Raw genomic sequence first — 111,507 nt, 5'->3', positions numbered from 1 at the left:
CGTGCGCGCCAGCGCCGGCAACTGCGGCACCAGCACCGCCTGGCACACGGCCGTCCCCGCGTGTCCGAGACCGGCCACCGGCAGGTCCCGTACGAGCTTCTGGAAGCCGCCGTACAGCGGCCCGCGGTCGTACCCGCGGGCGCCGAGCACGGTCGCCAGCTCCTCCAGGTCCTCACGCAGCAGGTCGGGCATCGTGTACTTGACCGCGGCGGCCAGCAGGTACGCGTCCTCCGGCAGCAGGCTCATCGCCCGCAGCCCGGTGACGGCCATGCTGTCGCAGGCCAGCAGGTCCGCGAAGACCCCGGCGAGCACCTTCTGCCAGCGGCGGGCGGGCAGTCCGTCGGGCCGGTTCTCCACGGCCGCGCGCACGGCCTGGCGCAGCACGCTGTCCACGCCGGCCAGCACCACGCCCGGAATCAGGCAGTGGCTGATCTGGAAGCTGCGCAGCGCCAGCGACACCCCTTCGCCGACCTCGCCGACCAGCGCCTCGGGCTCCGCGGCCACATCGGCGAACTCGAGTCCGGAGAAGTGCGCGCCGCGCATGCCCGGCATCTCGACCCTGCCCAGCCTGCGCACCTCGCCGGAGGCGGGCGGCTCGGGGCCGAGCAGCAGCACGGAGTGGCTGCGCGGTCCGTCCTCGCGCGCGGTGCGCGCGTACATGACGAAGGCCTCGGCCCGGTGGGCGTTGATGACCACGTCCTTGTGCCCGTTGAGCACCCAGCCGCCGTCCGGACGGGGCCTCGCCTCGACCTCGTTGCGCAGGATCGCGTTGGCGTGCGCCACCTCGCGGTGCACGATCGTGACCCGGCCCCCGTTGAGGAGGTGCGCGGCCAGCGCCCGGCGCTGCGGTTCGTCCCCCGCGGTCCACACCGCGCAGGCGGCGAAGAGCGAGGTGATGCCGAATCCGTATCCGAGCGCGAGATCGCGGCGGAACAACGGGCGCAGTACCCGCGTGAGTTCCTCCAGGTCGGTGAGCCGGCCGCCGAGGTCGTACGGGACGAACTCGGCGCCCAGACCCGCCTCGGCGAGGAGCGCCTCGGTGGCCGCCGGCAGCTCCCGGGCCTCGTCGGCGCGCAGCAGCGCCAGGTATCCGTGCGGGTTGTCCGGGTCGAGGGGGTCCCCGAGGGCCGCCTCCAGCCGGGCGGCGCGCTCGGACGCGGCGGGCGCCGCCTCACTTCTGTCCCGTACGGGGGCGTGGGTTTCCCGTACGGGGGCCGTGGTGTCCTGGACCGCGGTCACAGGACGCGAACCGAGTCGATGGCGTACTGCGCGGCGTGGCGCAGTACGGACAGGCCTGCCTGGCCCATCGCCTCGCGCAGGTGCCGGCCGGCGGCCACCGCGTCGGTGCCCTCGCCCAGCACGCTCTCGATGTTCTCCTCGCACAGCAGCACGTTGTGCCGGGCCGTCAGGATCACCCCGGACTCGTCGGGCTCGACCGACCACTCGCCGGTGTGCGCGGTCAGCAGGGGCGAGGTCAGGGTCTGCTTGTAGCAGATGCGCTGGGCGCCCGGGAAACAGATGCGGACCGATTCGGTGCTGTGGGAGCTGCCGTTGAGGGACAGGCTGCCCATGGACATCACCTGCACGCCCGGCTCGTTCTCGACCAGCTCGAGCCGGTTGACGTGCGGGAGTTCGGCGGGCCAGTCCCGCGCCCGGTACAGGAAGTCGAACACCAGCTCGCTGGGGGCGTTGACCCGTACGGTGTCCTCGAAGGACCACACCAGGTCGTCCAGTCGCGTCCAGCGCTCGGCGAGTTCGGCCAGCCGGTCCAGCTGGGCGCGGCTGTTCTCGAGGGTGACCCGCTCGACCCAGGCCACGTCCGCCGGAACGTCCCCGGCGACGGTGAAGGAGTGCTCCAGGGTCACCTTGGCGGCGTGGTCACCCAGCGGGACCACCGTCCACACGCCGCTCATGGACTGCGTGGGCGCGGCGGGCAGGTCGTGGGTGAACTCCACGCGCAGCCGCTCCACGTCCAGGTGCCGGCTGGTCACCCAGGACTTGACGGTCCCGCCCGCGGTGACCCACATCTGCAGCCGTTCCCGCGTCCCGTCGAAGTCGAGCTGCTCGACGTGGACACAGGGCTGGAAGAATAACGGCCACCGGGTGGCGTCCGCGATCAGCCCGTACATCACTCCGGCCGGGGCCGCCGCGATCACTTCGTGGACCGTGCGGTGCACACGCGCATCCGACATCTTCCACACCCTCCTCATTGGTACGCCGGCCGGCTCCGACCGGCGGCGTCCGGGCTGCGGCGCCGCCGTACCCGCGGGGCTTCGACCCCCGCCCGGCACGGTGCCACCACTGCGCCGGTGACCCTCGCACCGGCCCGTCCGCCTGCCGCTGGGGGCCGCCGACAGACGTTGTCGTGCGGCCCTGGGCTGACGGCCGTGCCCACGACACTGTCCGGAACCGCTCGCAGACCGCACGGGCTTGACTGGAGCGCGGCTCCAGCGACCCGCTGCGTCCGCCTCGATCCGAAGGCCCGGCCTCCCCTTTTGGATCTGTGCCCGCTTCGCGCGAGGGTCCGGCCCCCTCCGCTCGAGCCGCCCTCGAGCCGGCCACCGAGACCCTCCGGGCGGAAGGTCGGGCGGGGTGCCTCCCTCACGGACGACGCCTCCGGCGTCAAGGGGCATCCTGTGGACCTCCGCCGCACCGCGCCGGGGCATGCAGCCGGGATCCACCCGTGCTCCGGCCGTCCGCGCCGGCTTCTCGACCACGGGGGCGGATCGTGACCGCACACCCCGCCCACCCGCCGGCCGCCCGCCGGTGGCCGATGGCCGATGGCCGATGGCCGATGGCCGATGGCCGAACGTCCTGGAGGCGATATGCGCGCCCTGCCCCCTTACACGTTCGTGCGCGCCGTGTGGGACGGGCTGATCGTCCTCGGACTGCTGGGCACCGTGGGACGGAGCGGCAGGGACGGCTGCCCGGTCCCCGGCCCGGTGTGGGACGCGCCCCCGCCGGGGCACCCGGACCGGATGCGGCCCGATCTGCCGCTGACCCCGCTCGAGCACCGGCTGCGGCGCGAGCTGAACCGGTCCGCCGGTGCGGACGGACCGGCGTAGGGCCCGTCGTCACAGTCCGGTCGTCACATTCCCGTCGTCACACTGCCGTCGTCGCCCGAAGGGCGGCGGCGTACCGGCGCGGGGTCCCGGCCCCGTCCGCGGTTCGGCGGGCCGGCCGGCCGGCCGGCTCAGGCATCGACCGCCCGCAGCACCGCGGCCGAGTTGAACCCGCCCCACCCGCGCGCCAGCACCAGTACGGTCCGCAGCCCGGGCAGCTCCCGCGCCGCGCCCGTCACCAGATCCAGCGGGCAGTCCGCGGCGATCCGCAGCGTCCCGGTGGTCGGGGGCACCACCTTGTCGCGCAGCGCGAGCGCCGCCGCCGCCAGGTCCAGCGAGGAACCCCCGGCGCCCAGCCGGCCCGTCATCGACTTGGGCGCGGTCACCGGCACCCCGTACGGCCCGAACAGCGCGGCCAGCGCCTCGGCCTCGGCCCGGTCGGCGGCCCGCTCCCCGGCCCCGTCGGCGAACACCACGTCCACCTGGTCCGGGCTCACCCGGGCATCGGCCAGCGCGAGTTCGGCCGCCTCCTTGAGCCGCTCCTCCCCGGGCCCGCCGTCGAAGGTCGCCGCGCATCCGGCCACCACGGCGTACCCGCCGACGCCGCGCGCGGCGGCGGCCTCCGCGTCCTCCAGCACCAGCAGCGCGCCGCCCTCACCGACGACGTGGCCGCAGGCCTCCGCGTCGAAGGGACGGTAGGCCCGCGCCGGATCGGGGTCGGTGCTCAGCCGGCCGTCCGCCAGGTGCGCGGCCCAGCCCCAGGGGCACAGCACCGAGTCGACGCCTCCCGTCACCATGAGGCCCACGCCTTTGCGGATCTCGCGCCGGGCGCGGGCGAGCGTGTCGATCCCGCCCGCCTGCTCGGTGACCACCGTGGAGGCGGGGCCGCGCAGCACGTGCCGGATGGAGATCTCGGCGGTTCCCGCCGCGTGGAACCAGGCGAAGGACTGGTACGCGCTGACGTGCCGGGCACCCTTGCCCCACAGCGCCTCCAGCCCGCGCTGGCCGAACTCGGTGCCGCCCGCGGAGCTGGCCGTCATCACGCCCGCCCGGTGGCCGGGCAGCGCGGCCGGGTCGGCGCCCGAGTCCTCCAGGGCCTCCTTGGCCGCGACCAGGCTCAGGCGGGTGACCCGGTCGGTGGAGGGGAGCAGGCGGCTGGGGATGTGATCCTCGTCGACGAAGCCGGGGATCTCGCCCGCGATCCGCACGGGGTAGCCGGAGGCGTCGAAGCGGGTGATCGGGCCGATGCCGCTGCGGCCCTCCAGCATGGCGCTCCACCAGGCCTCGGTACCCAGCCCGTTGGGCGCGGCCACGCCGATGCCGGTGACCAGCGCCCGGGGCGCGGGCAGGCCGCGCACGCCCCGACCCGCGCCGTTGCCGCTCATGCCGTTGCCGCCGCTCATGCCGTCTCCCGCAGCCGGGGCCGGGTCAGCACGGTGGCGGCGTGAAAGCCGCCGAAGCCGCTGGCGACGCTGAGCACCGTACTGGTGCGCTGCTCGCGGGCGAACAGCGGTGTGTAGTCCAGGTCGCAGGTCGGGTCGGGCTCGTGCAGGTTGGCGGTCGGCGGGACCGTACTGTGCTCGATGGCCAGCACGCTGGCCGCCACGTCCAGGGCCCCGGCGGCGCCGAGCGCGTGTCCGATCATCGATTTGATGGAGCTGACCGGGACGCGCCGGGCGTGGTCGCCCAGTCCCTGCTTGAAGGCGTGCGTCTCGTGCCGGTCGTTCTGCAGGGTGCCGGCCCCGTGCGCGTTGATGTAGTCCACGTCGACCGGGTTCAGCCGCGCCTCGTCGAGGGCCGCCCGGATGGCGTCGGCCATTTCCTGGCCGCCCGGCCGCAGCCCCGTCATGTGGTGCGCACTGCTGTACGAGGCGAAGCCGGACAGCTCGGCGTACGCGTGGGCGCCCCGGCGGCGCGCGTGCTCCAGCTCCTCCAGGATCACCACGGCCGCGCCCTCGCCGAGCACGAAGCCGTCGCGGGTGCGGTCGAAGGGGCGCGAGGCGGTGGCGGGGTCCTCGTTGCGGGGGCTGGTGAGGCGGATGCGGTCGAAGCAGGCCATGGCGATGGGGGAGATCGGCGCCTCCGCCCCGCCCGCGATCATCACGTCGGCGCTGCCCTCGCGGATCAGCTCGGCGGCGTGCCCGATCGCGTCCAGGCCCGAGGTGCAGCCGCTGGAGATCAGGCTGACCGGGCCCTGAGCCCCGCTGTCCCGGGCCACGGCGGCCGCCAGCGAGCTGGGCACGAAGTAGTCGTAGAGGCACTCGGCGGCCCGGGAGTGGTCGACGGTCCAGGTGCTGCCGAAGTCGCTCAACAGCGCGTACTGGGTGGCGAGCCCGGTGGTGCAGCCTGCCGCGTTGCCGAGGCTGACCCCGGTGCGCAGCCGGTTCCCTGCGGCCAGTACGGAGTGCAGGCCGCTGTCGGCCACCGCCTCGCGGGCGCTGACCAGCGCGAACTGGGCGGCCCGGTCCAGGCGTTCGGTGTCGGCGAGGGTGAAGCCGTGCGCGGCGGGATCGAAGTCGACCTCGGCGGCGACCCGCGAGCGGTAGCTGGCGGCGTCGAAGAGGGTGACGCCCCGGGTGGCGGTACGGCCCGAGGTCAGCAGGGCCCAGAAGTTGGCGGTGCCGACGGCTCCGGGGGCCACCACGCCGACCCCCGTGATGACCACGCGCTTCACCGCACACCCCCCGCGCCGGCGCTGGCGCTCGCCGCCGCCTCGTACTCGCGGCAGGCCTCGCCGACCAGGGCCGGCAGCACGTCCCCGCCCGCGAAGAAGTGGTCGCCGCCGACGGTGCGTACGGTGATCGGCCCGGTGGTCCACTGCCGCCACTCCTCGAGGGCGGCGGGCACGGCGAGCGGATCGTCACTGCCCGCGAAGACGAGCAGGGGCAGGTCCACGGATCCCCCGGTGACGGGGTCCAGGGCCGCCTGGCGCAGTGCTCGGGCCAGGCGCAGGTCGTCGCGCAGGACGGGCAGCACGCTGCGGTGCCACAGTCCGCCGGGGTGGGCGGCGGCTCCCTTGGGCAGCGAGCCGAGGTCGCCCAGGAGGGGCAGCAGCAGCTCGTCGGGGTGTTCCGCCGCGGCCACCAGGGCGGCGCTGGCGTGCGGCGGCAGGCAGGCGCCCACCGCGAGGAACAGCGGCGCCGGCACCCCGGCGTCCGCGAGCGCCCGGGTGAGCGTGTACGCCACCAGGGCGCCCAGGCTGTGGCCGTACAGCGCGTACGGTCCGGACCGGGCCGCCTCCAGCAGTGGGGGCAGCAGGTCCGCCAGGAGGTCTGCGCGCTCGGTGACGCGCGGCTCGCGCCGCCGGCCGTCACGGCCCGGCAGCACCAGCGCCGCGACGTCCACTCCCGGTCCGGCCGCGACGGGCCAGCGACGGTAGCTGGCCACCCCCGCGCCCGCGTGGGCAAGGCAGTGGAGCCGTACCCGCCGCCCCACCGCCCCCTCTACCGCCGTCAGCGAAGCCATCGGTCGCCCTCCTCCGGGAAGCTGTGCGGGGCACGTTCGTCGTTCGGCGCCGCCGCGGCCCGAGCGTCACCCGTGTGCCTTGAGTGGTACTCGATTCAGGCTGCGTACAGATCGAAGGTCGAGCTGCGCCGCGGCCCGCAGGCCACGTCCAGACGCGGGTCGACGGCGAGCATCGCCTGGTGCAGCCGCTGGAGTTGCGGCGAGGGCTCCACGCCGAGCTCGTCGATCAGCCGCTGGCGCATCCGGCGGTAGACGTCGAGCGCGGAGGCCTGCCGGCCCGACCGGTAGAGCGCGACCATCGCCTGCGAGTGCAGCCCCTCGTGCTGGGGGTGGCGGGCGATCAGGTCGGTGAGTTCGGCGATGAGTTCGATGTGCCGGCCCAGCCTCAGGTCGGCGTCGATGCGGCGCTCGCGGGCCACCAGCCGGCTCTCCTCCAGCCGCATCACCTCGATGTCGAGGATCGGTCCGACGCGCACGTCCACCAGCGCGGGCCCCTCCCACAGGTCCAGTGCGGCGCGCAGACATTTGGCCAACCGGTCGTCCTCGCCGTCCTCGAACGCCTGCTGTCCTTCCGCCACCAGGCGCTCGTACGTGCGCACGTCGACCGCTTCGGGCGGGACCTGGAGCAGGTAGCCGCCGTACCGGGTGGCGAGCACGTCCTTGGCCGAGCCGGGCGCGTCCGGGCCCATGGCGGTGCCCAGTCTGCGACGCAGCTGGAGGATGTAGGTCTGAAGCGTGGTCAGCGCGCTCTGCGGCAGGTGGGTGCCCCAGATCTCTTCCATCAGGGTGGGCACGGGCACCACCCTGCCCGGGTAGAGCGCGAGCAGCGCCAGGATCTGGCGCGGCTTGCCCGCAGTCGGGACGACCGATATACCGTTGACTTCGACATTCAACGGACCCAGGACCTTGATCTTCATGATTCCCCTCCGCGCCTTGCCGGCCGACGTCGGCAACAAGCCGGTGTTCGAGTTTTTCGATACTGTCGCCTTCTGGCCCTTCTTGTCTTTGCCGTCGACGGCGGACGAGGGGCACCATATCCTTCCCCGACCGTGTCCTATGCAGGAATTGAGTGCGTCTTGAGCGCTCTTCCAATACAGCGGCCGCCGGCCCTGCGCACAGGCGGCCGGCATCGCACCGACAATGCCTCGTCACCACCGACGACGTGTCGCGTAAAGGTCCATATCGCCCGACCGAGTTCTCTTTCGGCGCTCTAGGCGGCGCTGCTAGGTTTCCGGCCATGGCAACGGATTCGACGGAGCGCAGCGCCGACCCGCTCACCCGCGGGTTGCTGAACCGAATCGCCCGGGACCAGGCCGCGGGCCCGCCCGGACTGCAGGGCCTGCCCGATCCGACGGTCATGCTGCGGCTGTTGAGCGCCTGGCACCGGCGCGGCGTGCAGGTGGGCTTTCCGGACCTGAGCGGCGACCAGCCGTGAACCGGCGAGGCACCTGAATCCCCCTCGAGGAATACTCCACGAATCCCCGTGTACGGCCGATGAATCCTCCACCGGTACCGGGAAGCGCCTAGGATCTGATAAGGAAGGAAGGATCCGCGGCCATTTCCGAGTGAATGCCGAGTACGGATCTGCGGCCGCGTACGTGCCGGCTCTCCCCGTGCGAGGATGAGATGGAGTTTCGGATCCTGGGTCCCGTCCAGGTCTTGGGCGAGCGCGCCGATATGTTGATCACACCGGCCGGCGCCAAGCAGCGCGCCCTTTTGGGGACGCTCGCCGTGAAGGCCGGCCAGGTCGTTTCCGCGGACCGGCTCGTCGACGAATTGTGGGGCGAACATCCGCCCGCCAACGCCGCCAATGCCCTCCAGACCCATATCGCCCGGCTGCGCCGGCTGCTGCCCGTCCCCGCACCCGGTTCCGGTTCCGGTCCTGGTTCCGGCGGGAGCCACCACGAGTGGCTGGTGACCCGCCCGCCGGGCTACGTCCTGTGCCTGGGCCGGGCCGGCACCGACGCCCAGCGCTTCCACCACCTCACAGCCCGGGGCCGCTCGCTGGCCGCCACCGACCCGGCCCGTTCGGCCGGGGTCCTGCGCGAGGCGCTGGCGCTGTGGCGCGGCCCCGCCCTGGAGGGCGCGGGCCGCGGCACCATCTGCTCGACCGAGGCATCGCTGCTGGAGGAGAGCCGGCTGATCACCCTGGAGACGCTGTACGACGCCTGCCTGCGGGCCGGCGGGGCCGGGGAGGTCGCCGGCGAGCTGGCGGAGCTGACGGCCTCTCACCCGCTGCGCGAACGCTTCTACGAGCTGCTCATAACCGCGCTGTTCCAGGGCGGGCGCCAGGCCGAGGCGCTGGGCGTCTACGACCGGGCGCGACGCCGGCTCGCGCAGGACCTCGGAGTGGAGCCGGGGCCCGTACTGCGCGGGCACATGGAGTCGATCCGCCACCGGCAGGACCCGGCACCCCTGGAGGCCGGAGGAACGGAAGGGGCGGCGGGCATGCACCCGCTGCGTGCCGAGGTGGCCCGGCTGCGCCACCAGGTCGAGGTCCTGAGCCGGCAGCAGCGGGAACTGACCGACCGCTTCGAGCGGCTGGCCGCGGACCGTGCGGCGAGCCGCTGACGGCCCCTCCGGCGCCCCGTACACACCACTGAAGCCCTTCTCCCCGACCCTCGGACGAGGGCCCTGGAGAAGGGCTTCAGTGGTCGCGGCGCCGGCTGCCGCGGGGCCCGGGCGGTCAGGTCGTCCGCGCCACGAGCCGCCCGCCGCCGGATCCCGCCGGAGCGGTCGCCGGGAGAGGCGCCTTGGGCGGGGCCGCGCTCTCGGGGTGCGCCACCAGGATGGAGCGCTGCAGCCTGCTCAACGCGGCCGAGGGCTCGAGGCCCAGCTCGGAGACGAGCGTGGCGCGCAGCCGCTGGTAGACGTTGAGCGCCTCGCCGCGTCGGCCCGAGCGGTGCAGCGCGAGCATGAACTGACCGTGCAGGCTTTCGTGCAGGCGGTACTGCTTGACCAGGACGGTCAGCTCCGACAGCAGCTCGCGGTGGCGGCCCAGGCGCAGATCCGCCTCGATGCGCTGGTCGAGCGCGCACAGGCGCAGCTCCTCCAGACGCCTGACCTCCGTCTCGATGCGGCTTCCGGCCTGTACGTCGGTGAGCGCGGGCCCGGTCCACAGCGAGAGCGCGTCCGCCAGCCGGCGTGCCGCGCCCTGGTAGTCGTCGGCGTCCATCGCCCGGTAGCCGGCACCGGCCCTGCGCTCGAACTCCCGGTAGTCGACGCTTCCGCCACGGGTCTCCAGGCGGTAGCCGCCGGGGAGGGTGGCCAGGATGTCCTTCGGAGTGCAGCGCTCGTTCTCGCCGTACGCCAGTGCCACGCTGATGAGCTCACGCAGTTGCAGGACGTACGTCTGCAACGTGGTGCGCGCACTGCGCGGCGGGTTCTTCTCCCACAACTCCTCGATCAGGGTGGCCACGGAGACCACCTGGTCGGCGTGGAGCGCGAGCAGGGACAGAACCTGTCGCGGCTTGGGTGCCGTCGGCGTGATCGACACCCCGTTCTCATGAACAGACAGCGCACCAAGCACTTCGATGTCCACGTTCTCCCCAAATGTAGCCTGGAGGCCGGTTCGCGGCCTGCGCGTTTTTTTTCCGCGTTTCCCGCTGCCGGGGCCCGGGTGCACAGACAACCGGACCCCTTGATAACAAAACAGCGCAGTCGGTTTGTCAATCCCAGACGCCCATCTAGAGGGTCCGACCGTCTATTTTCAGCCACTCTTTGGCTTCACGACCACCCCAGCCGCTCCGTCCGGACGCCAATTGCCCCCTGCCCAAAGCGAGTCGGCGCACCGATCCACCCGAACACCGGGGAACGAGGGTCGCGGCGAGATGACCGAAACCGCACCCGGCCGGCGCACGCAAACGGCCCCGGCCTCCTCGCGAAGACGCGAGGAGGCCGGGGCCGCCTGCCGTACCTGCCCTTAGCTGCTCTCACCTGCAGAAATGCGGTGCATGGGCAGCCGGGGCCAAGATTTCACTATGCGAATAAAAACAGACCACCCGGTCTCTCCTAGTCGCCGAATGATCCTTCCGGTTCCAAGGCCGCGAGGCGGTCCCCTGCCGCCAGCGCAGGCAGCAGCAGCTCCCAGAACCGGGCGATCGTGTGCGGCGCGAGCCAGACCTGCTCCCGGGAGCCGAGCACTTCGAAGCCCGCGGTCGCGGCCACCACCGCTATCACGGCGTCCTCCGGCGCCACTCCCGGCCGCAGCTCCCCCGCCTTCTCGGCCTCCGCCACGGCCTCCTCGACCCAGCGCCGCCAGTGCTCACGCAGGCCGTCCGGCGTGCCGCGGGCCGCGTCGCCGCACAGCCCGAACCCCGCCCGCAGCACCACGTCCCCGCGCAGCCCCAGGGCGAGCCCGTGGGTCGCGTCGACCAGGTACTGGAGCCGGCCGGCCCCCTCCCGCGACGCCACCCCGGCGATGATCCGCAACCGGTCCAGCGCAGCGCTCTCCACGGCCTCGGCCAGGGCGGCCTTGCTGGCGAAGTGGAAGTGCAGTGCTCCGCTGCTCACCCCGGCCTGTGAGCTGATCATGGCGAGGGACGCCACCGTGAAGCCCTCGCGGTCGAAGATCTCGGCCGCGGACCTGATCAGGCTCTCCCGCGTACGCACCGCACGTTGCTGCTTGGCCATCGATTGCTCCGTTACTGCGGGGGATTTCCGTGTTTGCGGGAGGGCAGGTCCGCGTGTTTGCTGCGGAGCATCGCCAGCGAGCTGATGAGGACCTCGCGGGTCTGGGCCGGGTCGATGACGTCGTCGACGAGGCCGCGCTCGGCCGCGTAGTACGGGTGCATCAGCTCGGCCTTGTACTCCTTGACCATCCGCTCGCGCATGGCCTCGGGGTCCTCGGCGTCGGCGATCTGTCTGCGGAAGATGACGTTGGCCGCGCCCTCGGCGCCCATCACCGCGATCTCGTTGGTGGGCCAGGCGTAGGTGAGGTCGGCGCCGATGGACTGGGAGTCCATGACGATGTACGCGCCGCCGTAGGCCTTGCGCAGGATCAGCGAGATCCGCGGAACGGTCGCGTTGCAGTACGCGTACAGCAGCTTCGCGCCGTGGCGGATGATCCCGCCGTGCTCCTGGTCGACACCCGGCAAGAAGCCCGGCACGTCCAGCAACGTGATGATCGGGATGTTGAAGGCGTCGCACATCTGGACGAAGCGCGCCGCCTTCTCCGAGGCCTCGATGTCGAGCACGCCGGCCAGCGACTGCGGCTGATTGGCCACCAGGGCGACCACCTGGCCGCCCAGCCGTCCCAGGGCACAGATGATGTTGCGCGCCCAGCGCTCGTGGACCTCCAGGTAGTCGCCGTCGTCGACGAGCTCCTCGATCACCTTGGCCATGTCGTACGGGCGGTTGCCATCGGCCGGAACCAGGTCCAGCAGCACCTCGGTGCGCCGGGTCTGGGGATCCGTGCACGGCACGCACGGCGGGTACTCGCGGTTGTTCTGCGGAAGCATGGAGAGCAGGTAGCGGACCTCGGCGATGCAGGTCTCCTCGTCGTCGTACGCGAAGTGCGCCACGCCCGAGGTGCCGGCGTGCACGTCCGCGCCGCCGAGGCCGTTCTGGGTGATCTCCTCACCGGTCACCGCACGGACCACGTCCGGACCGGTGATGAACATCTGCGAGGTCTCCCGGACCATGAACACGAAGTCCGTCAACGCCGGCGAGTACGCCGCGCCGCCCGCGCACGGCCCCAGCATCACCGAGATCTGCGGGATGACACCCGAAGCCTTCGTATTGCGCTGGAAGATCCCGCCGTACCCGGCCAGCGCCGAGACACCCTCCTGGATACGAGCGCCCGCACCGTCGTTGAGGGAGACCAGCGGGGCACCCGCCGAGATGGCCATGTCCATGATCTTGTGGATCTTCGTCGCGTGAGCCTCACCCAGCGCCCCGCCGAAAATCCGGAAATCGTGCGCGTACACGAAGACCGTACGGCCCTCGACCGTGCCCCACCCGGTGATGACACCATCGGTGTACGGGCGCTTGTCCTCCAGGCCGAAACCGGTCGCCCGGTGCCGGCGCAGCTGCTCGACCTCGCTGAACGAGCCCTCGTCGAGCAGCAACGCGATCCGCTCACGCGCGGTCAGCTTGCCCTTGGCATGCTGCGCCTCGGTCGCCCTTTCGCTCGGTCCGGCGAGCGCCTGCGCACGGACCGCATGCAGTTCGGCCACACGCCCGTAAGCGTCCGCCGTCTCCGCAGAGGCCCGAGGAATGTCATTCACAACGGTCACGACACGTCCCTCCCAGGGTGCGGCCCGATCGACGATCCCATCGTAACAAACCGCCTTAGCGGTTTCTGTAACGAGAGTATGGCGGGCACACGAGATCAGCCATGGATAGATGCCTATCGCCGGCGCTACCGCCAGTGATAAGGAGAGCGATAGGCGGCGCCGGAGCGCTCGCGTCGCCACAGGGGAGCATCGGGCGACTCCTCGTCGCCCACCTCGTCCCGCTGCGCCAGTACCGAGCACAACACGACGGTGAGCGCGGCCAGCTCTTCCTCGCTGGCCGACCCGCGCTCGATCCGCAGCGCGAGCTTCCCGGTGTCCGACTCGACCATTGCCCCTCCTCAGGTCTCGGGCCACCGTCGGACACCCGGCTCAAGGACCGCTCTCGCCTCGCTCGAGACGGGCTCAGGATCGGGTTCGATGTGATCGGCGCCGCCGGGAAGGACCCGCCGTGTCGAAGGCCTCGACTTGGTCCTGACCGGGGTCTCGCCCGTTGCGCGCCGCAAGTTCCCGCGAGACCCTGAGGCAGTTAACAGACCGCATCGCGGGTTTTTTGGGAGACGGTCGGCCGGAAACGGAGCGCGGGTCCCCGGCGGGTACGCGCCCGGGCCGTGGCGGGCCGGCGGTAGGTACGTCGAGCGTCTGCTGCTCGATCCTCGAGTGTCCATGGACGCCCGGCGGCACCGGCCGGAGCCGTCGGCCTGCGCTCCGCGTTCGCGGAACTGCCGCCGGTGCAGATGAGATGCGAGCTGTTCGGAGTCGATCGGGGCGCCGGGCGGGACGCGCCGTCGGCCGCGCCGCCCTCCGTGTTCAGCTCGAAGGCCGGCGCACGTACGGGAGGGCCGGGTCCCGGCCCGGGGGTCAGAGCGCGAAGCTGGTGCCCGCCGCGGGAACCACCAGGCGCTCGGCCGAGCCCGCCTTCTCGAAGGCTGCGCTGACGGTCTCCTGCCCCTCCGTGAAGTGCTGCCAGCCGTCTTGGTGGACCGCGAGCACCTTGCGGGCGCCCAGCAGCTCGGCCACCTCCACCGCCTGCTCGGAGGTCAGCGAGAGCAGCGTCGGGCCGAACGGGGCGAGCTGCGCCGCGCCCACGTGCAGCACCGCCAGGTCGACGCCGGCCCCGCCGAGGCGCTCCGCGAGGGCCCGCACCGGCTCCAGGGAGACGTTGTCGCCGCTGACGTACACCGTCGGCAGGCCCTCACCGCCGAGCAGGAAGCCGGTGACGGCGCCGAGCATCGGCTCGGTCCCGGCCGGACCGTGCTGCGCCGGGACCGCGGTGACCACGAGCCGGCCCCCGTCCGGGCGCTCCAGTACGTGCTCGGCCCACGGCGCCAGCCCCGTACCGCCGACGCGCTCGGCGGACTGCTCGGTGGTGAGGACCAGCGCGACCTCCTCGAGGAAGGCGCGCCCGGCCCCGTCGAGGTTGTCGGGGTGCTGGTCGTGCGACAGCAGGACGGCCGCCACCGGGCCCAGCCGGTCGGTGGTGAGCGCCGGGCCGGCGAGCTTGTGCAGGGCGACCGGGCCCAACGCGTAGGAGGAACCGGCGGTGTCGAAGGTCGGGTCCGTCACGAACCGCAGCCCGCCGAGGTCGATGACCACGGTGGGGCCGCCCACCGTGGTGACGGCGAGCTGTGCGGCGGTGTTCTCCGTCATGGAACTGCTCCTTGAAAGATGGGACTCGACCGGTGGGATGGAAAAGAGGAGCGGTGGCCCACGCACCGCAAGGCGACCGTCAGACCGGGCTGTTCACCGGTTCGGGCTGCTCAAGCTGCCCGGGCCGGGCGCCGTCATGCTCCTTGACGCGGTAGTACAGCCCGGAGATCACTCCGGCGATCACTTTCCCCGTGGAGGACGGGCGGAGCCGCAGGCCCGGACCTACGGGAGCGTCTCCCGCGTCGCGGACGACGACATCGGCCCGCCCTCGGACCGCTCGGTCTTGTGTCCCTTGCTGCCGGGCGCCAGCGTCTGCGCGTCCACGGCCTCCGCCGGCGCCCCCGTCGCGTACAGCCCGTCCGGGGCGGTATCGCGGTCGTGGGGCAGCAGCCAGAACACCCGCCGGCGAAACGTCCCCGAGGAGCGGGACGGTTTGGCGCCCGGCCCCAGCAGCGCGTAACCGACCATCCGGCCGTCGCGGTGGTACGCGGGCCTGCCGCGCCGGGTCGGCAGCCGGTCCAGGCTCTGCCGGACGTAGTCGAGCCCGCTGATGTCCTCGAGCCAGACGAAGTCCACTTCGTGGACGATCTCGTCCTCGGCGATGAGAGCGCTCATGCTGTCTCCTCGTCCGCGAGCAGGCCGATGCCCGGGTAGTACTTGCGCTGGTTCGACAGGATCATTTCCTTGGGCGACGCCAGCCCCACCACCTCGCGCACGCGCGCCGCGAAGGCCCGGGAAGAGATCGCGGGGGCGCCCTCATGCTGGCACCAGCCCCTGTAGGCCGCGTAGAGCAGCGCCTGCTCCGCCCGCAGGTCCGGCTCGAACCGGCAGGTCTCGCCGATGAAGCGCCCGGTGTGGTCCTCGGTCTCGGCGTACGCCGTCGTCGCGATACGGACCCGCTCGGGGCCCGAGAGGTCCTTCTCGCCCCCGAGGTAGCGCCGGGCGCCCTCGATGAGCCAGTTGAGGATTCCCGGGCCCTCATGGGTCACCAGGATGTCCGCCAGGTTGTCGATCTTCCGCTCGTCGGAGACGACCCGCTCGAACGGGATCAGCCGCATGCGCCGCCAGAACGCGAAGCCGCCGGTGCCCACTTCGGGCCGGTGGTTGCCCAGCAGCCACAGCTTGTGCGTCGGCTCGAAGCTGAAGAAGTCCTGACGCATCCGGCGGGCCTTGATGCGGTCGCCGCCCGTGAGCAGCTTGACGCGGGCCTCGTCGAACCGGTCGCCCGGCTTGACCTCGCTGCACACGATGACCCGGCGCCCGTGCAATTCGGCGAGGTCGGTCGGATGGCCCTCGTACGGCCGCGCCATCAGGAAGCCGGGGGGCGCCGCGTCGGCGTAGTCGCCGAGCAGCTTCATCAGCACGTCCAGCAGGACGGACTTGCCGTTCTTGCCGGAGCCGAAGAGGAACGGCATCACCTGCGCGCCGACGTCGCCGGTGACGGAGTAGCCGAGCAGCAGCTGCAGGAAGTCGATCATCTGCGCGCCCTCCGGCCCCTCGCCGAAGGTGTCGGTCAGGAAGCGGTTCCAGCGCGGCGTGGGCATCGGCTGCGGCGCGGCCGACGTGGAGCGGGAGTGGAAGTCCTTCGCGGCCTCGGCGGGGCGGATGTGACCGGTGCGCAGGTCGACCACGCCCGCCGGCGTGCACAGCGCGTACGGATCGGCGTCCAGCAGCGCCGCGTTGAGCACCATGCCCGGGGCGGACTTCGCCTGCGTGAGCATCGCGTTCATCCCGCTGGTGCTGAGCGCGCGGCGGCGGTGCTGCGCGAGCGAGAGCGGGGTGTAGACCCCCTGGGGGTCGGTGGTGGCGATGCTTTCCGCCAGGTCGCCCGCCGCCCACACGACGGTGTCGTCCTCGTCGATCTGCCAGCGGGTGCCGTCCCAGCGGAACCAGCCGATGCCGGGGACGTGCCGGTAGTCGTTGCGGTAGAGCTTGACGAACAGTTTGGCGTTGCCCCGGTCGGTGAGCGTGTCGGGCAGCAGTCCTTGCGCCGTGGCCTCACCGTCGGAGCGCGGGGCACCGGCGGCGCTCGCGCCCTCCGCTTCCCCGGACTTCGCAGGCTCCCCGGACTCCCGGGCGGCCGGGACGGGCCGCGCGAGGATCTGCGCGGCGACCGCCTGGACGTCGAAGGCGGACACCGTGCTCTCGTCGTCCACTCTCATACGCGGCCTCCGGGGGACAGCGGGCGCGACCGACCCGCGTGCAGACCACCACGGATGATGGCGCGACATCGGCCTTCCTGCCCGGGACGGGCGTGCTCGGCCGCCTCCCGCAGGGCCCGCGTGGCAGCGGCCTCGGTCACGTGCCCCGCGGCGACGAGTCCGCCCGCGGTGTACGCGGCCCGGTTCAACTTCTCGGAGAAGGCCGCCCCTTCGGGCACCGCCGCGCACGCGGCGACCTCGGCCAGTACACCCGCCAGGATCCGCTCCGAGACACCACGGCCGCCGCCCGCCGCGATGACCGCCTGCCGGGCGCGCGGCGGTACGGGCCGGGGCCCCGCGGCGGCGCGAGCGGGAGCGGCGGGCAGGTGCCCGGTGCGCTCCAGTTCCCCGGCGAGCCAGGACGGCAGGGGGGCGGGTTCACGGGCGGATCCCACGGGCCGGTAGACGCCCGCACGGGTCACGGTCCCGGGAGCCACGATGTACCCGCCGCAGGCGCGTACATCGACCTGCCAGGCGAGGGCACGGGCCCCGCCCGAGCCGGCGGAGCACTGCCAGCGGCGGCCGTCGTCGTTCCGGTACCAGACGTGCAGGCCCCCGGACGGAGTGCGCACGCGCAGGGTCGAGGAGTCGTCCGCCGGGCTTGTGACGCCGCGCAGGGCGGCCAGCACGCCCAGGGTGTGGAATCCGTTGGCCAGTCCGGTCAGGTCGATCCCGGCGGAGATCCCGACGCCGGGCAGCAGACGGTCCCGGCCGGGCAACTCCCGCTCGTGCGCGTCGATGTCGATGACGACCAGGCCCGCGGGCCCGCAGGCAACGCCGACGCCGTGCCCGGGGCGCGCGCCCCACCACTGCTCGATCCGGTCCGAGTCCAGTGTGGCCGCGTGGAACCCGTGGCACCAACGGCCCGCCCGCAGACAGCCGCACGCTCCCCGGTCGTGTCCGGGCGCACGGCACGCGGCGCAGTTGCCCACGGGGGTCTTGCGGCCCGGGGCCAGAGGATGAACCGGCCAGCCCCGGCGCGCACACCACCGGGCAACCGCCGCGGCACTCGTGAACTGCCCTGGGTCGCTGCGCGAAACCCGCAGCTCAGCTGCCATTACTTCCCCCGTCAGCGACTGAAGCGACTCACGCCCAAAATCACACTAGCGAAACTCTCGTGGGACGAGAGAGATATGGCCCTGAACAGTTGTACGCATTCACGCGGCGCTCCAGCGACCGAGCGACCCACCGCACAGCGATCGAGGATCGTTCAGTCGCTGCTGGAGTCGCTCACAAAACACCAGGTCACAGACCCGTGCACCGCGAAACAGCGACTGAAGCGACTCAAGGTCCCCCTATATGACGCACACACACGCACAGGCGCACGCGCCAATGTCCCCATATACCCGGACCGTGAGTCGCTTCAGTCGCTGTCCGGCCCACGGAACCAATCCGACCTGGGGTTTTCCACTTCCGCGCGCAGCGACTCAACGGTCGCTGAGTCGCTGCGCCTCAGCCGTTACCCGCTCGAGCCCCCCTGCCCCCGCTCTTGAGCGGGTGACGAGCAGCGACTCAACGCCCCCGGGGCCGCCCCTCGCCGGGGTTCCGCTTCCGGGTCCGCTTCCGGGTCCGCTTCCGGGGACGACGACACCCGGGCCGGATCCGGGTCGCCTTGGCTCTGGAAAAAACAGCGTAGCCGGTATATTTTCTCTTCCCCACGGTGACCGGGGGCGAAGGGGGAAGCGCTGTGCGTGAGTTGTGCGAAGTGCGGGCGCGGGTCGTGGCGGTCGGAAATATGCCCCCGCACCGGCGGTCCCTCTCCGGACCGCCGGTCATCCGACGGCGATCAGGCCGCCTCGGCGGCCTCATCGCGCAGCCTGATGGCTTCCTCGCACACGCGCTCCGCGCGTTCCGGGGCGAAGTCGAGGCGCACCAGCACCCCCGGCGTGGCGATCGCGGTGAACAACGTCCGCATCAGGTCGATCACCCGTTCCACCATGTCCGCGTGCCCGGTCATGATCTTCGAGAGCACCTGAACGCCCGTGAAGGTGCCGGTGAACATCTTGGCGGTGGCCTCGATGTCGACGTGCGGAAGGATTTCCCCACGCTCCTTCGCAAGGCCGAGCACCACCGCGGTGTGGTCGATCCAGCCCTGCATGGGGATGCGGCGGTCCAGGCCGTCGATCGGGGAACCCTGGTCCACCGTGAGCCGGATGCTGCCCCGGACCATCGGATCGCCCTTGCACAGCAGGTAGGCGAGGACCAGTGCCTCGTCCAGGTTCCGCTGCAGGAGGAGTTCCGTTTCGGGTACCGGCGGCAGGGCTCCCACCTGGCCGGCCAGCACGGCCTGGGCGAGCTCTTCCTTCGCGGTGAAGTGGAAGTACAGCGCCCCCTTGGTCACCCCGGATCTACTGAGCACCTCGGAGATCGTCGCGGCCTCGTAGCCGACCTCGTCGAACAGCTGCGCCGCCGCGACCAGGATCTTCTGCCGTGTACGAATGGCTCGCTCTTGCCGCGCCATACACCCTCCGCTGCCATCCGAGCCAAGAACAAACCGCGAGGTTCGCACTCTCCCCGTGCTTACAGTACGTGACCGGTTTGTCACCGTCCGATATCATCACTGTTCAGTCTAATTCTGACCAGGTACCCCTGACTATAGCGTCCACATTTCGTATGAACAAAACCAGGTCACCGGTTTTTACCCCAACCCCCTTGTAAACAAAACCGGTTAGTTCGTATCTTTGCCCCCAGCCGCAACCTGCACTTCGGTTCCTGATGGGGGATGGTCCGATGACCGCACTGACGCTTGGGTACGCGGAAACCTTTCGGAGCAGCACGGGTGGTGGGGGTGACCACCCCGCCACCCCGATCAGCCTTCTGCCTGTTCTGCCTGTTCAGCAGGGCTCGACCAAGCCCGGCCCCAGGTCTGCCACTCGGGAACTGACCCACCTGCTCTTCGACCGCGACGACCGTGAGCGGGTGCACGGGGGCTGGCGAAGACTGCTCGCCGGCTCGCTCTTCCCTTACCTTCCGGACCTGACTCCGGCCGAGCGGACGGCGGTTTCCTACGACCGTCTGCGCCTGGTCAACAGCACGGTCGACGATCCGGCGGCGCTGGCGCACGACCCCCGTCTGCTGGCCGGGCTCCACGAGTGGGCCGGGTTCGTGGACGGCGGCCTGTGCACCCTGGCGAGCATCCACTACAACCTCTTCATCGGGAGTCTGCTCGACCACGACTGCTACGGACGGGACCTGTCCACCTTCACCTCGATGAAGCGCGTCGGGACCTTCCTGTGCACCGAGATGGCACACGGCAACGACGTCGCCTCACTGCAGACCGTCGCCGCGTTAGACCCCACGACCGGGGGTTTCGTCCTCAACACCCCCAATCCGGGCGCGTGCAAGTTCATGCCCAACACCAGCCTCATCGGCGGCCCGAAGAGCGCCGTGGTGGCGGCGCGGCTCATGGTCGACGGAGAGGACCAGGGCATCTTCCTGTTCCTGACCCCGCTGAGCAATGAGGACGGGCACCTGCCGGGGGTCACCGTCCGCCAGCTGCCGCCCCGCACGGGAACGCCGGTCGACCACTGCCTCACCTCCTTCGACCACGTATGGCTGCCGCGCGAGGCCATGCTGGAGGCCGACCACGGCCGGCTGGACGAGGACGACACGCTGACCAGTTCCCTGGGGAACCGGCGCAAGCGCTTCCTGCGCTCCGTCAACCGCGTCACCATGGGCAAGCTCTGTATGAGCGCCGGGACCCTGGGCATGGCCCGGGCCGCCCTGGCCATCGCGGTGCGCTACGCGCACCACCGGCACGTCAGCGGCCCGAAGAGCGGACAGCGCATCCCGGTGGTCGGCCACCGCAGCCACCACGGCCGGCTGCTGCACTCCCTCGCCAACGCCTACGCCATGACCTTCCTGCACCGGGCGGTGATGGACCGCTTCGTCGCGCACGAGGAATCGGAGCGCGAGGAGGTGGAGCGCATGATCGCCATCGCCAAGGGCTGGATCACCTGGCAGGCGCGGGAGATCACCACCGAGTCCCGCGAACGGTGCGGCGCGCAGGGCCTGTTCCCGGAGAACAGGATCTCGGACCTGCCCGGGAACATAGAGGGCGGCATCACCGCGGAGGGCGACAACCTGGTGATCTGGGTGAAGGCCGCCGCCGAGATGCTCTTCGAAAACCAGGCGGACCCCCTCGCCTCGGACCCCCTGCCGGCCGCCGAACGCGACCTGACGGACCTGCGCTTCCTGCGCGACCTGCTCGCCTCCGTCGTGGGGACCTGGCAGACGCGCGCCCGCACCGCGCTGCGCCAGGGCCCCTCCGGGGACCCGATCGGCCGCTGGAACGAGTCCTCCGGCGCCGCACTGGAGATGGTCTCCGCCCATGCGGGCCGGATGGCTGCCGACGCCTTCCTGGAGGCGGCCGAGCAGGCGACCGATCCCGCGACCCGCAAGCTGCTCACGAACCTGTGCTGGCTGTTCCTGCTCCAGCAGCTGCGCCAGCACACCGGCGACCTGCTCGCGGAGCAGCGGCTGACGGTGCAGCACGTACTCGGGCTGCACCAGACGATCGACGCCGTCCTCGCGGAGCTCGCCCCGCACATGATGACGCTCGTGGACGCCTTCGACCTGCCGGACGAGTTCCTCGCCGAGGTCCCCATCGCGAACGCGGACTACCTCGACCACTACCGCAGGAGCGCCACCTCCTGACCCGGCCACCGCGAGTCGCGCCGCCGACTCGCTGCTCGCGGCGCACGGGTACCGCTGCGACACCCAGCTCGCCCGGCGTACCGAGGGGCAGCTCGCTCCGTACGCGCAGGTGGAGCTGGCGTCGGGGCGGGCGGTCGGGGTCACCGCCTACTGGCACCCGCGGCCGTGGCCGACCGGGGAGGGACTGTATGCGATCGAGGTCGGTTTCACCTGGCTCGCGGCTTCGGCCCAGGGCTCGGGGCTGAACACCGAGGCCAAGTACCTCCTGTTCCGGCACGCGTTCGAGAACTGGGGCGTGGCTCGGCTCGATCTGAAGACGGACACCCGCAACACCCGTTCCCGCGCCGCGATCGAGGGAGCCGGTGCGCGCTTCGAGGGCGTGCTCCGCAACTGGTCCCCGTCGTGGGCACCGGGCGAAGAGGGCCTGCTCCGCGACTCCGCGATCTATTCGGTCACCGCGGCGCAATGGCCCGACTGCCGCGAGCGGCTCGAGGAGCGGATCGCTCGCCGCGCCGGACGGCAGCAAGCCGGGACGTGCCTGTCCGCCCCGGCCCCGCCCCCGTCCTGACGTCAGGCCACAGGCGCCTGCGGCCGTTTGCCGGGCAGCCACTCCTCCGCGTAGGCAACGGCGTCCGCCAGGGCGAACAGCCGGACCTCCGCGCCGCCCACCTTCCCCCGTACCACCGGGCGCTCCTTCTCGAAGGCCGCGCCCAGCTCCTCGAAGTCGTCCGAGGAGACCGACGTGTCGCGCACCGTGATCCAGCGTCGGCCCTGCGGGGTCGTGACCGCGAAGGAGTTGTCGACCTGCGGCGTGGGAACCCGGTATTCGGCCAGGTGGAACGCCGTGCAGGACTCGAAGCCCGCGCCCAGCAGCAGGATCCGCGCCCCGGCTTCCTCCAGCCGGGCGAGCGGGCTGCGCTCGCCGAGCCGGCAATCCGGCGCGTGGCCGTCCGTGATCGTGGCAGCGCGCGGGCCCACCGCGGCGAACGAGGTCTGCGGATGGCCGCTGCGCAGGGCGCCCGGCCAGGTGCGGACGGCCTCGGGGACCACACCGACGCCGCGGGTGGGCGTGGTGCGTGCGTCGAAGGGTGGCATCGAGGCACGGATCTCCGCCCACCACGCCTCGGGCACCGGCGGGTTCCCCCACTCCGCCGGATCGGAGTTGTCGCCGGAGTGCGTCGGCACGACCAGGGTCCCCGCGTCGCCGAGAGCATCGAGCAACGCCGTGACGACGGTGGCGGCGCCGCCGCAGACCCAGCCGAGCGAGCTGAGGGAGGAGTGCACGAGGAGGGTTTCACCGGGGCGCACGCCGAGCGCGCGCAGCTCGGCGGCGAGCGCATCGCGCGTACAGAGGGGTCCGGTCTGAGGGTTCATGGACACAAGGGGTCAGTGTCGGGGCCCCGCCGCCCCCGCACCACCCCATTCAAGGACGCCGGTCCCGCCCCGTCGTCCAGGGTGCTTCCCGCCAGGGCATCCGGAGCAGCGCCAGCGCGGCGAACGCGCCCGTCCACGTCCCCGGCGTGCTCGTGTGATCTCTTTCTTGTCCGTCGACGGTCTTGCCGGCCGGCTCGGCACTCGGCACTCGGACGGGGTCACCTCACGCGGAAGGCGGGCAGGTTCTTTGGGATCCGGATGGTTCACCGTCTCCGTCGTCTCCGCCGCCTGCGTCCTGGCGGCCCTACCGGGCGCCGGGCTCGCGCCCTCCGCGACCGCCCCGCCCGCGCCCTCCGGCGGGCTCCGCTCCGCGGAGGCGTACTGGACGGCCGAGCGCATGGCCGCGGCCGTGCCCGCCGACGCCGCCCGGAGCCGGGCCGCGGCCGGCGCCCGCGCGCCCTCCGGCACTCCGACCGGAGTCCACTTCGGCGGCATGCCGATGGTGGGGACCTTCTTCTACCGGCAGGCCGGGATCGGCACGGCGGACACCTCCTGCACCGGCAGCGTCGTGCGCAGCGCGGGCAAGAGCATGGTGCTCACGGCGGGGCACTGCGCCGTCGGCATGCGACAGCCGGCGAACCGCGCCGTCTTCGTGCCGCGCTACCGCCACGGGAAGACCGCCGCCGCCCAGCCGTTCGGCATCTTCCCGGTCAGGGCCAAGGGCGGCGTCTACACCGATCCCCGGTACCGGGTGCACGGCAGGGCCGCCGTGTCCGACCTGGACTTCGCCTTCGTCCTGGTCGAGCCGAACGCGAGGGGACGGGTCGAGAAGGTCACCGGGGCGCTGACCTTCACGCCGGTCGGCACGTACGAGCACAGGGTGACCGTCGTCGGCTATCCGTCCGCCTCCCGCGTGAACAAGGGCCACGAGGCCGTCCGGTGCGATGTGCCCACCACGCGGCTGCGGGGCTTCCGGCAGCTGCGGATGGTGTGCAAGGGCTTCTACGGCGGGGTGTCCGGAGGCCCCTGGATCAAGGACTACGACGCCGCGCGCCGCACCGGCAAGGTCATCGGCAACACCGGCGGCCACCACGGCGGCGGCAACGACTCCTGGGTGACCTACGCGCCGGTGTACGGCAAGGAGGCCCGGGAGCTGTACGAGGACGCCGACTCCGGTCGCGCCCCCGGCTCCCTCTCCCGGCCGCCCTACCCGGGTTCCGCGGCCGGCCTCCCGCTGCCCGGTTCCGGTGAGCTGTGGACCCATGCCAGGGCCATGGCCTCCGGCGACTTCACCGGCAGCGGCCGCAGCGGTCTGCTCGTGGTGTGGACGGACGGCGAGGTGACCCTCTTCCCGGGTGACGGCCGGGGCGGTTTCCTGTCGGAGCGCCGGCTCATGGCACCGAACGCGGGCTGGAAGGCGGCCGCCGCCGTCACCGCGGGCGACTTCACCGGCTCGGACCAGTTCGACCTCCTGGTCCGCCGGTCCGACGGCCGGATGACCCTGCACGCCGATGTCGGCTCCCACGGCCTGGGCCGCGGCACAGAGATGGCCCCCGCCGGTTCCGTCTGGAGGCACGCCACCCAGATCGCCGCCGGACGCTTCAACGCCTCCACCTACGTCACCGACCTCGTGGTCCGCTGGTCCGACGGCGAACTCACCCTCCACACCGCCGTGGGCGCGGGCACCTTCGGCCGGGAGCACCGGCTCAAGGCCCCGAACCCCGCCTGGAAGGGCGCCGCCCTGCTCGCCGCCGGGCAGTTCTCCGGGAACCGGAAGTGGGACCTCGTGGTCCGCTGGTCCAACGGCGCGCTCGGCAACCACCCGGGCATCTCCACCCGCGGTCTCGGCCCCGAACGCCCCGTTCGCGGCCCGAACCGCACCTGGCCCCACAGCGTCCTCATGACCGCCGGCCGGTACACCGGTGACGCTCCCGCCGACGACCTCGTCGTCCGCTGGAGCGACGGCGAGACCGGCCTGTACGAGAACACCCGCACGAACCGTCTCGGCACCGAGCGGATGCTCGTACCGCCGAAGGCCTGACCGGGCCGGGCGGCGAAACGCACCCGCAGGCCGCTTGTGGGGGAAGAGCGGCCTGCGGGTGGTCGGGGGGGGGTGACGGCGGGTCAGCCGCGGATCCAGCCGGTGAAGGCCGGGGCCGACAGCGCGGTGTCCAGGGTTTCGAGGACGGCCGTGGCCCGGGTGTCGTCCGGGGCGGTCAGGGACAGGGTCGCGGAGCGGGTGGTCATCGAGAGGGGGACCACCGTCCACGACGCGGGGAGGCAGGACACGAGGCGTACGGCCGTGGTCTCGGGGGCCGCCGAGGAGGGGGCATCCTCGGTCATGCTGATGCTGACCGTCAGGTGGGTGGGCATACGGGGCTCCGTAACGTGCCGGGGGTGGGCTTCAGCGGGCGGCCGGGACGGGCGCCGCCGGGACCGGGGCGGGCAGATAGGGCAGGACGGCCGTGCGGGGCGCGGTCAGCGCCGCCAGGACACCTGCGGAGCCGGTGGCCAGGTCCGTGGACAGGCGCAGCAGGTGGTCGCCGAGGAAGCCGGTGGCGTCCGGGTCGTTCTCGTGGGCCACCGCGAACGGTTCCAGGCCGGAGCGGAGTTCGGCCAGAGCCCGGGCGGTGGCCGCCGAGCCGTCGTCCGTGCAGGTCAGCGCGGCGAGCGCGCCGGCCCGGCCGGTGAACAGGCCGCAGGCCGGGTGGAACTGGGACGTGAGGTCGGTGAGCAGCGCGTCGTGGACGGCCGTCAGGTACGGGTCCCGGTGCGCGGCGAGGTAGTGGTGGACGGCGATGGCCTGCCCGGCTCCGCCGTGGGCGAGCTGGACCCGGTGCCAGGGGGTGGGCAGCGGCTGCCGGGACAGTTCGAGGTCGTGTACGAGGGCCACGCGGGCGGCGTCGTCACGGCCGGCGGCGAGCAGGAAGAGGGCCTCGCCGCTGGCTCCGCGGAGCAGGCCGGGGCGTTCCTCCAGGGTGGGGCTGTTGACGAGGGCGGCGGCGAGTTCGCGGGCCGCCGCGTCCTCGCCGAGGTGCAGCAGGGCCAGGCCCAGGCCCGCGATGCCGCCGGAGAGGCTGCGGTCGGGGCTGCCGTCGCGCAGGGTGGCGGTGGGCAGCAGGCCGTGCGCCCGGTCGAGGAGGGCGGCGGCCGCGTCGGTGCGCCCGAAGTCGTGCAGGACGCAGGCGATGCCGGCCAGTCCGTCGTAGAGGCCCGGCCGCGGGGTGGTGACGGCGCGGGCGGCGTCCGCCAGCCAGTCGAGGTGGGCCTCGGGGACGGTGATACCGGCGCCGCGCAGGGCCCACAGGACCCCGGCGGCTCCGTTGGCGATGTTGAGGCCACCGTCGCCGTGCAGGAACTGGTCGGCGTCGCCGGGGAAGAGGCGGTCTTCGCGCTCGGGGGTGGCGCAGGTCAGGATGCCGGTGGCGATGCGCTCGGGGGTGGCCAGCGGGCCGCCGGCGGGCGCCGGGGCGTGTCCGAGGTCGGCGCGGACCCGGTCGGCGTACCCCTCGGGTACCGGGAAGAAGGCGGCGATCTGCGCGAGGAGGTCCTCGGAGCGGTGGCGGGTGAAGGACATCACCGGGGTCAGCGGCAGGAACAGGCTCAGCCGCAGGCAGCCCAGGGCGTAGCGGTCGACGGCGGTGCCGGTGGTGCCGGCGGGGGCGCAGAATCCGGGGGCTCCGATGGCCTGGCCGGTGTGGCCCTCGATGGGGAGGGTGGTCTCCAGGTCGATGAAGGCGACGGTGCCGTCGGGGCGGATCAGGACGTTGTTGGGGTGCAGGTCGCCGAAGACCAGGCCGCGTTCGTGCATGGCGGTGACGGCGGCCTCGATGCGGTCGAGGACGTCCAGGGCCCAGGCGGTGTACTCGGCCACGGGCATGGCGGTGTCCCGGGCGGTGACCGGGTGGAGCATCGGGTTGCGCTCGGCGGTCTCCTTGGTCAGGGCGTTGCCGTCGACGAACTCCCGCGTCAGGAACCAGTGTTCGGCGCCGCGGCGCCAGTCCAGGACTCTCGGGAACCAGGGCAGTCCGTCGAGGGCGGCCAGCGCGTCGTGCTCGCGGCGCAGCCGCTCCACGGCGTCGGCTCCGGCGTCGTCGAGGCCGGCGTGCGGGCGGCCCTCCTTGACCAGGACCTCGTGTCCGTCCCGGGTGTCGGTGGCGCGGTAGACGCCGCCGCCGTTGGAGAAGTGCAGGGCCTGGGTGATCTTGAAGGGGAAGTCCCCGAGGGAGCCGCCCCGGCTCCGTTCGGCCAGCGCCCGCACCACGCACGGCGGCAGTTCCAGCCAGGCCGGCGGGCGGAAGGAGGGGCCGCGCACGTCGGGGACGAGGTTGCCTTCGGGGTCCTCGATGCAGGGCACGGGGGCGCCGTTCGGTCCGGGGCCCAGCTTCAGCTTGAAGCCTCCGTAGCGCAGGTACAGGGGGCCCGCGCCCCAGCGCAGGTCGCTGAGGACGGCCGGTCCCGGGCGGCCTTCGAGGAGGGCGTCGAGCTCGGTCAGTACGGTCTCCAGCTCCGCCTCGTCGCGGGGGTAGAGGGTGATGAACTTGCCGCTGCTGCCCCGGTCCCCGTACTTGCTGTTGCGCAGCATCAGCATGGAGGGGCTGGTGAGGAACTTGAAGAGCAGGGAGCGGGAGGTGCAGTACGCGCTCACGATGTCGAGGACCTCGGGGGCCGTGCGCTCGGTCGCCGAGACGTGGATCTTCCAGCCCTGGCCGGGGAGTTCGAGTCCCGGCGGGGTCAGGACGGTCCACTCCCCCATCGGCTCACGGGTCCACCCGGCGGGGGCGTCGGCGGTGGCCGCCGGGAAGGCGTCGGCGCCGGTGATCGCGGCCGGACGGTCGTAGAAGGGGGTGCCGGGCGGGCAGTGGGCAACGTGTCGCAGGGACATGGCGGGCCTCCGTGGGCGGCGTACGGGAGAAGTCAGGGGAGCAGCGGGCCGAGGTAGGAGACGGCGAACCACTTCCAGAGCGGGTGGTGGCCCGCCTGGACCTCGGCGACGCCGGTGCGGTCCGTGCCGTCCGGCGCGGGGGTGGCGGTGACGCGGTGCAGCGGGTACGCCTTCATCTCCAGCCAGGGGCGGTCACTGGCGACGGGGAGCATGGCGGTGACCGGGGCGAGGACGTCGTGGCCGGTGGGCTCGCCGAGGGTGGCGGTGCCCGTCTGCGGCCGGGAGAAGAGACCGGAGCGGCGCAGGGTGACCGTGGTGCCCTCGGTGAGGTCGAAGCCGCCGCCGCCCCGGGGGACGAGGAGGCTGAGGCTGCCGTCCGGTTCGGTGGTGTAGCCGGCCGAGACGGTGGCGGGGATCTGTACGAGGGTGGCGGCCAGGGCCAGTCCGGCGGTGGCGAGCACTCCCGCGGCGGCGATGCGGGCGGGGCGGGCGCCTGCCTGGACGGCTTCGCGGACCAGGGTGGCGGCGCCCTTGCCGAGGCGCCACAGCAGGTAGCCCAGCGCGCAGACCATCATGCAGGAGCCGGCGATGCCGAGGCGCTGCAGGATCCCGGACCAGAGGGTCAGGGCGCTGGAGACCAGGTACAGCGGGAAGAGCAGGCAGGCGATGCCGTACGGGACGGACCAGCCGCGGCCGGGCAGTTCGCGCTGGTAGCCGCGGCCCCCGAAGACGATCCGGGCGATGGCCCGGCGGGCGTCGGTCATGGCCTTCTCCCGCAGGTGGGAGATGTCCAGGTGACTCATGAGGGCGAGGTAGCCGTCGAGCTTGACCAGCGGGAGGAGGTTCACCACGCAGACCATGTAGTTGACGAGGGCCACCAGCAGCAGGGTCTCGCGGGCCGGTCCGGCGGGGACGGCGAGGGCCGCGAGGGCGGCGGTCCCGGCGGCGACGGCCTGGATGGCGATGCCGGCGAGGGCGACCTGGACGCGCTGGCGGGCGCTGGGCAGCCGCCAGCCGTCGGAGACGTCGCAGAAGAACGCCGGCGACATGTAGAAGAGCATGAAGCCCATCCGGCTGGGTGTGCCGCCGTGATGGGTGAGGACCGCTCCGTGGGCCATCTCGTGGACGGCGGTGGTGGCGACCACGCCGAGCATCACGCAGGCGTACGCCCACAGGGGCATCGGGCGGGAGAGCGCCTCGCCGAGGGTGGCCCCGCTGGCGGCGAGGGCCAGGACGCCCAGGAGGACGACGGCCGCGGCCGCGCCGAGGACGGCGCGGTGGCCGAGCGGGCGGACCAGCGGGGCGAGGCGGCGCAGCATCCGCTCGGGCTTGACCAGGGTGAACTGGATGGTCAGCGGGCCCGCGAAGCGGACCCTGGCCGGCTTCTTGACCGGCCGGCCGTCTTCCAGGAGGTCGGAGTCGGCGAGGCTGCGGACCGCGCGGCCGATGTGGCCGGTGGTCCAGGGGGAGCCGAGTTCGGCGGCGAGCTGGTCGTGGTCGCGGCTTCCGTCGAGGAGGCGGACCAGACGGGCGAGGTCCTCGCCGGTACGGAAGTGCTTGTGCTCCCCGCGCTGGATCACCCAGGGGGCGTCTTCGGTGAGCGGTTCGCGCACGGCCACGTCGTCGGCGGTGCGGGGCCGCTCCAGATCGGGTGCGAAGGCGGTTTTGGCGGACATGGTGGAAGCACCTCGGATCAAGGGGGCGGTGAGGACGTGTCCGGTGGGTCGGGGCCGGACGGACCGGTGCGGCCCGGCGCGAACGACACCGCCCTTATGCGATGTCGCGGGCGCGGACCAGGTGACGGCCGGCGACGAAGGCGGCGGCGAGCCAGGCGGCGATCACCGCGTACGCCCAGGGCAGCGAGAGCAGGTCCGGCTTCACGTCCCGGTAGACGGAGCTCATCGCGATGGTCAGCAGGTACTTGGAGACCTCGGGGACCAGCCGCTGCAGCCCGGGGTCCACCAGGAGCGTGAGGCCGATCAGGGTGGCGACGGCGCCGGTCTGGTTGCGGACGATCCAGCCGATGAGCGCGCCCCAGGGGGCGGCCAGGGTGCAGCAGGCGAACACGCCGACCAGGATGAGGGCGGTCTCGCCGTCGGCGGCGGCCTCCAGGCCGAAGGGCAGCGGGCCGAGGTAGACGCTCACCGCGCCGAGGGCGGCGGCGATCAGGCCGAAGGCGGCTCCGGCGGCGGTGGCGACGGCGAGCTTCGCGCCGAAGAGGCGGGAGCGGGAGCCGGCCAGGAGCGCGGAGCGGACCATGGTGCCGGAGGCGTAGTCCCGGGTGACGTGGACGGCGCCGAAGACGGCCGCCAGCAGGAACATCATCATCCAGGAACGGGCCACGTCCTGGCCGACGGCCAGGGAGGTGGACCCGTCGGCGATGGCCTTCTCGCCTCCGGAGACGTATCCGAAGGTGGTGATCAGGCACAGCCAGGCTCCCGCGAGCGGCAGGGCCCACCAGGCGCGGCCGGTCAGGGCCTTCCGGGTTTCGCCGGCGATGAGGTTACGCACGGGAGTAGTTCCTTTCCGGGGTGCGGGTGCCGGTGGCGCCGGCGGTGGGAACGGCCGTGGAAACGGCGGTGGGAACGGCGGTGGCGGCCGGGTCGACCAGCTCGAAGAAGCGGTCCTCCAGGCGGGCCGCGCCGTGGCCGGTGAGGTCGTCGAGGGTGCCGGCGTAGCGCAGGGAGTGCTGCATGATCACGACGTCGTCGACGGTCTGCTCGAGCTCGGCGAGCTGGTGGCTGGAGACGATGACGGTGCGGCCGCCCAGGGCCAGGGTGCGCAGGGTGGCGCGCAGCCAGCGGATGCCGTCCGGGTCGAGGCCGTTGGCCGGCTCGTCGAGGATGAGGATCTCCGGGTCGGCGAGCAGGGCGGTGGCCAGGGCCAGGCGCTGGCGCATGCCGGTGGAGCAGCCCTTGACCGGGCGGTCGGCGGCGTAGTCGAGGCCGGTGTACTCCATGACCTGGTCGGCGCGGCCGGCGGGCAGGCCCAGCACGGTGCACCAGATGCGCAGTTCGCCGCGGACGGTGGCGCCGGTGACGCCGCCCATGCCGTCCATGCTGACTCCGATGCGGTGGGCCGCGTCGGGGAGTTCGGCGTACGGCTTGCCGAGGATGGTCGCGGTGCCGGCCGTCGGGGTGGCGAGGCCCAGCAGCATCCGCAGGGTGGTGGTCTTGCCGGCGCCGTTGCGGCCCAGCAGGCCGGTGACGCGGCCGGCACGGATGTCCACGGTCAGGGCGTCGACGGCGCGCAGGCCCTTGTACGTCTTGGTCAGACCGTTCAACGAGACGGCCGGGTCGCTGCTGCTCATCGCTGCCGCGTCCTTTCCGGGGAGGGGTGGGTGGTGCGGTGGTTCTTCCGGTTCTTCCGGTTCTGCCGGTCGTTCCGGCTCTTCCGGCTCTTCCGGTGCTTCGGGTGCTTCGGGTGCTTCGGGTGGGGCCGAGGGCCGGGCCCCGGCCGGGAAAATCCCGGCCGGGCCCGGTCCGCATCGATCCGGAGTGCGGCTCCACGTCCGTGCGTTGCTGCGTACGGGCTGCTGCCGCGGCCGGATCAGGTGGCGATGGTCACCGTGGAGATGGCGATGCCGATGGACACGCCCTCCCAGAAGCCGGGGGCCTCGAGGACCTCGAGCTCCTGCAGGCCCAGCTCCAGGCCGTCCTGCGCGACGACCGCGGTGTTGTCGAACTTCTGCTCGCTCATGGCTGTTCTCCTTCGTGTGTCGAGTGGTGGTGTGCTGCGTGGGTGCTGAGGCCGGATCAGGTGGCGATGGTCACCGTGGAGATGGCGATGCCGATGGACACGCCCTCCCAGAAGCCGGGGGCCTCGAGGACCTCGAGCTCCTGCAGGCCCAGCTCCAGGCCGTCCTGCGCGACGACCGCGGTGTTGTCGAACTTCTGCTCGCTCATTGCTGTTTTCTCCTTCTGGGTGATCGGTGACTGACGCGTGGTGCCGCGGGCTGGATCAGGTGGCGACGATGGAGACGATGGAGATGCCGACGACGACACCGCCGGTCGTCCACCAGCCCGGGGCCTCCATGACCTCGAGCTCCTGGAGGCCGAGCTCCAGGTGGTTCACGTCGGCCGCGGGGGCTTCGAACTTCTCGTTCATGACGACTCCTTCTTTGTCTGGTGTCCGGGTGGGGCGTACGTAGGGGGTGGAGCGGGTGGAGCTGATCCGGGTCGGATCAGGTCATGACCACCGAGACGAGGGAGATGCCGACGACGACGCCACCGGTCGTCCACCAGCCCGGGGCCTCCATGACCTCGAGCTCCTGGAGGCCGAGCTCCAGGTGGTTCACATCGGCGGCAACGTTCTCGAACGTGTTGTCCATGACGGTTTTCCTTATCTGGGAAGCGAGGTGGTGCGGTCCCCGCGCCAAGCCGGCGCGGAAGTCTGTGGGTGCGGAGCGGGAGTTCAGGCCGCTTCGCTGAGCAGGGCGTTGACGTCGGCCGCGCGCAGGCCGCCGAGCATCGGGAGGCCGGCGCCCCAGGCCCGTACGGTCCTGCGGGCCACCGCGTCGAGCAGCTGCGGGGTGACGGCGATGTCGCGGGCGATGCCCCAGCGGTTCATCAGGGCGCTGATGCCTGCCACCGGCTCGGCGGGCAGCGGGTCGCCGCTGCTGTCGGCCGAGCGGAGCAGTTCCCAGATCCCCCGCAGGCGGGCGGCGGAGCCGAGCCGGGTGTCGCCGGCGAGGACGGCCCGCCACAGGGCCGGCAGGATGGCCGCGACGGCGGTCATCTTGCGGATGCCCAGGGCGCTGGAGAGTTCGTTGGCGATCATCCAGCCCTCGGTGCTGAACAGGTCCCGTCCGTAGCAGAGCCAGGTGGACTGGGTCAGTCCGCTCAGCCGGGCCAGGTCGGTGCGGAGCGTGGCGTCGGGGGCCTGCCCGTCGGCCAGTTGCCGGGCCAGTGCTCCGCCGAGGCGGACCAGCTGGGTGGCGGCGGTCTGGGCGAGGGCGTCCTCGACGGCTCGGTCGGTCAGGTTGCCGACGTAGGGGCCGACGGTGCGGAAGACCGCTTCGAGGGCTCCTTCGATCAGCAGCTCGCCGGGCAGGGTCTCGGTGGCGGCCGGGTCCAGCAGGGCCGCGTCGGGGGCGAGGGCGTCGCCCATGACGAGCCGTTTGCCGCTGTTGTGCGGCAGGCAGGCGACCCGGCTGAGTTCGGATCCGGTGCCGACGGTGGTGGGTACGGCGAGCAGCGGACGGGTGCGGCGGGTGCGCGGGTCCAGGGTGAGCAGTCCGCTGCGGCCGGTGGTGCGCAGGGCCGCGCGGGCCCGCTCGTCCTCGTGGGCCACGGACAGGAGCTTGGCCCGGTCGAGGAGGGCTCCGCCGCCGATGACGGCGACGAGTCCGGCGTCGGCGGTGGCGGCGGCCAGGGCGAGGATCTCGTCCGGGCCTCCGTCTCCGTCGGGGACGATGGTGTGGGTGGTGTGTCCCGCCCGGTCCAGTTCCGCGGTCACCAGGGCGGTGATGCGGGAGTTCGCGACGGCCGGGTCGAGGAGCAGGGCGGTGACGGGACGGCTCCCCCCTGCCGGGTGGGCGTCGTCGAAGTCCGCCAGCCAGTCGCTGAGCCCTTCGGGGCCGATGAGCAGCCGGGTGGATCCGGACCAGGCGATGTTCACCGCGGTCCTCCGGAGAAGCTTTCGACTCCGCGGCGGACGGCTTCCATGAGGGCGTCGATCTCGGCGTCCGTCGCGGTGAGCGGCGGCATGATCTGGATGCCGTGGACTCCGGCGTGGACGATGGCGCCCGCCGCCCGGATGGCGGTGATCTGGTCGAGGACCCGGGCCTGCGGGAGGGGTTCGCCGTCGGCGGTGACGATCCGCAGGGAGCGGAAGAGGCCGCGGCCGTCGTGGGAGTCGAAGAGGGGGTGTTCGGCGACGAGCCGGTCCAGGTGGGCGCCGAGGGTCTCGGCGGCGCGCCGGCCCCGGGAGACGGCGTCGAGGCGGCGCATCTCCTCGATGGTGGCGATGATCGCGGCGCAGGTGACGGGGGTGCCGGCCTGGGTTTCGCCGTGGGTCAGGGTGGCGTCGGCTTCGCGGAAGGCGTCGGCGATGGTCCGGGAGACGATGACGGCGGCGGCCGCGCAGGTGCCGTTGGTCAGCCCCTTGGAGGTGACCAGCAGGTCGGGGCGTTCGCTCCACCGCTGGGAGGCGAACATCGATCCGGTGCGGCCGAATCCGGTGGCCACCTCGTCGGCGGCGAGCAGGAACCCGTGTTCCTCGCGGAGCCGGAAGAGCGTCTGGAGGTACTCGTCGGTGAGGGGGACGGCCCCGCTGCCGAGGACGGGTTCGACGACGACGGCCGCGATCTGGGAGCCCTGGGCCCGCATCAGCTTCTCGATGTCGGCGGGGTCGTTGGGGGTGACGTGGCGCACCAGGCGCTGGTCGACTCCGTAGACCTGCTGGCCGAGGTTCTCGCCGGTGAGGGCGAAGCCGCCGAAGGTCAGGCCGTGGTAGCTGCCGCGCAGCCCCACGATGATCTTGCGCTTCTCGGCGCCGCGCAGGGCGTGGTAGTGCCGGGCGGTCTTCATGACCAGGTCGTTGGCCGCGCCGCCGGAGGTGGAGAAGAGGACGCGGGCGAAGTGGTCGGCTCCGCAGAGTTCCACCAGGGCCTCGGCGGCCTGCCGGGCGTAGGGGTGTTCGTAGCGGAAGACGCTCAGGTACGAGGCGTTGAGCAGGGCCTGGTGGCAGGCCTCGGCGATGTGCCGGTTGCCGTGGCCGAGGTTGGCGTTCCACAGGCCCGAGTCGCCGTCGAGGAGTTCGCTTCCGTCGGCGAACCGTACGTACATCCCTTCGGCGGAGACGGCGCAGATGCCGTCGTCGCCGTGGGCGGAGGGCGGGAGCAGGGAGGTCCACAGGGCCGGGTGGCCGTGGTCGGGAGCCTCGTCCTGTCCGGTCAGGGTGGGCAGGGCGGTGGTCATCACAGGGCCTCGGCTTCCAGGAGGACGTCGTGGTGGCGGCCGCCGCCGGGGATGGGCGTGGTGGAGCGGATGGCGAAGCCGGCGGCTTCGAGCTCGGCGACCAGCAGGGGTGCGGGCATCACGCCGATGGTGGTGGTGGCGACGTGGACGGGGCCTTCGGCCGGCGGGTCCGCGGGGATGACGGTGACCGTGCGGGAGCTGTTGCCCGAGGTCCACTGTTCGATCATCCGGTAGGAGCGGCCGGTGATCTCGCCGGGGGCGAGGATCTCGCTCTCGTCGCTGCCGTCGTCGGCGGCGTCCACCTCGACGGTGGTGAGCAGGAACCTGCCGCCGGGCGCCAGGTGTTCCCGTACGCACCGGTAGAGGCCGGGTCGGGCCTCCGGCGGGAGGAGGGAGATGGAGGTGGTGCCGAGGACGACGGCGCCGAAGCGGCGGCCGAGCGAGAAGTCGCTCATGTCGGCCTGGACGGGGGTGCAGCGGCCCTGGAGCGAGGCCGGGGTGGCGGCGAGCCGGTCCCGGAGCAGTCCGATCATGTGGCCGGAGAGTTCGAGGGCGGTGACCTCGCGGCCGAGGGCCAGGAAGGGGAAGGTCAGCCGGCCGGAGCCGGCGGCCAGGTCGAGGACCGGGCCGGGGATGCGGCGCAGGGTGGAGAGGAGTTCGCGGACCTCGTGCGGGGTGGTGCCGGCGATGTCGTGGTAGACGGGGGCGCCGGCCTCGTCGTAGAGGTCGCACAGGACGGCCCGGTCTCCGAGTTCGGCGACGGCCTCGGCGGCGCGGCCGGTGAGGCCGGTGCCCGCGGCGGCGGGGCTGAGCAGCATGGCGCCCATCAGCGGGTCGCTCCTTCCGCGGTGTCGGGGGTGGCGGTGCGGGGGGCGGCGGACTCGGTGAGGGGCAGTCCGATGCCGGAGAAGTAGGCGGCGACGGCGTCGACGGTGGCCGGGTCGGCGTGGTCGGCGGCGGCCTGGGCGGAGCCGGTGACCAGCAGGGCTTCGGCGGCCTGGGCGGCGTCGAGGGAGAGGGCGATGGTGCGGCGGTCCCCGGGGTGGTGGATCAGGGCCTGTTCGGCGTTGAAGAGCAGCACCGGGGTGCCGCCGGAGGTGTCCTGAGGGACGGCGTGGGCGGCGAGGGCGGGGACGAGGCGCCCGCCGAAGCCGGAGACGCGGGGGTGTTCCAGGCCTCGGGTGACGGCTTCGCGGATGGCGCCGACGGCGGCGAGGTAGCGGGAGATCCAGGGGCGGGCGGCGAGCTGCTCGCGGCGCAGGTCCTCGTCGAGTACGCCGGCCAGGGCGCCGGTGGAGTCCTCCCAGGCCCGGTGCAGTTCGGCGGCGGGGGTGCCGACGGGGCCGAGGGGTGCGGCGCCGGGGGCGACGCTGACGGCGCCGTCGGCGTCGACGTAGAGGCGCAGGGCCGGGCCGTCTCCGTCGCCGTTGCCGCCGAGGGCTCCGAGATCGGCGAGCTGGACCGAGGGGTGGGTCAGGAAGGCGGAGAACTCGCCGTCGTTCAGGGCCCGGTCGGCGTCTTCCAGGAAGGCCTGGAAGTCGGCTTCCTCGACGATGCGGACCAGGGTGGGCCCGAGGACGGAGAGGTAGGGGGTGATCGAGTACGCCTGGACCTGGAGGTAGAAGTCGGGGTGCAGCCCGGCCTCCGCGCCGGGTTCGCCGAGGGAGCCCTGCCAGACGATGACCTGGGAGCCGGTGGCCTCGTGCGGCTCGGGCTCGGCGGTCGGTTCGTCCCCGGGGACCAGGACGACGGTGCCGGGGCCGGCCACTCCGCTGCCGAGCAGGGCGTCGAGGTGGGCGGCGTCCTCCAGGACGACCGTCGCGGTGAACGGCGGGCGGGGGGCGAGTGCGGCCAGGGGGCGTCCGGTGCCCCACTGCAAGGCGTGGGCCTTGACGGAAGTGAGTGTCATGAACATGCCTAACGTGAGTGCGTGGGTGGACGCGGGCGCCTGACGACGCGAAGCAGGAGGGGGATCGGCCGGGGCCGGAAGTCCGGGGCGTGCGCACGGGCAGGGGGTGCCGTGCGCGCGGAGGTGCGGGGGTGCGGGCGGGGGTTCCGGGCCGCCTCGGTTCAGGAGGCGAGTCCGAGGACCGTGAGCAGCGAGCGCAGTTCACGGCTCGCGGCCTGGGCGCCGTACAGCTGGGCCACGCCCGTGACGTTGAGGACGATCTCGTCGACGCCCGCCTCGCGGAAGGCCTCGAGTTTCGCGAGGAGTTCGGCGGGCTCCCCGTAGAGGAAGGCGTCGCCGGCGACCAGGGCCGCGCCCCACGCGCTCTCGTCTTCCGTCTCCGAACCGGTGGCGGCGGGGAGTTCCACACCGCCGCGCCGGAGCATGTCCTGGTAGTGCGCGGCCTTCAGGTGGTGCCGGTTGGAGGCGAGGGCGAGGCGTACGGGGTCCCGGTCGGGGGCCGCCAGGGCGATCGGCACCATGGCCACCACCTTGGGCGCCGGCCGGTCCGCGCTCTCGGCGCTCTTGCGCACCTCGGGCACGATCGTGTCGGCCAGGTAGCGGGCCGGGGTGAGCCAGCAGATCGCCGCGTCGGCGACCTCGCCTGCCACCCTCGCCATGCCGGGGCGCAGGACACCGAGCCCGATCTCGACGGGTGGTCCGGGCACCGGCGGGAGCAGCGCCTCCTGGTGCAGGTACTCCCCGTCCAGGACCGCGTCCGTACCGTCGAGGGCGGCGCGTACCGCGGTCAGGTACTCCCGGGCGGCGGTGAGCGGACTCCGGTACGGGGCTCCGAGCAGGGCCTTCTGCACCGCGGGGGCTCCCGGCCCGTAGCCGGCGAGGACCGGCTGCCCCGTCATCAGCGCGAGGGAACGGGCCTGGAGGGCGGCCTCCGTGGGATGGCGCAGCGGCATCAGGGTCACTCCGAGCCCGACGGGGACCCGGAATCCGGCGCCGGCGGCGTGGGCGAAGGCCTGGTGGGTCTCGGTGACCAGGCTCTGTCCCTGCCAGAGGCGTTCGGCCCCGGTCCAGTGGACGAGCCCGGCGAAGGGCAGGAGCTGCTCGGGGCGGCTCGGTACGAAGGGGACGAGCACCGAGTAGGCGGTCATCGGACTTTCTCTCCTTGTGCTCGGGGGCCGGGAGTTCGTTTCCCGGGAGCCGGATGATTGAAGATCGAAATCGTCGAGGAAGATCGAATACCGCGGGAACGGGCCACCGGGGGGAATTCCGGGTCGGAGATCATGTGCCGATCCCTTCCGGAAGGCCCCTCCGGGAGGAGGTGCTAGTCCCAGTTGTGGGTGTCGCGGCCCGGGATGATCACACAGACACCGGGGAGCGGGAGGCCCGCCGGAAGCGGTACGCAGACCTGGGTACCAGGGGTGGGAAGCGGGGCGGGAGCGTCGGCGCTCGCGGTGCCGGCACCGGCCAGGCCGATCAGTACGGCGGCGGCGAGAGTGACGCTGAGGCGCTTCATCACGGTGGTTCCCCCTTGATTTGCGGTCAGTCCCGGATCCGGCCTTTTCCCGCCCGGTCCCGGTGGCCTCCGGTGTTTTCCCGGCGGCTCCTTGTGACCACAACTCTGCCGTTCGCAAAGGCTTCGTTCGAGGGCTGTCACGCGCAGCTTGCTGCGTTCCGCGAGGTCACTTACTGCACCGTCCGCGGCCCCCTTCCGCGCCGGGACCTGGAAGCGGAATGGATCATTGCCGTAGCCTCGACCCGGGGTAACAGGTAGATCTAGGCCAGGTAATGACCGGCCACGGCGTTGGGGGAATCCATGGGGGATCCGGATCTGGCGTTTCTCGATATCGATCCGGAGGACGAACGCTTCTACCGCGTCCTGCTCAGGAGCGGCGGCGCCGATCCCGAACAGCTCGTGCGGCACGCCGATCTGGACGAGGAGGCGGTGCGCGTCCTGCGGCAGCGGGCCACGACCCTCGGCCTCGCCGCGATGACGGACGGACTGCTGCGCCCGGCCAGTCCCGCCAAGGCGGTGCAGCACCTGATCGACGCACGGCTCGCCCGGATGCGGCAGGAGCTGGAGACGAGAGCGGCGGCGGACGCGATCGTGGCCTCGCTGCTCGCGGAACGGGACGCGGCCACGACCTCGGACGCGATCGCGGGGGCGGACCGGCCCCCCATGGAACGGCTGATGGGCATCGAGCAGGTGCGGGCGGCCATCGACGAGCTGACCTTCTTCACCCGGTCGGAGTCCATGACCACCTGGCCCTCCGGGGTGATGCGGCCCGAGATCATCGACACCTCCCGGCCGGCCGACGCCCGCATCCTGCGGCGCGGGATCCGGATGCGCAGCCTGTTCGGGGCGGCCGCGCTGGACGATCCGGCCACGATGGCGTACCTGCGGGAGATGGTCGGCAAGGGGGCGGAGGTGCGGGTGTCCCGCCTCGACCTGGAGCGCATCCTCATCTTCGACCGGGCGGCGGCGCTGACGCCGATCGATCCCTCCGACAGCAAGCGGGGAGCGCTCCTGACCCGTGAACCGGGCCTGGTGACCACGCTGGTGTCCCTCTTCGACCGGATGTGGGGCCAGGCGCAGGAAATACCGGCGGTGGCGGACGAGGAGGGGCCGGCGGTGTCGGGCGAGCGCCCGACCGAACTGGAGCGCCGGATCCTGGAGTCGCTGTGCACGGCCGACAAGGACGAGAACGGGGCGCGGGACGTGGGGATCTCGGTGCGGACGTACCGCAAGTACGTGGCGACGCTGATGCACCGGCTCGACGCGTCGAACCGGTTCCACGCGGCGCTGCTCGCGCGGGAGCGCGGCTGGATCTGAGCGGGGCGGCCGTGGCGGCCGCCCGGTAAGCACGGAGTCCGCGTCGGAGGTGCTCCTCCCACGCGGACTCCCGCTAAGACGGCCACGGCTACGCGCGGGAACGCTGGAGGGCGCGGGCGCAGGAGAGCACGCCGACGGCGAGCACACCCATGACCACGTACCGCGCGGTGCCGTCGAACAGCACGGTGGACGAGGCCAGGAGGGCGATCAGCACACCGGTCGTGACGGCGAGCGGGTTCTTCTGGGTCTGGGCCATGGTGGTGGCTCCTTCGGAAGCGGGGATGGCCATTCCACTCTGACAGCGGGGCCCGTCCGCCCGGCCCCGTTGCGGGTGCAGCTTCCGGCATTCCGGCTCGCAGCATGCTGCGAGCCGGCCGGAAGACCAGCCAGGCCTCGTTGCGCAGCGCACAGCCCCCGCGCCGCCGGATCAGCGGTCGGTGCGCGGCGTGTGCAGGCCCGTGACGACCATGTGCGTCAGCAGGGCGTAACTCTCGTCCAGGGCCTCGGGCAGCGCGAAGCCGCCGCCGGTTTCCAGGGAGACGAAGCCGTGGGCGGTGGCGCGCAGGCAGCGGGCCGCGTGGACGGCCGCGGAGTCCTCCAGGCCGTAGGCGCGCAGGGTGGCGAAGAGGATGGTGATCAGCCGTTCCCCGGCTTCGGCCGTCCGAGCTTCGGGGTGGGGGCTGTGCAGCAGGGCCGCGTACCGGTGGGGGTGGCGCAGGGCGTAGCCGCGCCAGGCCGTCATGAACGCGCGGATCGCCTCGTCGGCGGAGCGGCCGATGACCGCCACGCCGATCTCGTCCGCCATCTCGTTCATGATCCGTGCCGACAGGAGGTCGCGGAGCTCGGCGAGGTTGCGTACGTGCTTGTAGAGGGAGGGCGTCGCCACGCCCGCCAGGCCGGCCACCGCCGACAGGGTCAGGCCCGCCGGGCCCTGCGCGTCGACGAGGCCCAGCGCCACGTCGACCACCGCGTCGGCCGAGAGCGAGGCCCTAGGCACGGGCGGCCTCCTTCAGGAAGGACACGATGGCCGCGGCGGTTTCGGCGGGGAACTGCGCGTGGGCGTAGTGGCCCGCGCCCTCGATCGTCACGAGGCGCCCGCGCCCCTCCGGCAGTTCGGCGACGATGGCCGCGCCCTCGGCGGCCGGGTCGGCCCAGTCGCAGTCGAGGTCGCCCTCGACGATCAGCGCGGGGCACCGGATGTCGCCGAGGCGGGCGCCCGCGTCGGTGGGGGCGGACATCCCCATCTTGGCGACGACGGCCATCCGGCCCGGCCGGGTCAGGTCGGCGACGAGCGCCCCGAGGTGGGCGGCGTGACCGGCCGGACGGGCGCCCGGGTAGGCGTGGTCGAGGTAGCGCTTCCACAGGCCGGCGCTGCGCAGGATGCCGGTGCCGAGCAGCAGGAGCATGCCCTTGCGGTAGCGGGCGTTGGAGCCGAGGGCGCCGAAGTCGATCTTCTGGGCACGGGTGAACGGGCTGATCTCGACGATCGCGTCGACGAGCGCGGGCTCCTGCGCCGCCGCGATGGTGGCGGCGCCGCCGGCGAAGGAGTGGCCGACGATGACGGCCGGTCCGCCGAGGTGCCGGATCAGGGCGAGCAGGTCGCCCGCCACGTCGGTGCGGGTGTACGAGGCCCAGCCGGTGCTCGATTCCCCGTGTCCGCGCAGGTCGGTGGAGGCGACGCGGTATCCGGCGGTGACGAGGAGGGCGGCGGTCTCGCGGTAGGCCGCGCGGTTGTCGCCCATGCCGTGGGCGAGCAGGACCAGCGAGCCTTCGCCCGTGACCTCGTACGCGAGCCGCCCGCCGTCGATGCTCAGAAACTCCGTCATGACCCGTCCCTCAGGAGCAGTGATTCACACTGTGGCTAATGCCTGTCACTCGCAAGCTAATGAGATTAGCTTTGACGGTCAACCCCCACCTCTACTTCGGGTCACTGTTGAACTTTGCGGCTGACCAGAAGTAGCCGAGGACGGCGAGGCCCAGGCACCAGGCGACGGCGAGCCAGCCGTTGTTGCCGATCTCGGTACCCAGGAGCAGACCGCGCAGGGTTTCGATGGCCGGGGTGAAGGGCTGGTACTCGGCGATGGGCTGGAACCAGCCCGGCATCCCCTCGACCGGCACGAACGCACTCGACAGGAGCGGCAGGAGGATCATCGGGAGCGCGTTGTTGCTCGCGGCCTCGGCGTTGGGGCTGATCAGCCCCATACCGACGGCGATCCAGGTGAACGCCAGGGCGAACAGCACCAGGAGCCCGAGTGCCGCGAGCCATTCCAGGGCCGTCGCGTCCGTGGACCGGAACCCGATCGCCACGCCAACGGCGCCCACCAGGACCACGGACGCGATCGACTGGAGCACGCTGCTGACGACGTGTCCGATGAGCACCGCACCCCGATGGATCGCCATCGTGCGGAAACGAGCGATGATCCCCTCGGTCATGTCGTTGGACACCGACACCGCCGTACCGATCGTGGTCGAACCGATCGTCATCAGCAGCAGACCCGGAACCAGGTAGGCGATGTAGTCGGAGCGGCTGCCACCGCCGATGCCCGCACTCATCACATCTCCGAAGATGTAGACGAAGAGCAGCAACAGCATGATCGGCGTGAGCAGCAGATTCAGGGTCAAAGACGGATAGCGCCGGGCGTGCAGGAGATTGCGGCGCAGCATCGTGGACGAATCACGGACCGCGAGGGACAGAGAGCTCATCGGACGTTCTCCTTCGACTGGCTGGGCAGGGTCTGGTGAGTGGTGCCGGTCAGGGCGAAGAACACGTCGTCGAGGTCGGGCATGTGCACGGTCAGCTCGTCCGCCTCCACCCCGGCCGAGTCCAGCCGGTCGAGAATCGAGCGCAGCGCACGCTGGCTACCGTCGCTGGGAATCTGCAGCGCCAGCGCCTCGTCGTCCAAGGTGACCTCGCCGAGCGCGGCAGCTGCGGACCGGTAGGCGCCCGGGTCGGAGAACCGCAAGCGCACATGCCCACCCGGGATCATCCGCTTCAACTCCTCGGCAGTGCCCTCGGCGGCGATCCTGCCGCCGTTCAACACCGCGATACGGTCCGCGAGCTGATCGGCCTCTTCCAGATACTGGGTGGTCAGGAAGACCGTCACACCGCCCGCGACGAGCCCGCGGATGATCTGCCACATGTTGTGCCGGGAACGCGGATCGAGACCCGTCGTCGGCTCGTCCAGGAAAATGATCCGCGGATCACCGACCAACGTCATCGCGATGTCGAGCCGGCGCTTCATACCACCCGAGTAGGTCGAAGCAGGCTTCTTCGCCGCCTCCACCAGATCGAACCGCTCCAGCAGCTCGGCAGCGACCCGCCGCCCCTCCACCTTCGACAAGTGGTGGAGATCCGCCATGAGGAGCATGTTCTCCTCACCCGTGATCAGCCCGTCGACCGCGGAGAACTGACCCGTCACACCGATCGCCGCCCGCACCCCGCCCGGGAAGGCCGCGATGTCGTGGCCCGCGACCTGGGCCTGACCGCCGTCGGCGGTGATGAGCGTGGACAGGATCTTCACGACGGTGGTCTTGCCGGCGCCGTTGGGGCCGAGCAGGGCGAACACGGAGCCGGCCGGGATGCTCAGGTCGATGCCGTCGAGGACCGATTTGTCGCCGTAGGACTTGCGCAGACCGACGGCGGAGACGGCTGCCGGAGACGGGTGACCGCCGGCTCGATGTGATGTGGACATGACAGAAGAAGGCATGAGGCCCTCCATTCGAAGGCTGAAGTTAGGGGGAGTCGAGCGGAATGAGAGGCGGTCAGGCCCCGGCGACGACGGCGCGGCGGACGTCGATGTTGCCGTACTTCGTGCGGGCGCGGACCTTGACGGTGTCCGCGCTCCCCTCCGGGCTCCCGGACGCGGTGAGCGTGTTGCGCACCTGGCCGGAGCCCGAGCTGACGTCGAGCCAGGCGGCCGTGCCCTCGCGGACGCCGACCTCGATGGCCCCGTAGGAGGTCTCCAACTCCACGGTGCCGCGGGCGACTTCACCCACCCGCAGGGTGCCGTGGGCGGTCTTCGCGGTGACCGAGTCCTCGGCGCGCCGGATCTCGATGTCACCGTTGGCACCGCTCACCCGCAGCTCGCCGATGGCGGCTCCGACGGTCGTGGTGCCGTGCGAGTTCTTCAGGACGGCAGGGCCGTCGACGAAGCCGAGGCGCAGGCTGCCGGAGCTGGTGGTGATCTCGGTCGCGCCCTCGGCCCGGTCCACGGTGATCGAGCCGTGCGACGCGGTCAGCTTGAGCGGGCCGGTGGTGTCGAGGCGGACATCGCCGGACGAGGTCTTCACCCGGACCTCGCCGAGCCGGCCCTCGCCGAGCACCTGGGTCCAGGACCCGGTCGTGTCGACGTGCGAGCCCGTGGGCAGTTCGACCGTCACGTCGACGATGCCGGGCTTGCCGAACGGGTTGGACTTGGGCGTCCTGACGGTCAGCACGCCGCCCGCGAACGTGACCTCGGTCTGCTCGGCGGTCCGTACGTCCTTGTCACGCTTCGGGTCCCGGGGCTGCACCGCGACGACGGTGTCGAGGCGGTCGCCCGCGGTGAACTGGATGGAGCCGGCCTCCACGTGTGCGGTGACCGAGATCGCTTCGGAGGTGTCGAAAGAAGGCATGGCTGTCCCGTCCTCTTGAGTCTTCTGGGCGTCCCCGCTGGTGGGACGTGGTGTGGGAGAACTGATGCGGTGCGGTGCGGTGCAGTGCGGTGCAGTGCGGTGCAGTGCGGTGCAGTGCGGTGCAGTGCGGTGCGGTGCAGTGCGGTGCGGTGCGGTGCAGTGATCGAGCCGGGCTAACGGACCCAGCCCGTGAAGCTCTGCCCCACGCTCTTGGACTTCTCCGCCGTGCGCGGCCGGGCGCCGCCGTCGACCGCGGCCGACACGGCGCGCACCAGCCACGCGTTGACCGAGAGCCCCTCGCGGCTCGCGGCCTCCTCGGCGCGGGTCTTGAGGTGGGCCGGCAGCCGCAGGTTGACGCGGGCGGTGCCGCCCTCGTCGCCGTCGGGGGATGCGTGCGGCGCGAGCGGTTCGGCGAACGCAGCGGCGGTGGCGGGCTCCAGGGGGGCGTGGCTCTCGCCCGCCGCAACCGTCACCACGAACTCGGGGTCGAGCCCGCGCAGTCGTACGTCGACCGAGCCCGGGGCGAGCTCGCGGGTGATCTCGTCCATCGCGGCGGAGAGCACGTTGAGCAGGGTCAGCCGGGTGGCCGACTCCAGAGGCGCGGTGAGCCTCTCGGCCAGCTTGCGGGCTTCGTCGCCGCCGGCCTCGGCGGCGACGGCGAGCTCTTGGCGGAGGGTGGCGACGTAGGGCGTGAGGTCCATGTCGCACAGCATGGCACAGGCGTGGCGCCATGTCGAGCCAATGTGGCACCACTCTGCCGAACAGCGACATGGCGAACCATGAAACCCCTGGTCAGCGCGATGACGCCATCATGCGCCACAGTGACGCCAGGGCGGCGTCACCGCTGCGCGAATTGCTCTGCGGGCAATCCAGCCGCATGCACGTACAGGCTGACGCCAGGCAAAATCCAGCCCCTCCGGCGTTTGAGGAGCGGGGGCCGGGGGCTGGCCCCCGGCAACGGCGCCGCACGCGGCAACGGGTCCGGGCAGAACCCGGGGAACGGGCGAAGGGCGGGTAGGGGACTCCGCGCCGCGCAGCGGCCACCCCGCAGCGGGGCCCGGGTCAGGACGGGGCCGCCGTCCGCCGCGCGTAGTGGCGGGCCGCCTTCGCGCGGTTGCCACAGCCCGTGCTCGTGCACCACCGGCGGGTGCCATTGCGGCTGACGTCGTGGAAGCGCAGCCCACAGCTCGGGTTCGCGCAACTCCGCACCCGGTCCCCCGCCGTGCTGAGCAGCCGGAGGTGGTCCGCCGCCGCGAGGTACCCGAGCAGGTGGCCCGAGTCGGGCACCTCCAGCCGCTCGACGGGCCCGGCGGCCGTGAGCAGCCGGCGGACGCGGCCCGCGTCGAGCAGCCGGTTGAAGGTGTCGAGCGCCACCGGCCCCGCGTCGGCGCGCCCGACGACGCCGGCCAGCGCGGAGCGGGCGGCCCGGGCGGCGGCCAGGGTGGTCCGGTCGGCACACAGCTCGCCGCCGGCGTACGCGGCGGCCACCCGGGACCCGGCCAGCCAGCACGCGAGGCCGGCGGTGGAGTCCAGCAGGTCGTGGCGGCCGTACCGGTCGTGCCAGTGGGTGTTGAGGAGGTCCAGGCTGAGCGGCTCGCCGGTCAGCGGACGCGGATCGGGGACGCCCACCCCGGTGGTCGCCGCCGCCACGCGGTCCACGCTCATCCCCGCGGCCCGATACGCACGCCTTCGGGGACGGTCACGAAGGCGCAGTACGGCGACGAGCCCTCGACCCGGTACAGCTCCACGGCCTGCGGCGCCGCGAGGATCCCCGGCAGGATCAGCTGCCACAGCCGGGTCAGGTGCCCGCGAAGCGGCCCGCAGGAATCGCCCGGGCGGTGTTTCTCCCCGCGCAGGCACACGTCCATCCCGATCAGGGAGTGCACGAGCTGTGCGGCCGTCCCCCAGGGGTCGGCCGCGCCGGCCAGGGCGTCGGCCAGCTCCTCGCGGACGGCGTCGGTCCAGGAGACGCTGCCGTCGGGGTAGTGCACGAACTCCCGGGTCAGCCGCGCGCCCGCCCGTACGACGGGGTCGTGACCGAGCCGCCCGGCGACGGCGTGCGTCATGTCGACGGCGGCCTGCAAGGGCCGGATCCCGCGGTGCGGTACCGCGGCCAGCGTGCCGACGACCGTCTGCCGGGCTTCGGTGCGCACCGCCCTGACCAGGTCGTCCTTGGCGGGGAAGTGGTACATCAAGGCACCCTTGGTCACTCCCGCGGCGGTGCAGATGACGGCGAGCGAGGCCCCTTCGTAGCCGTAGAGGTCGATGGCCTTGGCGGCGCCGTTGATCAGAGCCCGGCGCGTCCGCTCGGCTCGCTCCTGCTGCGCCATGGGCGCTCCTCGTGCGTAGGGGATGGAGACGTACGGGTGGTGTGGTTCGAGCGGGCCCGCCAGAGCCGCACCACCCGTACGGTCAGACCGCCGAGCCGGCCGGGACGGAGGCCAGGCTGTCCTCGAAGCTCTTGCGGAGCTGGGCGCGGCGGAGCTTGCCGATGCCGGTCTTGGGGATCTCGGACCGGTCGACGGGCAGCAGGTGACGTACGTCGACGCCGAGCCGCTCGCGGACGCGCTCGCGGATCCGCTCACCCTGCTCCCCGGTGAGGGTGCCGGTGCGCGGGCTGAAGAAGACGGCGAGCTCCTCGGGGCCGCCGGGCTCGGCGGTGACGAGGGAGGCGACGGTGTACGAGGGCTCGATGAAGTCGAGTTCCTCGACGGCGGCCTCGATCTCGTGGCCGTGGTAGGCGATGTCGCCGAGCTGGATGACGTCGTCGGTGCGGCCGGTGACGGCGAGGATGCCGTTCTCGACGTACGCCAGGTCGCCGGTCTTGAACCAGCCGTCCTCGGTGAAGGACTGACGGTTCTGCACGGGGTTGTCGTAGTACCCGGACGTGATGGTCGAGCCGGTGACCTGGAGGCGGCCGGTGATGCCCCAGGGCACGAGCTCGCCGTGCTCGTCGACGACACGGATGCGGGTGCCGGGCTGGGGGCGGCCGACGGGCACGTAGCGGTCGTCGCCGGCGGCGGCCTCGGTGAACTGGCAGTCGGCCACGCCGGCGGTGGTCTCGGACATGCCCCAGCCGGGGAACATGGCGGTGGCGGGCAGCCCGTGGGGGGCCAGCAGGTCCAGGAAGCGGCGGACGACGCCGGAGCGGACGGCCTCGCCGCCGTTCATGATGTAGCGCAGCGGGCTCAGGTCCCAGCCGCGGCCCTCGAAGCGGTCGGCCTGGTCGTTGACGAGCACGAAGGCGAAGTTGGGTGCCCAGGTGGTGTCGGCCCGGTGGGTGGAGACGGCGTCGAGCCAGCGCAGCGGGTCCTCGAGCACCCACTGGATCTTGGCGTGGACCTGTGCGGCACCGAGGAAGACGTCGCGGGCGTGGAACATGACGAGCCCGCCGATGTGGTCCAGCGGCATCCAGTTGAAGGTGCGGGTGTCCGCGTCGAGCTTGTTCACGCGGGAGGTGGCCGCGCTGCGCGTGAGGATGTTGCGGTGGGTCAGGGTGACGGCCTTGGGCACGCCGGTGCTGCCGGAGGTGAGCAGCAGCACGGCCGGGTCCGCGGCGTCCGGCTGGTGGGGGGCGAGGTCCGGCTCGTGGGCGGTGCGCAGGCTCGCCACGTCGCCCAGGTGGGCGGCGGTCCAGCCGGCGTCGGCGGTGACGGCGGGCGCGATCTCCTGGCCGGTGCCGGTCAGGACGCGGGGGCTGCCGTACCCGCCCCAGACGCGCTCCAGCAGGCCGGGGCCGTTCACCGCGTCGGCGCTGACGGGCAGCGGCAGGAAGCCGCCGAGGACGCAGCCCCAGAACCCGGCGAGGAGGTCGGCGTCGTCGGCCGACTGGAGGATGATCTTCTCGCCGACGACGGCGCCGGAGGCGCGCAGGCCGGCCAGGACGCGCGAGGCGTCGTCGAGCAGCTCGGCGTAGCTCTGGTGGACCTCGGTGCCGTCGGCGCGGATGTACGTCACCCCCCGGCCCTCGCTCCCGGCGACGGCGCGGGCGAGGGCGGCGCCGAGGTGCGCGACGCCGGTTTCGGGGGCGGGCCCGCCGTCGAGCAGCGATATGCCGGTGCCGGTCATGCCTGGTTCTCCTCTTGCTGAGCGGTGTCGGACGCGGTGGCCGCGGTGCCGGTGGGGGTGGACGCGGCGCCGGCGGAGGCGGACGCGGTGTCGGCGGAGGTCGCCGTGTCGGCGGGGGTCGCGGTGGCCACGATGACGAGCGGGCCCCGGCCGTGGAAGGGCGCGGGCTCCTTGCGGAACCCGCCGTACTCGGCCGTGATGGTCAGTCCCGCCGCGGCCAGCAGTCCGCGCACCTCGGGCCCGGTCAGGACGGCCTGGTCGAAGAAGTTGTCGTACATGGCGACCGTGCCGTCCGCGGTGCGGACCAGCAGGGTCTCCTCGTTGCGCCAGTTCGCGGCGTGCGCGTTGACGAACTGGCGGGCGAGGCGGGTGATGAGCACCCCGTCCCGGCGGTGGTGGCCGATGCTGTCGGGCTGGAAGGAGTCGACGAAGTTCAGCAGGTGGCCGAACTCCAGGACGACCTGCCCACCCGGGGCCAGCAGCTCGCGGAGGGAGCGCAGGACCGCCGGGAGCCGGTCGCGCTCCAGGTAGTTGAGCGTCATGAAGAGGCTGTAGACGAGGTCGTAGCGCTCGTCGGTGCGGTACTCCTCGGCGCGGGCCTCCACGTAGGAGATGCCCGCGCCGCCGGCGGCGCGGGCATACTCCAGGAACGCGGCGCTCTGGTCGACGCCGGTGCCGCGGTGGCCGCGCTCGCGCAGGGCGCGCAGGTTGGAGCCGGTGCCGCAGCCCAGGTCGAGTACGGTGCCCGCGTCGGGGAGCAGGGACGCGAGGAACTCCGTCTCGGCGTCGAGGTTGCGGAAGTCCTTGCGCATGATCTCGTAGTACTCACCGGGGAATTCGAAGCTCGTGCCGGTCAAATCCGTCATCCTCCTCGGATGTCAGTGCTCGTCGGTCGTCGGTACTCGTCGGTACTCGGCGGTCATCGGTCGCCGGTCGCCGGTCATCGGTCGCCGGTCGCCGGTCGCCGGTCAACCGGTCGCCGGTGCCCGGTGCCGGCCGGCGGGCCCCCCTACATGGGCACGGCCTCGCGCATGGTCCGGTAGCCGCGCGGGGTGAGGCCGTACCGGTCGCGGAAGAGGCGGCTGAAGTGCGAGGCCTGGTAGAGGCCGGACCGTTCGCCGATCACCCCGACGGGCAGGTGTCCGAGCCGCGGGTCGCGCAGTTCCGACCTGCAGCGGGCGAGGCGCTCGTCCCGGATCCACCGGGCGGGGCTGGTCCCGTGCTCCTGGAAGATCCGCTGGAGGTAGCGCAGCGAGATGTTGTGGTGCTCGGCGACCGCCTGCGGGGTGAGCTCGGGGTCGGAGAGCCGTGCGCGGATGTACGCCTGGATGCCCAGCATGAGGTCGTGCCGGGCCACCTCGTCCTCGGCGGCCACGTGGCGCAGCCGGTCGGCGAGGACGGCCGCGGCCAGGCCCGCCACGGTGGCGCCGACCCGGTCGACGGCGGAGTGGATCTCGGTGCCGTGGTCGTGGAGTCCGGCGAGGAGCTGGGAGAGCAGGGCGCCCGCGCCCATCCGCCCGCACCAGCCGGTGGCGGTCAGCTTCGCGGTGTCGCCGGCCGACATGCCGAGGTGCCGGTGCGGGAGCTGCACTTCGACCAGGTGGAAGGGCCGGGGCAGCAGGAGGCGGTACGGGCGGCTGGTGTCGCAGCAGATGATCTGCGGGCCGCTCGCCTGGCCCCGGCGGCCGTCCTGGTGGACGTGGATCTCGCCGGCCAGTGCCCGGAACACCCGCAGGGACTCTGAGGGGTCGGGGCGGATGTGGCGGCCGGGACGCACGGCCTCGTGGGCCTCCCCGGTGACGAGGGAGATGGTCACGTCGCCGAAGTCGCGGCGGACGGTGGCCCCGTACACGGACTCGCCGTGTGTGCGGATGACCCGCGCCGTGCCGGGGGCGGGCGCGGCGAGCGGTGGACTGCGGTCCGGCACGGATGCGCTCGGCCCGCGGAGGGGCAGCATGTCCATCGTTCTCCTCGCTCCGGGAAGCGTCATACCAGCGTGACAGGCAGGCCCATAAAAACATACCTGCATGCAGGTACTAGCACGCCATCAGATGTTGCAATCAACGGGGCCTTGCCTCGGCTTTCGTGCGTAAACAGGCCATGAACAGGCGCATTTACGCAAGCCGGGAGACAGGTCGGCCGGTACAGTTGAGGGTGAGGACTGGCCGGACAACGCGGCTTCACGTGCGGTCATGGATGTAGTTTCCGAACGAGGGGTATCACGTGACGATCAAGGTCGGCATCAACGGATTCGGCCGCATCGGCCGCAGCTTCTTCCGCGCCGCCCTTCAGCGGGGCACCGGCCTGGAGGTGGTCGCCGTCAACGACCTCACCGACGCCGCGACGCTGGCCCACCTGCTCAAGTACGACAGCACGCTCGGCAAGCTCGGCCACGACGTCCGCGCGGCCGAGGGCAACCTCGTCATCGACGGGCGCACCATACGCGTGACCGCCGAGCGCGACCCGGCCAAGCTGCCGTGGGGCGAGCTGGAGGTGGACGTGGTCATCGAGTCCACCGGTGTGTTCACCGACGCGCACAAGGCCCGCGCCCACCTGGAGGCCGGTGCCCGCAAGGTCATCATCAGCGCGCCCTCGAAGAACGAGGACCTGACGATCGCCTTCGGCATCAACGACGACCTCTACGACCCGGCCGTGCACGACATCGTCTCCAACGCCTCGTGCACGACCAACTGCCTGGCCCCGCTGGCCAAAGTCCTCGACGACGCGCTCGGCATCGAGCACGGCCTGATGACCACGGTCCACGCCTACACCGCGGACCAGAACCTCCAGGACGGGCCGCACACCGACCTGCGCCGCGCCCGCTCGGCGGCGACGAACACCGTGCCGACCACCACCGGCGCGGCCAAGGCCATCGGCCTGGTCCTGCCGCAGCTCAAGGGCAAGCTCGACGGGTACGCGCTGCGCGTGCCGATCCCGACGGGCTCCGCCACCGACCTGACCGTCCGCGTCGGCCGCGCGACGACGGTCGAGGAGGTCAACGAGATCTTCGCGAAGGCCGCCGAGGGCGCTCTCGCGGGCATCCTCACCTACACCGACGAGCCGATCGTCTCCAGCGACATCGTCACCGACCCCGCGTCGTGCATCTTCGACTCGGGCCTGACCAAGGTGATCGGCGACGGCCGCCAGGTCAAGATCGTCGGCTGGTACGACAACGAGTGGGGCTTCTCCAACCGTGTCGTGGACACCGCCCTGCTGATCGGCGCCCGCTGATCGGCGCCCGCTGACCGGCGCCCCGTAGACGTGCGTCCGCCGACGGCGACCCCGTCGGCCGCGGCGCCCGTCCCGACCGGAGGTTCCCGATTCCCGTGATCAAGACCCCCCACCACGAGGGCGAACAGGCCGTACAGAAGCAGGCCGGCGAAGGCGGTCCCGGCTGGGGCTCGCCGATGTTCGACGACGTGATCCAGCCCGGCTTCGACCAGTACCTGATGCGCCAGCGCATGCTCTTCCTGGGCGGCGCCGACGCCACGGGCGCCATGTGGTCCTCCCTGGTCACGGGCGACCCCGGCTTCGCCCTGCCCACGAGCCGGCGCACGATCACGCTGTCCTCCCTGCCCGTGCCCGGCGATCCGCTGGCCGAAGCCTTCGCCGAGACGGCCGACATCGGACTGCTCGCCCTCGAACCGCACACGACGACCCGGATCCGGATCAACGGCGTGGCGCGGCGCGAAGGGCAGTCGCTGCACATCCGCACCGAGCAGGTGCTGGGCAACTGCCCCAAGTACCTCCAGGTGCGGGTCCCGGTCGCGGACGGGCCCGCCTCCGCGCCCCGGGAGACCCGGGACGGCGACGCGCTCACGCCCGAGCAGGAGAAGTGGATCACCGGGGCGGACACCTTCTTCATCGCCAGCCGGGCCGAAGGCTACGGCGCGGACTCCTCGCACCGGGGCGGCGACCCCGGTTTCGTCACGGTGGCGGGACCGCGCAGGCTCGTATGGCCCGACTACTTCGGCAATTCCTTCTACATGACCTTGGGCAATCTGCAGCTCAACGAGAACTGCGGACTGCTCTTCCTGGACTGGGAGTCCGGCCACACCCTGCAACTGACGGGCAAGGCGCGGATCAACTGGGCCGAGGGGGACCGGGCGGACGTGCCCGGAGCCCTGCGGATGTGCGAGTTCGACATCGAGCGCGTGGTGCAGATCGACGGGGCGACCCGGCTGCGCTGGGCGTTCGGCGGTCCCTCGCCCTACAACCCGCCGGCACCGGCGCGCGGCTGAACCCCCGCGGCCCCGCGCCGTCCCCCTCCCCCGGTCCCCTGGTCACCGTCCGGCCGTGCCGTCTCCCCCGTCGGCGCGGCCGGACGGTGTTGCACTCCCCGCTTTGCACGCCCCGCCCCGGCACCCTCCCCGTCCACGGCCTCCACATCGAAGGATTGCGCCATGCCCGATGCCGATCCGCACACGACCTCCACGACCTCCCCCCGGCTCCGGGCCGACGTCTCGACGCTCCCCGCCTACGTGCCGGGCCGCGCGGCCCGCGACGAGTTCGTCGACAAACTCTCCTCGAACGAGAACCCGTACCCGCCGCTCCCCTCCGTGATCGCCGCGGTCGAGACCTGGCTGGGCCGCCTCAACCGCTACCCCGACCCCACCGCGGCCGAGCTCATCGCGGAGCTCTCGGGTCGCCTCGGCGTACCCGCCGACCACCTCGTACTGGGCACCGGCTCGGTCGGCATCACCCAGCACCTGGTCGCCGCCGCCGCGGGCCCGGGCGACGAGGTCGTCTTCGCCTGGCGCTCGTTCGAGGCCTACCCGCTGCTGGCCTGGGCCGCCGGGGCCACCTCCGTCCAGGTCCCGCTGCGCGACGAGACCCACGACCTGGACGCACTGGCCGACGCGGTCACCGACCGCACCCGCCTGATCTTCGTCTGCAACCCGAACAACCCCACCGGCACCGCCGTACGCCGCGCCGAACTGGAACGCTTCCTGGACCGCGTGCCCCCACACATCCTGGTCGTCATGGACGAGGCCTACCGCGAGTTCGTCGACCCCGCCGAAGACATCCCGGACGGCATCGACCTCTACCGCGACCGCCCCAACGTCGCCGTCCTGCGCACCTTCTCCAAGGCCTACGGACTGGCCGCCCTCCGCGTCGGCTACGCGGTGGCCCACCCTCGGGTCACAGCCGCCCTACGCGCCTGCTCGGTCCCCCTCGGCGTCAGCGGCCCCGCCCAGGCCGCCGCCCTGGCCTCCCTGCGCGCCACGGAGGAACTCCGCGAACGCGTGGCCGACCTGGTCGCGGAACGCGCCCGCGTCAGCGCCACCCTGCGCGCGGAGGGCTTCGAAGTCCCCGAGAGCCACGCCAACTTCGTCTGGCTGCGCCTCGGCTCCCGCACCGCCTACTTCGCGGACGCCTGCGAGGCGGCCGGCCTCATGGTCCGCCCCTTCGCCGAAGAGGGCGTCCGCATCACGATCGGCACCCCGTCCGCAAACGACCGCCTCCTGAAAACGGCGGCCGACTGGGACCCCCGACTCAGCCGCTGATGACCCTCAGCCGGGCACCCGGCTGCTCACGCTCCGCCTCGACCGTCGGGGTCAGCCGGTAGACCCGAACGGGGCCGACGCTGTCCACCTCTTCGAGCCACCCAAGAGCCTCCAGCTCCTTGCGCGTCCGGGAAAACACCGGGGCGCTCATACCCGCGGTCTCGGCGAGCTCGGTGGCCTTGATCCACACCGACCCGTCCGGCCGCTGCTCAGAGGCCGCGTACAGCATGACGACGATCCGCTGATTCGGGTTCAGGACGCGTCCCGTGCGCTTGAGGACGTACAGCACGTCCTCACTGCGGTGGACCTTCATGTCGCGTCTCCCTTGATCTTCCTGCGCCCACGGTCGCCCGGCTTCGGGATGCGCATCTCCGGAGGATTCCAGTCGGAAACCGCCTCACGATGTTCGAAGCCCGTCCCGATGAACGCAAGGTACGGGGTCGTTCGGTAGAACGTCGTACGGCCGATCCCACCGGACTCCACCAGCAGGCGAGCACCCTTGAGGACCTTGACGGCCCTAGACAGCGCGTCAGGACTCATGTCTAGCTCTGATGCGACGGCCACGCCGGTCATCTGAACGGGCCCCTGCCGTTCCTCCGTCGCGAACCAGTACCAGACCAGCACGCGGAACTCACGGTCACTCAGTCCCGAAGCTCCCGAGGCAAGCTGACGGCCGCGCCGGATCCCGACGTTGATGTGCGGTCCGTCGAAGGCGTACGGGGCACGGGGGACCTCTTCCATTGCTCCGGTGTCAGGATCCACCAGTGCAAGGATCTTGCTCCGCGCCGACTCCGCCATGCGTGAACCCGCCCCGCCCCTCGTCACCACGAGCCGCGAGACCCCCTCCAGGGCCTCACGATTAGCACATTGCACATTACCTCATAGCCAACCAACCTCGCCCCGAGGAAAGGTTCCTTTGCTCATTGCTAATCAAGTTCGACACCGGGCCCACGCCCACCCGCCCAGTCAGAGATGTGCACATAGCTAACTGACCCGTTTCCAGAATCGGGTAACCCGCTTCCAGGATCGGGTTACCCGATCCCAGGATCGGGTTGCGGTCGACGTTTGCGCAGGTCAAGAGGGTGCGGGGGCTGCGCGTTCTTAATACCTGGAAAGGTAGTGAGCACCTGTCGGCCCGGGTCGGCGGCTGCTCGCCCTGACGCTTCGCGCCAGCGCTCCCAGGTGGGTCCACCGCCGGCACCCCGTCGCACGGCCCCTCGTGGCCACTGCCCGAAACAAGCAGCAGCGTGGCTGATACCGGCTGGGGCTGAGCGAATCCGTCGGCGCCGGTGATCGCGGTGACGGGCTTCGTCTGGGCGCACCTTCTGTGGCCGAGGTCTTATCCGGTCCGTCCTGGCCAGGCAACGAGGTTCCTTGCACCTACCGTCAGCCGGCTTCAGCCCCGTGGCCACCTCTCCCGCGCCGCCCAGGACCTACTGAGCGCTCTGATCGATCTCCAGGAGCCGAGCCGCGAGGTCCAGATGTCCCAGCAGGAGCTCGCGGCGCGCGTGGGCCTCGGCAAGAACGTCCGTACCGTCAGCGGCGCGTAGCCGCCGCCGGCGTCCGCACACGAACGAGGCGGCGCACTCCGACGTGTTGTCGGGGTACGCCGCCTCGGGGCGGAGCGGGGTGCGGGAGGGGCCCTGTGCTGCCTCGGCCCCTACTTCGGGTCACTGTTGAACTTCGCGGCTGACCAGAAGTAGCCGAGGACGGCGAGGCCCAGGCACCAGGCGACGGCGAGCCAGCCGTTGTTGCCGATCTCGGTACCCAGGAGCAGACCGCGCAGGGTTTCGATGGCCGGGGTGAAGGGCTGGTACTCGGCGATGGGCTGGAACCAGCCCGGCATCCCCTCGACCGGCACGAACGCACTCGACAGGAGCGGCAGGAGGATCATCGGGAGCGCGTTGTTGCTCGCGGCCTCGGCGTTGGGGCTGATCAGCCCCATACCGACGGCGATCCAGGTGAACGCCAGGGCGAACAGCACCAGGAGCCCGAGTGCCGCGAGCCATTCCAGGGCCGTCGCGTCCGTGGACCGGAACCCGATCGCCACGCCAACGGCGCCCACCAGGACCACGGACGCGATCGACTGGAGCACGCTGCTGACGACGTGTCCGATGAGCACCGCACCCCGATGGATCGCCATCGTGCGGAAACGAGCGATGATCCCCTCGGTCATGTCGTTGGACACCGACACCGCCGTACCGATCGTGGTCGAACCGATCGTCATCAGCAGCAGACCCGGAACCAGGTAGGCGATGTAGTCGGAGCGGCTGCCACCGCCGATGCCCGCACTCATCACATCTCCGAAGATGTAGACGAAGAGCAGCAACAGCATGATCGGCGTGAGCAGCAGATTCAGGGTCAAAGACGGATAGCGCCGGGCGTGCAGGAGATTGCGGCGCAGCATCGTGGACGAATCACGGACCGCGAGGGACAGAGAGCTCATCGGACGTTCTCCTTCGACTGGCTGGGCAGGGTCTGGTGAGTGGTGCCGGTCAGGGCGAAGAACACGTCGTCGAGGTCGGGCATGTGCACGGTCAGCTCGTCCGCCTCCACCCCGGCCGAGTCCAGCCGGTCGAGAATCGAGCGCAGCGCACGCTGGCTACCGTCGCTGGGAATCTGCAGCGCCAGCGCCTCGTCGTCCAAGGTGACCTCGCCGAGCGCGGCAGCTGCGGACCGGTAGGCGCCCGGGTCGGAGAACCGCAAGCGCACATGCCCACCCGGGATCATCCGCTTCAACTCCTCGGCAGTGCCCTCGGCGGCGATCCTGCCGCCGTTCAACACCGCGATACGGTCCGCGAGCTGATCGGCCTCTTCCAGATACTGGGTGGTCAGGAAGACCGTCACACCGCCCGCGACGAGCCCGCGGATGATCTGCCACATGTTGTGCCGGGAACGCGGATCGAGACCCGTCGTCGGCTCGTCCAGGAAAATGATCCGCGGATCACCGACCAACGTCATCGCGATGTCGAGCCGGCGCTTCATACCACCCGAGTAGGTCGAAGCAGGCTTCTTCGCCGCCTCCACCAGATCGAACCGCTCCAGCAGCTCGGCAGCGACCCGCCGCCCCTCCACCTTCGACAAGTGGTGGAGATCCGCCATGAGGAGCATGTTCTCCTCACCCGTGATCAGCCCGTCGACCGCGGAGAACTGACCCGTCACACCGATCGCCGCCCGCACCCCGCCCGGGAAGGCCGCGATGTCGTGGCCCGCGACCTGGGCCTGACCGCCGTCGGCGGTGATGAGCGTGGACAGGATCTTCACGACGGTGGTCTTGCCGGCGCCGTTGGGGCCGAGCAGGGCGAACACGGAGCCGGCCGGGATGCTCAGGTCGATGCCGTCGAGGACCGATTTGTCGCCGTAGGACTTGTGCAGACCGTTCGCCGTGATGGCCCAGGTGGTCATGAGCGGTGCTCCTTTGTGACTGGATGTCAGAGGCTGCGGGCGGTGACGTCGCCGTAGGCGGTGGTCGCGTGGATGGAGAGCCCGGCGGCGGCCCCGTCGGCGTTGTGCAGGGCGTTGTGGATCCGGCCGAGGGCGGTGCCGGCGTCGAGGGTGGCGCTGACCCCGCGGCCCGCGCCGACCACGATCTCCCCGTACTCGGTGTGCAGTTCGACCGTGCCGCCCAGGGCCTCGGCGATGTGCAGGTCGCCCTTCTGGGTGCTGATCCGGGCGGAACCGGCCAGACGGCCGACCGAGACGTCGCCGGCCGCGAGGGTCAGCTGGGCGCTCGCGGCCTCATCGAGCTTGACCGAGCCCTGCGCCGCCTCGAAGACCACGTCACCGAGGCGTCCGACGCCCCGGAGGTCGGCGGCGGCCGCCTTCGCCTCGACACGAGAACCGGCGGGCAGCTGGACGGTCACCTCGATGGCGCCGGAGGCGCCCAGCAGCTGGTTCTTGGCCGAGGCCGCGATCCGCAGGACCCCGTCGGCGTACTCGACCAGGGTCTGCTCGGCCGCCTTGACGTCGCGGCCCTTCGAGGCGTCCGCGGGCCGGACCTCGACCGCGGTGTCCGCGCGGTCCGCGGCGATGAAGCGGATGGTGCCGGCGGGGATGTCCAGAACGGCGGAGATCGGGGCGGTGGTGGCGAACTTCTGCATGATTCTCTCCTGCGACTCGTTGTTTCCGATGAGGGAAAAGCTACGTTGCTTTCCAAGTCTCAGCAAGAAGTTCGTTGCGATGAATCCCAATACTTGCAGGTCAGAGCCATTTAATCGTTGCGAAGGGCTGAAGCCAAACGCAACGCCAGCCACTCCAGGCGTTGCAATGAGATGGAAGTGAACGCTATACTGGAGGCACGACGACCCACGAAGGAGACCGCGATGCCGGGAGGCAGGCTCACCCAGCAGGAACGCCAGCAGATCGCCATGGGGGTGGCCGACGGCCTCGCCTACGCGGAGATCGCCAGACAGCTGGACCGGCCGACCTCGACCATCACGCGCGAGGTCATGCGCAACGGCGGCCCCAGCGCCTACCGCGCCGATCTGGCCCACCGCGCCACCGAAGCCCGCGCGCACCGGCGCAAGCAGACCGCGCCCCGCGGACCGCAGGCCGCTCCGCAGGCCTACGGACGGGACGCCGAGGCCGTGCGCGCCTACGAGGAGGTGTTCACCACCGTCATGATGGCTTCGGGCATGCCCACCATGACGGCCCGGGTGATGGCCTGCCTCACCCTCACCGACACGGGCAGCCTCACCGCGTCGGAACTCGTCCAGCGCCTCCAGGTCAGCCCGGCCTCCGTGTCGAAGTCGATAACGTTCCTGGAGGGACAGGGCCTCATCCGACGGGAACGCGAGGAAGGCCGCCGCGAGCGCTACGTCGTCGACGACGACATCTGGTACCAGTCGATGATGGCCAGCGCCCGCTCCGCCGCCCAGATCGTCGAGACGGCACGGCAGGGCGTCGCCGTCCTCGGCGCCGACACCCCGGCCGGCACCCGCATGGAGAACATCGCCCGCTTCCTCGACTTCGTCTCCGAGAGCATCGCCCGCGCCGCCGAACAGGCCCGCGCGATCCTCCACACGAAGCTGGAGGCGCCCTCGGACACCTCCGCCGAAAGAGCCGAAGAAAATGTCGCGGGGACCGATGAGTTTCCCGGGGAGCCGCGGTCTTAGATCATGAAAGGCACGCCGCGGCAGCCACGTACGTGGTCGCGGGGCGCGCCGGACGGACCACCGAGAGCCAGCCACAAGATTTCGAGGAACCTCAGATGCGCAAGATCATCAGCACCGCCTTCGTCTCCCTCGACGGCGTAGTGGAGGCCCCCGGCGGCGAGCCCGGCTACCGGAACTCCGGCTGGACCTTCAAGGACGTCGAGTTCCTGCCCGAGGCCTTCGAGATCAAGGGCCGGGAGCAGAAGGAAGCCGCCGCGATGCTGCTCGGCCGGACCAGCTACGAGGCGTTCAGCCCCGTGTGGCCCGGCATGGAGGACTTCGCCGACTACAAGGTGATGCCGAAGTACGTCGTCTCCACCACCCTCGCCGAGGACGACCTGGTGTCGGACTGGGGCGACACCACGATCCTGCGCACCCTCGACGAGGTCGCCGCGCTCAAAGAGACCGAGGGCGGTCCGATCATCGTGCACGGCAGCGCCGCCCTGAACCGGGCACTCTCCGACGCCGGCCTGATCGACCGGTACCACCTGCTGGTCTTCCCGCTGCTGCTCGGTGCGGGCAAGCGGCTCTTCAGCGCCACCGACAAGGACGCGCAGAAGCTGAAGCTCGTCGAGCACGCGGCGTACGACAACGGCCTGCAGCTGAACGTCTTCGACGTCGTCCGCTGACCCGAGCCCGTCCCCGCGCGCCTTCAGCCGAAGGTGCCGAAGAGGCGCCGCAGTTCCTCGTGGAAGCCGGGAAAGGTCTTGGCCACGCAGGCCGGGTCGTCGAGGGTGCCGCCGGGGGCGCGCAGGCCCAGTACCGAGAAGGACATCGCGATGCGGTGGTCCCGGTGGCAGGCGACCGCCGCCGGGGCCGGGGTGCCCGGGTGGACGGTGATGCGGTCCGGGCCGTCCTCGACCCGGATGCCGAGCGCGCGCAGGTTCCCGGCGACGGCGGCGATGCGGTCGGACTCCTTCAGACGGGCGTGCGCGATGCCCGTGATGGTGACGGGGGCGTCCGCGAGCGGGGCGATCGCGGCCATCGTCATGAAGGTGTCCGAGATGTCGCCCATGTCGACGGTGAATCCGCCGCGCAGCGGGCCGGTGCCCGTGACCTCGGTCCAGCCGGCGGTCCTGGTGACCCGGGCCCCGGCACGTCGCAGCACCTCCACGAACGCGGTGTCGCCCTGGAGGCTCTCCGTGCCCAGGGCCTGGACCCGTACGGTGCGTCCGGTGACGGCCGCCGCCGCGAAGAAGTACGAGGCGGTCGAGGCGTCCGGCTCGATGTCGAGGTCGGTGGGCCGGTACCCGCCCGGGTGGACCGTGATCGCGCTGCCCTCCTCCTCGACGCGGGCGCCGAACTGCCGCATCAAGGAGAGGGTCATGTCCACGTACGGACGGCTGACGAGCCGCGGCACGTCCACCGTGAGCGGCCCGCCCATCAGCGGCGCGGCCATCAGCAGCCCCGAGAGGTACTGGCTGCTGAGCCCGGAATCCAGCTCGACGCGGCCGCCGGCCAGCCCCCGCGCGGTGAGGGTGAAGGGCAGGCCCGTACCGCGCACCCGCGCCCCGAGGCCGGTCAGCGCCTCCAGCAGCGGCCGCAGCGGGCGGGCCCGCAGCTGGTCGGAGCCGTCGAAGGCGATCTCCCCGCGCCCGGTGGCCGCGAAGGGCGGCAGGAAGCGCGCGGCGGTGCCGGCGTCGGCGCACCAGACGCGGCCGGGGCCGGCCGGTCCGGTGCCGCGCCCGGTGACCTCCCACACCTCGCCGGAGCCGTCTCCGTAACCCGAGCCGTCGCCGTACCCGTAGCCACTGTCGCCGATGTCGCGCACCCCGGTGCCCAGGGCCGTGAGCGCGGCCCGGAAGGCGAGGGTGTCGTCGCTGACCAGGGGCGCACCGAGGCGGCTGCGGCCGGGGGCGGCGGCCGCGAGGAGCAGCGCCCGGTTGGTGATGCTCTTGGAGCCGGGGATCCGGGCCTCCAGCACGGTCGCGGCGCTCATCGGGCCGTGGCCTTGCGCTGAGCCCGCTCGACGCTCGCGCGGGCGGCCGCGGCGACCTTCGGCGCGGTCAGGCCGTGGAGTTCGTACAGGGACTGGTACGGGGCGGACGCGCCGAAGGAGTCGATGCCCAGCGAGGTGCCCGCCGCGCCGACCAGGGCGTACCAGCCGAGGCTGGAGCCCGCCTCGACGGAGACCCGGGCGGCCACCCCGGCGGGGAGCACCTCCTCGCGGTACGCCTCCTCCTGCGCCTGGAACCACTCCAGGCACGGCATGGACACGACGCGGGTGGCGAGACCCCCGTCCTGGAGGATGCGGCGGGCGTCCAGGGCGATGGGCACCTCGCTGCCGGTGGCGATGAGGATGGCCTCGGGGCACCCGCCCTCGGCGCCCTCGGCCTCGGCCAGGACGTACCCGCCGCGTGCCGCGCCCTCGGCGGGGGACAGCCCGCTCTCCTCGGTGCGCTCCAGCACGGGCAGGTTCTGCCGGGACAGGCACAGGCCCGCCGGGCGGTCGTCGTTCTCCAGGATGGTGCGCCAGGCGACGACGGTCTCGTTCGCGTCGGCGGGCCGGACCACGTCGAGGCCGGGGATGGCGCGCAGCGACCAGAGGTGCTCGATCGGCTGGTGGGTGGGGCCGTCCTCGCCGAGCCCGATGGAGTCGTGGGTCCAGACGTAGGTGACGGGCAGCTTCATCATGGCCGCGAGGCGGACGGCGGGGCGCATGTAGTCGGAGAAGACCAGGAAGGTGCCGCCGTAGGGGCGGGTCCCGCCGTGCAGGGCGATGCCGTTGAGGATGGCGCCCATGGCGTGCTCGCGGATCCCGAAGTGCAAGGTCCGCCCGTACCGGTGGCCGGAGTACGCCTCCGTCGACAACTCCTCGGGGATGAAGGAGGGCTCGCCCTTCATGGTGGTGAGATTGGACTCGGCGAGGTCCGCGGAGCCGCCCCACAGTTCGGGAAGGACGGAGGCGAGCGCGTTCAGCACCTCCCCGGACGCCTTGCGGGTGGCGACCTGCCCGCCCGCGGGGAACACAGGCAGGTTCGACTGCCACCCCTCGGGCAGCCGGCGCTCGGAGAGCCGGTCGAAGAGCTCGGCGCGCTCGGGGTTGAGGGCGCGCCAGTCGGCGAGGGTCTTGTCCCACTGGCGGTGGGCCCCGGCTCCGCGGTCGGCGACGCGGCGGGCGTGGGCCAGTACCTCGGCGGGGACCTGGAAGGAGAGCGAGGGGTCGAGGCCCATCGCCGCCTTGGCGGCCGCGGCCTCCTCGGCGCCGAGCGCCGATCCGTGGATGCCGCCGGTGTTCCGCTTCTTCGGCGCCGGCCAGCCGATGATCGTGCGCAGCGCTACGAGGGAGGGCCGGTCGGTGGTCTCGCGGGCGGTGACGAGCGCCCGGTGCAAGGCCGCCACGTCCTCGGTGTACTCCCCCGTAGCGGTCCAGTCGACCTCCTGCACGTGCCAGCCGTACGCCCGGTAGCGGGCGAGGGTGTCCTCGGAGTGCGCGATCTGCCGGTCGTCCTCGATGGAGATGCGGTTCTCGTCGTAGAGGACGACGAGGTTGCCCAGGCGCTGGTGGCCGGCCAGCGAGCTGGCCTCGTGCGCGACGCCCTCCTCCAGGTCGCCCTCGGAGGCGATGGCCCAGACGGTGTGGTCGAAGGGGCTCTCGCCCGGTGCGGCCTGCGGGTCGAACAGGCCGCGCTCGCGGCGGGCCGCCATGGCCATGCCGACGGCGTTGGCGAGGCCCTGGCCGAGGGGGCCGGTGGTGGTCTCCACGCCCGGGGTGTGCCCGTACTCGGGGTGCGCGGGGGTCAGACTGCCCTCGGTGCGCAGGCCCTTGAGGTCGTCGAGGGTGAGCCCGTAGCCCGACAGGTAGAGCTGCGTGTAGAGCGTCAGGCTGGCGTGGCCGCAGGAGAGCACGAACCGGTCGCGGCCGGCCCAGCGCGGGTCCTGGGGGTCGTGCCGCAGCAGCCGCTGGAAGAGCAGGTAGGCGGCGGGCGCGAGGCTCATGGCGGTGCCGGGGTGTCCGTGTCCGGCGGCCTCGACCGCGTCCACGGTCAGGGCGCGGGCGACCTCGACGGCCCGGCGGTCGGCGTCCCCCCAGAGCAGGGCGGGCGCCTGCGGGGCGGTGGCGACGGTCATGACGGGCCTTCCTGTTCGGGGGATTCGGGTACGGGTACGGGTACGAGTACGGGTCCTGCGGGTCCAGCAGCTCCTGCGCGTACGGGGCCTGCGGTGCGTTCAGCTGCTGCGCCCCCGCCGGCCCACCCCGCCGGGCGGACCGATCCGCCGTGGCGGACCGCGCGGGCACGGCGGATCGCGCGGGCACGGGCGTAGCGGACGGGAGCCCGCTTCACCGGGAGATCCGCTCGTAGGCGGCCCGGAGGAGCGCCTCGTCCGGGGCGGTGAGCAGCGCGGGGCGGCCGATGGCGTCGAGGACGACGAACCGCAGCCGGTTGCCCCGGGTCTTCTTGTCGATGCCCATCGCGTCGCGCAGCGGGGCCCAGGCTCCGCAGTGGGTCGTGGGCAGGCCGGCGGCGGTGAGGAGGGTGCGGTGGCGTTCGGCGTCGGCGGTGGACAGCCGGCCGTCGAGCCGGGCGAGTTCGGCGGCGAAGACCATGCCGGCGGCCACCGCGTGGCCGTGCCGGACCCGGTAGCCGGAGATCCGCTCGATGGCGTGGCCCAGGGTGTGGCCGTAGTTGAGGTGTTCGCGGCGGCCGTCCTCCCGGAAGTCCTCGGTGACCACCTCGGCCTTGACGCGGATGGCGCGCTCGACGAGCTCCCGGGTGTGGACGGCGCCGGCGGGGTCCTCCCCGACCAGGCGCAGGATCTCCGGGTCGGCGATGAACCCCGCCTTGATGACCTCGGCGAGGCCGCTGACGTAGCCGGCGGGCGGCAGGGTGTCCAGCAGGTCCAGGTCGCACAGCACCCCGGCGGGCGGGTGGAAGGCGCCGACGAGGTTCTTGCCCTGGGGCAGGTTGACGGCGGTCTTCCCGCCGATGGCGGCATCGACCATGCCGAGCAGGGTGGTCGGCACCAGGACCAGCCGTACGCCGCGCAGCCACCCGGCGGCGGCGAACCCGGCGAGGTCGGTGGTGGCGCCGCCGCCGACGGCCACGAGGGCGTCGGAGCGGGTGAACCCGGCGTCGGCGAGGGCCCGCCACAGGCCCACGACCACGGTCATGTCCTTGGCGGCTTCGCCCTCGGGCACTTCGAGGGAGACCACGATGCGTCCCTCGTCGGCGAGTTCCCGCGCGATCCGCCGGGCCGTCGGCAGCAGCGTGCGGGAGTGCACGACGGCCACCCGCAGCGGCTCGGAGCCCAGTACGCGTCCGGTCTCGCCGGTCAGCCCGTGGCCCACGACGACTTCGTACGGCCGGTCCCCGCCGACCGGTATCCGGGTGCTCCCGGCCGCCAGCGTCGGGGCGCTCACCGGACGGCCAGGTTCTCGAGGTAGCCCCGGTGGTTGCGGGCGGTCTCGGCGAGGGAGTCCCCGCCGAACTTCTCCAGCGCGGCATGCGCGAGGACCAGCGCCGTCATCGCCTCGGCCACGACGGCCGCCGCGGGCACCGCGCAGACGTCGGAGCGCTGGTGGTGGGCGACGGCCGGCTCGCCGGTGGCGACGTCGATGGTGGCCAGGGCGCGCGGCACGGTGGCGATGGGCTTCATGGCGGCGCGCACCCGCAGCGGTTCGCCGGTGGTCATGCCGCCCTCGACCCCGCCGGAGCGGGCGGTGCGGCGGCGAAGGGCGCCCGCCTCGTCCCGCTCGATCTCGTCGTGGGCGAGGGAGCCGGGGAGCTGGGCGAGGCCGAAGCCGTCGCCGAACTCGACGCCCTTGATGGCCTGGATGCCCATGAGGGCGGCCGCGAGCCGGGAGTCGATGCGCCGGTCGCCGTGGACGTAACTGCCCAGGCCCGGCGGAAGTCCGTACGCGAGCACCTCGACGACTCCGCCGAGGGTGTCGCCGTTCTTGTGGGCCCGGTCGACCTCGGCGACCATCGCGGCGGATGCTGCGGGGTCCAGGCAGCGCACCGGGTCGCCGTCCACGCGCGCGGTGTCGTCCGGCCCGGGCACCACGCCCTCGGGGGCGGCTGCCGCGCCGAGCGAGACGACGTGGCTGACGATCGTGATCCCGTACGCCTGCGACAGGAAGGCGCGGGCGACCTCGCCGACGGCGACACGGGCGGCGGTCTCGCGGGCACTGGCCCGCTCCAGCACCGGCCGGGCGTCGCCGAACCCGTACTTCTGCATCCCGGCGAGGTCGGCGTGGCCGGGGCGGGGGCGCGAGAGGGGGGCGTTGCGCGCCCCGCCGGCCGGCACCTCCGGGTCCACGCCGTCGGCGGACATCACCGTCTCCCACTTGGGCCATTCGGTGTTGCCGACCTGGATCGACACCGGTCCGCCCTGGGTGAGGCCGTGGCGGACCCCGCCGAGGAAGGTCACCTCGTCCCGCTCGAAAGCCATCCGGGCGCCCCGGCCGTGGCCGAGGCGGCGTCGGGCCAGGGAGTCGGCGACGGCCTTGGTGGAGATCTCCACCCCGGCGGGCAGGCCTTCGAGGACGGCGGTGAGGGCGGGGCCGTGCGATTCGCCCGCGGTGAGCCATCGCAAAGTACTCAAGGGTGATCCTCTGTCATGCGGCGTCGTAGGCCGGCGTGGTGGGGCGCAGCGGTGAGGCGGGGCGGAGCGGTGGGCCGACGTGGTGGGCCGACGTGGTGGGCGATCGGACCCGGCCGGTGGGGCGGCCGGGTCCCGTGGAGGGGGAGGCTGGCGGAAGGGGTCGTACGGGGATCCGCGGACGCGGGGTCAGACTCCGACGGCCACCGGCGGAGCCTCGATCGGCCCCATCCGCTGGACCCGCCAGCCCGCGCTCATCAGGCCCTGCGACATGGTCACGGCGGTCCCGCGGGCGACCATCAGCTCGACCAGGCCGCTCTCGTCGCCGGGCGAGTGGTCGATGGTCATGTCCTCGATGTTGACGCCGAGTTCGGCGGCGTTCGCGAGGAGCCGGGCGAGTTCGCCGGGCTGGTCCCCGATCAGGACCCGGACCGGCGCGCAGGCGGGTACCGGGTGTCCGTGCTTGCCGGGGATGCGGTCGCGGCCGCTGATGCCGCGGCCGAGCAGGTCGGCCAGGAGCGTGGTGCCCTGGGCGCGTTCGTCGGCGTCGTCGGTGGCGAGGCCCCGCAGGGCGGCCACCGTGACCTGGAGGTCCTCGGCGAGTTCGGTCAGCACGTCGGCGACCGCGGTGGCGTTGGACTCCAGGATGTCGCTCCACAGCCGGGGGTCGCCCCCGGCGATCCGGGTCACGTCGCGCAGCCCCTGCCCGGCGAGGCGGCAGGCGTCCTCCTGGAGGTGCTGGAGGCGGGCGGCCATCAGCGAGGCGACCACGTGCGGGGTGTGGGAGACGCGGGCCACGGCCCGGTCGTGCGCGTCGCTGTCCATGACGACGGGCACCGCCCCGCACAGGGAGACCATCATGAGCGCCATGTTGAGCGCGTCGCGGCTGGTGTGGGCCGTGGGGGTCAGCACCCAGGAGCGGCCCTCGAAGAGGGTGGCGCAGGCGGCGAGCGGGCCGGAGCGCTCCCGGCCGGCCATGGGGTGTCCGCCGATGAAGGTGACGGGGTCGGCGCCGGCGGCGAGGACCCCGATCTCCGGCTCGGTCTTGACGCTGGCGACGTCGGTGTACGAGCGGGCCAGGCCCAGCCTCTGCTGGGCGGCGAGCACGGTGCCGACCTGGGCCGGCGGGACGGCCAGTACGGCCAGGTCCACGGTGGTCTTCGGGGCGCCGAGGGTGCCGGCGCCGAGCGAGGCGGCGGTGCGGGCGGCCGAGTCGTTCTCGTCCATGAGGTGGACGGCCACCCCGCGGCGGGACAGGGCCAGGGCGATGGAGGTTCCGATGAGGCCCGTCCCCACCACCGCGGCGGAGCGGATCATCTGGATTCCCCGGCGGTGACCAGGTCCTGGCGCAGGGCGGCCGCGCCGCCCAGGTAGATGTGCTTGACCTCGGGCCTGGGCAGGTCCGTCTCGGCGTACGCGAGGATCCGCACCACGCGGGGCAGGGACCCGGCGATGTCCAGTTCCTGCGCGCACATCAAGGGCACGTCGACGACGCCCAGTTCCCGGGCGGCCACCGCCGGGAACTCGCTGACCAGGTCCGGGGTCGCCGTGAAGAGCACGCTGACCAGGTCGTCCTGGTCGAGCCCGTTGGCGAGGAGCATCTCCTGGAACAGCTTGCGGACCCCGTCCAGCAGGTGGCCCCGCTCGTCGACTTCCAGCTGGATGGCACCGCGCAGGGCACGCACGGACATGGGCTTCTCCCTTTGCTTCAGGACGGTACGTCGATCGGTCGCTCGGGATCAGGCGGCGGCCGGTACGGCTTCGCGGCGGGCCGAGACCGCCGTTCCGCGGTTCCGGTACAGCTCGGCGACCCGGAAGGCCAGGTCGAGCGACTGCTTGCGGTTCAGGCGCGGGTCGCACGCGGACTCGTAGCGCTGCCCGAGGTCGGCGAGCCGGACCTCGGCGCCGCCCCCGACGCATTCGGTGACGTCGTCGCCGGTCAGCTCGATGTGGATGCCGCCGGGGTGGGTGCCGAGCGCGCGGTGGACCTCGAAGAAGCCGGTGACCTCGTCGAGGACGTCGTCGAAGTGGCGGGTCTTGTGGCCGCTGGGCGCCTCGAAGGTGTTGCCGTGCATCGGGTCGCAGATCCACGCGGGGCGCGCGCCCTCGGCGGTGACCTTGTCGATGAGCTCGGGGAGGATCTCGCGGATGTTGCGGGCGCCCATCCGGGTGATGAGGGTGAGACGGCCGGGCACGCGCTCCGGGTCGAGCTTGTCGATGAGGCGCAGGGCCTCGCCGGCGGAGGTCGTGGGGCCGAGCTTGACGCCGATGGGGTTCTGCACACTGGAGGCGAACTCGACGTGGGCACCGTCCAGTTGTCGGGTGCGCTCGCCGATCCAGATCATGTGGCCGGAGACGTCGTACGGCTTCCCGGTACGGGCGTCGACGCGGGTGAGCGCGGCCTCGTAGTCCAAGAGCAGCGCCTCGTGGCTGGCGAAGATCTCGGAGGAGTGGACGGCGGCCGGGTCGGCGCCGCAGGCGGCGAGGAAGGTGAGGGCGTCGTCGATGTCCCCGGCGAGGCGCTCGTAGCGCTCGCCGACCGGGGAGGCGGCGACGAAGTCGCGGTTCCACTCGTGGACCTGGCGCAGGTCGGCGTAGCCGCCGGTGGTGAAGGCCCGTACGAGGTTCAGGGTGGCGGCGGAGGAGTGGTACATCCGCTTGAGCCGCTCGGGGTCCGGGGTGCGGGACTCGGGGGTGAAGGCGAGGCCGTTGACGGAGTCGCCGCGGTAGACGGGCAGTTCGACACCGTCGCGGATCTCGGTGGGCTTGGAGCGCGGCTTGGAGTACTGCCCGGCGATCCGGCCGATCTTCACCACGGGCACGGAGCTCGCGTAGGTGAGGACGGCGGCCATCTGGAGCAGGGTGCGGACCTTGTCGCGGACCTGGTCGGAGCTGACGGCGTCGAAGGTCTCGGCGCAGTCCCCGCCCTGGAGAACGAAGGCCTCGCCCCGGGCGACGTCGGCGAGCCGGTCGCGCAGCCGGTCGCACTCGCCGGCGAAGACCAGGGGCGGGTAGGAGGCGAGGTCGTCGAGCGCGGAGCGCAGGGCGACCGGGTCGGGGTAGGACGGCTGCTGGGCGGCGGGCAGCAGCCGCCAGGAGTCGACGGCCGTGGCGTGCGTGGCGAGGGTCATGGTGGCTGTGCCTCGATCGGTTTCGGTGGAAAGGGAAGAGGTGTGGGCCTGTCGCCGCCCGGGGTGGCGGCCCCGGGGTGCCGGGGGTCCGTACGGTGGTGCGGCCGTACGGACCCCCGGTGGGCGATCCGTCGCGGGATCCCGTCTCGCCAAGGGTCTGGGGGTTTCTTGTCGATCAGTCCGGATCAGTCCGGATCAGGCCTGATCAGGCCTGATCAGGCGGGCCCGGCATGATCGGCGAGATGCCTCCTAGACCGGCTCGCGGACCTCGGAGGACCGGGCCGAAGGGGCCTGCGCCCCGGGCGCCGGAGCGCCGGCTTCCTCTCCGGCGGCCTGGTGGCCCTTGGTGAGGCCGAAGAAGAGCAGACCGCCGACGCCGAGGACGGCGATGACGATGCCCATCGGAACCGCGCTGTCCTCGCCGGCGAGACCGACGAGCGGGACCACTGCCGCGCCGATCAGGTGCTGGGACAGGCCCAGCAGCGCGGCGGCCGAGCCGGCCACGTCGCCGTGGTCCTGGAGGGCCAGTGCGAAGGAGTTCGGCAGGACGAGGCCGACGCTGGAGACCACCAGGAAGAGCGCGACGAGCAGCGGGGCCAGACCGGCGTCGGTGAGGACGACGGCGAGCAGCCCGAGGCCGCCGACCGCGGAGAGGGCCAGACCGGAGGCGAGCAGGGCGCGCGGGCCGGTCTTGTGCACGATGCGCCCGCTGACCTGCGCGGCGATGACCAGGCCGAGGGCGTTGACGCCGAAGACGACGCTGTAGGCCTGCGGGGACATCCCGTGGATGGACTGGAGCACGAAGGTCGAGCCGGAGATGTACGCGAACATCGCGGCGAAGGCGAAGCCGCAGGCCAGGTTGTAGCCGACGAACACGCGGTCGCCGAGCAGCCGGCGGAAGATCGGGCCGGTGGCCTTGAGTCCGCCGCGCACGCGCCGTTCGGCGGGGTGCGTCTCCGGCAGGGCTCCGGCGACGCCGAAGAGCATCAGGGCGCCGACGATCGCCAGGGCGATGAAGATGCCCTTCCACGAGGTGACGAGCATCAGCTGGCCGCCGAGGACGGGGGCCAGGATCGGGGCGATGCCGGTGATGAGCATCAGCATCGCGAAGAACCGGGCCGCGGCGGGCCCGGTGTGCCGGTCGCGCACGACCGCGGAGGCGATGACGATGCCGGTGGCGCCGCCGAGGCCCTGGAGGGCGCGCAGGCCGACCAGCGTCCAGATGTCGGGGGCGAAGGCGCACAGCAGGGCGGTGACGGCGAACAGTGCCAGACCGGCGATGAGCGGACGGCGGCGGCCGAGCGCGTCGCTGACGGGTCCGGCGATGAGCTGGCCGATGCCGAGGCCCAGCAGGCAGGCGGTGAGGCTGAGCTGGGCGGCCGAGGCGCTCGTGTTCAGGTCCTCGGCGATCTGCGGGAGGCCCGGCATGTAGGCGTCGTTGGCCAGCGGGCCGAGGGCGGTGAGTGCACCGAGGATGATGGCGAACCGGACGATGCCGGCGCTCTTCGGTGTGGCGGGTGAAGTCATGTTTCGGATCCCCTCCGGGGAACGCGGAATCAGTAGGCGACGGTGATGCGGGACTGGATCGCTTCTCCGCGCTCCAGTACGTCCGCGAAGGCGACCGCGTAGTCCGCGATGCTGATCCGGCTCTTGCCTTCGGCGTCCACCAGGAGCTGCTCACCGCCGACGCGATAGGTCCCGGTGCGCTCACCGGGCTCGATCTGGGCGGCCGGGGAGATGAACGTCCAGTCCAGGGAGCCGGCCTGGCGGTAGAGGCCGAGCGCCTCGCTCTGGGCGAGGGCGTTCTGCTTCCAGACGGCCGGGAAGTTCGGGTTGTCGATGACCTTGACGCCCGGGGAGACCTCCAGGCTGCCGGCGCCGCCGAGGACCACGACACGGCGTACGCCGCTGCGCGTGAGGCCCTCGATGAGCGCGTTGGCCGCACCGACGATGATCTTGTGGTCGTCGTCGACGCCGAGCTTGGGGCCGACGGCCGAGGCGACGGCGTCGTAGCCCGCCGCGGACAGTTCGGCCACGGTGTCCGCGTCGGTGGCGTCACCGGCGATCACCTTCAGGCCTTCGTGGCCGTTGCCCGCGATCTCGCCGGTGCGGGTCACGCCGGTGACGGCGTGGCCGCGGGAGAGCAGTTCGCCGGCGATGGCGCTGCCGATGTGCCCGCTGGCTCCGAAAAGCAGGATGTTCATGGTGGTGCCTCTTCTTCCTCGGTGATCTTCGGGGGGTGGTGCCGGACGAGGAGACGTCCCGCGGGCTAGTCCTCTTCGAGGAAGTCGGGCTGCTCGCGGATGATCTCGTCCCAGAGGAGCTGGAAGCTGAACCAGCCCAGCTGCTCGTTGCCGAAGCCGTCCCCGGCGGCGACGGCCTGCTCATGGGTGAAGCTCTTGGGCGTGCCCGCCGCCCGGGCGAGCAGCTGCACCTGGGCGCAGCTGTCGTAGGTGAAGAACCAGTGCACGGCCTCGTCGAGCGATCCGCCGACGGTTATCAGGCCGTGGTGGCGCAGCAGGATCGCGCGGTTGTCGCCCAGCTTCTCCGCGATGTCGCGGCCGAGTTCGGCGGAGACCGAGGGACCCTCGTACTCCTCGTAGAGGACCTGGCGGTTGTAGAAGGCCGCGGACTCCTGGTCGATGGGGTCCAGCAGGCGGCCCAGGGCGCCCAGCGCGCGGGAGTGCGCGGTGTGGCCGTGGGCGGCCGCCGTGGCGCCCGGCTGCATCTCGTGGATGGCCGAGTGGATGACGAACGCACTGGGGTTGACCCGGTGCTTGCCCTCCACGACAGTGCCCGCCGAGTCCACGCAGATGAGGTCGGCGACGCGGACCAGGTTGAAGGAGACGCCGAAGGGGTTCACCCAGAACCGGTCCTCGTGCTCCGGGTCGCGGACCGAGATGTGGCCCGAGATGCCCTCACCGAAGCCGTACTTGCCGAACAGCCGCAGTGCGGCGGCGAGCCGCTGCTTGCGGTGGCGGCGCGTCTCCTCGTGGGTGGCGAAGACCGGCTCGCTCGGGATCGGCAGGCCGGTGTGCGTGTCCGCCAGGTAGGCGGGCCGGTCGGTCTCGATGACGCTCATGCTCGGGGTCCTCATCTCCGGAATCTCCGGATCGTTTTCCGGTGGCGTACGGATGCGGGCGGGGAAACGGGCTGGGAAGCGGGCGGAAAGCGGGCGGGAAAGCGGATGCGGGCGGGGCTAGACCGTGAGCAGGACGTCCTCGTTCTCCTGGGTCGCGGCCGTGACGGTCTCGGCGTGCTGCAGGATCGCGCCGACGATGTCCTGGCTGCGGTCGACCAGGGAGGGGATGCCGAAGGTGAAGAAGAGCGAGCCGGCGGCGATGTTGCCGAGCCCGTACAGGCGCGGGTCGGGCCGGCCGTTGGTGGTGAGCTGGCTGGTCGGGCGCGCTATGTGCAGGCCGCCGTGGGGGTGCCGGCTGGCGACGCGGCTGCGCATCAGCGAGGTGACCAGGGGCGCGGCGCTGGTGGGGATGCGCCCCTCGGAGGCGTTGACCGCGCTGATGACGCGGTCGGCCGTGAAGTCGTGTCCCTCGGCGGTGACGACGTCGAAGCCGGCCTCGGGGTGCGGGGTGATGTTCTGCAGGCCCGCGACGATCTCCAGCTTGTCGGCCTCGACGAGGTCGAGGAGGACTCCGGCGCTGCCGGGCGGCATGGGGCAGCACAGGCTCATGATCGTGCGGTAGTGGGCGCGCAGCAGCTGGACCTTGTCCTGTTCGCGCAGCATCGGCCAGACGTCGGGGCCGGTCTCGGGGACGGCGCGCTGGAGGATGCGCAGGCCCATGTGGGGGGAGTCGACCTCTTCGATCTGCCGGCGCAGCCGGTCGACCGGGTCTTCCAGGTCGACGCGGATGATCTCCGAGACCACCGCGTCGAGGTCGGCGCCGACATCGCGGAACTCGGCCCGCATGATGGTGGCGATGTCCTCGAGGGTGACCTCGGGGTGGATCGCGGCCAGCTCCTCCATCCGGTGCGGGGTGAAGTGCCGCAGCTCGAAGGGGACCGCCTTCTGCCGTACGCCGGGCAGGACCCCGCGCCGGGACAGCAGGCTGATCTTGCCCTGGTGGCCCTGCGCGGCCAGCGACAGGATGATGTCGATGGCGGTCAGGCCGCTGCCGATGATCGCGACGTGCTCCCGTTCCCCGACGTCGGCCAGCTTGTTGACGATCGGGTACGGGTCCCCGACGAAGCCGGGGGTGTCGCCCAGACCGTAGACGTCCTTGGGGCTGTCGCCGCCGACGCACAGGATGGCGTAGTCGAAGGCGCGGGCACGGCCGTTGCCCGTGCGCAGCAGGACGCGGTTGGCCGCGCGGCTCGCGGAGGTGACCCCCTCGCCGACGAGGTCGACCCGCCAGCCCTGGCGGCGCAGTTCGCCGAGCGCGGCGTAGGCGGTCTGCTCCAGGTACTCGCCGTAGACGGTCCGGGGGGCGAAGCGGCTCCCGGACCAGCGGTCGACTCCGGTGCGTACCCCTATGACCTTGTCCCGCGTCTCCAGCCAGTTCTCGAAGTGCCGGAGGTCGCCGGCGCGCACGGACATGTCGTCGGGGGTCGCGTTGACCTTGAGGGTCTCGGTGTCGACCTGGTAGGCACGCCCGCGCCACAGGTGCGGTGACGGTTCGAAGACCGTGAGGCTGCCCGGTTCGCTTTGTGTTCGCGACAACGCGTCGATCAAGCAGACTGCAGCCGCGCCTCCTCCGACGATGCCGATCGAGAATCCACGGGACATGTGTCAGTCACCTATCAATTCGTGGAAGGCGCGGGGTCGTCGTGCGCCGGCCTTGCTGTCCGCGATCACGGTGGCCCTTTCCTCGCCTACTCCGGGGATTCAGTGGGAGCCGCCGGCCACCCCCGGTGCGGCGGGGCGGAACCGGTCGGCCGATGACTCGGTTCTCTGCGACTCAGGAGGCGGAGTTCTTGAAGTTCTTCATCGAGACGGTGAAGTCCCCGCGGTTGGCGCGGTAGTCGATGCAGTAGTCCTGCGGGTACCAGCCGGCTATCTGCCACTCCTGCGGCTGCTTGACCGGCCAGCAGCGGCTCGGGTTGACCCCGGCGGCGATGCCGTCGAACCAGGCCTTCGTGATCATCGGCTCGAGGAAGGTGATCTTGGCGTCGTAGGAGCCGTAGATGAAGGTCTGGGTGAAGGCGGTGGATCCCCACTCCGGCGAGGTCAGGTCGACCAGGTGGTTGCCCATGGCGGCCTCGGCCACGCCCTTGTCCGTGTAGTCCTTCGGCATGTACTGCGGGGCGATCGGCTCGGTGGCCGTCGCGTAGTCGTCGCAGTTGATGGCCAGGCCGCAGGGACCGCTGCGGATCGCGTCGCGCTCCGCCTTCGACTGCGTGTAGAAGTGGAAGTCGAAGTGCGGGTGGTCGTATATGTGCTCCGGGCCGTGGCCCATCGGGTTGAAGTTGACCAGGGCCCACTTGAGCGGCATGCCGGGCAGCGCGGTGAGCTGCGAGGGCAGGTCCAGCGGGCGCTCGTGGCCGCCGACGCACTCGGTGTGCTCGTTGACCGAGCCGTCACCGTTCATGTCGTAGCAGTGGTGGCCGTCGGTCATCGTGGTCGGCATGCCGGTCAGCGTGGACTTGGGGAAGACGATGCCGACGGTCTGCGGCTTGGAGTCGGAGATCTGCGCGTACGTCCGCAGGTTGCCGTTGCCCAGGGCGCTCGGGGTGCCGTACGAGGCGCAGGGGCCCGCGTAGGAGAGCGTCTCCCGGAGCAGGACCTGCGAGGCCCACTGCGCGACCTTGACGGTGCGCTCGCGGGCCGGGGCGTCCCGGGTCACCAGGCAGACGGTCACCGGGCCCGCGGTACGCGCCGCGGTCTCCGCGGCGGACGCCGTGGCCTGGGCCGGTATGCCGGGCAGGATCAGCAGGGTCAGTGCTGATGTGGCCAGGGCCGCCCCGAGGAGCGCCCGCCGGCTCAGCAGCTTCTTCGCGCGCACGTCACACCTGTTCCAGTTCGAATCTGTGGAATCCGCCCTGAAGGAAGATCAGGGGGGTCTGGGTCTCGCGGGCACCCATGGCGAGGACTTCGCCGATGACCATCACGTGGTCGCCGGCCACCACGTGGTCGCGCAGGCTGCACTCCATCCAGGCCGCCGCGTCGAACAGGAGCGTCCCGGTGGCCTCGCCCGGCGCTCCGGCCACCTCGGTCAGCGCCTGGTCGCGCTCGGGCCGCCGGCGCGCGAAGGCTCGGGCGGTCGACTCGCCCTCGGCGCCGAGGATCGAGATCCCGACGACACCGGTCCGCAGCAGCTCGGCGAAGAACTCCGAGTCGTGACGGAAGCTCAGGGACACCAGCGGTGGTTCCAGGGAGACGGAGGTGAGCGAGTTGACGGTGATCGCGTTGTGCGTGCGCACGCCGTCCTGGTCGGTGTAGGTGCTGACGACGCACACCCCGGTGGCGAAGGAACGCATCACGTCGCGCAGGTCGTGGTTCATGGCCGGGCCTCTCTGCTGGGCGCGGACGGGTGCGCGCGGCGCGTCGGCCGCGGGCACCCGTCCGTACGCGGGCTTGACGGTCAGTTGTCCTGGGCCCAGCGGCCGCGGGTCCAGCCGTCGAGGTCGTAGTCGTCCATGGCCCTCTGGACGAGGTCGCCGTAGTTGTCGAGCAGACCGGCTCCGCGCGACCAGTTCAGGGTGTCGAGGCGCACCTGGTCGGGACCGCCGGCGTAGTTGAGCTCGTACAGCTCGTGGCGGGCGCCGAACTCGGTGCCGATCGCGTCCCAGGCCAGCTTGAAGAGCTTGGTGCGCTCCTCGGCGGTGGCGCCGGTGCCGCGGTAGTAGCGGTCGAGCAGCGGGCGCAGCTCGGGGTTCTGCAGGTCCTTGCCGCTGGAGGGGGTCATCAGCAGCGCGCCCGCGAGGTGCTCCTCGAAGAAGCGGTGCGTGCGCTCCCAGCTGAGCGGGGCGAGGGCCCGGTAGCCGGCCGAGTAGTCCATGCGCGGCAGGACGGTGCCGGCCGGGCCGGCCTCCGGGTCCAGGGCCATGGCGCTGGTGACGGCCCAGGTCTGGTGGCGCCAGGCGAGCAGCTCGCCGAGGCCGGCCTGGACTCCGCGGAAGCCGTCGGTGCCGTTGATGCGGGTGCCCTTGTCGAGGATCCCCGCCATGAACTCGAGCTTGACCGACATGCGGATCGCGCCCTGGAAGAAGCCGCGGGAGAGCAGGCCGGAGCGCGGGAAGTACTGGTGGATCTTCTCGGTGTCCCGGTAGATCAGGACGTTCTCCCACGGGATGAAGGCCTTGTCGAAGACCAGCACCGCGTCGTTCTCGTCGAACCGGCTGGAGAGCGGGTTGTCGAACGGGCTGGTGGCCTTGGACTCGTAGGAGGTGCGGCAGACGACCTTCATGCCCGGGGTGTTCAGCGGGGCCATGAAGGCCAGCGCCATGTCCTCGGCCTTGCCCTTTTCGAGGTTGGCCAGGTGGATCTGGCCGACGAAGGCGACGTTGCTCAGCGCCGAGGCGGTGGCCATGAGCTTGGCGCCCTCGACGACGATGCCGTCCTCGCGCTCCTCGACGACCTTCAGGTAGACGTCGCGGATCTCGTGCGCCGGCTTGTTGCGGTCGACCGGCGGGTTGACGATCGCGTGGCTGATCGAGAGGCCCTGGCGGGCGTACTTCTCGTACCAGGCGCGGGCGTTGTCGCCGAAGGGCTCGTAGAAGTCGTGGGTGACGGCCAGGCCGGCCATGAACGACGCCTTGTAGTCGGGCGTGCGGTTCATGAAGCCGTAGCTCAGGCGGGCCCAGTGCTCGATGGCGTCACGGGCCTTGACGAGCTCCTCGGGCGAGTGCGCCGGGGTGAAGAAGCGGTGGACGCGGTACCCCGTGTACCGGTCGACCGTCGTCATCAGGTCCTTGGTGTCCGGGTGGTGGAGCGCGTCGTAGAGGTGCGCCGTCGACCTCGCGGCATTGGCGAAGGCCGGGTGCGTCGTCACGTCCTTGACGAGCTCGCCGTCCACGAAGACCTGGCGGCCGTCACGCAGGCTCTCCAGGTAGGAGTCGCCCGTCATGAGGTCGTTCGGAGCCTCGACGGCCGACTGATCCGTTATCGGGACCTGACCCATTTTGGTGTCCTCTCCAGGGGTAATACACGCGACCGCTGCCGGGCGCACAGTTCGATTGCCCCGAGCGTAGGCTCGGCCGCCGATCCGCTCTTGTTGGGCTGCGCACGGACAATTGCCCATCTACGCCAACCCTGGCGTCATCACGCTCCAGGGGATACGTCAACAACGAGGCGGAGAAGCCTTGTCGACGTCAGGGAGAAGGTCCGGTCGCGCTTCTCGACTATTGCGGAATGATGAATTCCGAATTCCCGGAAATAACGTCGTCCGGGCATCGTTCCAGGTAATTCGGATACACGGCCGGGCCGAATGGAGAAGGATTACGAAAATATGTCCGGAGGCCGGTCAGGCGGCGGGCCGGGTACGACCGGCGGAGGCCGCGTCTATACAGGCGGCCTCGGCGATCAGAATGATCTTCTCCGCGTGCGGCAGCAGACGTACGCCCGCCTCGGTGAGCTGGACCCGGCCGCCGGCGCGATGGAACAGGGCGGCCCCGATGTAGTCCTCGAGGTTCTTGATGTGGGCGGTGACGCTGGGCTGCGAGTAGTGGAGGTTGCGAGCGGCGCGAGTGAAGCTCATCTCGGCGGCTACTTCACGGAACGAGCGTAACTGCTGAAACTGCACGGCAGGGGCTCCCTTCTGCGAGGCTCAGAGCCTCGGAGACTGGAAACATACCATGGTGCAGGTATAACTTCGCTAGAGGATTCGCCGTCCAGCTTGACGAACGGCTGCGGACATACCTGTGGCCATGCCGTCAGAGAGGGCATGGCCACAGGTCAGCCGCTGCTTCGTGGTGGACAGCGGGTTGGGCGGAGTGGACTAGTCGGACATCTCCATCGGCGAGAGGAGGTCCCGGGCGATCTGCGGGAGCAGACGGTCGATCAGCAGGCCCGTGCGCGCGGATCCGTCGGCCGCGCGCGGGATCACGTCGACGGCCACCGCGTGCGAGAGCACCCACGGCATGCGCCGCTCGCAGGCGGCCAGTGCGGCCTGCCGCCCGCCGGCCTCCTGGTCCTCCTCGGGAAGCGGTACGAAGGCCACCACCAGCGTCTCGCCCACCTCGGGCAGCCGGGTGCGCATCACCGCGACGTCCTGGACGCAGGGCAGGTCGAGGAGTTCGAGCTCGAGTGCGAAGTAGGCCGTCTCGAAGTCCTCCACCAGCAGCTCGTCGTACGGCTGGTCGTCGAAGGAGGGCAGGTTCACGCGGACATCTCCTGTTGCATCGACTGCTCAAGCTGCAGGTTCAGGGTGATGATGGGCAGGACCGCGTCGAGCAGGTCCCCGGTGCGGATGCGGCCCGTCGGGCTGTACGGGATGGTGTCGACGGCGATGACGTGCGCGGGCAGCGACGGCACCCGGCGGGCGCAGGCGGCGCTGAGCGCCTGGTACCCGGTGGCCTCGCGGCCGACCGCCACGGCGATGAAGGGGACCACGATCGCGTCGCCCAGCACCGGGCTGCTGACCCGCATGACGGCGGTGTCGCGCAGGCAGGGCAGGTTGAGCAGGTCCGACTCCAGCCGGAACAGCTCGGTGTCGACCGCCGAATCGCGGACCACCACGGGCACTTCGGTGACCCGCCCGGTGACCAGCAGCCGGCCGGTCTCGTCCACGTGCCCGGACTCGTCGGTGACCAGGAAGCGCTCCGCGCCCCAGCCGAGGTCCAGCTCGGCGAACCGGGTCTCGCCGTCCAGGTAGCCGTCCATGACCTGATGGCCGGCGAAGGCGAGGCGGCCGCTCTCGCCCTGCGGCACCGGCTGCCCGTCCTCACCGAGGACCGCGACGGCGGTGCCGAGCGTGGTGTGGCCCGAGCGCGGCGGCGAGACCAGCAGCTCCTCGGGGCCCATGACGGCGGTCAGTCCGGTCTCCGCGCTGCCGAGCGCGGTGTGCAGCACCGGGCCGAGGCGCTCCCAGGCCGTGTTGACGGTCCACCGGCCCAGGTGGGCGCCGGGAGTGAGGAGGAACCGCAGGTGACGGGTGCGCGGCGAGGGCTCGGCGGTCTCCGGCAGCCCGAGCACTCCGTGCAGGGTGGACGGGGTGATCACGCCGGTGCTGACGCGCTCGGCGACGAGCAGGGCGGTCAGGGTCTCGGGGCCGGCTCCGTCGGCGAGGACGACGGTGGCGCCGATGCCGAGCATCGTGCGGGCCAGCGCGAGGGCCGTGGGCTCGGTCGGCGGGGCGGAGACCAGGTGGACGTCGTCCCGGTTGAGGCCGAACTCGTCGACGAGGTCGACCAGGTGGCGGCCCTCGGAGGGGGTGCGGCGCACGGCGATCCGGGAGGGGCCCTCGCTGCGCGCACCCACCGCGAAGGACTCGTACGGCCGGGGCGCCGGCAGGGTGCGCAGGGGTTCGGCCGAGGTCAGCAGGTCGAAGTTGAGCGCCTGGTGCTTGCCGGGGGCCGCGGGGGCGCCGGGTGCCGTGATCCCGTCCAGCAGGACGTGCACGGCCTGCGGGCCGCTGGGCCAGACGAGCTGGTCGAGGGTGGCGCGGTGCTCCGAGGTCACGAAGACCACGGACGGCTCCAGCCAGGAGAGCACCCGGCCCAGGTCGTCCGTGCCGCTCTGCGGATCGAGTCCGGTGCAGGAGACGCCGAGGGTGGCGCAGGCGCTCATCGCGACGGTGAGCTGCCAGCTGTTCCCGGCGAGGAAAACCGCCCGGACCGCGCCCTCTTGGGGCAGGTGCTCGGTGAGTCCGGCCGCCGTCCGCTCCACGGTCTCGGCGAACTGGCCCCAGGTCAGCCGCACCTGGCCGTCGACCAAGGCATCCCGCGTCGCGCCGCCCGCCGCGTGCCGGCGGATGTCATCGAGCTTGATCATGTGGGTTCTCCGTGGTCGGTCAAGAGCCTCGTATGTGGCTCGGGGCCGCGCCCATGGAAACAAACCTGCATGAAGGTAGGCAACCGTCATCGGAAGATCTGATGTGGCCGCCCGGAGCGCCGACCAGGGCACGGAAAGCCCTCCGCCGGGCGTCGAGGACGCCCGGCGGAGGGAAGCGGGGGAAGCGGGGAAGCGCGTGATCGCCGGGACGTCCCGGCGACGGGACGTACTAGGCCTGGAGCTCGGCCGTATCGGCCGGATCAGCCGGTTCGGCCTCGGCCCGCTCCCGCAGGTGCTTCTCCAGGTCGGCTGCGACCCGCTCGGCGCGGCCGGGAGCCATGTCGAGCTCGGCCAGCACCGTCGGCAGCGCGATGATCGGCATGATGTGCCTGAGCAGCACGGATACCCGTACTTCCAGGTCCTCCCAGTCGGACACCACTTCCGAGAGCACCTGCACCCCGGTGAAGCCGCCGACGATGAGGTTGGCGACCGCGTCCAGGTCCACGTGCGCGTGGAGTTCGCCGCACTCCCGGGCCTGCCCCAGGGCGAGCCGGTTGTGGTCGATCCAGTCCTGGTAGGGCCGCAGGCGGTGCTCATGATGGCTGCCGCGCTCCAGGGAGAGCCTCAGGCTGCCCTGCACGATCGGATCGGTGCGGATCTGAACGGCGAAGAGCATGCCCTTGTCGATCATCTCCTGGAGGCGGGTGCTCCGCGGCAGGATGGGGAAGCCGACCGTGTCGATCTGGCTGGCCAGGACGGCCTGGGCCAGCTCTTCCTTGCCCTTGAAGTAGTAGTAGAAAGCGCCCTTGGTCAGGCCGAGTCGCTGGTAAACGTCCGCGATCGTGGCCCCGTTGAAGCCCTTCTCCGCGAACACGGCGCCGGCGGCCTCGACGATGAGTCGCCGGGTGCGCCGAGAAGTCTCCCTCTGAGACACCTTCGCTCCTTCCACGATGCTGGCGGCCACCGATGCACCTCCTCGGAGGTATGAGCATGTCACCGAAAACAGCCGTTGCAAATTATACCAGGCAGCACGTATCTTGCGGCGAGCCAAGACATACCACGAGTGACTCGAATATGCCTCGAAGTCCAGAGGAGACATCATGTTAAGCACCGCGTATGCGAGCGAAAACGCCCAAAGACCGTCGGTCGGGGTCTCACCTGCAAGGCCTCCGGCCGTACCCAACTGGCTTGTGCACCGTCCCGACACCTCCGAGGTGTTCCTCTCGGCCTGGGAACGAACCGCTCCCGACCGATTCGACGTGACGCTGCGTTGGCCTGAAAGCCACCCGTTCCATACCGCGCTCCACGGTTTCCGTTCGCCCACCGTCATCGCGGAGGCCATCCGCCAGACGGGCATCCTGCTCTCCCACGCCGAGTACGACGTCCCCCTCGGGCACCAGTTCCTGATGTCCGACATCCACTACCGGATCGATCCCGGAACCCTGGCGGCGGACAGCTGCTCCCCCGTCCACATGAATGTCGTCTGCACCGACGTCAACCGCCGCGGCACCCGCTTCTGCGGCATGGTGTGCCACATGACCGCGGTGCAGGACGGCCGGGTCATCGCGACCGGCGGCGGCAACCTGACGTGCACCTCTCCCGGCGCCTACCGCCGGATGCGGGGTGAACACGCGGACGCCCGGCCGCTCCTGCCCGTGCCGGAACCGGTGGACCCCTCCCTCGTCCTGCGGACCGAGCCGAGCCACGTCCTGCTGGCCCCCACCATGGACCCCCGGTGCTGGACCCTGCGGCCGCACACCGCGAACAAGACGCTGTTCGCGCACGAAAACGATCATGTCCCCGGCATGGCCCTCCTCGAGGCCACCCACCAGGCCGCCTTCGCCGTCGCGGGCACCACCCGGCTGTACCCCACCTCGCTCCACCTGACCTTCGACCGGTACGTGGAGTTCCATTCCCCCTGTCTGGTCCAGGCGCAGCCGGTGACGCAGAACCGGGACGACACCCTCTCCCTGAGCGTGTCCGGACATCAGGGCGGCCAGCGGGTCTTCTTCGCCTCGCTGGACGCAGTTCCCGTTTCCGGCTGATCTTCTCCCTTTCCTACGAAATGGCCGTCGATTTCCTGCGATCCACTGGCCGAGACACCTCTGCGCGAAGTGGCGGGAAGGTCGCGAGCGTGCCAGCCTGTGACGTCATCCGACTCACCGTCACCAGCAGTTGTAGGAGGGATACTCCTGTGAGCAGGCAGTGCCCGTTCGTCATCGATCCGCTCGGCCAGGACATCCACGGAGAGATCAAGGAAATACGCTCCCTGGGCCGGGCCGCGCGGGTCGTACTTCCTGGCGGAGTGGAGGCGTGGTCCGTGACCGACTACGCACTCGTAAAGCGCCTGCTCACAGATCCCCGGGTGTCGAAAGACGCCTACCGGCACTGGCCGGCGTGGATCAACGGAGAAGTCGACCAGGAGTGGCCGCTGGCCATCTGGGTCTCGGTTCAGAACATGGTCACCGCCTACGGCGAGGAGCACGCGCGCCTGCGCAAGCCGGTGGCGGGGGAGTTCACCATGCGTCGCGTGGCGGCCCTCCGGCCGCGCGTCGAGGAGATCGCGGCCGGGCTGCTGGACCGCCTGGAACAGGCCCCGGCGGGACGGCCCGTGGACCTCCGCAAGGAATTCGCCCACTTACTGCCGCACGCCGTCGTCTGCGAGCTCTTCGGAATTCCGCAGTCTGCGCGCGATCCCCTGCAGAAGATCATCGACAGTTTCTTCGCCACCTCGATCACCCCCGAGGACGCGGTGGCGAATGGCATAGCCATGTACGAAATCCTGAACGACGTCGTGGCGCACAAGCGGGAAAATCCTTCCGACGACCTGACCTCCGGCCTCGTCGCCGCACGCGACTCGGGCGCGGCGGACATGAGCGAGAAGGAACTGCTCGACAATCTCATCCTCCTCTTCACCGCCGGCTACGAGACGACGGTGAACCTCATCGACAACGCGGTCGTCTCCCTGCTCACCCACCCCGGCCAGCTGGAACTCGTACGGAACGGCAAGGCCTCGTGGGAGGACGTGATCGACGAGTCCCTGCGCGTGGACCCGCCCGGCGCGCACAGCATCCTGCGCTACGCCGTCGAGACGATCGAGATCGACGACGACGTGCGGATCCCGCAGGGCGACGCGATCGTCGTCTGCTTCGCCGGAGCGGGCCGCGACCCCCTCCACCACGGGGCCGGGGCCGACCTCTTCGACATCACCCGCGACACCCGCGCCGATCACGTGTCGTTCGGGTACGGAGCCCACCACTGCCTCGGCGTGAACCTGGCACGGATGGAGGTCGCCATCGCGCTGTCGGCGCTCTTCGAGCGGTTCCCCGACATCGCCCTGGCCGTGCCGGCCGATGAACTCCGGCCGAAGTTCTCGTTCGTTTCGAACGGCCACCGCACGGTTCCTGTGCTCCTGGGCCGGTCCGGCCCGCGCGAAGGGTCTTTTTCCGGCCAATAGTGTCGGGTCGGCCCCTCCCCTGAAGACTTCATTGACCCGGCCGGACCGGCCGGTTCCGCCCGGCCGGGCCGGGCGACGCCCGACGGAAGACGGAGGACTCACCATGACGGAAAAGACCGGCCTCCTCGTGGGCAAGCGCGCCCTGATCACAGGGGCGAGCAGCGGCATCGGGGCGGCCGCCGCCCGGGTGTTCTGCGAGAACGGGGCCTCGGTGCTCCTCGCCGCCCGGCGCGAGGAGCAACTGGCCGCGCTCACCCGCGAGTTGACGGATGAGGGGTTCAGCGCCGCCTACGCCGTCGTCGACGTGGCCCGCCCCGAAGAGGTCGAGGCAGCGGTGGGCAAGGCGGTGGAGCTCTTCGGGGGTCTGGACGCCGCCTTCAACAACGCGGGGCTGGGGACCGTCCCCGCGCCGCTGCACCTCACCGAGAACGCGGACTTCGAGGCCGTCATGGCCACCAACGTCCTCGGCACGTGGAACTGCATGAAGTACGAGATCGCCGCGATGCTGCCGGGCGGCGGGGCGATCGTGAACAACAGCAGCGTCGCGGGCCTGGTCTGCACCCCGGCGTCCGCCGCGTACATCGCTGCGAAGCACGCCGTCATCGGCCTGACGAAGGCCGCCGCCGAGTACGCCGCCCAGGGCGTCCGGGTCAACGCCATCGCTCCCGGCACCACGCGCAGCGAAATGATGGCTCAGTGGTTCGACCTGAACCCGGGCCTGGAGGAAGAGCTGCACACCATGGCCCCGCTGCCGCGCACGGCGGACCCGCGCGAGATCGCGCACGCGGCGGCGTGGCTGCTCAGCGACCAGGCGTCCTTCGTGGTCGGCGCGACCGTCCCGGTGGACGGCGGCTGGACCGCCCGCTGAGGGGTCCGCACGGCGGTGTCGGATCACGCGGCCGCAACTCGGTGGAGCTCCAGGCCGAAGAGCAGAGAAGAGCCGTACGCGCGCAGCGGAGCAGCCGGCCGGGCGGCGTACCCACGTCGATGAAATCGAGCCCATGCACTTATCCGAGAGACCCCATGTGATCGTCCTTGCGGGAGCCACCGGTTTCATCGGCTCGGCCGCACTGGATGCCCTGGCCCGCCGCCCCGATGTCCGGGTGCGGGCCCTCGCCCGCAGCCCCGGTACGGCGCGCGAAGGCGTGGAGTGGTGCCTTGCGGACCTGTGCGACCCCGGCTCGCTGCGCGGGGTCTGCGAGGGCGCGACCGCACTGGTGAACCTGGCCTCCTACATCGGACGGGACGCCGAACGCTGCCACACGGTCAACGTCCTGGGCGGCGCGGCCCTCCTCTCGGAGGCCCTTCGGGCGGGGGTGCGCCGGATCGTCCACCTGTCCACGGCCGCGGTCTACGGGAACATCCCGCACCGCGGCATCGAGGTCGACGGGGTGGCCCCCGATCCGGTGTCCGCCGCGAGCCGCAGCCGGCTTGAGGCGGAAGCCCCGGTGCTGGCCGCCGGCGGGACCGTCCTGCGGCCGGGGCTGGTGCTGGGCGCCGGTGACCGCTGGGTGGTCCCGGCCCTGGCCGAGCTGGTCAACCGGGTCCCCGCCAGCTGGAACGGCGGGCGCGCGCTGTTGTCCGTGGTCGACGTCGGAGAGCTGGCCCGCCTGATCGACGCCCTGGCCACGGTCCCGGACCCGCCCGGGGGCGCGATCCACCACGCGAGCCACCCCGTCCCGGTGACGAGCGCCTCCCTCGTCTCGGCCCTGGCCGCCGAAGGGATCCTGCCCGAGGTGCGGGAGGAGTGGCCGTGGGACCTCTGCCTGGAACGCCTCCGCGAGCGCCCCGGCCGGGTGACGGAGCGGCAGTTCTCCCTGCTGGCCCGCGACTACCACCAGCGCGCCGACCCCATCTGGCAGTTGACCGGCCTGCGCCCCACGCCCACGCCCCTCGCCCTGCTCCCCTCCGCCGCCCCCTGGTACCGCGCCCACCTCGCCCGCGCCTGAGGGCGCCGCCGACCGTCCGGGTCAGCGCGGGCCCTCGCCCTCGCCCTCCTCCTCCCCCTCGCCCCCGTCCTCGCCGTGCAGGACCCTGAAACGACCGGTGTCCTGCGGATCCCGGTCGACCACACGAACCGGTGCCCATACCCACTGCCAGACGCCGCTCCCCGGCGTCCGGGAGAACCGGACGGTCCCACGGGTCCCCTCGACCACCACCCGCGGCCAAGCCCCGGCGATGTCCGCCCGGTCCGTGCCGTGCGAACGCAGCACCTCGGCGAGGACGGTGACGCTGTCCCAGCCTTCGAAGGCCACGAACGAGGGCTCCTCGCCCAGCCGTTCGCGGAGCTCCTTGCCCACCCGGTCGCCGAGCGGACCGAGCCGCTCGGGCAGGTAGCGCAGGAAAGGGATCCCGGCGCCGTCCGCGCCCAGCGCCCCGGCCCATCCCGCGAACTCCGGCTGTCCGGCCGGGGCCCCGATGAGGACCTCCCCGAGCCGCCGGTCCCTCCGTACGGCCCTGACGATCGCCGCCGCCGGCTCCGGATACCCGACCAGCAGGAGGAGCGCCGTCGCACCGTGCTCGGCGAGCGCGTCGCACAGGCCTTCAGGGGTGAGCGCGTCGGCGTCGAACTCGACGACGGTGCCGCCGCGGGAAGCGAGGTGGTCCCGCAGGATGCGGGTCCCCGAAGCCCAGTAGACGCTCGGCTGGGTCGCCACCGCGATCCGGCCGTGGCCCGCCCCGAGGAGGAAGTCCGCGTACGTGCGCCAGCCGTGGGACTGGGCCGGGGCCAGGCGGGCGACCCACTCCGTCGGCTCCTCGGTGAGCGCGTCGAGCACCGCGGAGGAGCAGAGGAACGGCACGCCGAGGCCGTCGGCCCGGGCGGCGGCGGCCCGGGCGACGACGCTGTGGTATTCCCCCACCACGGCGGCCACACCCAGAGCGGCCAGTTCCTCCACGGCCGCCGCGGCCCGCTCAGGATCGGCCGCGGTGTCCCGGACCACGAGCTCCAGCGGCCGGCCACCGACGCCTCCCGCGTCGTTGGCCTCGCGCACGGCCAGCTCGAGCCCCGCGAGCAAGTGCCGCCCCGCATCGGCCCAGCCGGGCCGCGTCAACGGCACGAGAGCCCCCAACAGCACGGCCGGTCCGCCGACCCGCTCCCCTGATGACGGCCATGCCGACGCGTTCACTGTGTGGCGCTCCTCTGTCCCCGCGCCGATGCGACCGAAGTCCGCCCGACCGACGCGCCCGTTTGATCATCGCGCCCATTGGATCCGCTGCCACCGCCCCGGGGCAACCGCTTACCCCCCGCCGCACACCCCGCGGGAACCGGGTCCGCGCCCCCGACGTCGTCGTACCCACCACACATCACACCGCACGTCCCGAACGGAACAGGCAGGAACGGCCCCATGACCCAGGCGAACCCGGGCCCGACTCCCGGCCCGTCCGACGGCCCCACCACCAGACCTCACCCCCTCCTCCCCCGCCGGCCACCCCGCCCCGGCCGTCGCCCGCTCCCCTGGCCCGCGCCCCGGACGACGGCCCTCCCCGCATTCGTCCCCGCGCACCTCCCCACGCTCGTCCCCGTACTCCTCTCCCTCCTTGTCGCCGCCCTTCTCACCCGCCCCGCCCTCGTCCCCAACGCCCCCGGCCACCCCGGCAGCTTGCTGGAAACGTTCCTCCCCTGGCTCGGCCTGGCCGTCCCCCTCCTCCTCGTCCTGGCCCTCCGCCGCCGCTCCGCCGCCACCGCCCTGGCGCTCCTGTTCCCCGCCGCCGCCTGGCTGGGCCAGTTCGGCAGCCTCCTGACCCACCCCGCCCCACCGGCCACCGCCCGCCCCACCCTCACCACCGTCCAGCACAACATCAGCGACGAGAACCCGGACCCCTCCCGTACGGCCAAGGCCCTGGCCGCCGGCCACCCCGCCCTCATCGCCGTCGAGGAGCTCACCCCCGCCGCCATCACGGCCTTCACCGCCACCCTGGCCGCCGGCCACCCCCATCACGCCACCCACGGCACGGTCGGCCTCTGGTCGGCGTACCCGCTCACCGACGTCCGCCCCGTCGACATCAAGCCGCCGGCCCTCGCCGGCGACCCGCACTGGAACCGCGGCCTGCGCGCCACCGCCGCGACCCCCGACGGCCCCGTCGCCGTCTACGTCGTCCACCTGCCCTCCCTGCGCCTCGGCGCCTCGGGCTTCGGCTCCGCCCGCCGTGACGAGAGCGCCCTCCTCCTCGGCGCCGTCCTCGCCGCGGAACCCGCCGAACGCGTCGTCCTGCTCGGGGACCTCAACGGCACCGCCGACGACCGCGGTCTGGCCCCCGTCCGCACCGCCTTGGCAGCAACGGCGGCACCCGCCCCCGGCTTCGCCTTCACCTGGCCGGCGGCCTTCCCCCTGGCCCGGATCGACCAGATCCTGGCCCGCTCGGGCACCGTCACCCACGTCCGCACGCTCCCCGCCACTCCGAGCGATCACCTGCCCCTCACCGCCGACATCCAGTTCGATTAACGTACGTTCATGAGTGAATTCGTACTGGTGGCAGGCGCCTGGCTGGGAGCGGCGGCATGGGACGAGGTGGCGGCCGAACTCCGCACCGCACTGCGCACCACGGGTGACGGAGACCACGAGGTCCACGCACTGACCCTGTCCGGCCTCGGGGACAAGCAGGGCATCGCGGCCGGCCAGCAGACACACGTCGCGGACATAGTCGACGCCATCGACGGACTCGGCCTGCGCGATGTGGTCCTCGTGGGCCACAGTTACGCCGGCATCCCGGTCGGCCAGGCCGCCGAGCGGATCGGCGCCCGCCTGAACCGGGTGGTCTTCGTCGACGCCAACGTCCCCACCCACAACGGATCCTTCGTCTCCGCCTGGCCGGACGGCCGCGCCGCCGTGGAAGCCTCCCTCGCGGCGAACAACGGCTCCTGGCCGCCGCAACCGGCCGCCGACTACGAGGGCCAGGGCCTCACCTGCGAACAGATCGCCCGGCTCCTCGCCGGCGCGACCCCGCACCCGGGCGCCACCCTCACCGAACCGGCCGTACTGACCCACCCGCTCGCCGAGCTCCCCGCGACCTACGTCAAATGCCTGCTGGACGGCGCCGAGCCCCACCCCGACGTGGCGGAGCTCCTGTCCACCGGCCCGGACTGGCAGCTGGTCACCCTGGACACGGGCCATTGGCCCATGTTCTCCGCCCCCTCCGCCCTGGCCCGCGTCCTCCTCGAGGCCGCCGCCCAGGACACCCCGCCGCCGGCTTCCGCCCTGCGCATCCACCCGGTGCACGCCGCCTCGGAAGCCGCCCTGCACGACTGGCAGCACGTCCACAACACGGTCATCCCGACGGCCTTCCTCTCCCTCGAAGACGTACGGGAACGCTCCGCGCGCCACGTCCTGCACATCGCCCACCTCGGCGACGCCCTCGTCGGATGCACGACGCTCCGGCCCCCCACCGCGGGCTCCACGACCGCCACCGTGATCGCGCGCGTCCTGCCCGCGTACCGCGGACGGGGGTTCGGCCGGGAGCTGTACGCCTCCGCACTCGCCCGGGCACGGACCCTCGGCGCCGAGGTGATCGAGACCGTGGTCCTCGCCTCCAACCCGGAGGGCCTGGACTTCGCGCGACGAGCCGGCTTCACCGAAGTCGACCGCTACGTCCTGCCCGGCGACACCGTGCCCTTCGTGGACCTGCGCCTGACGTGACCGCAGGTCCCCCGGCCTACGCCGGCTGGCGTCGCCGCCTCCGGGAGACGGCGACGCCGGCCAGGCAGACCGCACCACCGAGCAGGGTCAGCGCGGCCGGGATCTCGTCGAGGGCGATCCAGGCGATGAGCACCACGACCGCGGGCACCGCGTAGGTGGTCGCGCCCATCTTTCCCGCGGTGGTCCGCGACAGCGCGTACGTCCAGGTGGTGAAGGCGAGCGCGGTCGGGAACAGCCCCAGGTAGAGCATGTTGAGGACGGCGTCGAGCGGGGCCCCGGGAAGCTGGTCGACGAGCTGCCCGACGAAGGGCAGGGTGACGGCCGTACCGACGAAGCAGCTGTACGTGGTCACCTGGATCGGGCTCGCATACGCCAGCGCCGGCTTCTGCGCGACCACCCCGGCCCCGTACGTGAGCGCGGCGACCAGGCAGAGCAGGACCCCTCCCAGCGAGGCGCTCCCGCCGTTCGAGGTGGACAGTCCGACCAGCACCGCTCCGGCGAAGGAGACCGCCATGCCCGCCAACAGCATGGGCGGGAACCCCTCCTTCAGCAGCCAGCCGCTGAGCAGGGCGATCACGATCGGGCCGATGTTGACGATCATGGCCGCGGTGCCGGCGTCCACGAGCTGCTCGCCCCAGTTCAGCGTCACCATGTAGAGCCCGAACCAGAGCACCCCGGACACCAGGATCCCGGGCCACGCCTGCTTCGGCGGCGGCGGCACCCGCTTGACGACCAGTACCAGCCCGAGCGCGACCGAGGCGGTCAGCAAGCGTCCGAACGCGAGCGCTCCGGGCCCGAAGTGCGCGGCCGCCGAGCGGATGGAAACGAACGCGGAGGCCCACAGCACGACGGTCACTCCGGCGGCTATCAGAGCCCGCCGGTCGGCCCTGACCTGATCAGACGTCTTGTCCATGCGAGCAAGCTACCTGCCCCGCCCGAAAGGCCCGTCGCCCTTTTTCCGGGGTCAGCCGTCGGTACGGACGATGGCGGGCGGTGCGTAGCGGCCGGTCAGGATGGAGGGGTGGGGCAGGTACTGGCGCAGGATGAGCCGGAACAGGGTGCCCGCCTCGGTGGTGGGCAGCCAGTTGGCCTCCTTGTCCGGCCCGGGGTTCCCGCGCTGGAGGTAGAGGGTCAGGGAGCCGTCCGGTCCGGTCCGTACTGCAGGCCCTTGGTCAGGGAGCCCAGGTGGTAGCGGTCGATGGGGTTCTCGACGAGGAACCCTTCGGGGTTGAGGTACATGGTCACCGACCAGAACGCACCCACCGGCGGGAAGCCGTCGGGGGCGAAGCGGATCTCGTAGGTGTGGTCGCCGGACATGGGCCGACCGTCGGCGTCGAGCATGGCGCCGACGTAGTACGCCTCCTGGGCCTTGTTGGCGAGCAGACCGAGCTGGGCGATCTCCAGGCGGGAGAAGTAGTCGGTGCCCCAGTCACCGATGGTGTCGGGGTCGACCATGACCCAGCGATCCGCCCCTGGCGCGGGTGCCTACGTAGGCGAAGCTGTTGGTGTACATGTCCAGGAGCTGGACGGTGAAGTACCGGTCCGCGACCGGCGGCACCGACAGCACGACCGGCCCGGCGGCGAGGTCGACGAAGGTCCGTGAGTAGGGTGCGTCCACGATCGGGGTGACGAAGTAGGTGTCCTTCGGCTCCGCGCGGCGCGGGGTGTGGTGCACCTGGTTGATCGCCCCCATGTGCGTGGGCGCACTCGTGTCGACGTGCCATTCCCACAGGCTTCGGTGCATCTCCACCAGCGGATAGCCGTAGCGGAACGCCGCCATCCCCGCCCAGCACCCCTCGTCCCCGCGTGCCTTCTCGTGACCCTGCGCGCGATCTGCTCCAGCAACGACTCGGCGTCCACGCGCACTCCGATCAACCCCACCCAAAGCGGACAAGTACCACTCCACCCTCGGCGCTCACCAGGCCGACGGCAACCGGGGAGCGGCGCAGCCCGAATCCGTGGGACCACCCGGCACACGCACCGTCAGGCGTCGCCCAGCAGCAGCTTCTTCTGCGGCTTGCCCATCGCATTGCGCGGAATCTCCGCAACGAACCGCACCTCGCGCGGCCGCTTGTGCACCGACAGGTGCGCGGCGACGAAGTCCGTCAGTTCCGGACCCGTGACGCCCTCGGCCACCACGAAGGCCACGATCCGCTGCCCGAGGTCCGCGTCCGGCAGCCCGACCACCGCCGCCTCGCTCACCTTGGGGTGATCCAGCAGCGCGTTCTCGATCTCGCCGGCGCCGATCCGGTACCCACCCGACTTGATCATGTCGATGGAGGCCCGGCCGACGATCCGGTGGACCCCGTCGGCCTCGTCGACGGCCGCGATGTCGCCCGTACGGAACCACCCGTCCTCCGTATAGGCGGCGGCCGTGGCCTCGGGCCGGCCCAGGTACCCGGAGAACAGCGTCGGCCCGGTGAGCTGGAGCTCGCCGATCTCGGCGCCCGCCTCCGCCACGATCCGCGTACGGATGCCCCGGAGCGGAGTGCCGACCGTACCGGGGCGCACCTGCCCGCCCGCGCGCCCGCTGACGGTGATCAGCGTCTCGGTCATCCCGTACCGCTCCACGGGCCGCAGCCCGGTCAGCCGCTCCAGGTCCCGGAAGACCGGCGCGGGCAGCGCGGCACTGCCGGAGACGAGGAGCCGGGCCCCGCCCAGCGCGGCGGCGGCCGCCGGCGCCCCCGCGATACGGGACCACACGGTCGGCACCCCGAAGTACAGGCTGCCCCCGGCCTCGGCGTAGGCCTCGGGGGTGGGCCGCCCGGTGTGCACGAGACGGCTCCCGGTACGCAGCGCTCCGAGCACCCCGAGGACCAGTCCGTGCACATGGAACAGCGGCAGCCCGTGCACGAGGGTGTCCTCGGCACTCCACTGCCAGGCTTCGGCGAGGGCGTCGAGATCGGCGGCCACGGCCTCGGCGGTGAGGACGACCCCCTTGGGCGGCCCGGTGGTCCCGGAGGTGTAAAGAATCAGCGCCGGCTGCCCGGGGCCCGCGACCACCCCCGCACCCCCGTCCGCACGCCGTCCGAAGTCCACGTCGACGAGCACCGCGCCGGAGTCCCGCAGAATGTGCTCCCGCTCGGCGGGCCCCGCGTCGGGCGGCAGCGGTACGAAGGGCACCCCGGCCAGCAGCCCGCCGACGACGGCGGCGACGGTCTCCAGCGAGGCCGTCGCGGTCACCGCGAAGGCGGGCGCCCCGGCGACATCGGCAGCCACGGCACGGGCCGCACCGAGCAGCTCCTCATAGGAGGCGTCCCGCCCGGCCACCCGCAGAGCATCGGCCCGGTCCCCATACACCCCGGTAAGCGCGGTCAGCACTGATCCCCCAAAAAGTCGATCACCATCAACCGCCCACCCTACGACCACCCCAACGGACCCACCCCACCCCAACGGACCCACCACAACCCCAGCCAGCCCACCCCAGCCAGCCAACGCACCCCAACCGGCCCACCACGACCCCAGCCAGCCCACCCCAGCCGACCCACCCACTCCAACGGACCCACCCAACCGGCCCACCCCGCCAACCGGCCCAGCACCACCCCAGCCAGCCCATCCCAGCCAGCCAGCCAGCCAACCCACCCCTACCGCCCCACCCCGGCCCCGCCGCCGCCCCACCCCAGCCCCGCCGGCGTTTGAGGCGCGGGGTCCGGGGCGGAGCCCCGTGAGGCCCGGGCGCAGCCCGGCCTCCCAGCGGTCCGGGCGCAGCCCGGGGAACGGAGGAAGGGCGGGTAGGGGACACCCCGCACAGCGGCACCCCCGACCCGCCCCAACCCGCCACCTCAGCGCATCACCACATCAGCGCATCACCACATCAACGCGTCAACGCGTCAGATCAACCCCTGCGCCAACATCGCGTCCGCCACCCGCTCAAACCCAGCAATGTTCGCCCCCGCCACATAGTCCCCGGCGGAGCCATACCGCTCGGCGGTCGCGTACGACACCGCGTGGATGTCCCGCATGATCCCCGCCAGCTCCGACTCGACCCGCTCCGCGCTCCACGCCACACGCCCCGCGTTCTGCGCCATCTCCAGCGCGCTGACCGCGACCCCGCCCGCGTTCGCCGCCTTGCCGGGCCCGAAGGACACCCCGGCCGCCTGCAGCAGGTGCACCGCGTCCGGCGTGGTCGGCATGTTCGCGCCCTCCGACACCGCCCTGATCCCGTTGGCGATCAGCGTCCGCGCGTCATCCGCGTTCAGCTCGTTCTGCGTGGCCGACGGGAAGGCCACCTCCGCCGCCACTTCCCACACCCGCCCGCCCGGCACGAACCGCGCCGAGGGCCCGCGACGCTGCGCGTACTCGCTCACGCGCCCGCGCTCGACCTCCTTGATCTGCTTCAGCAGCGGGAGGTCGATGCCCTTCTCATCCACCACATAGCCCTGAGAGTCGGACGCGGTCAGCGGGTTCGCCCCCAGCTGCTGCAGCTTCTCGATCGTGTACAGCGCGACGTTGCCCGAGCCGGACACGACGGCCGTCAGCCCGTCGAGCGACAGCCCCTTGACCGCCAGCATCTCGGCGGCGAACAGCACGCTGCCGTAGCCCGTGGCCTCCGGGCGGATCAGCGAGCCGCCCCAGCCCTGGCCCTTGCCGGTCAGGACGCCGGCCTCCCAGCGGTTGGTGATGCGCCGGTACTGCCCGAACAGATAGCCGATCTCACGCCCGCCCACACCGATGTCACCCGCCGGCACATCCGTGTGCTCACCGATGTGACGGTAGAGCTCGGTCATGAAGGACTGGCAGAAGCGCATGACCTCGGCCGCCGACCGCCCGCGCGGGTCGAAGTCGCTGCCGCCCTTGCCACCACCGATGCCGAGCCCGGTCAGCGCGTTCTTGAAGACCTGCTCGAAGCCGAGGAACTTCACCACGCCGATGTCCACGGACGGGTGAAAGCGCAGGCCGCCCTTGTACGGGCCGAGCGCGCTGTTGAATTCGACGCGGTAGCCACGGTTGACGTGGACGCGACCACGGTCGTCCTGCCACGGCACCCGGAAGATGATCTGCCGCTCCGGCTCGGTGAGCCGCTCCAGCAGGGCCACACCCGGTTCCGCGTACTCGGGACGCGCCGCGAACACGGGGGCCAGGGTGTCCAGGACCTCCCGTACGGCCTGGTGGAACTCGGGCTGGGCGGGGTTGCGGCGCTCGATGTCGCCGCGCAGCGCGTCCAGCCGGCCCTGCGGGTCCTTGGGGTCCGTCACGGTCTGTTCCTCCTGGTCTCTACGCCGGGACCGGCTCCGAGATGCGGCTCGAAGCTACGGACCAGACTTCCGCATCGCGGAATTCATTATCCGAGCACAGTCCCAGCCGGAGGGTACCCCGCCCGCCGACCACGACCACGAGCCTTTCCGGCCTGCTCGGCTCGGCCCCTACTCCACCGTGGACCACTCGGCTCCCACTCCACCATGGACAGAACCAGGCGCAAGGACATAGACAGGCCGTATGGACATCGCACGGGTCGCCGCCCTCGTCGCCGCGACGCTCACGACGGGCCTGATGGCCGGCCTCTTCTTCGCCTTCGACGTCTCGGTGATGCCGGCCCTCAAGCGCTCCGACGACCGGACCCTCATCTCCGTCATGCAGCGCGTGAACACCTCCATCATCAATGGCTGGTTCATGCTGGCCTTCCTGGGCGCGCTCCTCTTCACCGGCCTCGCCCTGGGGCTCCACCTGCCCGCCGGCGAGCACGCGCCGCTTCCCGCGCTGGCGTGTGCCCTCGTCCTCTACGTACTCGCCGTCGCGGTCACCGGTCGGGTGAACATCCCGCTCAACAACGCCCTGGAAGCGGCCGGCCCCGCCGAGCGGATCGCCGATCCGGCCGCTGTGCGCGCGGCCTTCGAAACGAAGTGGGTACCCGCCAACCGCTGGCGTACCGCCCTGTGCACGGCCGCCCTGGCCTGCCAGTCCTGGGCCCTCCTGGCAGCCGCGGCCTAAAGGGCCACCGACGCCACCGACGCCGCCGACGCCCCCGTCGCCCGCCCGTACAGCACGAGCGCCCGCGCCAGGGCGGTCAGCGCCGCCGCGCAGAGCAGGGTGCGCACGATGTTCGCCGTCTCCCAGGTGCCCTTGAACTTCTCGACGACCGAGAAGTCGGTCAGCTTCGCCGCGTCACCCAAGTCGGCGAGCTCGTTGTTGAGCGGGATGTTGACCGCGAAGGTGACGACGAGCACGACGAGGTACGCCGCCGCGGCCACCGCGGCCCACAGCGCCACCGCGCGGCGCCCGGCCCGCGCCTCGACGAACGCCGCGGCGAAGGCGGCGAGCAGCGCGACGACGAAGACCGTCCCGAAGAGCGGGTTGCCGTCGATGACGGCGTTGAAGCTCTGCATCGCCGTGACGTACGTACGGTCGTCGGTCTTCGCCAGTCCCGGCATCACCGAGACGTCGAAGGCGAAGAACAGCCCCGCCATCAGGCCGACCAGTACGGTCGACAGTACGAGCAGTGCGGTGGAGAGTCTGGTGCCGTTGGATCCCATCAGCTGTGCCCCCGTATGTCCGAAATCCAGAACGCCCCGGGAGGCTCCCACCGCCCCCCGACGGCTGTTGATCGTGCCACCGCCCACGCGATCGGGCCAGTGAACCTCCAGCGACGCGCAGCCCCCGCCAACCCGCATGTACCGCACACGTAGGCTGCGCGAATGAGCACATCCGTCAAGTCCCTCCGCCTCGCCCCGGTCACCCCCGACAACGTCGCCGCCGTCAGCGCGCTGTCGGTCCGCCCCGACCAGGAGCACCTCGTCTCCCCGGTCGCGAAGTCTCTGGCGGAGGCCGAGGCCCACGGGGAGACGGCCTGGCCCCGGGCGATCGTCGACGGCGACGAGGTGGTCGGCTTCGTGATGGCTTTCCTCGACATCGCCTGGAATCCGGCCGAGGACCCCCACGACATCCGCTCCGGCCTCTGGCGCCTGAACATATCGGCCGCCCACCAGTCCAAGGGCTACGGCCGCTTCGCGGTCACGGCGGTCCTCGCCGAACTCCGCAGCCGGGGCACCTCCCACGCCTACGTCACCTGGCACCCGGGCCCCGGCACCCCCGAACCCTTCTACCTCTCCCTCGGCTTCCGCCCGACGGGCGAGGAAAGCGACGGCGAAACGGTGGCCGTCCTGGATCTCCGGACCCCCTGACCACCCCGCCTCTCACCCCCCGGCGGCCGCCACCGCCCCCGCCCGGTACTCCCGCGGGCTGACTCCGCGTACCCGCTTGAAGGCCGTCGAGAGCGCGAACGCCGAGCTGTAGCCGACCCGGTGGGCTGCCGAGGCGAGTGTCGTCGACGGGTCGCGCAGCAGGTCCGCCGCCATGGCCAGGCGCCAGCCCGTCAGATAGGACATCGGGGGTTCGCCGACCAGCTCGGTGAAGCGGCGGGCCAACGCGGCCCGCGAGACGCCGACTTTGCGGGCCAGCGACTCCACGGTCCAGCCGTACGCGGGGTTTTCGTGCAGCAGCCGCAGTGCCGGGCCGGTGACCGGGTCGTTCTCGGCGCCGCCGCGCTCCGCGAGCCAGCCGCGTACGACGCCGATCAGCAGCAGGTCCAACAGCCGGTTCAGGACGAGCTCCTGGGCCGGCTCCGTACGGGAGATCTCGACGCCCAGCAGCCCGACCAGCGTCGGGTCCACCGGCCCGACCAGCACCGGCGGAAGCGCCCTGAGCAGGCGGCTGCCGATCTCGCCCGGGTCCTGGTAGGTGCCGCTCAGCAGCACCGCCGAGCCTGCCGCCGCGCCCCAGGTCCGTACCCCGAGGGCCATGGAGTCGGACACGTCCTCCCCGCCGTCCACCCTGCTGCACCGCTGGTCCGGACCCACCCGGATCTGCGGGGGTGTGTCCTTGGCGTCGGCGAGGGTGTACGGAACCGGTCCGCGCACCAGGGCCGCCTCACCCGGCGCGATGAGCACCGGCTCGCCCCCGTCCGGCAGCAGCCACGCCGATCCGTGCACCATCGTCATCACCGACAGCGGAGCCCGGTCCTCGATCCGGGCAGACCAGGGTGGGTCGAACGCGCACTTGATGAGGAAGGCGGATTTGGCTTTGGGGCCTTCGAGCAGAGCCGTCAGCGTGTCCATCGGACCATTCTCCCCGCCCGGTCCCCGCCCGCCCACTGGCCGCCCGCCCACTGCCCCCAGGCCCACTGCGTGCTCGCCCACTGCCTGCTCGCCCACACCCCGCTCGCCCACGCCGCGACCGCCCATCGCCTACACGTCCCAGACCCCACGGGCCGCCGCCTCCCGCGCGAAGTCCGTGAACTCCCGCGGCTTGCGGCCCAGCACTTCCTCGACCCCGTCGACCAGGTGCGCGTTGCGCCCGTCCAGGATGAGCGTGAACAGCTCCAGGAACTCTTCCGGCAGCCCGTTCTCCCGCAGCATCTCCCCGTAGGCCTCGGTCGAGACCGGGACGTACGAGATCTCGCGCCCGGTCGCCTTCGACAGCTCGGCCGCGACGTCGGAGAAGCTGAGCAGCCGCGGGCCGGACAGCTCGTACGTCCGGCCGATGTGCCGGTCGTCGCCCAGCGCGGCCACCACCACGTCGGCGATGTCCTCGGCGTCGACGAAGGGCTCGACGGCGTCGGCCGTCGGCAGGGCGATCTCGCCGGCGAGCACCGACTCCAGGAAGAAGCTCTCGTCGAAGTTCTGGTTGAACCAGGCCGCGCGCACCACCGTCCAGTCGGCCCCGGACTCCTTCAGCGCCTCCTCGCTCCGCTGGGCCGCTTCCTCGCCGCGGCCCGAGAGCAGGACCAGCCGGCGCACCCCGGCGGCCACCGCCACCCGGGCGAAGGCTCCGACCTGCTCGGCGGCGCCGGGGAAGCCGAGGTCGGGGTAGTAGGTGACGTACGCGCGGTCCACGCCCTCGAGGGCCGGCCCCCAGCCCTCGGGCTCGTTCCAGTCGAAGGCCGGCTCGCCGGAGCGCGACCCGATGCGGACCGGACGGCCCAGGGCGGTGAGCTTCTCCGCCACACGCCGGCCCGTCTTGCCCGTGCCGCCGACCACCAGCGTGCGGAGGGCGGTGTCGTTCTGCGTCTGCTGCGTTGTCTTCGTCATGAGAACCAGTCAACTCCCCCGGCCTGAGACGCGACATCGCCGAGAAGCTCAACCGCATACGCCTGCGTCCACGCCCCTCGCCCACCCTTCCGGGCGGCCCCCTACCGCTCGTCGAGCGTGTGCTTCACGAGCGCGTTGGCGTGCCCGTGTCCCATCTCGTGCTCGCTCTTGAGCCAGGCGACGAGCTCCATGTGCTTGGTCAGCGGCGAGGTGCGGATGAGCTCCTGCCACTCCGCGATCGGACGGCCGTACTTCTTCTCGATGGAGGGGAAGTAGCTGGCGGGGCCCTTGGCCGGCTCGGTCATGACGGTCCTCTTCCTCAGTTCTTGCGGCTGCGACATACAAGAGGTAGACCGGGACCTCCGCGAAAAGTCATCGGTCCCACCACGAGAATGCCGGATGATCTCCGCATCGTGTGGACCGAGAGCACCGTCACCCGAGCCGGCGTCCGCCTGACCTGCCGTGACCCCCATACGACCGTGTCGTTCACCAGGACATGATCAAGCGCATCGTCACCACGGCCCTCATCGCCGGTACCGCGGCCCTCGCCGTCGCAGCCCCCGCCATGGCCGCCGAGCCGCCGCTCGCCGACGCCGTCACCAGCACCGTCGGAGACGTCCAGAACACCCAGGACGTCCAGGACATCGCGGGCCTGGTGCCCGGTCAGGCCGGCGACGACCTGACCGACTTCTCGGGCGCGTTCGACGCGTTCACCGCGGGCAGCGCCCAGCAGACCGTCTCCCACCGCTGACCCTCACGGCCACCCCGGGCCCCCGGGCCCCCGGACCGGCCCCGGTCCGGGGGTTCGTCATGTCCGGCGCCTCGGATACGTCCGCCGCAGCCTCCGTCACCCGCAGGTCAAGCAATATGATCACATTGCGGTATGACCACGACGAAGACGCTCTACCTGCTGTGCTCCGCCGCCCCGCCCGTCTTCGACGTGGCCCATGTCATCGAGGACGCCCAGTCCCGGGGCTGGGACGTCTGCCTCGGCCTCACCCCCACCGCCGCCCACTGGCTGTCCAACAGCCTCGACGGTCTGGCCGCGCTCACCGGCCACCCCGTCCGCTGGCAGTACAAACTGCCCGGTGAGCCCGATGTGTGGCCGCCGGCCGACGCCCTGCTCTTCGCCCCGGCCACGTTCAACTCGGTCAACGCCTGGGCCCTCGGCCTGACCGACCGCTTCGTCGTCGGGGTCGCCGCCGAGGCCATCGGCAAGGGCACCCCCGTCGTCACCATGCCCTGCGCGAACTCCGCCCTCGCCGCCCACCCGCAGTTCGACCAGTCCCTGGCCGTCCTGCGCGGCGCCGGCGTCTCGGTCCTCTTCGGCGAGGGCGGATTCACCCCCGGCCCGGCGGGCCCGGACGCCCCGGCGCACTTCCCCTGGGCGGCAGCCCTGGCCGAGGTGGACCGCGCCACGGCATCCGGCACCTAGTCCTCCCCGGGGGGGACGGGCCCCCAGCCCCTCCCCCCGTTCCCCCCGTGGCGCCGCTACTCCCCCGTGGTCCCGTCGATCGCCTCGCGCAGCAGGTCCGCATGCCCGTTGTGCCGGGCGTACTCCTCGATCATGTGGGCCAGTACGTAGTGCAGGGAGTAGGCCTGGTCCTCGTAGGAGCCGGTCACGTCCAGGGATTCGGCCGCGTCCACGATCTCCCGCGAGCGGGCGCAGGTGTCCTCCCAGATCTTGAACGAGCCGGCGACGTCCGCGTCGTCCACGTGGAACTCCGTCCGCTCCCCGGCCTCGTTCTTCGGGAAGTAGCCGCGCACGTCCTCGCCGCCCACGACGTTGCGGAACCAGCCGCGCTCGACCTCCGCGAGATGCCGTACCAACCCGAGCAGGCTCAGCCCCGACGGAGCCACCGCCCTGCGCCGCAGCTGCTCGTCCGACAACCCGGCGCACTTCATCATCAGGGTGTCCCGCTGCCACTGGAGAACGCTGGTCAAGGTGGCCCGTTCGTCGCCCACCAGCCCGGGCGGGGTCCGCTGCTCATCGATCATCCGATGATGATCACAGCCTTACGGCGGCCCCCGCACGCCGATTTCACATCCCGGCCGCCCCGGACGCCGCGGCCCCTCCCCCTGCCCACCCCACCAGCCCCGCCACCTTCTCCGGATTCACCTGCAACCGCAGGTTCACGACCCGCCCGTCCACCGCGTCCAGGTCGTAGGTCAGCGCCGCACGCGCGACTCCCGCGTGCACGAACACCACCGACTCCTCCCCGTTGACCCGCGCGGATTCCAGGGTCACCGCCTGCAGCGAGGGCTTGGCCAGCATCCCCAGCAGCCAGCGCGCCACGTGATCGGCACCGTGCAGCGGCCGCCGGGCCGCCGTCACCTTGCCGCCGCCGTCCGACCAGGCCGTCACCTCGGGGGCGAGCAGCTCCATCACCGCGTTCAGGTCCCCGCCCGCACACGCCGCCAGGAACCGCCGGGTCACTTCACCGCGCTGCCCCGGTTCGGTGGCGAACCGCGGCCGCCGGGCCTGTACGTGGGCCCGTGCCCGGTGCCCGGTCTGCCGTACGGTCGCCTCCGCCCGGTCCAGTACCCCGGCCACCTCCGCGTACGAGTACCCGAACACCTCCCGCAGCACGAACACCGCGCGCTCCAGCGGGCTCAGGCTCTCCAGCACCACCAGCATCGCGGTCGACACCGTCTCGGCCATCTCCACCTCCCGCGCACCATCGGGCACGGTCGGCAGGGACTCGGTCAGCAGCGGCTCGGGCAGCCACGGCCCGATGTAGGTCTCGCGGGTGGCGCGGGCTGAGGTGAGCCGGTTCAGGGACAGGTTGGTGACCGTACGCACCAGGTAGGCCCGCGGGTTGAGCACCGCCGACCGGTCCGCGCGGTCCCAGCTCAGCCACGCGTCCTGGAGGACGTCCTCGGCGTCGACGACGCTGCCGAGCATCCGGTAGGCGACGTCGAACAGCAGCCGGCGATGGGCGGTGAAGGGGCCGAGGGCATCGAAGGAGGCTCCCGGGAGGTGCTCAGCAGTGCTCACGAACGATCATGCTGCCGCCGCCTCCGCGGCTTCCGCAAGAGCCCCGGCCCCGGCCGCACTGCTCCCGTACGTCGGAGCCCAGCCCAGCTCACGCCCCGCCTTGGCATTCGACAGCCTCAGGTCCGTTCTCATGATGGTGTGCGCGAGCGGGGCCGGCTTCAGCACCCAAAGCGGTACGGTCATCGGCGCGGGCGCCCCGAACGCCGCGGCCACCGCCCGCATGTGCGCGTCCCACCCCAGCGGTTCGTCATCGACGATGTTGTACGCCTGCCCGGGCCGCCCCGACTCCACGCCGGCGACCACGGCAGCCGCCGCGTCGGCCACGTCGACCCAACTCAGCGCCCGCCCCTTGGCCGCCACCACCGGCAGGGCACGCTTGCGCAGCATCGGCACCACGTGGACATCAGTGATACCGGCCCCGTAGAACAGCCCGAAGCGCAGGCTGACCCCCTCGATCCCGTCGGCGGTGAAGGCCAGCTCTTCCTTGGTCCGCATCGCACCCACGTGCCGCTCCAGCCAGACGTTCGCCCCCTGCGGCCCGAAGCCGTCGTCCTCGCCGAGCACCGCCCCGCCGTGGTCCCCGTATCCGTAGCCGAACATCATCGACTCCACGACGAACCGCCGCGCCCCGGTCTCGCGCGCGGCGGCAAGCAGGTTGGCCGTCCCCTCGGTGCGCAACGCGTTCGTCCCGACCATGTCCTGGTGCCGGGCCATGGTCTTCCCCGACAGGGCCGTGGCCGCGTGCACGACCACGTCGAAGCCGAGCCCGTCCAGGGCTCGCAGCAGGCCCTCACGGTCGAGCAGGTCGGCTCGTACGTCCATCCCGGCACCCCGGCCGAGACCGGCGACCTCGTGCCCGGCCGCGCGCAGAGCCCGTACCGCCCGCTGCCCCAGAACCCCGCTCGCACCCGCCAGCAGAACCTTCATGGCCGTCTCCTTCTTCACTCGTTCCTTGCGCCGTCATCCATGGGACAGATGGGCGGCCCGGAACGTGACACGAAGCAAAAGCGACCGCGGTCACCAGCAAAGGAACGCAAGCCCGACCGCCACCACCGCGGGAGGGAACCCGCCGCCAGGCCCCCCGGCGTTAACGCCGTTAATGCCCCCGCGGCCAACACCCACGGAGACCCAGGCCCTCGCAGCGTTAACGCCGTTAATGCCCGCGCCCACCCCACGACGCACACCACCAACGCCAACGCCCCCGCTCCCTCCGGCGTTAACGCCGTTAATGCCTCGCGCGCCGGCCCCCACCCCACGACCAAGGCGTTGACGCCGTTACGACCCAAGCCCACCCACCCGCTCCGCGACCAGCAGTCCGAGCCCATCGAGGATCCGTTCCAACCCGAAGTCCAGCGCCTGGTCCTGCCCCCCGGTCTCCGCCACGGAGGCCAACGCGGCCCCCAGCGCCGGGTACTTCTCCCCGTGCACCCGCATCACCTCCCCGAGCACCGACGTCAGCTGCGCGTCCGGCCCCTCCCCCGCGGCCCCGCCCGCCATCGCGCGTTCCTGCTCCGCGATCCCGCGTACGTGCCCCGACACCAGCACCACCGCGTCGATCGCCTCGGCCCCGGTCAGCCCGCACCCGTCGAGCGCGGCGAGTGCCCGCTCCATCCACCCCACCTCGACCGGCCCCATCACCCGCGCCCCGACCGTCGCCTCCAACAGCCACGGATGCGCCCGGAATCCGGCCAGCAGCTCCCGCGCCCACACCGCGAGCCGCTCACGCCAGCCCTCCCCGACCGGACGGCCGTCCAGCACCGAGGGGTCCGGGATCGCGGCCTCCACCATCAGCGAGACCAGCTCCGCCTTGCCCGGCACGTACCGGTACAACGCCATCTTCGTGACCGCCAGCCGCCCGGCCACTCCCTGCATCGATACGCCGGCCAGCCCCTCGGTGTCCGCGAGAGCGACCCCCGCGCCGGCGATCCCTTCCAGCGTGAGCCCCCGCTTGGGCCCGCGTGCGGGCTTCACCGGCGGCCCCCAGAGCAGCCGGACGGCCGCGCCCCACTGCTCGTCCGCGTCCGTCATGGGATCCCCTCACACTCGCCCCGCCATTAAACTGCGTCCACCGTACACGTTAACGGCGTTAATGCCGTTCCGGCGTTAACGCCACCACCCCACCCACCACTCACCCCCACCCGCCGCGTTAACGCCGTTAATGATCCACTTCCATAAAAAGTACTGGTCGACTGGTTTTTTTAAGGCCCATCTGCCTAGATTGACCCTGGCCGAACCATGCGGTGACCACCTCCCCGGTTCCGCCCAACTGCCGCGATCCCAAGGAGAACCCGCATGGCGAGGGCCAGACAGGAACGAGCCGAGATCACCCGGCAGGCGATCCTGGACGGCGCGGCCATCGCCTTCGACCGGACCGGTTTCCACGGCACCAGCCTGACCGACGTGGCCGGGCGGGCCGGCGTCACCAAAGGCGCCCTGTACTTCCACTTCTCGTCCAAGGAAGCCATCGCCCGGACCCTGATGGACGAACAGTTCCAGGTCTCCGAGGGCCTGCCCGCCCTCGCGGAGCCGGGTCTCCAGACCGCCATCGACCTGACGCACCGGATGGCCTTCGGTCTCCGTTCCGACATCCGGGTCCGCGCCGGGATCCGCCTGGTCATCGAGTTCGGCTCCTTCACCGACCCGGACCCGAGCCCGTACAACGCCTGGATCGACACCTCCCTGAGCTGTCTGACACCGGCCCAGGAGCGCGGCGACATCCTGCCCTCGGTCGACGCCCACGCCCTGTCGACCATGCTCGTCGCCGCGTTCTCCGGCATCCAGGTGACCTCGCACGTACGCACCGGCCGCGCGGACCTGCACGCCCGGGTCATCGACCTGTGGAAGTTCACGCTCCCGGGAATCGTGCCCGCAGACCGCGTTTCCCGCTTCGACCCGGCCGGCTCGCCCGAGTGCCGGTCCGAACTGGGCCTGTCAGCCCCGGACTCTGCTCGGACCCCGGACTCCGCTCCGGCCCCAACCGCCTGACGACGCGTCCAGGGCGGCCTCGCACGCGCCGTGGTGAACCACGGGGGTGCTCACCACGGCGCGTGCGAGGCCGCCCTGTTCCCCCCTGCCCCAACACCCTGTCCCCACCCGGAGGGCCGCTCCGGGGCCGATCCACACCACTTCGTTAGCAAAACTCAAGCGTGGTGCCCACGAACACCCGTGAACGTTAGTAAAGTCCCTCGCATGACTTCACCCTCATCACCGAGCGACCGCGAGAAGGTCGTCTCCAAACTCCCTCCGTGGCTGCGCCAAGAGCTCAAGATCCGCACCGCCCAACTGCGGGTGGACATCCAGGACGCCGTCCACCAGGGCATCGCCCACTGGAGCGCGCTCGCCTCTTCCCCCTCCCCCGTCGACACCTCCGGCGCCGAGTCCTTCTCCACCTGGCTGCCCGCCGGCCAGTGGGAGTCCTTCCGCACCGACTCCAAGCACCGCGGCGTCTCCCTCATCCAGGGACTCGCCCAAGCCGTCTCCCTCTGGCTGGAGATGAACCCGGCCCCCACCGTGAAGCGGCCCTCGGTCGTCCGCCGCATCGTGGTGTGCAACCAGAAGGGCGGTGTCGGCAAGACCGCCATCACCGCAGGCACCGCCGAAGCCCTCGCCGAGGACCCCGACAGCCTCCACCCGGTCCGCGTGGCCCGCCAACTGGCCCGGCTCTCGGCCCTCGAGGACGGAGACGAGCCGGGCCAGGAGGCCACCGCGTCCGCCCCTCCCGTCGACCTGGAAGACCTGCCCGGCCTCGGCATGCGCGTCCTGCTCGTCGACTTCGACCCCCAGGGCCACCTCACCAAGCAGCTCGGCCGGCAGCCCCTGCCCATCGGCGGCGACAGCCTCACCTGCCACATGGCGGGCGAGGCCAAGGGGCCCCTCGCCGACCTGATCGTCCCCATCCCGGACGAACGCTTCGGCGACCGCCTCCACATCCTCCCGGCGTGCACGGACGCGTTCCTCCTCGACGTCCGGCTCTCCACGGTCCGTGCCCGCGAGGCCGCGCTCGAACGGGCCCTCGCCCCCGTCGAGGCCGACTACGACGTCATCCTCATCGACTGCCCGCCAAGTCTCGGGCTCAGCATGGACGCCGCCATCTACTACGGCCGCCGCCGCGACGCCGAACAGCCGGGAGCCTCCGGCGCACTGATCGTGGTCCAGGCGGAGGACTCCTCGGCGGACGCCTACGACCTCCTGACCTCCCAGATCAACGACCTCCGCGACGATCTCAGCCTCGACATCGACTACCTCGGTCTCGTCGTCAACCTCTACGACGGCCGGCGCGGCTACATCGCGACCTCCTCCCTCCAGGCCTGGATGGACATAAAGGATCCGCGCGTGGTGGCCATCGTCCCCGACCTCAAGGAACAGCGCGAAGCGGTCCGCGTGAAGCAGCCCCTGTTCGTCTACGCACCCAAGGGCGAGCAAGCGGTCGCCCTCCGCGCCCTCGCAAGGGAGATCTCATGAGCAAGGCCGACAAACTCGGAGTCTCGAGCTCCTTCGCCCGCGCCCAGCCCGTAGGCGTCAGCTCCCGCCGCGCAGCCATCGCCGAAGCCACCGGCGCTCCCACCTCCGGCGTGGTCCCGCCCTCGGAGGTGCCGATCGAGGCACTCGCCCACAACCCCTTCAACCTCCGCGAGGACCTCACCGAACTCCACGAGCTGGCCGCGTCCCTGACGACCCGGGGTCAGCTGCAGCCCCTGGCAGTCGCCACCCGCATGGCCTTCATGGAGGCGCATCCCGGGAACACCGACGGACTGGGCCGCGCCCCGTACGTGGTCATCGACGGCAACCGCCGCCTGGCGGCGGCCCAGCGCGCCGGCCTTCGCACCATGCAGATCCACGTCAACGACTCCCTCGCCTCCTCGGCGGCGGACATCCTGGAGTCGGCGCTCATCGCCAACGTCCACCGCGTCGACGTGGCTCCCATGGACCAGGCCCGCGCCCTGCAGCAACTCGTCGAGGTCCACGGCTCCCAGGCCCAGGTCGCCAAGCGGCTCGGCAAGACCCCGGCCTGGGTCTCCCAGCGCCTGACCCTCCTCAACCTCACCCCGGAACTCCAGGACAAGGTGGAGACCGGCGAACTCAAGGTGGAACCGGCCCGCCGCATCGGCCGCCTCCCCCAGGAGGACCAGGCCTCCGCGGCAGACGAAGCCGTTAACGCCGTTAACCCCCCACGCCAGCGCACCCGCCCGACCCCGAACCCCGAGCCCTCCCCCGAACCCTCCCCCTCGCCCTCCTCTCCCGCCTCCCCCCGCCGCATCACGATCGCGGCGGACTCCCCGGACACGATCGCGGACGCACTCACCGCCCACCTCACCCCGGACGACCTGAAGGCGGTGACCGAACTCCTCCTGACCCGCATCTGACCCACACCAGACCCGACCCCACCCGACACGAAGGGGGCGTTGGCCAAGGTCGGACCACCACGCCCCCACGTGTGTTTCACGTGCGTTCCATGGTGCGGTTCGCATAAGCTGCGCCTGGAGGTGCCCATGCCCAACGCGCACGAAAACGAACAGACCACGCTCTTCGCCGCGGTCGATGCCCTTTTGGAAGAGGCCGCGGCACAGGACGCCCTCCCGCACCCGGACGAGCGCAAGCGCCTCCGCGAGGCCGCAGGCCTGAGCCAGGACCAGATCGCCCAGGCCCTGGCCGTCCGCCGCGAAACGGTCACCTCCTGGGAAACCGGCCGCACGGCCCCCCGGCCCCCCAAGCGCGCCGCCTACGCCCGTCTCCTCAACGGCCTGGCAGACCTCCACGGCATCAACGCGCTCAACACCCCGCAGCCCCCCACACTCCAGCCCCCCACACTCCAGGCCCGCACCGAAGACGCCGGGCCCACCCCCAGCAGCGCCGCACCCGTTAACGCCGTTAACGCCACCCCCCACCCGGGGAACGCCGCCCCCGAGGCAGCGACCCCGCAGCCGGAGCCTGAGCCGGAGCCCCAGTTCCGTGAAGGGGCGGGTAAGGGAACAGCCCCACAAGCCCCCACCCCACCCCCCACCCCCCCGCACCCCGCACCCCGCACCCCCCACCCCCAGCCGGCAACGGGACCCCGAACGGGAACGGGAACGGGACCGGCCACGCCCACCCCCCGCACGGGTACCGCCAAATCCACCCCCCCACCCCTCCTAGAGGGCAACGGCCCCCTGGCCGTACTGGACGGCACAGGAAAGGCCCACGCCGCGCGAGGCGCAGTCCTCACACCCCCCACCACCCTCCCCGCCCTCGTCGAATGGGCCCTCACCCCCGCCGCCAACCTCCGCTCCCCCCGCCTCCACCGCAACGGCAAGGACGGCGACCCCCTCCTCGTCCTCACCCCCGCCGCCACCGAGGCACTCGGACTCCCCCTGGTCCTGGAAGACCGCCGCGGCCTCCGCCTCCCCGACGACCACCCCGTCATCAAGCAGCTCACCAAGGCGAAGTGGCAGCTGACCCGCCGCGGCTTCGGCCCCTGGCCCCGCATCTACCGCCCCGCCACCCCCACCACCGGCCGCCAGTGCGTCCAGCTCGCGATCCTCCCCTGGGGCGCCCTCGACCCCCGCGCCTGGGGCGAACACACCGCCGACCTCCCGGCACCGGAACTCGCCGAGCTGCTCACTTCCTACGCGACCCGCGTCCTCACCCCCCGCGGCTCCACCGCCGTCTCGGGCCTGGAGCTGATGACGGCGCTGCGGCCGCCCACCCGCGCCGCCCGCGACGAGTCCACGAACACCTGGGTCTCCGCCCCGGTCCCCGGCTCCCTCACCCGCCCCGTCGACCCCGCTCCCCCGGAGGCCCCCGACGAACACCCGGTCGTCGCGGCCCTCTACCCCCGCTCCCACCAGCGCACCCCGGACCAGGTCCTCGACGAAGAGGCGTACGACTGGATCCGCGACCCCCAGCTCCTCACCGACGCCGAGTGCACCCGCACCCACGCCGTCGGCGTCGACGTGAACATGGCCTTCGCCGCCGCCGCCAACCGCCTCCTCGTCGGCACCGGCCCCGCGGTCCACACCGACGGCCCCCGCTTCGACCCGAAGCTCCCCGGCTGCTGGCTGGCCGACCTCTCGGCCGAAGCCACCGCCATGGACCCCCGCCTCCCCAGCCCCTTCACCCCGCACGGCCGCCCCCCCACCGGCCCCGCCTGGTACGCCACTCCGACCCTCGCCTACGCCAAGGAACTCGGCCTCACCGTCCAGCCCACGGAGGCCTGGCTCCGCCCGGACCACGGCCCGTACCTCGACGCCTGGTACACCCGCCTGCGCGACGCCTACATGGCGACGATGGCGGAACTCGGCGTCCACGCGGCCCTCACGGACGCCGAGTTCCTGAAGGCCATGGCGGAGTACAAGGGGGACCCCGACACCCCCACCCCGCAGACCGCGGTCCTCTCCGCGATCAAGTCCACCGTCAAGGGCGGCATCGGCAAGCTCCGCGAACGCCCGCAGGGCGCCGGCTACCGCCCCGGCGAGAGCTGGCCCGCCCTCGAACGCCCCACCTGGCGCCCCGACATCCGCGCCGCCGTCATCTCGACGGCCCGCGTCAACATGCACCGCAAGATGCAGAAGCTCGCCACGACAGCAGACCTCTACCCCATCGCCGTCCTCTCCGACTGCGCGGTCTACCTGTCCGACGGCCCCAGCCCCCTCGACTTCCTCCCCCGCACCCCCGAGGGCAAGCCCCTGCCCGGCGGCTTCCGTCTCGGCGTCAGCCCCGGCATGGTCAAGCACGAGGGCACCCAGCCCCTCCTCTGGGCCGTTCAACTCCTCGACGAACGCCACAACCCCGCCCGCCACATCAAGGGCCACGACGCCGCGGCCGACGGAGAGTAAGAGCCACCCATGTCCGAGATCAGCGACAGCCTCGACCGCGCCGACGAGCAGAACTTCACCCGCCCCATCCCCAAATCCGCGGGCGCCCAGATCCGTTACCTCGTAAAACAGCTCAAATCGACGAAGGCCGTAGCGGACCTCCTCGTCATCTCCCGGCGCACCGTCGAGCGGTACGTGAAGGACCAGATCAAGCAGCCCAAGCCGGCCCTCTCCGCCCGCCTGGAGCGCGAGGTACGCCGCCGCTGGCAGCCCCTCGTCCGCAAGCGGGCCCGCGCCAAGGCCGCGAAGCAGACCGGCCTCGTCATCGAGACCCGCGCCCGCTTCGGCTTCAGCGCCGCCCCCGGCACGACCGACGACGGCCGGATGCGCCGCATCACCCAGCACCTCCCCCCGGAGTACGCCTCCCGCCTCTTCACCGCACACGAGGCCGGAGCCACCGAGGCCCAGCTCCGCGGCATCACCGCCGAAGGGCTCCAGGAGATCTACTTCAAGGACCACGGCGCCCGCGCCCAGGGCCTCCTGGTCGAGTTCACCGACATCGACTACGTGGAACTCAACTTCTGAAGAACCCTCACATGAGCCCGAGCCCCCACACGCCCCCCTGAGCCCCTAGAAACCACAAAGGGCCCCGGAGTACTCCGGGGCCCCCACAAGCCCCTGAGCACCCCTCAGAAGCCCCACAAACACCACCTACTCAGCCAACCGCGTGCAGCGCCCTACGCCGCTTCGATTCAGCCGCCTTCTTGGCCACGGCCTGAGCCGCCCGCTTCTTGCGCTGCTCGGCGAGCTGGTCCTGATACGCCGCCACCGCCCGGTGGTAGCTGGCCACATAGCCCCGCGCGTCCAGCCGCTCCTCCGCGTCCATCTCGTTCACGGCCGCGACCGCATCCTCGAACGAGGTGTACCCGGCGAGCATCGGGTTGATCTGGTAGACCCCGTTCCGGATCTTCCGGACCAACTTCGCCAGCTCCAGGCTCCGCAGCGCGGCGTTCACGCTCGGCCGGCTCAGGTCCAGCATCCCGCCGACCGTCGCCTGGTCGATGAGGATCCGCCCGCCCGGCTCACTGAGCGAACGCAGCTTCAGCAGCACCCGGTACGCCGCCGGCGGCAGGTCGAGGTCGGAGAGCAGCCCGTCTGCGTTGACCGCAGCGAATCGCAAGGTACTCACTGAGCCGTCCCTTCTCCCGTGCGCTTCGTCCGGCTCACCCGACGCGCAGCGCGCTCTCTTGCCCGTTCGGCCCGCAGTTCCGCGATGGCCTGCCTCATGTGGTCCAGCGAGGGGAAGCGAACCAAGTCAGGCAGGCTCGTATCGCTACGAATCTGCGAGATGGTCCCGTGCTGCTCCACCTTCACGAACTCACCCGTCATCTCGGTACCCGGGATGAACTCCGCCACCCGGTAACTGTAGGGCGGGTTGAACTGATACACACCCCGCCGCACCTTGAAGACGATCCCATGAGACATCACCGTGTGCAGAGCTTCCGACGTCTTCGTCCGGCTGACATCCAGGATGGTAGCCATCTCCTCCTGGGTAAGTGGAATCCGCCCCCCCGCCCGCTGACAGGCAATGAGCAGCAGGATCAGCCGCAGAGGCAGCGCTTCACGGAAGTACTGGGCGATCACGAGGAAGAACTCGAGGCTGTCCATCGAGAACGCATTCGGCTGATTCTCGGTCCCGTAGAACTCCAGCGGCTTGCGCTCACCGTCCAGAGTCAGCTTCCGCGTCGGGTACCGCTTCGCGAGGCTGTCCAGATCCTTGACCGGAGCCAGGGGCTGACTCCACGCGGAGATCGCGTCGTCCACCGGCAGATCGGGACGCGGGGTCCCTACCGGATTGCCCCGGCGGCGCTGTGGCTCTGATGACACGAGGCTGCTCTCCACTCCGTTGATCTGCGGAGATCAGTATGTCAACAAGGGTGACACAAGTGTCACGCTCGTTGACGTTCGGCGTGTCTTGTGTCCCCTCACAGGTGACATATCTCAGCCACACCGTTCCCCGAGCCCCCTCCCGCCCCTCCCCCGCCAACCCCACCCGCCCCACCACCAGTTACCCGGCAGATCTCCCCCAATACGTCAGCCCCCCCGACGTTTTAGCGCATTTTACGTCAGCTCCACTGACATTTTGCAGCCGTTGTGTCCCCCTAGCAGCGACACAACCACCGAGATATGTCCCTCCTGAGGGGACATATCTTTTCCCCCGCACCCCCTCTGACCTGCGACGACGCATCTCCGTACCTTCTATAGGCCGGTGGTCGCTCCCGCCCAAGCCTTCAACGCCGTCTCAACCAGCAGGAAAGCCCTCCCAGACGCCCCAAAAACAAGTACTTCCCACCCCTCCGGACCCCGCACTGAAGCCCCCTACCCCCCAGCCACAACCCCAGAATCTGACTGATTCCCGTCTCTATCCACACCACATTTTGAAGCAACCCACCCACTCAACCCTTAGCTCGGTTAACACCCCAAACCCCACCCGCGTTAACGCCGTTAAGACCCCCACCCAAAACCCCAGCTCAAGAACCCCCAAACCACCCAACTGCCCTCAACACCTCAAGAATCAACCTTCACCACTGCGAAGACCACACTCGACCCCCACTAACACCCGTCAACCCCCAAAGAACACCTATGGCTGATTCCCAGCCCAGACTCTGAAAGACCACCCACACCAAACCTCAGATGCAGGTTCCGCAACCGACTCAACCCACACCAGTAAGAAAACTCAGTCCAAAGCCCCTACCCCAAAGCCAAGCTGAGCCTCCTCGAGAAGCAGCCCTTGAGTCTCAAAACCGAGCTAGACCTGCAGCAAAGAGCAAGGCCCCTACCTAGCAACACAGCTAGGCCGCACAACAGTTCTGTCTGAACCCCAACCCTTCCTGGCTGCCTAACCCAGCCCCAGAGCCCAGCAGAGAACTGCCTCGCCGAAAGGAAGACACTGGCCCGCGAAGCGGGCCTGCCGAGCGCAGCGAGGCCGCCTCAGTCCGAAGCGCGCAGCGCTTCGGAACCCCTGGGCACCAAAGGCGCCCAGCCCGGATCAAAGCGGCGCGCTTCATCCCCCGGAGGGGAGGCACCGGGCCGCGAAGCCGGCCCCACCGAGCGCCGCGCGGCCCTTCAGTCCGAAGCGCGCAGCGCTTCGGTGCCTCTGGCGCCAAAGGCGCCTAGCCCGGCGCGAAGCGCCAGGCCCCCTCCCCCCGAAGGGGGGAGGCAACCAGGCCGCGAAGCGGCCCCGCCCGAGCGCAGCGAGGGCGCCACAGTCCCAAGCGCGCAGCGCTTGGGTACCCCTGGGCGCCAAAGGCGCCCAGCCCGAAGCAAAGCGGAGGGCTTCCTCCCCAAAGGGGAGGCACCGGGCCCCAAAGCGGCCCCGCCCGAGCGCAGCGAGGGCGCCTCAGTCCGAAGCGAAGCGGAGGACCCCCGACCCGAAGGGTCGGCACTGGCCCGCGACGCGGGCCGGCCGAGCGCAGCGAGGCCGCCTCAGTCCGAAGCGCGCAGCGCTTCGGTA

109 protein-coding genes and 2 pseudogenes (1 of these 111 only partly in view) are annotated in these 111,507 nt (G+C 71.7%); 28 read left to right on the top strand and 83 right to left on the bottom strand.

Annotation, left to right across the window (positions count from 1 at the left end):
* Both OG247_RS42905 and OG247_RS42900 read right to left on the bottom strand, forming a co-directional pair.
* A protein-coding gene (locus OG247_RS42905; RefSeq protein ID WP_327257930.1) for an acyl-CoA dehydrogenase crosses the window boundary here: on the bottom strand, positions 1–1,239 show its 5' portion. 549 nt of this gene lie to the left of the window's left edge; only the first 1,239 of its 1,788 coding nucleotides appear in the window; its start codon is at positions 1,237–1,239; its stop codon lies off the left edge, out of view.
* Complete coding sequence (locus OG247_RS42900) at positions 1,236–2,192, bottom strand: aromatase/cyclase (RefSeq protein WP_327257929.1); 957 nt, start codon at positions 2,190–2,192, stop codon at positions 1,236–1,238. The genes OG247_RS42905 and OG247_RS42900 overlap by 4 nt, the downstream gene beginning before the upstream one ends.
* A gap of 633 nt (positions 2,193–2,825) precedes the next feature.
* Here OG247_RS42900 and OG247_RS42895 point away from each other — a divergent pair.
* A complete protein-coding gene (locus tag OG247_RS42895) occupies positions 2,826–3,065 on the top strand; it encodes a DUF6059 family protein (protein ID WP_327257928.1) in 240 nt (79 codons plus the stop codon).
* 128 nt (positions 3,066–3,193) lie between these two features.
* On the opposite strand, the gene OG247_RS42890 is transcribed toward OG247_RS42895, so the two are convergent.
* The 4 genes from OG247_RS42890 to OG247_RS42875 all read right to left on the bottom strand — a co-directional run bounded on the left by OG247_RS42890 (position 3,194) and on the right by OG247_RS42875 (position 7,444).
* Positions 3,194–4,447 (bottom strand): ketosynthase chain-length factor, encoded by a 1,254-nt coding sequence (locus tag OG247_RS42890; RefSeq protein ID WP_327258061.1) that lies wholly within the window; start codon positions 4,445–4,447, stop codon positions 3,194–3,196.
* 14 nt (positions 4,448–4,461) lie between these two features.
* Entirely contained in the window at positions 4,462–5,736 is a 1,275-nt protein-coding gene (locus OG247_RS42885; RefSeq protein ID WP_327257927.1) for a beta-ketoacyl-[acyl-carrier-protein] synthase family protein, read from the bottom strand.
* A complete protein-coding gene (locus OG247_RS42880) occupies positions 5,733–6,527 on the bottom strand; it encodes a thioesterase II family protein (RefSeq protein ID WP_327257926.1) in 795 nt (264 codons plus the stop codon). Before OG247_RS42880 ends, OG247_RS42885 begins: the two co-directional genes overlap by 4 nt.
* Before the next feature lie 95 nt (positions 6,528–6,622).
* Positions 6,623–7,444: an AfsR/SARP family transcriptional regulator gene (locus tag OG247_RS42875; RefSeq protein ID WP_327257925.1), complete on the bottom strand. Its 822-nt coding sequence runs from the start codon at positions 7,442–7,444 to the stop codon at positions 6,623–6,625.
* A 320-nt stretch (positions 7,445–7,764) separates the two neighbouring features.
* On the opposite strand from OG247_RS42875, the gene OG247_RS42870 reads away from it, so the two are divergent.
* Entirely contained in the window at positions 7,765–7,962 is a 198-nt protein-coding gene (locus tag OG247_RS42870) for a hypothetical protein (RefSeq protein WP_327257924.1), read from the top strand.
* Positions 7,963–8,204: 242 nt separating this feature from the next.
* Positions 8,205–9,098, top strand: a complete 894-nt coding sequence (locus tag OG247_RS42865; RefSeq protein ID WP_327257923.1) for an AfsR/SARP family transcriptional regulator — start codon at positions 8,205–8,207, stop codon at positions 9,096–9,098.
* Positions 9,099–9,213: 115 nt separating this feature from the next.
* Here the strand turns inward: OG247_RS42865 and OG247_RS42860 are convergent, their stop codons facing one another.
* The 9 genes from OG247_RS42860 to OG247_RS42820 all read right to left on the bottom strand — a co-directional run bounded on the left by OG247_RS42860 (position 9,214) and on the right by OG247_RS42820 (position 19,072).
* On the bottom strand, positions 9,214–10,068 hold the full coding sequence (locus OG247_RS42860; RefSeq protein ID WP_327257922.1) for an AfsR/SARP family transcriptional regulator: 855 nt from the start codon (positions 10,066–10,068) through the stop codon (positions 9,214–9,216).
* Between the two features lie 470 nt (positions 10,069–10,538).
* Positions 10,539–11,159, bottom strand: a complete 621-nt coding sequence (locus OG247_RS42855; protein WP_327257921.1) for a ScbR family autoregulator-binding transcription factor — start codon at positions 11,157–11,159, stop codon at positions 10,539–10,541.
* An 11-nt stretch (positions 11,160–11,170) separates the two neighbouring features.
* Complete coding sequence (locus OG247_RS42850) at positions 11,171–12,763, bottom strand: acyl-CoA carboxylase subunit beta (protein ID WP_327257920.1); 1,593 nt, start codon at positions 12,761–12,763, stop codon at positions 11,171–11,173.
* A 125-nt stretch (positions 12,764–12,888) separates the two neighbouring features.
* Positions 12,889–13,092, bottom strand: coding sequence for an acyl-CoA carboxylase subunit epsilon (locus OG247_RS42845; RefSeq protein ID WP_327257919.1), 204 nt, complete (start codon positions 13,090–13,092; stop codon positions 12,889–12,891).
* 529 nt (positions 13,093–13,621) lie between these two features.
* A complete protein-coding gene (locus OG247_RS42840; protein WP_327257918.1) occupies positions 13,622–14,410 on the bottom strand; it encodes an MBL fold metallo-hydrolase in 789 nt (262 codons plus the stop codon).
* Positions 14,411–14,632: 222 nt separating this feature from the next.
* Positions 14,633–15,025, bottom strand: a complete 393-nt coding sequence (locus OG247_RS42835; protein ID WP_327257917.1) for a DUF6009 family protein — start codon at positions 15,023–15,025, stop codon at positions 14,633–14,635.
* The gene (locus OG247_RS42830) at positions 15,022–16,572 is read right to left on the bottom strand and encodes a DNA primase family protein (RefSeq protein ID WP_327257916.1); all 1,551 of its coding nucleotides are present in this window, start codon (positions 16,570–16,572) and stop codon (positions 15,022–15,024) included. The genes OG247_RS42835 and OG247_RS42830 overlap by 4 nt, the downstream gene beginning before the upstream one ends.
* The gene (locus OG247_RS42825; protein WP_327257915.1) at positions 16,569–17,669 is read right to left on the bottom strand and encodes a bifunctional DNA primase/polymerase; all 1,101 of its coding nucleotides are present in this window, start codon (positions 17,667–17,669) and stop codon (positions 16,569–16,571) included. The genes OG247_RS42830 and OG247_RS42825 overlap by 4 nt, the downstream gene beginning before the upstream one ends.
* 728 nt (positions 17,670–18,397) lie before the next feature.
* Positions 18,398–19,072, bottom strand: a complete 675-nt coding sequence (locus OG247_RS42820; RefSeq protein WP_327257914.1) for a ScbR family autoregulator-binding transcription factor — start codon at positions 19,070–19,072, stop codon at positions 18,398–18,400.
* A gap of 269 nt (positions 19,073–19,341) precedes the next feature.
* Here OG247_RS42820 and OG247_RS42815 point away from each other — a divergent pair, with 269 nt between their 5' ends.
* On the top strand, positions 19,342–21,267 hold the full coding sequence (locus tag OG247_RS42815; protein ID WP_327257913.1) for an acyl-CoA dehydrogenase family protein: 1,926 nt from the start codon (positions 19,342–19,344) through the stop codon (positions 21,265–21,267).
* Positions 21,268–21,313: 46 nt separating this feature from the next.
* Positions 21,314–21,835, top strand: a pseudogene (locus tag OG247_RS42810) (GNAT family N-acetyltransferase); the annotation flags it as partial.
* A 2-nt stretch (positions 21,836–21,837) separates the two neighbouring features.
* On the opposite strand, the gene OG247_RS42805 reads toward OG247_RS42810, so the two are convergent.
* Entirely contained in the window at positions 21,838–22,641 is an 804-nt protein-coding gene (locus OG247_RS42805) for an aminoglycoside N(3)-acetyltransferase (RefSeq protein WP_327257912.1), read from the bottom strand.
* A 247-nt stretch (positions 22,642–22,888) separates the two neighbouring features.
* On the opposite strand from OG247_RS42805, the gene OG247_RS42800 reads away from it, so the two are divergent.
* A complete protein-coding gene (locus tag OG247_RS42800) occupies positions 22,889–24,682 on the top strand; it encodes a hypothetical protein (RefSeq protein ID WP_327257911.1) in 1,794 nt (597 codons plus the stop codon).
* An 83-nt stretch (positions 24,683–24,765) separates the two neighbouring features.
* On the opposite strand, the gene OG247_RS42795 is transcribed toward OG247_RS42800, so the two are convergent.
* The 15 genes from OG247_RS42795 to OG247_RS42725 all read right to left on the bottom strand — a co-directional run bounded on the left by OG247_RS42795 (position 24,766) and on the right by OG247_RS42725 (position 37,868).
* Positions 24,766–25,014 carry a hypothetical protein gene (locus tag OG247_RS42795; RefSeq protein ID WP_327257910.1) on the bottom strand — a complete coding sequence of 83 codons (249 nt, stop codon included), beginning with the start codon at positions 25,012–25,014 and terminating at the stop codon, positions 24,766–24,768.
* A gap of 31 nt (positions 25,015–25,045) precedes the next feature.
* Positions 25,046–27,526 (bottom strand): class III lanthionine synthetase LanKC, encoded by a 2,481-nt coding sequence (gene lanKC, locus OG247_RS42790; protein ID WP_327257909.1) that lies wholly within the window; start codon positions 27,524–27,526, stop codon positions 25,046–25,048.
* Between the two features lie 32 nt (positions 27,527–27,558).
* Positions 27,559–29,202, bottom strand: a complete 1,644-nt coding sequence (gene mpaP / locus OG247_RS42785) for a daptide biosynthesis intramembrane metalloprotease (RefSeq protein ID WP_327257908.1) — start codon at positions 29,200–29,202, stop codon at positions 27,559–27,561.
* A gap of 94 nt (positions 29,203–29,296) precedes the next feature.
* Positions 29,297–30,037 carry an ABC transporter permease gene (locus OG247_RS42780; RefSeq protein ID WP_327257907.1) on the bottom strand — a complete coding sequence of 247 codons (741 nt, stop codon included), beginning with the start codon at positions 30,035–30,037 and terminating at the stop codon, positions 29,297–29,299.
* Entirely contained in the window at positions 30,030–30,836 is an 807-nt protein-coding gene (locus OG247_RS42775) for an ABC transporter ATP-binding protein (protein WP_327257906.1), read from the bottom strand. Before OG247_RS42775 ends, OG247_RS42780 begins: the two co-directional genes overlap by 8 nt.
* Positions 30,837–31,075: 239 nt before the next feature.
* Positions 31,076–31,225, bottom strand: coding sequence for a daptide-type RiPP (locus OG247_RS42770; RefSeq protein ID WP_327257905.1), 150 nt, complete (start codon positions 31,223–31,225; stop codon positions 31,076–31,078).
* Between the two features lie 56 nt (positions 31,226–31,281).
* The gene (locus tag OG247_RS42765) at positions 31,282–31,431 is read right to left on the bottom strand and encodes a daptide-type RiPP (protein WP_327257905.1); all 150 of its coding nucleotides are present in this window, start codon (positions 31,429–31,431) and stop codon (positions 31,282–31,284) included.
* A gap of 55 nt (positions 31,432–31,486) precedes the next feature.
* Positions 31,487–31,633: a daptide-type RiPP gene (locus OG247_RS42760; RefSeq protein WP_243336478.1), complete on the bottom strand. Its 147-nt coding sequence runs from the start codon at positions 31,631–31,633 to the stop codon at positions 31,487–31,489.
* Between the two features lie 76 nt (positions 31,634–31,709).
* A complete protein-coding gene (locus OG247_RS42755) occupies positions 31,710–31,856 on the bottom strand; it encodes a daptide-type RiPP (RefSeq protein WP_254387522.1) in 147 nt (48 codons plus the stop codon).
* Between the two features lie 83 nt (positions 31,857–31,939).
* Positions 31,940–33,145, bottom strand: coding sequence for a daptide-type RiPP biosynthesis dehydogenase (gene mpaC, locus OG247_RS42750; RefSeq protein ID WP_327257904.1), 1,206 nt, complete (start codon positions 33,143–33,145; stop codon positions 31,940–31,942).
* Positions 33,142–34,446: a daptide-type RiPP biosynthesis aminotransferase gene (gene mpaD, locus OG247_RS42745; protein WP_327257903.1), complete on the bottom strand. Its 1,305-nt coding sequence runs from the start codon at positions 34,444–34,446 to the stop codon at positions 33,142–33,144. The genes mpaC and mpaD overlap by 4 nt, the downstream gene beginning before the upstream one ends.
* Positions 34,446–35,273 carry a daptide-type RiPP biosynthesis methyltransferase gene (gene mpaM, locus OG247_RS42740; protein WP_327257902.1) on the bottom strand — a complete coding sequence of 276 codons (828 nt, stop codon included), beginning with the start codon at positions 35,271–35,273 and terminating at the stop codon, positions 34,446–34,448. Before mpaM ends, mpaD begins: the two co-directional genes overlap by 1 nt.
* The gene (mpaB, locus tag OG247_RS42735) at positions 35,273–36,355 is read right to left on the bottom strand and encodes a daptide biosynthesis RiPP recognition protein (protein ID WP_327257901.1); all 1,083 of its coding nucleotides are present in this window, start codon (positions 36,353–36,355) and stop codon (positions 35,273–35,275) included. Before mpaB ends, mpaM begins: the two co-directional genes overlap by 1 nt.
* A gap of 161 nt (positions 36,356–36,516) precedes the next feature.
* Positions 36,517–37,503 (bottom strand): LLM class flavin-dependent oxidoreductase, encoded by a 987-nt coding sequence (locus OG247_RS42730; protein WP_327257900.1) that lies wholly within the window; start codon positions 37,501–37,503, stop codon positions 36,517–36,519.
* A 173-nt stretch (positions 37,504–37,676) separates the two neighbouring features.
* Entirely contained in the window at positions 37,677–37,868 is a 192-nt protein-coding gene (locus OG247_RS42725; protein WP_327257899.1) for a hypothetical protein, read from the bottom strand.
* Between the two features lie 300 nt (positions 37,869–38,168).
* Between OG247_RS42725 and OG247_RS42720 the strand changes: the two genes are divergently transcribed.
* Complete coding sequence (locus OG247_RS42720) at positions 38,169–39,185, top strand: helix-turn-helix transcriptional regulator (RefSeq protein ID WP_327257898.1); 1,017 nt, start codon at positions 38,169–38,171, stop codon at positions 39,183–39,185.
* 88 nt (positions 39,186–39,273) lie between these two features.
* On the opposite strand, the gene OG247_RS42715 is transcribed toward OG247_RS42720, so the two are convergent.
* The 12 genes from OG247_RS42715 to OG247_RS42660 form a co-directional block, all read right to left on the bottom strand.
* Positions 39,274–39,441, bottom strand: a complete 168-nt coding sequence (locus OG247_RS42715; RefSeq protein WP_250744256.1) for a hypothetical protein — start codon at positions 39,439–39,441, stop codon at positions 39,274–39,276.
* Between the two features lie 171 nt (positions 39,442–39,612).
* Positions 39,613–40,182, bottom strand: a complete 570-nt coding sequence (locus OG247_RS42710; RefSeq protein WP_327257897.1) for a TetR/AcrR family transcriptional regulator — start codon at positions 40,180–40,182, stop codon at positions 39,613–39,615.
* Positions 40,175–41,011 carry an alpha/beta fold hydrolase gene (locus OG247_RS42705; RefSeq protein WP_327257896.1) on the bottom strand — a complete coding sequence of 279 codons (837 nt, stop codon included), beginning with the start codon at positions 41,009–41,011 and terminating at the stop codon, positions 40,175–40,177. The genes OG247_RS42710 and OG247_RS42705 overlap by 8 nt, the downstream gene beginning before the upstream one ends.
* Before the next feature lie 91 nt (positions 41,012–41,102).
* Positions 41,103–41,888: an ABC transporter permease gene (locus tag OG247_RS42700; protein WP_327257882.1), complete on the bottom strand. Its 786-nt coding sequence runs from the start codon at positions 41,886–41,888 to the stop codon at positions 41,103–41,105.
* Positions 41,885–42,892, bottom strand: coding sequence for an ATP-binding cassette domain-containing protein (locus tag OG247_RS42695; RefSeq protein ID WP_327257895.1), 1,008 nt, complete (start codon positions 42,890–42,892; stop codon positions 41,885–41,887). Before OG247_RS42695 ends, OG247_RS42700 begins: the two co-directional genes overlap by 4 nt.
* Before the next feature lie 55 nt (positions 42,893–42,947).
* On the bottom strand, positions 42,948–43,799 hold the full coding sequence (locus OG247_RS42690; protein WP_327257894.1) for a DUF4097 family beta strand repeat-containing protein: 852 nt from the start codon (positions 43,797–43,799) through the stop codon (positions 42,948–42,950).
* Positions 43,800–43,972: 173 nt separating this feature from the next.
* A complete protein-coding gene (locus OG247_RS42685) occupies positions 43,973–44,500 on the bottom strand; it encodes a hypothetical protein (RefSeq protein WP_327257893.1) in 528 nt (175 codons plus the stop codon).
* A 361-nt stretch (positions 44,501–44,861) separates the two neighbouring features.
* The gene (locus tag OG247_RS42680) at positions 44,862–45,464 is read right to left on the bottom strand and encodes a CGNR zinc finger domain-containing protein (RefSeq protein ID WP_327257892.1); all 603 of its coding nucleotides are present in this window, start codon (positions 45,462–45,464) and stop codon (positions 44,862–44,864) included.
* Positions 45,461–46,129 (bottom strand): TetR/AcrR family transcriptional regulator, encoded by a 669-nt coding sequence (locus OG247_RS42675; protein WP_327257891.1) that lies wholly within the window; start codon positions 46,127–46,129, stop codon positions 45,461–45,463. The genes OG247_RS42680 and OG247_RS42675 overlap by 4 nt, the downstream gene beginning before the upstream one ends.
* A gap of 82 nt (positions 46,130–46,211) precedes the next feature.
* Positions 46,212–47,867: an AMP-binding protein gene (locus tag OG247_RS42670; protein ID WP_327257890.1), complete on the bottom strand. Its 1,656-nt coding sequence runs from the start codon at positions 47,865–47,867 to the stop codon at positions 46,212–46,214.
* Complete coding sequence (locus OG247_RS42665) at positions 47,864–48,733, bottom strand: class I SAM-dependent methyltransferase (RefSeq protein WP_327257889.1); 870 nt, start codon at positions 48,731–48,733, stop codon at positions 47,864–47,866. The genes OG247_RS42670 and OG247_RS42665 overlap by 4 nt, the downstream gene beginning before the upstream one ends.
* Before the next feature lie 143 nt (positions 48,734–48,876).
* Positions 48,877–49,830: a helix-turn-helix domain-containing protein gene (locus OG247_RS42660; protein ID WP_327257888.1), complete on the bottom strand. Its 954-nt coding sequence runs from the start codon at positions 49,828–49,830 to the stop codon at positions 48,877–48,879.
* A 260-nt stretch (positions 49,831–50,090) separates the two neighbouring features.
* On the opposite strand from OG247_RS42660, the gene gap reads away from it, so the two are divergent.
* From gap to hisC, 3 genes are all read left to right on the top strand, one after another.
* The gene (gap, locus tag OG247_RS42655; RefSeq protein WP_327257887.1) at positions 50,091–51,098 is read left to right on the top strand and encodes a type I glyceraldehyde-3-phosphate dehydrogenase; all 1,008 of its coding nucleotides are present in this window, start codon (positions 50,091–50,093) and stop codon (positions 51,096–51,098) included.
* A 95-nt stretch (positions 51,099–51,193) separates the two neighbouring features.
* Positions 51,194–52,108, top strand: coding sequence for a pyridoxamine 5'-phosphate oxidase family protein (locus OG247_RS42650; protein WP_327257886.1), 915 nt, complete (start codon positions 51,194–51,196; stop codon positions 52,106–52,108).
* Positions 52,109–52,270: 162 nt separating this feature from the next.
* Complete coding sequence (hisC, locus tag OG247_RS42645; protein ID WP_327257885.1) at positions 52,271–53,374, top strand: histidinol-phosphate transaminase; 1,104 nt, start codon at positions 52,271–52,273, stop codon at positions 53,372–53,374.
* Here the strand turns inward: hisC and OG247_RS42640 are convergent.
* The 5 genes from OG247_RS42640 to OG247_RS42620 all read right to left on the bottom strand — a co-directional run bounded on the left by OG247_RS42640 (position 53,364) and on the right by OG247_RS42620 (position 57,474).
* Entirely contained in the window at positions 53,364–53,687 is a 324-nt protein-coding gene (locus tag OG247_RS42640; RefSeq protein ID WP_327257884.1) for a replication initiation protein, RepL2, read from the bottom strand. The genes hisC and OG247_RS42640 overlap by 11 nt on opposite strands.
* Complete coding sequence (locus tag OG247_RS42635; RefSeq protein ID WP_327257883.1) at positions 53,684–54,172, bottom strand: MarR family transcriptional regulator; 489 nt, start codon at positions 54,170–54,172, stop codon at positions 53,684–53,686. The genes OG247_RS42640 and OG247_RS42635 overlap by 4 nt, the downstream gene beginning before the upstream one ends.
* Positions 54,173–55,034: 862 nt before the next feature.
* Positions 55,035–55,820 carry an ABC transporter permease gene (locus tag OG247_RS42630; protein ID WP_327257882.1) on the bottom strand — a complete coding sequence of 262 codons (786 nt, stop codon included), beginning with the start codon at positions 55,818–55,820 and terminating at the stop codon, positions 55,035–55,037.
* Positions 55,817–56,779, bottom strand: coding sequence for an ATP-binding cassette domain-containing protein (locus OG247_RS42625; RefSeq protein ID WP_327257881.1), 963 nt, complete (start codon positions 56,777–56,779; stop codon positions 55,817–55,819). Before OG247_RS42625 ends, OG247_RS42630 begins: the two co-directional genes overlap by 4 nt.
* A 26-nt stretch (positions 56,780–56,805) precedes the next feature.
* Complete coding sequence (locus OG247_RS42620; RefSeq protein ID WP_327257880.1) at positions 56,806–57,474, bottom strand: DUF4097 family beta strand repeat-containing protein; 669 nt, start codon at positions 57,472–57,474, stop codon at positions 56,806–56,808.
* 222 nt (positions 57,475–57,696) lie between these two features.
* Here OG247_RS42620 and OG247_RS42615 point away from each other — a divergent pair, with 222 nt between their 5' ends.
* The gene (locus OG247_RS42615; protein WP_327258060.1) at positions 57,697–58,488 is read left to right on the top strand and encodes a GbsR/MarR family transcriptional regulator; all 792 of its coding nucleotides are present in this window, start codon (positions 57,697–57,699) and stop codon (positions 58,486–58,488) included.
* A gap of 95 nt (positions 58,489–58,583) precedes the next feature.
* On the top strand, positions 58,584–59,156 hold the full coding sequence (locus tag OG247_RS42610; RefSeq protein ID WP_327257879.1) for a dihydrofolate reductase family protein: 573 nt from the start codon (positions 58,584–58,586) through the stop codon (positions 59,154–59,156).
* Between the two features lie 23 nt (positions 59,157–59,179).
* On the opposite strand, the gene aroA is transcribed toward OG247_RS42610, so the two are convergent.
* From aroA to OG247_RS42520, 18 genes are all read right to left on the bottom strand, one after another.
* On the bottom strand, positions 59,180–60,466 hold the full coding sequence (gene aroA / locus OG247_RS42605; protein WP_327257878.1) for a 3-phosphoshikimate 1-carboxyvinyltransferase: 1,287 nt from the start codon (positions 60,464–60,466) through the stop codon (positions 59,180–59,182).
* Positions 60,463–62,598: a transketolase gene (gene tkt, locus OG247_RS42600; protein ID WP_327257877.1), complete on the bottom strand. Its 2,136-nt coding sequence runs from the start codon at positions 62,596–62,598 to the stop codon at positions 60,463–60,465. Before tkt ends, aroA begins: the two co-directional genes overlap by 4 nt.
* A 211-nt stretch (positions 62,599–62,809) precedes the next feature.
* Positions 62,810–63,889: a 3-dehydroquinate synthase gene (gene aroB, locus OG247_RS42595; RefSeq protein ID WP_327257876.1), complete on the bottom strand. Its 1,080-nt coding sequence runs from the start codon at positions 63,887–63,889 to the stop codon at positions 62,810–62,812.
* Positions 63,886–65,073, bottom strand: a complete 1,188-nt coding sequence (gene aroC, locus OG247_RS42590; RefSeq protein ID WP_327257875.1) for a chorismate synthase — start codon at positions 65,071–65,073, stop codon at positions 63,886–63,888. Before aroC ends, aroB begins: the two co-directional genes overlap by 4 nt.
* A 186-nt stretch (positions 65,074–65,259) precedes the next feature.
* Positions 65,260–66,384 carry a prephenate dehydrogenase gene (locus tag OG247_RS42585; RefSeq protein WP_327258059.1) on the bottom strand — a complete coding sequence of 375 codons (1,125 nt, stop codon included), beginning with the start codon at positions 66,382–66,384 and terminating at the stop codon, positions 65,260–65,262.
* Entirely contained in the window at positions 66,384–66,761 is a 378-nt protein-coding gene (gene aroH / locus OG247_RS42580) for a chorismate mutase (protein ID WP_327257874.1), read from the bottom strand. Before aroH ends, OG247_RS42585 begins: the two co-directional genes overlap by 1 nt.
* Positions 66,762–66,809: 48 nt before the next feature.
* Positions 66,810–68,201, bottom strand: coding sequence for a class II 3-deoxy-7-phosphoheptulonate synthase (locus OG247_RS42575; RefSeq protein WP_327257873.1), 1,392 nt, complete (start codon positions 68,199–68,201; stop codon positions 66,810–66,812).
* Between the two features lie 249 nt (positions 68,202–68,450).
* A complete protein-coding gene (locus OG247_RS42570) occupies positions 68,451–69,728 on the bottom strand; it encodes a multidrug effflux MFS transporter (protein WP_327257872.1) in 1,278 nt (425 codons plus the stop codon).
* Positions 69,729–69,757: 29 nt separating this feature from the next.
* Entirely contained in the window at positions 69,758–70,405 is a 648-nt protein-coding gene (locus OG247_RS42565; RefSeq protein WP_327257871.1) for an NAD(P)-dependent oxidoreductase, read from the bottom strand.
* A gap of 65 nt (positions 70,406–70,470) precedes the next feature.
* Complete coding sequence (locus tag OG247_RS42560; RefSeq protein ID WP_327257870.1) at positions 70,471–71,283, bottom strand: class II aldolase/adducin family protein; 813 nt, start codon at positions 71,281–71,283, stop codon at positions 70,471–70,473.
* Between the two features lie 117 nt (positions 71,284–71,400).
* A complete protein-coding gene (locus OG247_RS42555; protein ID WP_327257869.1) occupies positions 71,401–72,945 on the bottom strand; it encodes an FAD/NAD(P)-binding protein in 1,545 nt (514 codons plus the stop codon).
* 172 nt (positions 72,946–73,117) lie between these two features.
* Entirely contained in the window at positions 73,118–74,161 is a 1,044-nt protein-coding gene (locus tag OG247_RS42550; RefSeq protein WP_327257868.1) for a hypothetical protein, read from the bottom strand.
* 1 nt (position 74,162) lies between these two features.
* A complete protein-coding gene (locus OG247_RS42545) occupies positions 74,163–74,660 on the bottom strand; it encodes a flavin reductase family protein (RefSeq protein ID WP_327257867.1) in 498 nt (165 codons plus the stop codon).
* An 80-nt stretch (positions 74,661–74,740) separates the two neighbouring features.
* Entirely contained in the window at positions 74,741–76,279 is a 1,539-nt protein-coding gene (locus tag OG247_RS42540) for a 4-hydroxyphenylacetate 3-hydroxylase family protein (RefSeq protein WP_327257866.1), read from the bottom strand.
* Positions 76,280–76,621: 342 nt separating this feature from the next.
* Positions 76,622–76,900 (bottom strand): LysR family transcriptional regulator, encoded by a 279-nt coding sequence (locus OG247_RS42535; RefSeq protein WP_327257865.1) that lies wholly within the window; start codon positions 76,898–76,900, stop codon positions 76,622–76,624.
* Between the two features lie 195 nt (positions 76,901–77,095).
* The gene (locus tag OG247_RS42530) at positions 77,096–77,479 is read right to left on the bottom strand and encodes a hypothetical protein (RefSeq protein ID WP_327257864.1); all 384 of its coding nucleotides are present in this window, start codon (positions 77,477–77,479) and stop codon (positions 77,096–77,098) included.
* The gene (locus tag OG247_RS42525) at positions 77,476–79,089 is read right to left on the bottom strand and encodes a class I adenylate-forming enzyme family protein (protein WP_327257863.1); all 1,614 of its coding nucleotides are present in this window, start codon (positions 79,087–79,089) and stop codon (positions 77,476–77,478) included. The genes OG247_RS42530 and OG247_RS42525 overlap by 4 nt, the downstream gene beginning before the upstream one ends.
* A 229-nt stretch (positions 79,090–79,318) precedes the next feature.
* Positions 79,319–80,023, bottom strand: a complete 705-nt coding sequence (locus OG247_RS42520; RefSeq protein ID WP_327257862.1) for a ScbR family autoregulator-binding transcription factor — start codon at positions 80,021–80,023, stop codon at positions 79,319–79,321.
* A 166-nt stretch (positions 80,024–80,189) separates the two neighbouring features.
* On the opposite strand from OG247_RS42520, the gene OG247_RS42515 reads away from it, so the two are divergent.
* From OG247_RS42515 to OG247_RS42500, 4 genes are all read left to right on the top strand, one after another.
* Positions 80,190–81,134, top strand: a complete 945-nt coding sequence (locus OG247_RS42515) for a ScbA/BarX family gamma-butyrolactone biosynthesis protein (RefSeq protein ID WP_327257861.1) — start codon at positions 80,190–80,192, stop codon at positions 81,132–81,134.
* Positions 81,135–81,283: 149 nt separating this feature from the next.
* Entirely contained in the window at positions 81,284–82,546 is a 1,263-nt protein-coding gene (locus OG247_RS42510; protein ID WP_327257860.1) for a cytochrome P450 family protein, read from the top strand.
* A gap of 103 nt (positions 82,547–82,649) precedes the next feature.
* Positions 82,650–83,414, top strand: a complete 765-nt coding sequence (locus tag OG247_RS42505) for an SDR family NAD(P)-dependent oxidoreductase (RefSeq protein WP_327257859.1) — start codon at positions 82,650–82,652, stop codon at positions 83,412–83,414.
* Positions 83,415–83,547: 133 nt separating this feature from the next.
* Positions 83,548–84,495 carry an NAD-dependent epimerase/dehydratase family protein gene (locus OG247_RS42500; RefSeq protein ID WP_327257858.1) on the top strand — a complete coding sequence of 316 codons (948 nt, stop codon included), beginning with the start codon at positions 83,548–83,550 and terminating at the stop codon, positions 84,493–84,495.
* Positions 84,496–84,516: 21 nt separating this feature from the next.
* On the opposite strand, the gene OG247_RS42495 is transcribed toward OG247_RS42500, so the two are convergent.
* Complete coding sequence (locus tag OG247_RS42495) at positions 84,517–85,674, bottom strand: ABC transporter substrate-binding protein (protein WP_327257857.1); 1,158 nt, start codon at positions 85,672–85,674, stop codon at positions 84,517–84,519.
* Positions 85,675–85,893: 219 nt separating this feature from the next.
* Between OG247_RS42495 and OG247_RS42490 the strand changes: the two genes are divergently transcribed.
* The 3 genes and pseudogenes from OG247_RS42490 to OG247_RS42480 all read left to right on the top strand — a co-directional run bounded on the left by OG247_RS42490 (position 85,894) and on the right by OG247_RS42480 (position 88,182).
* The gene (locus OG247_RS42490) at positions 85,894–86,991 is read left to right on the top strand and encodes an endonuclease/exonuclease/phosphatase family protein (protein ID WP_327257856.1); all 1,098 of its coding nucleotides are present in this window, start codon (positions 85,894–85,896) and stop codon (positions 86,989–86,991) included.
* A 9-nt stretch (positions 86,992–87,000) separates the two neighbouring features.
* A pseudogene (locus OG247_RS42485) lies at positions 87,001–87,720 on the top strand (alpha/beta fold hydrolase); the annotation flags it as partial.
* Between the two features lie 24 nt (positions 87,721–87,744).
* Positions 87,745–88,182 (top strand): GNAT family N-acetyltransferase, encoded by a 438-nt coding sequence (locus OG247_RS42480; protein ID WP_327258058.1) that lies wholly within the window; start codon positions 87,745–87,747, stop codon positions 88,180–88,182.
* Between the two features lie 16 nt (positions 88,183–88,198).
* Here the strand turns inward: OG247_RS42480 and OG247_RS42475 are convergent, their stop codons facing one another.
* From OG247_RS42475 to gdhA, 6 genes are all read right to left on the bottom strand, one after another.
* Positions 88,199–89,095, bottom strand: a complete 897-nt coding sequence (locus OG247_RS42475; protein WP_327257855.1) for a DMT family transporter — start codon at positions 89,093–89,095, stop codon at positions 88,199–88,201.
* A 51-nt stretch (positions 89,096–89,146) separates the two neighbouring features.
* Positions 89,147–89,317 carry a DUF1214 domain-containing protein gene (locus OG247_RS45030; RefSeq protein WP_442813700.1) on the bottom strand — a complete coding sequence of 57 codons (171 nt, stop codon included), beginning with the start codon at positions 89,315–89,317 and terminating at the stop codon, positions 89,147–89,149.
* Entirely contained in the window at positions 89,314–89,637 is a 324-nt protein-coding gene (locus OG247_RS42470) for a DUF1214 domain-containing protein (RefSeq protein ID WP_327257854.1), read from the bottom strand. The genes OG247_RS45030 and OG247_RS42470 overlap by 4 nt, the downstream gene beginning before the upstream one ends.
* Positions 89,612–89,962, bottom strand: coding sequence for a DUF1254 domain-containing protein (locus OG247_RS42465; RefSeq protein WP_327257853.1), 351 nt, complete (start codon positions 89,960–89,962; stop codon positions 89,612–89,614). Before OG247_RS42465 ends, OG247_RS42470 begins: the two co-directional genes overlap by 26 nt.
* A gap of 203 nt (positions 89,963–90,165) precedes the next feature.
* Positions 90,166–91,503 carry an AMP-binding protein gene (locus OG247_RS42460; protein ID WP_327257852.1) on the bottom strand — a complete coding sequence of 446 codons (1,338 nt, stop codon included), beginning with the start codon at positions 91,501–91,503 and terminating at the stop codon, positions 90,166–90,168.
* A gap of 509 nt (positions 91,504–92,012) precedes the next feature.
* A complete protein-coding gene (gene gdhA / locus OG247_RS42455; RefSeq protein WP_327257851.1) occupies positions 92,013–93,377 on the bottom strand; it encodes an NADP-specific glutamate dehydrogenase in 1,365 nt (454 codons plus the stop codon).
* A 241-nt stretch (positions 93,378–93,618) separates the two neighbouring features.
* Between gdhA and OG247_RS42450 the strand changes: the two genes are divergently transcribed.
* A complete protein-coding gene (locus OG247_RS42450; protein ID WP_327257850.1) occupies positions 93,619–94,110 on the top strand; it encodes an anthrone oxygenase family protein in 492 nt (163 codons plus the stop codon).
* Here the strand turns inward: OG247_RS42450 and OG247_RS42445 are convergent.
* Entirely contained in the window at positions 94,107–94,652 is a 546-nt protein-coding gene (locus OG247_RS42445) for a DUF1772 domain-containing protein (RefSeq protein WP_327257849.1), read from the bottom strand. The two genes, OG247_RS42450 and OG247_RS42445, sit on opposite strands and share 4 nt — an antisense overlap.
* A 162-nt stretch (positions 94,653–94,814) precedes the next feature.
* Here OG247_RS42445 and OG247_RS42440 point away from each other — a divergent pair, with 162 nt between their 5' ends.
* Entirely contained in the window at positions 94,815–95,300 is a 486-nt protein-coding gene (locus tag OG247_RS42440; RefSeq protein ID WP_327257848.1) for a GNAT family N-acetyltransferase, read from the top strand.
* A 12-nt stretch (positions 95,301–95,312) separates the two neighbouring features.
* Here OG247_RS42440 and OG247_RS42435 read toward each other — a convergent pair whose 3' ends face one another.
* The 3 genes from OG247_RS42435 to OG247_RS42425 all read right to left on the bottom strand — a co-directional run bounded on the left by OG247_RS42435 (position 95,313) and on the right by OG247_RS42425 (position 97,510).
* On the bottom strand, positions 95,313–96,233 hold the full coding sequence (locus OG247_RS42435; RefSeq protein ID WP_327257847.1) for an AraC family transcriptional regulator: 921 nt from the start codon (positions 96,231–96,233) through the stop codon (positions 95,313–95,315).
* A 129-nt stretch (positions 96,234–96,362) separates the two neighbouring features.
* Positions 96,363–97,205 carry an NmrA family NAD(P)-binding protein gene (locus tag OG247_RS42430; RefSeq protein ID WP_327257846.1) on the bottom strand — a complete coding sequence of 281 codons (843 nt, stop codon included), beginning with the start codon at positions 97,203–97,205 and terminating at the stop codon, positions 96,363–96,365.
* 101 nt (positions 97,206–97,306) lie between these two features.
* The gene (locus OG247_RS42425; RefSeq protein ID WP_327257845.1) at positions 97,307–97,510 is read right to left on the bottom strand and encodes a DUF4287 domain-containing protein; all 204 of its coding nucleotides are present in this window, start codon (positions 97,508–97,510) and stop codon (positions 97,307–97,309) included.
* A 191-nt stretch (positions 97,511–97,701) separates the two neighbouring features.
* Here OG247_RS42425 and OG247_RS42420 point away from each other — a divergent pair, with 191 nt between their 5' ends.
* Both OG247_RS42420 and OG247_RS42415 read left to right on the top strand, forming a co-directional pair.
* Positions 97,702–97,956 (top strand): hypothetical protein, encoded by a 255-nt coding sequence (locus tag OG247_RS42420; protein WP_327257844.1) that lies wholly within the window; start codon positions 97,702–97,704, stop codon positions 97,954–97,956.
* A 132-nt stretch (positions 97,957–98,088) separates the two neighbouring features.
* Complete coding sequence (locus OG247_RS42415; RefSeq protein ID WP_327257843.1) at positions 98,089–98,640, top strand: flavoprotein; 552 nt, start codon at positions 98,089–98,091, stop codon at positions 98,638–98,640.
* A 56-nt stretch (positions 98,641–98,696) separates the two neighbouring features.
* Here the strand turns inward: OG247_RS42415 and OG247_RS42410 are convergent, their stop codons facing one another.
* The 4 genes from OG247_RS42410 to OG247_RS42395 all read right to left on the bottom strand — a co-directional run bounded on the left by OG247_RS42410 (position 98,697) and on the right by OG247_RS42395 (position 102,231).
* Positions 98,697–99,203 carry a DinB family protein gene (locus OG247_RS42410; RefSeq protein WP_327257842.1) on the bottom strand — a complete coding sequence of 169 codons (507 nt, stop codon included), beginning with the start codon at positions 99,201–99,203 and terminating at the stop codon, positions 98,697–98,699.
* A 43-nt stretch (positions 99,204–99,246) separates the two neighbouring features.
* Positions 99,247–100,203, bottom strand: a complete 957-nt coding sequence (locus OG247_RS42405; protein WP_327257841.1) for an RNA polymerase sigma-70 factor — start codon at positions 100,201–100,203, stop codon at positions 99,247–99,249.
* A gap of 6 nt (positions 100,204–100,209) precedes the next feature.
* On the bottom strand, positions 100,210–101,130 hold the full coding sequence (locus tag OG247_RS42400; RefSeq protein WP_327257840.1) for an NAD-dependent epimerase/dehydratase family protein: 921 nt from the start codon (positions 101,128–101,130) through the stop codon (positions 100,210–100,212).
* A gap of 348 nt (positions 101,131–101,478) precedes the next feature.
* Positions 101,479–102,231 (bottom strand): TetR/AcrR family transcriptional regulator, encoded by a 753-nt coding sequence (locus OG247_RS42395; RefSeq protein WP_327257839.1) that lies wholly within the window; start codon positions 102,229–102,231, stop codon positions 101,479–101,481.
* Between the two features lie 264 nt (positions 102,232–102,495).
* Between OG247_RS42395 and OG247_RS42390 the strand changes: the two genes are divergently transcribed.
* From OG247_RS42390 to tpg, 5 genes are all read left to right on the top strand, one after another.
* On the top strand, positions 102,496–103,188 hold the full coding sequence (locus OG247_RS42390) for a ScbR family autoregulator-binding transcription factor (protein ID WP_327257838.1): 693 nt from the start codon (positions 102,496–102,498) through the stop codon (positions 103,186–103,188).
* A gap of 204 nt (positions 103,189–103,392) precedes the next feature.
* Positions 103,393–104,664 (top strand): ParA family protein, encoded by a 1,272-nt coding sequence (locus OG247_RS42385; RefSeq protein WP_327257837.1) that lies wholly within the window; start codon positions 103,393–103,395, stop codon positions 104,662–104,664.
* Positions 104,661–105,566 (top strand): ParB/RepB/Spo0J family partition protein, encoded by a 906-nt coding sequence (locus OG247_RS42380; protein WP_327257836.1) that lies wholly within the window; start codon positions 104,661–104,663, stop codon positions 105,564–105,566. Before OG247_RS42385 ends, OG247_RS42380 begins: the two co-directional genes overlap by 4 nt.
* 126 nt (positions 105,567–105,692) lie before the next feature.
* Positions 105,693–108,014 carry a telomere-associated protein Tap gene (tap, locus tag OG247_RS42375; protein WP_327257835.1) on the top strand — a complete coding sequence of 774 codons (2,322 nt, stop codon included), beginning with the start codon at positions 105,693–105,695 and terminating at the stop codon, positions 108,012–108,014.
* Between the two features lie 9 nt (positions 108,015–108,023).
* A complete protein-coding gene (gene tpg, locus OG247_RS42370) occupies positions 108,024–108,578 on the top strand; it encodes a telomere-protecting terminal protein Tpg (RefSeq protein WP_327257834.1) in 555 nt (184 codons plus the stop codon).
* A 130-nt stretch (positions 108,579–108,708) separates the two neighbouring features.
* Here tpg and OG247_RS42365 read toward each other — a convergent pair whose 3' ends face one another.
* Positions 108,709–109,182, bottom strand: coding sequence for a MarR family transcriptional regulator (locus OG247_RS42365; RefSeq protein WP_250744360.1), 474 nt, complete (start codon positions 109,180–109,182; stop codon positions 108,709–108,711).
* Entirely contained in the window at positions 109,179–109,817 is a 639-nt protein-coding gene (locus OG247_RS42360; RefSeq protein ID WP_239516702.1) for a hypothetical protein, read from the bottom strand. The genes OG247_RS42365 and OG247_RS42360 overlap by 4 nt, the downstream gene beginning before the upstream one ends.
* Positions 109,818–111,507 lie beyond the last annotated feature (1,690 nt).

Origin of the sequence: Streptomyces sp. NBC_01244, from assembly GCF_035987325.1 — a bacterium.
Taxonomy (GTDB): Bacteria; Actinomycetota; Actinomycetes; order Streptomycetales; family Streptomycetaceae; genus Streptomyces.
Note: the sequence above shows the minus strand (reverse complement) of the source record. Positions and strands in the feature narration are given on the sequence as shown.

Bases quoted from the DNA above. Each gene is read 5' to 3' on its own strand.
- OG247_RS42900 (WP_327257929.1), bottom strand. From the start codon at position 2,192: ATGTCGGATGCGCGTGTGCACCGCACGGTCCACGAAGTGATCGCGGCG.
- OG247_RS42895 (WP_327257928.1), top strand. From the start codon at position 2,826: ATGCGCGCCCTGCCCCCTTACACGTTCGTGCGCGCCGTGTGGGACGGG.
- OG247_RS42890 (WP_327258061.1), bottom strand. From the start codon at position 4,447: ATGAGCGGCAACGGCGCGGGTCGGGGCGTGCGCGGCCTGCCCGCGCCC.
- OG247_RS42880 (WP_327257926.1), bottom strand. From the start codon at position 6,527: ATGGCTTCGCTGACGGCGGTAGAGGGGGCGGTGGGGCGGCGGGTACGG.
- OG247_RS42875 (WP_327257925.1), bottom strand. From the start codon at position 7,444: ATGAAGATCAAGGTCCTGGGTCCGTTGAATGTCGAAGTCAACGGTATA.
- OG247_RS42870 (WP_327257924.1), top strand. From the start codon at position 7,765: ATGGCAACGGATTCGACGGAGCGCAGCGCCGACCCGCTCACCCGCGGG.
- OG247_RS42865 (WP_327257923.1), top strand. From the start codon at position 8,205: ATGTTGATCACACCGGCCGGCGCCAAGCAGCGCGCCCTTTTGGGGACG.
- OG247_RS42855 (WP_327257921.1), bottom strand. From the start codon at position 11,159: ATGGCCAAGCAGCAACGTGCGGTGCGTACGCGGGAGAGCCTGATCAGG.
- OG247_RS42845 (WP_327257919.1), bottom strand. From the start codon at position 13,092: ATGGTCGAGTCGGACACCGGGAAGCTCGCGCTGCGGATCGAGCGCGGG.
- OG247_RS42840 (WP_327257918.1), bottom strand. From the start codon at position 14,410: ATGACGGAGAACACCGCCGCACAGCTCGCCGTCACCACGGTGGGCGGC.
- OG247_RS42835 (WP_327257917.1), bottom strand. From the start codon at position 15,025: ATGAGCGCTCTCATCGCCGAGGACGAGATCGTCCACGAAGTGGACTTC.
- OG247_RS42830 (WP_327257916.1), bottom strand. From the start codon at position 16,572: ATGAGAGTGGACGACGAGAGCACGGTGTCCGCCTTCGACGTCCAGGCG.
- OG247_RS42825 (WP_327257915.1), bottom strand. From the start codon at position 17,669: ATGGCAGCTGAGCTGCGGGTTTCGCGCAGCGACCCAGGGCAGTTCACG.
- OG247_RS42820 (WP_327257914.1), bottom strand. From the start codon at position 19,072: ATGGCGCGGCAAGAGCGAGCCATTCGTACACGGCAGAAGATCCTGGTC.
- OG247_RS42815 (WP_327257913.1), top strand. From the start codon at position 19,342: ATGACCGCACTGACGCTTGGGTACGCGGAAACCTTTCGGAGCAGCACG.
- OG247_RS42805 (WP_327257912.1), bottom strand. From the start codon at position 22,641: ATGAACCCTCAGACCGGACCCCTCTGTACGCGCGATGCGCTCGCCGCC.
- OG247_RS42795 (WP_327257910.1), bottom strand. From the start codon at position 25,014: ATGCCCACCCACCTGACGGTCAGCATCAGCATGACCGAGGATGCCCCC.
- lanKC (WP_327257909.1), bottom strand. From the start codon at position 27,526: ATGTCCCTGCGACACGTTGCCCACTGCCCGCCCGGCACCCCCTTCTAC.
- mpaP (WP_327257908.1), bottom strand. From the start codon at position 29,202: ATGTCCGCCAAAACCGCCTTCGCACCCGATCTGGAGCGGCCCCGCACC.
- OG247_RS42775 (WP_327257906.1), bottom strand. From the start codon at position 30,836: ATGAGCAGCAGCGACCCGGCCGTCTCGTTGAACGGTCTGACCAAGACG.
- OG247_RS42770 (WP_327257905.1), bottom strand. From the start codon at position 31,225: ATGAGCGAGCAGAAGTTCGACAACACCGCGGTCGTCGCGCAGGACGGC.
- OG247_RS42765 (WP_327257905.1), bottom strand. From the start codon at position 31,431: ATGAGCGAGCAGAAGTTCGACAACACCGCGGTCGTCGCGCAGGACGGC.
- OG247_RS42760 (WP_243336478.1), bottom strand. From the start codon at position 31,633: ATGAACGAGAAGTTCGAAGCCCCCGCGGCCGACGTGAACCACCTGGAG.
- OG247_RS42755 (WP_254387522.1), bottom strand. From the start codon at position 31,856: ATGGACAACACGTTCGAGAACGTTGCCGCCGATGTGAACCACCTGGAG.
- mpaD (WP_327257903.1), bottom strand. From the start codon at position 34,446: ATGACCACCGCCCTGCCCACCCTGACCGGACAGGACGAGGCTCCCGAC.
- mpaM (WP_327257902.1), bottom strand. From the start codon at position 35,273: ATGGGCGCCATGCTGCTCAGCCCCGCCGCCGCGGGCACCGGCCTCACC.
- mpaB (WP_327257901.1), bottom strand. From the start codon at position 36,355: ATGACACTCACTTCCGTCAAGGCCCACGCCTTGCAGTGGGGCACCGGA.
- OG247_RS42730 (WP_327257900.1), bottom strand. From the start codon at position 37,503: ATGACCGCCTACTCGGTGCTCGTCCCCTTCGTACCGAGCCGCCCCGAG.
- OG247_RS42725 (WP_327257899.1), bottom strand. From the start codon at position 37,868: ATGAAGCGCCTCAGCGTCACTCTCGCCGCCGCCGTACTGATCGGCCTG.
- OG247_RS42720 (WP_327257898.1), top strand. From the start codon at position 38,169: ATGGGGGATCCGGATCTGGCGTTTCTCGATATCGATCCGGAGGACGAA.
- OG247_RS42715 (WP_250744256.1), bottom strand. From the start codon at position 39,441: ATGGCCCAGACCCAGAAGAACCCGCTCGCCGTCACGACCGGTGTGCTG.
- OG247_RS42705 (WP_327257896.1), bottom strand. From the start codon at position 41,011: ATGACGGAGTTTCTGAGCATCGACGGCGGGCGGCTCGCGTACGAGGTC.
- OG247_RS42700 (WP_327257882.1), bottom strand. From the start codon at position 41,888: ATGAGCTCTCTGTCCCTCGCGGTCCGTGATTCGTCCACGATGCTGCGC.
- OG247_RS42695 (WP_327257895.1), bottom strand. From the start codon at position 42,892: ATGCCTTCTTCTGTCATGTCCACATCACATCGAGCCGGCGGTCACCCG.
- OG247_RS42690 (WP_327257894.1), bottom strand. From the start codon at position 43,799: ATGCCTTCTTTCGACACCTCCGAAGCGATCTCGGTCACCGCACACGTG.
- OG247_RS42685 (WP_327257893.1), bottom strand. From the start codon at position 44,500: ATGGACCTCACGCCCTACGTCGCCACCCTCCGCCAAGAGCTCGCCGTC.
- OG247_RS42680 (WP_327257892.1), bottom strand. From the start codon at position 45,464: ATGAGCGTGGACCGCGTGGCGGCGGCGACCACCGGGGTGGGCGTCCCC.
- OG247_RS42675 (WP_327257891.1), bottom strand. From the start codon at position 46,129: ATGGCGCAGCAGGAGCGAGCCGAGCGGACGCGCCGGGCTCTGATCAAC.
- OG247_RS42670 (WP_327257890.1), bottom strand. From the start codon at position 47,867: ATGACCGGCACCGGCATATCGCTGCTCGACGGCGGGCCCGCCCCCGAA.
- OG247_RS42665 (WP_327257889.1), bottom strand. From the start codon at position 48,733: ATGACGGATTTGACCGGCACGAGCTTCGAATTCCCCGGTGAGTACTAC.
- OG247_RS42660 (WP_327257888.1), bottom strand. From the start codon at position 49,830: ATGGACATGCTGCCCCTCCGCGGGCCGAGCGCATCCGTGCCGGACCGC.
- hisC (WP_327257885.1), top strand. From the start codon at position 52,271: ATGCCCGATGCCGATCCGCACACGACCTCCACGACCTCCCCCCGGCTC.
- OG247_RS42640 (WP_327257884.1), bottom strand. From the start codon at position 53,687: ATGAAGGTCCACCGCAGTGAGGACGTGCTGTACGTCCTCAAGCGCACG.
- OG247_RS42635 (WP_327257883.1), bottom strand. From the start codon at position 54,172: ATGGCGGAGTCGGCGCGGAGCAAGATCCTTGCACTGGTGGATCCTGAC.
- OG247_RS42630 (WP_327257882.1), bottom strand. From the start codon at position 55,820: ATGAGCTCTCTGTCCCTCGCGGTCCGTGATTCGTCCACGATGCTGCGC.
- OG247_RS42625 (WP_327257881.1), bottom strand. From the start codon at position 56,779: ATGACCACCTGGGCCATCACGGCGAACGGTCTGCACAAGTCCTACGGC.
- OG247_RS42620 (WP_327257880.1), bottom strand. From the start codon at position 57,474: ATGCAGAAGTTCGCCACCACCGCCCCGATCTCCGCCGTTCTGGACATC.
- OG247_RS42615 (WP_327258060.1), top strand. From the start codon at position 57,697: ATGCCGGGAGGCAGGCTCACCCAGCAGGAACGCCAGCAGATCGCCATG.
- OG247_RS42610 (WP_327257879.1), top strand. From the start codon at position 58,584: ATGCGCAAGATCATCAGCACCGCCTTCGTCTCCCTCGACGGCGTAGTG.
- aroA (WP_327257878.1), bottom strand. From the start codon at position 60,466: ATGAGCGCCGCGACCGTGCTGGAGGCCCGGATCCCCGGCTCCAAGAGC.
- tkt (WP_327257877.1), bottom strand. From the start codon at position 62,598: ATGACCGTCGCCACCGCCCCGCAGGCGCCCGCCCTGCTCTGGGGGGAC.
- aroH (WP_327257874.1), bottom strand. From the start codon at position 66,761: ATGTCCGTGCGTGCCCTGCGCGGTGCCATCCAGCTGGAAGTCGACGAG.
- OG247_RS42575 (WP_327257873.1), bottom strand. From the start codon at position 68,201: ATGACCCTCGCCACGCACGCCACGGCCGTCGACTCCTGGCGGCTGCTG.
- OG247_RS42570 (WP_327257872.1), bottom strand. From the start codon at position 69,728: ATGACTTCACCCGCCACACCGAAGAGCGCCGGCATCGTCCGGTTCGCC.
- OG247_RS42565 (WP_327257871.1), bottom strand. From the start codon at position 70,405: ATGAACATCCTGCTTTTCGGAGCCAGCGGGCACATCGGCAGCGCCATC.
- OG247_RS42560 (WP_327257870.1), bottom strand. From the start codon at position 71,283: ATGAGCGTCATCGAGACCGACCGGCCCGCCTACCTGGCGGACACGCAC.
- OG247_RS42555 (WP_327257869.1), bottom strand. From the start codon at position 72,945: ATGTCCCGTGGATTCTCGATCGGCATCGTCGGAGGAGGCGCGGCTGCA.
- OG247_RS42545 (WP_327257867.1), bottom strand. From the start codon at position 74,660: ATGAACCACGACCTGCGCGACGTGATGCGTTCCTTCGCCACCGGGGTG.
- OG247_RS42540 (WP_327257866.1), bottom strand. From the start codon at position 76,279: ATGGGTCAGGTCCCGATAACGGATCAGTCGGCCGTCGAGGCTCCGAAC.
- OG247_RS42525 (WP_327257863.1), bottom strand. From the start codon at position 79,089: ATGATCAAGCTCGATGACATCCGCCGGCACGCGGCGGGCGGCGCGACG.
- OG247_RS42515 (WP_327257861.1), top strand. From the start codon at position 80,190: ATGTTAAGCACCGCGTATGCGAGCGAAAACGCCCAAAGACCGTCGGTC.
- OG247_RS42505 (WP_327257859.1), top strand. From the start codon at position 82,650: ATGACGGAAAAGACCGGCCTCCTCGTGGGCAAGCGCGCCCTGATCACA.
- OG247_RS42500 (WP_327257858.1), top strand. From the start codon at position 83,548: ATGCACTTATCCGAGAGACCCCATGTGATCGTCCTTGCGGGAGCCACC.
- OG247_RS42490 (WP_327257856.1), top strand. From the start codon at position 85,894: ATGACCCAGGCGAACCCGGGCCCGACTCCCGGCCCGTCCGACGGCCCC.
- OG247_RS42475 (WP_327257855.1), bottom strand. From the start codon at position 89,095: ATGGACAAGACGTCTGATCAGGTCAGGGCCGACCGGCGGGCTCTGATA.
- OG247_RS42470 (WP_327257854.1), bottom strand. From the start codon at position 89,637: ATGGTCGACCCCGACACCATCGGTGACTGGGGCACCGACTACTTCTCC.
- OG247_RS42465 (WP_327257853.1), bottom strand. From the start codon at position 89,962: ATGGCGGCGTTCCGCTACGGCTATCCGCTGGTGGAGATGCACCGAAGC.
- OG247_RS42450 (WP_327257850.1), top strand. From the start codon at position 93,619: ATGGACATCGCACGGGTCGCCGCCCTCGTCGCCGCGACGCTCACGACG.
- OG247_RS42445 (WP_327257849.1), bottom strand. From the start codon at position 94,652: ATGGGATCCAACGGCACCAGACTCTCCACCGCACTGCTCGTACTGTCG.
- OG247_RS42440 (WP_327257848.1), top strand. From the start codon at position 94,815: ATGAGCACATCCGTCAAGTCCCTCCGCCTCGCCCCGGTCACCCCCGAC.
- OG247_RS42435 (WP_327257847.1), bottom strand. From the start codon at position 96,233: ATGGACACGCTGACGGCTCTGCTCGAAGGCCCCAAAGCCAAATCCGCC.
- OG247_RS42430 (WP_327257846.1), bottom strand. From the start codon at position 97,205: ATGACGAAGACAACGCAGCAGACGCAGAACGACACCGCCCTCCGCACG.
- OG247_RS42425 (WP_327257845.1), bottom strand. From the start codon at position 97,510: ATGACCGAGCCGGCCAAGGGCCCCGCCAGCTACTTCCCCTCCATCGAG.
- OG247_RS42420 (WP_327257844.1), top strand. From the start codon at position 97,702: ATGATCAAGCGCATCGTCACCACGGCCCTCATCGCCGGTACCGCGGCC.
- OG247_RS42415 (WP_327257843.1), top strand. From the start codon at position 98,089: ATGACCACGACGAAGACGCTCTACCTGCTGTGCTCCGCCGCCCCGCCC.
- OG247_RS42410 (WP_327257842.1), bottom strand. From the start codon at position 99,203: ATGATCGATGAGCAGCGGACCCCGCCCGGGCTGGTGGGCGACGAACGG.
- OG247_RS42400 (WP_327257840.1), bottom strand. From the start codon at position 101,130: ATGAAGGTTCTGCTGGCGGGTGCGAGCGGGGTTCTGGGGCAGCGGGCG.
- OG247_RS42395 (WP_327257839.1), bottom strand. From the start codon at position 102,231: ATGACGGACGCGGACGAGCAGTGGGGCGCGGCCGTCCGGCTGCTCTGG.
- OG247_RS42390 (WP_327257838.1), top strand. From the start codon at position 102,496: ATGGCGAGGGCCAGACAGGAACGAGCCGAGATCACCCGGCAGGCGATC.
- OG247_RS42385 (WP_327257837.1), top strand. From the start codon at position 103,393: ATGACTTCACCCTCATCACCGAGCGACCGCGAGAAGGTCGTCTCCAAA.
- OG247_RS42380 (WP_327257836.1), top strand. From the start codon at position 104,661: ATGAGCAAGGCCGACAAACTCGGAGTCTCGAGCTCCTTCGCCCGCGCC.
- tap (WP_327257835.1), top strand. From the start codon at position 105,693: ATGCCCAACGCGCACGAAAACGAACAGACCACGCTCTTCGCCGCGGTC.
- tpg (WP_327257834.1), top strand. From the start codon at position 108,024: ATGTCCGAGATCAGCGACAGCCTCGACCGCGCCGACGAGCAGAACTTC.